Origin of the sequence: Nitratireductor sp., assembly GCF_017794765.1 — a bacterium.
GTDB lineage: Bacteria > Pseudomonadota > Alphaproteobacteria > Rhizobiales > Rhizobiaceae > Nitratireductor.
The window spans coordinates 514,956-627,473 of the sequence record NZ_CP051236.1; the positions used below are offsets into that span (position 1 = coordinate 514,956).

113 protein-coding genes and 1 tRNA gene (2 of these 114 running past the window's edge) are annotated in these 112,518 nt (G+C 60.0%); 54 read left to right on the plus strand and 60 right to left on the minus strand.

What is annotated here, in order from left to right; genetic code table 11:
- The 6 genes from HF949_RS02480 to HF949_RS02505 all read left to right on the plus strand — a co-directional run.
- Positions 1 to 38: the 3' end of an ornithine cyclodeaminase family protein gene (locus HF949_RS02480; protein ID WP_292898138.1), read on the plus strand. 937 nt of this gene lie to the left of the window's left edge; only the last 38 of its 975 coding nucleotides appear in the window; the start codon falls outside the window, past its left edge; it ends in the stop codon at positions 36 to 38.
- A 72-nt stretch (positions 39 to 110) separates the two neighbouring features.
- A complete protein-coding gene (locus tag HF949_RS02485; protein ID WP_292898139.1) occupies positions 111 to 1,031 on the plus strand; it encodes a LysR substrate-binding domain-containing protein in 921 nt (306 codons plus the stop codon).
- A 168-nt stretch (positions 1,032 to 1,199) separates the two neighbouring features.
- Positions 1,200 to 2,462, plus strand: a complete 1,263-nt coding sequence (locus HF949_RS02490; protein ID WP_292898140.1) for an ABC transporter substrate-binding protein — start codon at positions 1,200 to 1,202, stop codon at positions 2,460 to 2,462.
- A gap of 18 nt (positions 2,463 to 2,480) precedes the next feature.
- Positions 2,481 to 3,440 (plus strand): carbohydrate ABC transporter permease, encoded by a 960-nt coding sequence (locus tag HF949_RS02495; protein ID WP_292898141.1) that lies wholly within the window; start codon positions 2,481 to 2,483, stop codon positions 3,438 to 3,440.
- A 2-nt stretch (positions 3,441 to 3,442) separates the two neighbouring features.
- A complete protein-coding gene (locus tag HF949_RS02500; RefSeq protein WP_292898142.1) occupies positions 3,443 to 4,279 on the plus strand; it encodes a carbohydrate ABC transporter permease in 837 nt (278 codons plus the stop codon).
- Positions 4,280 to 4,304: 25 nt separating this feature from the next.
- Positions 4,305 to 5,399 carry an ABC transporter ATP-binding protein gene (locus tag HF949_RS02505; RefSeq protein ID WP_292898143.1) on the plus strand — a complete coding sequence of 365 codons (1,095 nt, stop codon included), beginning with the start codon at positions 4,305 to 4,307 and terminating at the stop codon, positions 5,397 to 5,399.
- 172 nt (positions 5,400 to 5,571) lie between these two features.
- Here the strand turns inward: HF949_RS02505 and HF949_RS02510 are convergent, their stop codons facing one another.
- From HF949_RS02510 to HF949_RS02530, 5 genes are all read right to left on the minus strand, one after another.
- Positions 5,572 to 7,266, minus strand: coding sequence for a Na/Pi cotransporter family protein (locus tag HF949_RS02510; RefSeq protein WP_292898144.1), 1,695 nt, complete (start codon positions 7,264 to 7,266; stop codon positions 5,572 to 5,574).
- A 366-nt stretch (positions 7,267 to 7,632) separates the two neighbouring features.
- Positions 7,633 to 8,496, minus strand: a complete 864-nt coding sequence (locus HF949_RS02515; RefSeq protein ID WP_292898145.1) for a carbohydrate ABC transporter permease — start codon at positions 8,494 to 8,496, stop codon at positions 7,633 to 7,635.
- Positions 8,493 to 9,407, minus strand: coding sequence for a carbohydrate ABC transporter permease (locus tag HF949_RS02520; RefSeq protein ID WP_292898146.1), 915 nt, complete (start codon positions 9,405 to 9,407; stop codon positions 8,493 to 8,495). The genes HF949_RS02515 and HF949_RS02520 overlap by 4 nt, the downstream gene beginning before the upstream one ends.
- A 21-nt stretch (positions 9,408 to 9,428) precedes the next feature.
- Complete coding sequence (locus HF949_RS02525; RefSeq protein ID WP_292898147.1) at positions 9,429 to 10,712, minus strand: ABC transporter substrate-binding protein; 1,284 nt, start codon at positions 10,710 to 10,712, stop codon at positions 9,429 to 9,431.
- 33 nt (positions 10,713 to 10,745) lie between these two features.
- On the minus strand, positions 10,746 to 11,747 hold the full coding sequence (locus HF949_RS02530) for an ABC transporter ATP-binding protein (RefSeq protein WP_292898148.1): 1,002 nt from the start codon (positions 11,745 to 11,747) through the stop codon (positions 10,746 to 10,748).
- Between the two features lie 168 nt (positions 11,748 to 11,915).
- Here HF949_RS02530 and HF949_RS02535 point away from each other — a divergent pair, with 168 nt between their 5' ends.
- Positions 11,916 to 12,764, plus strand: a complete 849-nt coding sequence (locus HF949_RS02535; RefSeq protein WP_292898149.1) for a metallophosphoesterase family protein — start codon at positions 11,916 to 11,918, stop codon at positions 12,762 to 12,764.
- A 27-nt stretch (positions 12,765 to 12,791) separates the two neighbouring features.
- Here HF949_RS02535 and surE read toward each other — a convergent pair whose 3' ends face one another.
- Complete coding sequence (gene surE / locus HF949_RS02540) at positions 12,792 to 13,559, minus strand: 5'/3'-nucleotidase SurE (RefSeq protein WP_292898150.1); 768 nt, start codon at positions 13,557 to 13,559, stop codon at positions 12,792 to 12,794.
- Positions 13,560 to 13,762: 203 nt separating this feature from the next.
- Here surE and HF949_RS02545 point away from each other — a divergent pair, with 203 nt between their 5' ends.
- On the plus strand, positions 13,763 to 14,758 hold the full coding sequence (locus HF949_RS02545) for a sugar-binding transcriptional regulator (RefSeq protein WP_292898151.1): 996 nt from the start codon (positions 13,763 to 13,765) through the stop codon (positions 14,756 to 14,758).
- A 395-nt stretch (positions 14,759 to 15,153) separates the two neighbouring features.
- Here HF949_RS02545 and HF949_RS02550 read toward each other — a convergent pair whose 3' ends face one another.
- The 5 genes from HF949_RS02550 to HF949_RS02570 form a co-directional block, all read right to left on the minus strand.
- Positions 15,154 to 16,089, minus strand: coding sequence for an ornithine cyclodeaminase family protein (locus tag HF949_RS02550; protein WP_292898152.1), 936 nt, complete (start codon positions 16,087 to 16,089; stop codon positions 15,154 to 15,156).
- A gap of 8 nt (positions 16,090 to 16,097) precedes the next feature.
- Positions 16,098 to 17,372, minus strand: a complete 1,275-nt coding sequence (locus tag HF949_RS02555) for a TRAP transporter large permease (RefSeq protein ID WP_292898153.1) — start codon at positions 17,370 to 17,372, stop codon at positions 16,098 to 16,100.
- Complete coding sequence (locus HF949_RS02560) at positions 17,369 to 17,842, minus strand: TRAP transporter small permease (RefSeq protein WP_292898154.1); 474 nt, start codon at positions 17,840 to 17,842, stop codon at positions 17,369 to 17,371. Before HF949_RS02560 ends, HF949_RS02555 begins: the two co-directional genes overlap by 4 nt.
- Positions 17,843 to 17,999: 157 nt before the next feature.
- The gene (gene dctP / locus HF949_RS02565) at positions 18,000 to 18,998 is read right to left on the minus strand and encodes a TRAP transporter substrate-binding protein DctP (protein ID WP_292898155.1); all 999 of its coding nucleotides are present in this window, start codon (positions 18,996 to 18,998) and stop codon (positions 18,000 to 18,002) included.
- Between the two features lie 114 nt (positions 18,999 to 19,112).
- Complete coding sequence (locus HF949_RS02570) at positions 19,113 to 20,114, minus strand: SIS domain-containing protein (RefSeq protein WP_292898156.1); 1,002 nt, start codon at positions 20,112 to 20,114, stop codon at positions 19,113 to 19,115.
- 100 nt (positions 20,115 to 20,214) lie between these two features.
- Here HF949_RS02570 and HF949_RS02575 point away from each other — a divergent pair, with 100 nt between their 5' ends.
- Positions 20,215 to 21,078, plus strand: a complete 864-nt coding sequence (locus HF949_RS02575; RefSeq protein WP_292898157.1) for a PfkB family carbohydrate kinase — start codon at positions 20,215 to 20,217, stop codon at positions 21,076 to 21,078.
- Here HF949_RS02575 and HF949_RS02580 read toward each other — a convergent pair.
- The gene (locus HF949_RS02580) at positions 21,050 to 22,153 is read right to left on the minus strand and encodes a LacI family DNA-binding transcriptional regulator (protein ID WP_292898158.1); all 1,104 of its coding nucleotides are present in this window, start codon (positions 22,151 to 22,153) and stop codon (positions 21,050 to 21,052) included. The genes HF949_RS02575 and HF949_RS02580 overlap by 29 nt on opposite strands.
- 284 nt (positions 22,154 to 22,437) lie before the next feature.
- Positions 22,438 to 22,513, minus strand: a tRNA-Ala gene (locus HF949_RS02585).
- A 259-nt stretch (positions 22,514 to 22,772) separates the two neighbouring features.
- On the opposite strand from HF949_RS02585, the gene HF949_RS02590 reads away from it, so the two are divergent.
- The 3 genes from HF949_RS02590 to HF949_RS02600 are packed head-to-tail and all read left to right on the plus strand — an operon-like array spanning position 22,773 to position 24,060.
- Positions 22,773 to 23,063 (plus strand): YggT family protein, encoded by a 291-nt coding sequence (locus tag HF949_RS02590; protein ID WP_292898159.1) that lies wholly within the window; start codon positions 22,773 to 22,775, stop codon positions 23,061 to 23,063.
- Positions 23,064 to 23,066: 3 nt separating this feature from the next.
- Complete coding sequence (locus HF949_RS02595) at positions 23,067 to 23,393, plus strand: DUF167 family protein (protein WP_292898160.1); 327 nt, start codon at positions 23,067 to 23,069, stop codon at positions 23,391 to 23,393.
- A 55-nt stretch (positions 23,394 to 23,448) separates the two neighbouring features.
- On the plus strand, positions 23,449 to 24,060 hold the full coding sequence (locus HF949_RS02600) for a hypothetical protein (protein ID WP_292898161.1): 612 nt from the start codon (positions 23,449 to 23,451) through the stop codon (positions 24,058 to 24,060).
- 11 nt (positions 24,061 to 24,071) lie between these two features.
- Here the strand turns inward: HF949_RS02600 and ppa are convergent, their stop codons facing one another.
- The 5 genes from ppa to HF949_RS02625 all read right to left on the minus strand — a co-directional run bounded on the left by ppa (position 24,072) and on the right by HF949_RS02625 (position 27,563).
- Positions 24,072 to 24,605 (minus strand): inorganic diphosphatase, encoded by a 534-nt coding sequence (gene ppa / locus HF949_RS02605; protein ID WP_292898162.1) that lies wholly within the window; start codon positions 24,603 to 24,605, stop codon positions 24,072 to 24,074.
- A 224-nt stretch (positions 24,606 to 24,829) separates the two neighbouring features.
- The gene (locus HF949_RS02610) at positions 24,830 to 25,336 is read right to left on the minus strand and encodes a GNAT family N-acetyltransferase (RefSeq protein WP_229449538.1); all 507 of its coding nucleotides are present in this window, start codon (positions 25,334 to 25,336) and stop codon (positions 24,830 to 24,832) included.
- Between the two features lie 88 nt (positions 25,337 to 25,424).
- Entirely contained in the window at positions 25,425 to 26,069 is a 645-nt protein-coding gene (locus tag HF949_RS02615; RefSeq protein ID WP_292898163.1) for a TPM domain-containing protein, read from the minus strand.
- Between the two features lie 2 nt (positions 26,070 to 26,071).
- Positions 26,072 to 26,911, minus strand: coding sequence for a TPM domain-containing protein (locus HF949_RS02620; protein ID WP_292898164.1), 840 nt, complete (start codon positions 26,909 to 26,911; stop codon positions 26,072 to 26,074).
- Between the two features lie 13 nt (positions 26,912 to 26,924).
- A complete protein-coding gene (locus tag HF949_RS02625; RefSeq protein ID WP_292898165.1) occupies positions 26,925 to 27,563 on the minus strand; it encodes a LemA family protein in 639 nt (212 codons plus the stop codon).
- Between HF949_RS02625 and HF949_RS02630 the strand changes: the two genes are divergently transcribed.
- From HF949_RS02630 to HF949_RS02640, 3 genes are all read left to right on the plus strand, one after another.
- Positions 27,562 to 27,939, plus strand: a complete 378-nt coding sequence (locus HF949_RS02630; protein ID WP_292898166.1) for a hypothetical protein — start codon at positions 27,562 to 27,564, stop codon at positions 27,937 to 27,939. The two genes, HF949_RS02625 and HF949_RS02630, sit on opposite strands and share 2 nt — an antisense overlap.
- A gap of 8 nt (positions 27,940 to 27,947) precedes the next feature.
- Positions 27,948 to 28,832, plus strand: coding sequence for a pyridoxal kinase PdxY (gene pdxY / locus HF949_RS02635; RefSeq protein ID WP_292898167.1), 885 nt, complete (start codon positions 27,948 to 27,950; stop codon positions 28,830 to 28,832).
- A 161-nt stretch (positions 28,833 to 28,993) separates the two neighbouring features.
- A complete protein-coding gene (locus HF949_RS02640) occupies positions 28,994 to 29,638 on the plus strand; it encodes a carbonic anhydrase (protein ID WP_292898168.1) in 645 nt (214 codons plus the stop codon).
- A 9-nt stretch (positions 29,639 to 29,647) separates the two neighbouring features.
- On the opposite strand, the gene HF949_RS02645 is transcribed toward HF949_RS02640, so the two are convergent.
- Together HF949_RS02645 and HF949_RS02650 are read right to left on the minus strand one after the other, a co-directional pair.
- The gene (locus HF949_RS02645; RefSeq protein WP_292898169.1) at positions 29,648 to 30,910 is read right to left on the minus strand and encodes a multidrug effflux MFS transporter; all 1,263 of its coding nucleotides are present in this window, start codon (positions 30,908 to 30,910) and stop codon (positions 29,648 to 29,650) included.
- Positions 30,907 to 31,374, minus strand: coding sequence for a MarR family winged helix-turn-helix transcriptional regulator (locus HF949_RS02650; RefSeq protein WP_292898170.1), 468 nt, complete (start codon positions 31,372 to 31,374; stop codon positions 30,907 to 30,909). The genes HF949_RS02645 and HF949_RS02650 overlap by 4 nt, the downstream gene beginning before the upstream one ends.
- A gap of 142 nt (positions 31,375 to 31,516) precedes the next feature.
- Between HF949_RS02650 and HF949_RS02655 the strand changes: the two genes are divergently transcribed.
- From HF949_RS02655 to HF949_RS02685, 7 genes are all read left to right on the plus strand, one after another.
- Positions 31,517 to 33,571 carry a M3 family metallopeptidase gene (locus HF949_RS02655; protein WP_292898171.1) on the plus strand — a complete coding sequence of 685 codons (2,055 nt, stop codon included), beginning with the start codon at positions 31,517 to 31,519 and terminating at the stop codon, positions 33,569 to 33,571.
- Positions 33,572 to 33,675: 104 nt separating this feature from the next.
- On the plus strand, positions 33,676 to 35,244 hold the full coding sequence (locus HF949_RS02660; protein WP_292898172.1) for an alkaline phosphatase D family protein: 1,569 nt from the start codon (positions 33,676 to 33,678) through the stop codon (positions 35,242 to 35,244).
- 195 nt (positions 35,245 to 35,439) lie between these two features.
- Complete coding sequence (locus tag HF949_RS02665; RefSeq protein WP_441338397.1) at positions 35,440 to 36,369, plus strand: MBL fold metallo-hydrolase; 930 nt, start codon at positions 35,440 to 35,442, stop codon at positions 36,367 to 36,369.
- A gap of 127 nt (positions 36,370 to 36,496) precedes the next feature.
- Positions 36,497 to 38,320: a translational GTPase TypA gene (gene typA, locus HF949_RS02670; RefSeq protein WP_292898174.1), complete on the plus strand. Its 1,824-nt coding sequence runs from the start codon at positions 36,497 to 36,499 to the stop codon at positions 38,318 to 38,320.
- Between the two features lie 284 nt (positions 38,321 to 38,604).
- Complete coding sequence (locus tag HF949_RS02675) at positions 38,605 to 39,216, plus strand: LysE family translocator (protein WP_292898175.1); 612 nt, start codon at positions 38,605 to 38,607, stop codon at positions 39,214 to 39,216.
- A 4-nt stretch (positions 39,217 to 39,220) separates the two neighbouring features.
- The gene (locus tag HF949_RS02680; protein WP_292898176.1) at positions 39,221 to 39,832 is read left to right on the plus strand and encodes a LysE family translocator; all 612 of its coding nucleotides are present in this window, start codon (positions 39,221 to 39,223) and stop codon (positions 39,830 to 39,832) included.
- A 90-nt stretch (positions 39,833 to 39,922) separates the two neighbouring features.
- A protein-coding gene (locus HF949_RS02685; protein ID WP_292894608.1) for an IS630 family transposase occupies positions 39,923 to 40,871 on the plus strand; the annotation gives its coding sequence in 2 pieces (ribosomal slippage) (positions 39,923 to 40,258 and positions 40,260 to 40,871; 948 coding nt in all).
- 109 nt (positions 40,872 to 40,980) lie between these two features.
- Here HF949_RS02685 and HF949_RS02690 read toward each other — a convergent pair.
- The 6 genes from HF949_RS02690 to ccmA form a co-directional block, all read right to left on the minus strand.
- The gene (locus tag HF949_RS02690) at positions 40,981 to 42,015 is read right to left on the minus strand and encodes a DUF2332 domain-containing protein (RefSeq protein WP_292898177.1); all 1,035 of its coding nucleotides are present in this window, start codon (positions 42,013 to 42,015) and stop codon (positions 40,981 to 40,983) included.
- 102 nt (positions 42,016 to 42,117) lie between these two features.
- On the minus strand, positions 42,118 to 42,702 hold the full coding sequence (locus tag HF949_RS02695) for a DsbE family thiol:disulfide interchange protein (RefSeq protein WP_292898178.1): 585 nt from the start codon (positions 42,700 to 42,702) through the stop codon (positions 42,118 to 42,120).
- Positions 42,699 to 42,866: a heme exporter protein CcmD gene (gene ccmD, locus HF949_RS02700; protein WP_007010672.1), complete on the minus strand. Its 168-nt coding sequence runs from the start codon at positions 42,864 to 42,866 to the stop codon at positions 42,699 to 42,701. Before ccmD ends, HF949_RS02695 begins: the two co-directional genes overlap by 4 nt.
- The gene (locus tag HF949_RS02705; RefSeq protein WP_404934165.1) at positions 42,863 to 43,651 is read right to left on the minus strand and encodes a heme ABC transporter permease; all 789 of its coding nucleotides are present in this window, start codon (positions 43,649 to 43,651) and stop codon (positions 42,863 to 42,865) included. The genes ccmD and HF949_RS02705 overlap by 4 nt, the downstream gene beginning before the upstream one ends.
- Before the next feature lie 43 nt (positions 43,652 to 43,694).
- The gene (ccmB, locus tag HF949_RS02710) at positions 43,695 to 44,360 is read right to left on the minus strand and encodes a heme exporter protein CcmB (RefSeq protein ID WP_292898180.1); all 666 of its coding nucleotides are present in this window, start codon (positions 44,358 to 44,360) and stop codon (positions 43,695 to 43,697) included.
- A gap of 49 nt (positions 44,361 to 44,409) precedes the next feature.
- Entirely contained in the window at positions 44,410 to 45,021 is a 612-nt protein-coding gene (ccmA, locus tag HF949_RS02715; protein ID WP_292899971.1) for a heme ABC exporter ATP-binding protein CcmA, read from the minus strand.
- A 282-nt stretch (positions 45,022 to 45,303) separates the two neighbouring features.
- Between ccmA and acnA the strand changes: the two genes are divergently transcribed.
- The 3 genes from acnA (at position 45,304) to HF949_RS02730 (ending at position 49,838) form a co-directional block, all read left to right on the plus strand.
- Complete coding sequence (gene acnA / locus HF949_RS02720) at positions 45,304 to 48,000, plus strand: aconitate hydratase AcnA (RefSeq protein WP_292898181.1); 2,697 nt, start codon at positions 45,304 to 45,306, stop codon at positions 47,998 to 48,000.
- Positions 48,001 to 48,173: 173 nt separating this feature from the next.
- Positions 48,174 to 48,938 (plus strand): DUF1223 domain-containing protein, encoded by a 765-nt coding sequence (locus tag HF949_RS02725; protein ID WP_292898182.1) that lies wholly within the window; start codon positions 48,174 to 48,176, stop codon positions 48,936 to 48,938.
- Positions 48,939 to 49,454: 516 nt separating this feature from the next.
- Entirely contained in the window at positions 49,455 to 49,838 is a 384-nt protein-coding gene (locus tag HF949_RS02730; protein ID WP_292898183.1) for a DUF2794 domain-containing protein, read from the plus strand.
- Between the two features lie 6 nt (positions 49,839 to 49,844).
- Here the strand turns inward: HF949_RS02730 and HF949_RS02735 are convergent, their stop codons facing one another.
- From HF949_RS02735 to HF949_RS02750, 4 genes are all read right to left on the minus strand, one after another.
- On the minus strand, positions 49,845 to 50,417 hold the full coding sequence (locus HF949_RS02735; protein WP_292898184.1) for a GNAT family N-acetyltransferase: 573 nt from the start codon (positions 50,415 to 50,417) through the stop codon (positions 49,845 to 49,847).
- Positions 50,418 to 50,503: 86 nt separating this feature from the next.
- On the minus strand, positions 50,504 to 51,244 hold the full coding sequence (locus tag HF949_RS02740) for a Bax inhibitor-1/YccA family protein (RefSeq protein WP_292898185.1): 741 nt from the start codon (positions 51,242 to 51,244) through the stop codon (positions 50,504 to 50,506).
- A gap of 201 nt (positions 51,245 to 51,445) precedes the next feature.
- On the minus strand, positions 51,446 to 53,989 hold the full coding sequence (locus HF949_RS02745; RefSeq protein ID WP_292898186.1) for an ABC transporter permease: 2,544 nt from the start codon (positions 53,987 to 53,989) through the stop codon (positions 51,446 to 51,448).
- A gap of 11 nt (positions 53,990 to 54,000) precedes the next feature.
- The gene (locus tag HF949_RS02750) at positions 54,001 to 54,702 is read right to left on the minus strand and encodes an ABC transporter ATP-binding protein (RefSeq protein WP_292898187.1); all 702 of its coding nucleotides are present in this window, start codon (positions 54,700 to 54,702) and stop codon (positions 54,001 to 54,003) included.
- 80 nt (positions 54,703 to 54,782) lie between these two features.
- Here HF949_RS02750 and HF949_RS02755 point away from each other — a divergent pair, with 80 nt between their 5' ends.
- Entirely contained in the window at positions 54,783 to 55,454 is a 672-nt protein-coding gene (locus tag HF949_RS02755; RefSeq protein ID WP_292898188.1) for an arylesterase, read from the plus strand.
- Positions 55,455 to 55,533: 79 nt separating this feature from the next.
- Positions 55,534 to 56,133, plus strand: a complete 600-nt coding sequence (gene thpR, locus HF949_RS02760; protein ID WP_292898189.1) for an RNA 2',3'-cyclic phosphodiesterase — start codon at positions 55,534 to 55,536, stop codon at positions 56,131 to 56,133.
- On the opposite strand, the gene HF949_RS02765 is transcribed toward thpR, so the two are convergent.
- Positions 56,082 to 56,555 carry a low molecular weight protein-tyrosine-phosphatase gene (locus tag HF949_RS02765; RefSeq protein WP_292898190.1) on the minus strand — a complete coding sequence of 158 codons (474 nt, stop codon included), beginning with the start codon at positions 56,553 to 56,555 and terminating at the stop codon, positions 56,082 to 56,084. The two genes, thpR and HF949_RS02765, sit on opposite strands and share 52 nt — an antisense overlap.
- Positions 56,556 to 56,613: 58 nt before the next feature.
- Here HF949_RS02765 and HF949_RS02770 point away from each other — a divergent pair, with 58 nt between their 5' ends.
- The 4 genes from HF949_RS02770 to rlmN all read left to right on the plus strand — a co-directional run bounded on the left by HF949_RS02770 (position 56,614) and on the right by rlmN (position 59,446).
- A complete protein-coding gene (locus HF949_RS02770; protein ID WP_292898191.1) occupies positions 56,614 to 56,910 on the plus strand; it encodes a 4a-hydroxytetrahydrobiopterin dehydratase in 297 nt (98 codons plus the stop codon).
- Positions 56,911 to 56,982: 72 nt separating this feature from the next.
- The gene (locus HF949_RS02775) at positions 56,983 to 57,363 is read left to right on the plus strand and encodes a YkvA family protein (protein WP_292898192.1); all 381 of its coding nucleotides are present in this window, start codon (positions 56,983 to 56,985) and stop codon (positions 57,361 to 57,363) included.
- 216 nt (positions 57,364 to 57,579) lie between these two features.
- Positions 57,580 to 58,080, plus strand: coding sequence for an invasion associated locus B family protein (locus HF949_RS02780; RefSeq protein ID WP_229449509.1), 501 nt, complete (start codon positions 57,580 to 57,582; stop codon positions 58,078 to 58,080).
- Positions 58,081 to 58,219: 139 nt separating this feature from the next.
- Positions 58,220 to 59,446 (plus strand): 23S rRNA (adenine(2503)-C(2))-methyltransferase RlmN, encoded by a 1,227-nt coding sequence (gene rlmN, locus HF949_RS02785; RefSeq protein WP_292898193.1) that lies wholly within the window; start codon positions 58,220 to 58,222, stop codon positions 59,444 to 59,446.
- 12 nt (positions 59,447 to 59,458) lie between these two features.
- Here rlmN and HF949_RS02790 read toward each other — a convergent pair whose 3' ends face one another.
- The 3 genes from HF949_RS02790 to HF949_RS02800 form a co-directional block, all read right to left on the minus strand.
- The gene (locus tag HF949_RS02790; protein WP_065816817.1) at positions 59,459 to 60,100 is read right to left on the minus strand and encodes a LysE family translocator; all 642 of its coding nucleotides are present in this window, start codon (positions 60,098 to 60,100) and stop codon (positions 59,459 to 59,461) included.
- Between the two features lie 93 nt (positions 60,101 to 60,193).
- The gene (locus HF949_RS02795; RefSeq protein WP_292898194.1) at positions 60,194 to 61,225 is read right to left on the minus strand and encodes an SIS domain-containing protein; all 1,032 of its coding nucleotides are present in this window, start codon (positions 61,223 to 61,225) and stop codon (positions 60,194 to 60,196) included.
- Between the two features lie 39 nt (positions 61,226 to 61,264).
- Entirely contained in the window at positions 61,265 to 62,155 is an 891-nt protein-coding gene (locus HF949_RS02800; RefSeq protein WP_292898195.1) for an N-acetylmuramic acid 6-phosphate etherase, read from the minus strand.
- 250 nt (positions 62,156 to 62,405) lie between these two features.
- Between HF949_RS02800 and HF949_RS02805 the strand changes: the two genes are divergently transcribed.
- Positions 62,406 to 63,197: a GntR family transcriptional regulator gene (locus HF949_RS02805; RefSeq protein WP_292898196.1), complete on the plus strand. Its 792-nt coding sequence runs from the start codon at positions 62,406 to 62,408 to the stop codon at positions 63,195 to 63,197.
- A 9-nt stretch (positions 63,198 to 63,206) separates the two neighbouring features.
- Here HF949_RS02805 and HF949_RS02810 read toward each other — a convergent pair whose 3' ends face one another.
- From HF949_RS02810 to HF949_RS02845, 8 genes are all read right to left on the minus strand, one after another.
- Positions 63,207 to 64,727 carry a di-heme oxidoreductase family protein gene (locus tag HF949_RS02810; RefSeq protein WP_292898197.1) on the minus strand — a complete coding sequence of 507 codons (1,521 nt, stop codon included), beginning with the start codon at positions 64,725 to 64,727 and terminating at the stop codon, positions 63,207 to 63,209.
- Between the two features lie 57 nt (positions 64,728 to 64,784).
- Positions 64,785 to 66,041 carry an imelysin family protein gene (locus tag HF949_RS02815; RefSeq protein ID WP_292898198.1) on the minus strand — a complete coding sequence of 419 codons (1,257 nt, stop codon included), beginning with the start codon at positions 66,039 to 66,041 and terminating at the stop codon, positions 64,785 to 64,787.
- A gap of 137 nt (positions 66,042 to 66,178) precedes the next feature.
- Positions 66,179 to 67,393, minus strand: a complete 1,215-nt coding sequence (locus HF949_RS02820) for a beta-ketoacyl-[acyl-carrier-protein] synthase family protein (RefSeq protein ID WP_292898199.1) — start codon at positions 67,391 to 67,393, stop codon at positions 66,179 to 66,181.
- On the minus strand, positions 67,394 to 67,669 hold the full coding sequence (locus tag HF949_RS02825; protein ID WP_292898200.1) for an acyl carrier protein: 276 nt from the start codon (positions 67,667 to 67,669) through the stop codon (positions 67,394 to 67,396).
- A 147-nt stretch (positions 67,670 to 67,816) separates the two neighbouring features.
- Positions 67,817 to 68,317: a hypothetical protein gene (locus HF949_RS02830; protein ID WP_292898201.1), complete on the minus strand. Its 501-nt coding sequence runs from the start codon at positions 68,315 to 68,317 to the stop codon at positions 67,817 to 67,819.
- A gap of 76 nt (positions 68,318 to 68,393) precedes the next feature.
- On the minus strand, positions 68,394 to 69,077 hold the full coding sequence (locus HF949_RS02835) for a D-lyxose/D-mannose family sugar isomerase (RefSeq protein WP_292898202.1): 684 nt from the start codon (positions 69,075 to 69,077) through the stop codon (positions 68,394 to 68,396).
- Between the two features lie 79 nt (positions 69,078 to 69,156).
- The gene (locus HF949_RS02840) at positions 69,157 to 69,393 is read right to left on the minus strand and encodes an Lrp/AsnC ligand binding domain-containing protein (protein ID WP_007010700.1); all 237 of its coding nucleotides are present in this window, start codon (positions 69,391 to 69,393) and stop codon (positions 69,157 to 69,159) included.
- 55 nt (positions 69,394 to 69,448) lie between these two features.
- The gene (locus HF949_RS02845) at positions 69,449 to 70,279 is read right to left on the minus strand and encodes an alpha/beta hydrolase (RefSeq protein WP_292898203.1); all 831 of its coding nucleotides are present in this window, start codon (positions 70,277 to 70,279) and stop codon (positions 69,449 to 69,451) included.
- A gap of 208 nt (positions 70,280 to 70,487) precedes the next feature.
- Here HF949_RS02845 and HF949_RS02850 point away from each other — a divergent pair, with 208 nt between their 5' ends.
- The 13 genes from HF949_RS02850 to HF949_RS02910 all read left to right on the plus strand — a co-directional run bounded on the left by HF949_RS02850 (position 70,488) and on the right by HF949_RS02910 (position 83,596).
- Positions 70,488 to 72,779: a bifunctional salicylyl-CoA 5-hydroxylase/oxidoreductase gene (locus HF949_RS02850; protein WP_292898204.1), complete on the plus strand. Its 2,292-nt coding sequence runs from the start codon at positions 70,488 to 70,490 to the stop codon at positions 72,777 to 72,779.
- Positions 72,780 to 72,781: 2 nt separating this feature from the next.
- The gene (locus HF949_RS02855; RefSeq protein ID WP_292898205.1) at positions 72,782 to 73,540 is read left to right on the plus strand and encodes an SDR family NAD(P)-dependent oxidoreductase; all 759 of its coding nucleotides are present in this window, start codon (positions 72,782 to 72,784) and stop codon (positions 73,538 to 73,540) included.
- Complete coding sequence (locus tag HF949_RS02860; RefSeq protein ID WP_292898206.1) at positions 73,534 to 74,010, plus strand: MarR family winged helix-turn-helix transcriptional regulator; 477 nt, start codon at positions 73,534 to 73,536, stop codon at positions 74,008 to 74,010. Before HF949_RS02855 ends, HF949_RS02860 begins: the two co-directional genes overlap by 7 nt.
- Positions 74,007 to 74,819, plus strand: a complete 813-nt coding sequence (locus HF949_RS02865; protein ID WP_292898207.1) for an enoyl-CoA hydratase family protein — start codon at positions 74,007 to 74,009, stop codon at positions 74,817 to 74,819. The genes HF949_RS02860 and HF949_RS02865 overlap by 4 nt, the downstream gene beginning before the upstream one ends.
- Positions 74,819 to 75,958 carry an acyl-CoA dehydrogenase family protein gene (locus HF949_RS02870; protein WP_292898208.1) on the plus strand — a complete coding sequence of 380 codons (1,140 nt, stop codon included), beginning with the start codon at positions 74,819 to 74,821 and terminating at the stop codon, positions 75,956 to 75,958. The genes HF949_RS02865 and HF949_RS02870 overlap by 1 nt, the downstream gene beginning before the upstream one ends.
- A gap of 10 nt (positions 75,959 to 75,968) precedes the next feature.
- A complete protein-coding gene (locus HF949_RS02875; protein ID WP_292898209.1) occupies positions 75,969 to 77,588 on the plus strand; it encodes an AMP-binding protein in 1,620 nt (539 codons plus the stop codon).
- 2 nt (positions 77,589 to 77,590) lie between these two features.
- Positions 77,591 to 78,424, plus strand: coding sequence for a tryptophan 2,3-dioxygenase (gene kynA / locus HF949_RS02880; protein ID WP_065816803.1), 834 nt, complete (start codon positions 77,591 to 77,593; stop codon positions 78,422 to 78,424).
- A 66-nt stretch (positions 78,425 to 78,490) separates the two neighbouring features.
- A complete protein-coding gene (locus HF949_RS02885) occupies positions 78,491 to 79,627 on the plus strand; it encodes an ABC transporter substrate-binding protein (RefSeq protein WP_292898210.1) in 1,137 nt (378 codons plus the stop codon).
- Positions 79,628 to 79,826: 199 nt separating this feature from the next.
- Positions 79,827 to 80,747, plus strand: coding sequence for a branched-chain amino acid ABC transporter permease (locus tag HF949_RS02890; RefSeq protein ID WP_292898211.1), 921 nt, complete (start codon positions 79,827 to 79,829; stop codon positions 80,745 to 80,747).
- A 10-nt stretch (positions 80,748 to 80,757) separates the two neighbouring features.
- Positions 80,758 to 81,729, plus strand: a complete 972-nt coding sequence (locus HF949_RS02895) for a branched-chain amino acid ABC transporter permease (RefSeq protein WP_292898212.1) — start codon at positions 80,758 to 80,760, stop codon at positions 81,727 to 81,729.
- On the plus strand, positions 81,722 to 82,471 hold the full coding sequence (locus tag HF949_RS02900) for an ABC transporter ATP-binding protein (RefSeq protein WP_292898213.1): 750 nt from the start codon (positions 81,722 to 81,724) through the stop codon (positions 82,469 to 82,471). The genes HF949_RS02895 and HF949_RS02900 overlap by 8 nt, the downstream gene beginning before the upstream one ends.
- On the plus strand, positions 82,468 to 83,154 hold the full coding sequence (locus HF949_RS02905; protein ID WP_292898214.1) for an ABC transporter ATP-binding protein: 687 nt from the start codon (positions 82,468 to 82,470) through the stop codon (positions 83,152 to 83,154). Before HF949_RS02900 ends, HF949_RS02905 begins: the two co-directional genes overlap by 4 nt.
- 34 nt (positions 83,155 to 83,188) lie before the next feature.
- Positions 83,189 to 83,596, plus strand: coding sequence for a RidA family protein (locus HF949_RS02910; RefSeq protein WP_292898215.1), 408 nt, complete (start codon positions 83,189 to 83,191; stop codon positions 83,594 to 83,596).
- Positions 83,597 to 83,693: 97 nt separating this feature from the next.
- On the opposite strand, the gene HF949_RS02915 is transcribed toward HF949_RS02910, so the two are convergent.
- The 4 genes from HF949_RS02915 to HF949_RS02930 are packed head-to-tail and all read right to left on the minus strand — an operon-like array spanning position 83,694 to position 87,233.
- Complete coding sequence (locus HF949_RS02915) at positions 83,694 to 84,569, minus strand: metal ABC transporter permease (RefSeq protein WP_292898216.1); 876 nt, start codon at positions 84,567 to 84,569, stop codon at positions 83,694 to 83,696.
- Positions 84,566 to 85,441, minus strand: a complete 876-nt coding sequence (locus tag HF949_RS02920; RefSeq protein ID WP_292898217.1) for a metal ABC transporter permease — start codon at positions 85,439 to 85,441, stop codon at positions 84,566 to 84,568. Before HF949_RS02920 ends, HF949_RS02915 begins: the two co-directional genes overlap by 4 nt.
- Positions 85,438 to 86,343, minus strand: coding sequence for a manganese/iron ABC transporter ATP-binding protein (locus HF949_RS02925; protein WP_292898218.1), 906 nt, complete (start codon positions 86,341 to 86,343; stop codon positions 85,438 to 85,440). The genes HF949_RS02920 and HF949_RS02925 overlap by 4 nt, the downstream gene beginning before the upstream one ends.
- The gene (locus HF949_RS02930) at positions 86,340 to 87,233 is read right to left on the minus strand and encodes a metal ABC transporter substrate-binding protein (RefSeq protein WP_292898219.1); all 894 of its coding nucleotides are present in this window, start codon (positions 87,231 to 87,233) and stop codon (positions 86,340 to 86,342) included. The genes HF949_RS02925 and HF949_RS02930 overlap by 4 nt, the downstream gene beginning before the upstream one ends.
- 194 nt (positions 87,234 to 87,427) lie before the next feature.
- Between HF949_RS02930 and HF949_RS02935 the strand changes: the two genes are divergently transcribed.
- From HF949_RS02935 to HF949_RS02945, 3 genes are all read left to right on the plus strand, one after another.
- Entirely contained in the window at positions 87,428 to 87,859 is a 432-nt protein-coding gene (locus HF949_RS02935; RefSeq protein WP_292898220.1) for a Fur family transcriptional regulator, read from the plus strand.
- A gap of 335 nt (positions 87,860 to 88,194) precedes the next feature.
- A complete protein-coding gene (gene polA, locus HF949_RS02940) occupies positions 88,195 to 91,107 on the plus strand; it encodes a DNA polymerase I (protein WP_292898221.1) in 2,913 nt (970 codons plus the stop codon).
- 4 nt (positions 91,108 to 91,111) lie between these two features.
- The gene (locus HF949_RS02945) at positions 91,112 to 91,738 is read left to right on the plus strand and encodes a LysE family translocator (protein WP_292898222.1); all 627 of its coding nucleotides are present in this window, start codon (positions 91,112 to 91,114) and stop codon (positions 91,736 to 91,738) included.
- A 66-nt stretch (positions 91,739 to 91,804) separates the two neighbouring features.
- Here the strand turns inward: HF949_RS02945 and HF949_RS02950 are convergent, their stop codons facing one another.
- From HF949_RS02950 to ybgF, 6 genes are all read right to left on the minus strand, one after another.
- On the minus strand, positions 91,805 to 92,644 hold the full coding sequence (locus HF949_RS02950) for an outer membrane protein (protein ID WP_292898223.1): 840 nt from the start codon (positions 92,642 to 92,644) through the stop codon (positions 91,805 to 91,807).
- A 185-nt stretch (positions 92,645 to 92,829) separates the two neighbouring features.
- A complete protein-coding gene (locus HF949_RS02955) occupies positions 92,830 to 93,696 on the minus strand; it encodes an outer membrane protein (protein ID WP_292898224.1) in 867 nt (288 codons plus the stop codon).
- A 267-nt stretch (positions 93,697 to 93,963) separates the two neighbouring features.
- Positions 93,964 to 95,316 carry a phosphoglucosamine mutase gene (gene glmM, locus HF949_RS02960; RefSeq protein ID WP_223022176.1) on the minus strand — a complete coding sequence of 451 codons (1,353 nt, stop codon included), beginning with the start codon at positions 95,314 to 95,316 and terminating at the stop codon, positions 93,964 to 93,966.
- 288 nt (positions 95,317 to 95,604) lie between these two features.
- Positions 95,605 to 97,545 (minus strand): ATP-dependent zinc metalloprotease FtsH, encoded by a 1,941-nt coding sequence (gene ftsH, locus HF949_RS02965; RefSeq protein WP_292898225.1) that lies wholly within the window; start codon positions 97,543 to 97,545, stop codon positions 95,605 to 95,607.
- Between the two features lie 144 nt (positions 97,546 to 97,689).
- A complete protein-coding gene (tilS, locus tag HF949_RS02970; protein ID WP_292898226.1) occupies positions 97,690 to 98,982 on the minus strand; it encodes a tRNA lysidine(34) synthetase TilS in 1,293 nt (430 codons plus the stop codon).
- Positions 98,983 to 98,990: 8 nt separating this feature from the next.
- On the minus strand, positions 98,991 to 99,944 hold the full coding sequence (ybgF, locus tag HF949_RS02975) for a tol-pal system protein YbgF (RefSeq protein ID WP_292898227.1): 954 nt from the start codon (positions 99,942 to 99,944) through the stop codon (positions 98,991 to 98,993).
- 176 nt (positions 99,945 to 100,120) lie between these two features.
- Between ybgF and HF949_RS02980 the strand changes: the two genes are divergently transcribed.
- Positions 100,121 to 100,543, plus strand: coding sequence for a metallopeptidase family protein (locus tag HF949_RS02980; protein ID WP_229449475.1), 423 nt, complete (start codon positions 100,121 to 100,123; stop codon positions 100,541 to 100,543).
- A 2-nt stretch (positions 100,544 to 100,545) separates the two neighbouring features.
- Here HF949_RS02980 and HF949_RS02985 read toward each other — a convergent pair whose 3' ends face one another.
- Both HF949_RS02985 and HF949_RS02990 read right to left on the minus strand, forming a co-directional pair.
- Entirely contained in the window at positions 100,546 to 100,752 is a 207-nt protein-coding gene (locus HF949_RS02985) for a DUF1737 domain-containing protein (RefSeq protein ID WP_292898228.1), read from the minus strand.
- Complete coding sequence (locus HF949_RS02990) at positions 100,749 to 101,654, minus strand: HpcH/HpaI aldolase/citrate lyase family protein (RefSeq protein WP_292898229.1); 906 nt, start codon at positions 101,652 to 101,654, stop codon at positions 100,749 to 100,751. Before HF949_RS02990 ends, HF949_RS02985 begins: the two co-directional genes overlap by 4 nt.
- A 277-nt stretch (positions 101,655 to 101,931) precedes the next feature.
- On the opposite strand from HF949_RS02990, the gene leuD reads away from it, so the two are divergent.
- The 4 genes from leuD to HF949_RS03010 all read left to right on the plus strand — a co-directional run bounded on the left by leuD (position 101,932) and on the right by HF949_RS03010 (position 105,491).
- Positions 101,932 to 102,537 (plus strand): 3-isopropylmalate dehydratase small subunit, encoded by a 606-nt coding sequence (gene leuD / locus HF949_RS02995; protein WP_292898230.1) that lies wholly within the window; start codon positions 101,932 to 101,934, stop codon positions 102,535 to 102,537.
- Entirely contained in the window at positions 102,534 to 102,986 is a 453-nt protein-coding gene (locus HF949_RS03000) for a RidA family protein (protein ID WP_292898231.1), read from the plus strand. The genes leuD and HF949_RS03000 overlap by 4 nt, the downstream gene beginning before the upstream one ends.
- A gap of 36 nt (positions 102,987 to 103,022) precedes the next feature.
- Positions 103,023 to 104,132, plus strand: coding sequence for a 3-isopropylmalate dehydrogenase (gene leuB, locus HF949_RS03005; RefSeq protein WP_292898232.1), 1,110 nt, complete (start codon positions 103,023 to 103,025; stop codon positions 104,130 to 104,132).
- A 324-nt stretch (positions 104,133 to 104,456) separates the two neighbouring features.
- A complete protein-coding gene (locus HF949_RS03010; RefSeq protein WP_292898233.1) occupies positions 104,457 to 105,491 on the plus strand; it encodes an aspartate-semialdehyde dehydrogenase in 1,035 nt (344 codons plus the stop codon).
- Between the two features lie 240 nt (positions 105,492 to 105,731).
- On the opposite strand, the gene rpsP is transcribed toward HF949_RS03010, so the two are convergent.
- From rpsP to HF949_RS03035, 5 genes are all read right to left on the minus strand, one after another.
- Positions 105,732 to 106,142, minus strand: coding sequence for a 30S ribosomal protein S16 (gene rpsP, locus HF949_RS03015; protein ID WP_292898234.1), 411 nt, complete (start codon positions 106,140 to 106,142; stop codon positions 105,732 to 105,734).
- A 25-nt stretch (positions 106,143 to 106,167) separates the two neighbouring features.
- Entirely contained in the window at positions 106,168 to 106,671 is a 504-nt protein-coding gene (locus HF949_RS03020; RefSeq protein ID WP_292898235.1) for a GNAT family N-acetyltransferase, read from the minus strand.
- A 2-nt stretch (positions 106,672 to 106,673) separates the two neighbouring features.
- Positions 106,674 to 107,006, minus strand: a complete 333-nt coding sequence (locus HF949_RS03025) for a chorismate mutase (RefSeq protein ID WP_292898236.1) — start codon at positions 107,004 to 107,006, stop codon at positions 106,674 to 106,676.
- Between the two features lie 9 nt (positions 107,007 to 107,015).
- Positions 107,016 to 108,584: a signal recognition particle protein gene (ffh, locus tag HF949_RS03030; RefSeq protein WP_292898237.1), complete on the minus strand. Its 1,569-nt coding sequence runs from the start codon at positions 108,582 to 108,584 to the stop codon at positions 107,016 to 107,018.
- A 954-nt stretch (positions 108,585 to 109,538) separates the two neighbouring features.
- The gene (locus HF949_RS03035) at positions 109,539 to 110,162 is read right to left on the minus strand and encodes a DUF1236 domain-containing protein (RefSeq protein WP_292898238.1); all 624 of its coding nucleotides are present in this window, start codon (positions 110,160 to 110,162) and stop codon (positions 109,539 to 109,541) included.
- Positions 110,163 to 110,375: 213 nt separating this feature from the next.
- Here HF949_RS03035 and HF949_RS03040 point away from each other — a divergent pair, with 213 nt between their 5' ends.
- Positions 110,376 to 111,191: a lytic murein transglycosylase gene (locus HF949_RS03040; protein ID WP_292898239.1), complete on the plus strand. Its 816-nt coding sequence runs from the start codon at positions 110,376 to 110,378 to the stop codon at positions 111,189 to 111,191.
- A 168-nt stretch (positions 111,192 to 111,359) separates the two neighbouring features.
- On the opposite strand, the gene HF949_RS03045 is transcribed toward HF949_RS03040, so the two are convergent.
- Positions 111,360 to 112,518 carry the 3' portion of an argininosuccinate synthase gene (locus HF949_RS03045; RefSeq protein WP_229449462.1) on the minus strand. The gene runs 65 nt beyond the window's last position, so the window shows 1,159 of its 1,224 coding nt (coding positions 66–1,224); its start codon lies beyond the right edge, outside the window — the gene reads right to left on this strand; it ends in the stop codon at positions 111,360 to 111,362.

Here is a 112,518-nt window from a genome sequence, read left to right on the forward strand (position 1 = left end):
ATCACGGCCGGCCGTTCTCGACACGCTGTTCGAGCTGATCCAGTGGTGGCGGCGAAAGCGCCGCCGCCACCCTTTGACGATGAACGTGAGGTGAAGACAAGGGGAGTGTCATGGAACTGCCGCGACGTTTGATCCCTTCCGTTTCTGGCCTGATCGCCTTCGAGGCGACGGCAAGACATCTGAGCTTTTCGCAGGCCGCCAAGGATCTCTCGCTTTCGCAAGGCGCCGTTTCCAAACGAGTGCGCCAGCTGGAACAAATGCTTGGTGTGGCACTTCTCGCCCGCAACAATCATCAGGTCCACCTGACGGAGATGGGGCGGCGCTATCTTCCGCAGGTGCGCACCCTTCTGGGGCAACTGGAAAGTTCGACCCGTGCGCTGATGCAGGGTGCAGATGGCAAGGCCGTCATCACCGTCGCGGCACCGGTCGGTCTTGCTGCGTGCTGGCTGGTCTCGCGTCTTGGCATATTCCAGAACCGCCATCCCGGCCTCAACATCAATCTTCTCACGTCAAGGCCGCTTCTGGAGGCCGATGACGAAGCCGTCGATTGCGCTATCGTGCAAGGCATGCCGCAATGGGGCGGTGTCGCATGCACGCCCCTTTTCGAGGAAGAACTGCTGCCGGTGGCAAGTCCGCACTTCATGCGCAACCGGCGACCCAATTCGCCCAGTGTGCTCCAGGAATGCACGCTGCTTCACCTCACGGATCAGCCGGACCTTTGGGTGGAATGGTTTGAACTGGCCGGGTTTCCACGGCCAGGACTGCCGCGGGGGCCGCAATTCGATCAGTTCCCGCTCCTGATCATGGCCGCAGTGCATGGTCAGGGCGCCGCGATCATCCCTCGCTTCATGATCGAGCGAGAGCTGGCATTGGGTGAACTGGAGGTGGTGCTCGACATACCGCTCCGTAACCGGAAAGCTTATCATTTTGTCATGCCCGCACGCTCGGAGAGCGACCGAAACATCCTTGCTCTGCGAAACTGGGTTCTGGAATGCGTGGCAGGCGATGCGGGCTGCAGCCAAGCGGCTTGAGGTTGCCCGTCGGCCTTGCCTGATAGGCACTGCCCTATTCCAAAAAGCGATTTGAGCCCATCCAGCCTCAAGGGCAGACTTTCTTTGGGAAGCGCGGCATTCCGGATACCTGTCCAGTGAAGACGGGAGCGGATTATCAGCCGGGCGAGAACCAGAGGAGAACCAACAATGCCCGGTAGAACACACAACTTGCTTTATGCCACCGCTCTGGCCGCCGCAGTCTTTGCTGGCGGTTCGACGGTTGCCGCTGCGGAAGACGAAATCAGTTTTCTTGTGGTCGATTACGAAGCGCCCGGAATGGGTGACTGGTGGCAGCTTCTCGTTTCGACCTATGAAGAGAAGACCGGCAACAAGGTGGTGCCCCGCAACACGCCGGCAAGCGAATATTACGAACAATTGCTTATTCAGGCCGCCAGCGGCACCGGCGCCGATATTCTAACCGTCAATCCAAACAACATCGGCGAGCTTCTGGCCGCCGGCCAACTCATGCCATTGACGGAATTTCTCGAGAGTTCGGGGGTAAAGGAGCAGATCGTCAAAGGCGGTTTCGATGCCTTGACGGCAGATGGCGAAATCTACGCTTTGCCTATCACGGGCCGCACGCTCGAGCTCATCTACAATGCCTGCTATCTGGAAGAAGCCGGTTTCGAGCGTCCACCGCAAACCCCGCAGGAATTTCTGGATTATGCCACCAGGCTGACTGTCAAGGACGATTCGGGGCGCGTGACCCGCTATGGCGCGAATATGGTCAACGCCAATGAAGACCCCACTTATGAGATGCTTCTCATGTGGAGCATCGCAAATGGTGGCTCCTTTGCTGACGAGAACGGCAACTTCACTCTGGATTCCGAGCCTGTGATCGCCGGTCTGAAACAGATGAAGGCGCTCTACGACGCAGGTGTCGTTCCCAGGGGAATGAGTGAAACAGACCAGCGCTCGCTCTTTGCCACCGGCGGAACCGCCATGACCATCGACGGGCAATGGCAGTTTCCCTTCATCGAGAAGAACAACCCCGACAATTTCGACTGCTACAAGTCAGCGCTTCACCCGTGGGACGGGCCCGGCACTGGTGGCGTCAACATGGCGCTGGCGATCAATGCAGCAACATCAAACCCGGATGCTGCCAAAGCCTTCATCGAAACCGCGGCCAGCGCCGAGATGCAGTCCGCATTCTCCGATCACAGCCCCTATATCCCCTATGGAGTGAATGCGCTGACGGACGCTCAGAGAGAGGCTCGCCCCTATCTGGAACCCTGGATCGCGAGCAGCGGAAACGCGCATCCGGTGGCGATTCCCGGCCACGCAGACCAGTTCAACGAGATATGGCCGATTGTTGTCGACGCCGTGTTGCTGACCCTGCGTGACGGCAAGCCCGCCGAAGAGAGCCTCGCAGAAGCGCAGGCCAAACTGGAAGACTGCTGCGCCAAATAGGCGTGGTGGGTCGCGGGTATGCAGATTTCGAACAACAACAAGAGAGAGGGTGGACAACGGGCCGTAAATGGCAGCCGGGTCACCACTTTCCTGACGGAAGGAGGAGGTTTCCTTCTGATCATGCTGCTGCCCGCCCTGCTGGTCCTGGGATTTGTGATCGGCCTGCCGATGCTGAAGGCACTCATACTCAGCTTCGACACGATCAACTTCCGCAGGCCTGCAGCGGCGGGCACTTTTGGTTTGCACAATTACGAGAAGCTCATTTTCGACGCGCAGGTGTGGCATGCGGTCTGGCGCTCGGCGCTTTACATGGCGGGCACCGTAGCTGGGTCGATTGTGCTTGCCCTTTCGGCAGCGCTTCTCACACGTCGCATCGTACACTTTCGCGCACTGGCGCGTCTTGCCTTCCTCATTCCATGGACGGTCCCGGCCGTGGTCACTGCCCTGGTCTGGGGGGTGATGTATGAGGGCAATTTCGGGGTTATCAATCGCCTTCTGGATCCTTTGCCTTTTTTCGACCGGACAGATTGGCTCATAGACCGGGACACGGCCCTTCCCGCTTTGATCCTGGCGCAGGTGTGGAACGAATTCCCCGTGGCCTACATCTTCTTTCTGGCAGGGCTTCACTCCATTCCCGAAGAGCTCTACGAGGCCGCACGGATCGATCGCGCGAGCGCCTTCAACCAGTTTCGCTACATCACGCTTCCGCAGCTCAGTTCGATCACGGCCGTGATCGTGATCCTTCTTATGATCATGGGCTTCAAATCCTTTCCCATCATATTCATCCTCACCGGGGGCGGACCAGCCGGCGCGACCGAGACAATGACAGTGCTCACATACAACACCGCCTTTCGAAAACTCGATTTCTCATATGCGGCAACGCTCGGCATTCTCGCCGTCTTCATCTCGCTCGCCATGGTCCTTGTCTACCTGCGCGTGATGAAGCGAGCGGAACGCGGCGTCGACGGAGCCGTTTGATCTTGGCGCGCCCCGTCGGAAACTCCACCGGAACCGAGATCCTGCGTGTCTGCGCATTGGTGCTCCTGGGCATGATCGTCCTCTTTCCGGTCTACTGGATGGCAATGATCGCACTGACGCCGACCGGCTTCAGCCGCAGCCTCTCCGGCATCGTTCCCGAACAGATCACCTTCGAGAACTTCATCATATTGTTTACCGAGCGACCGATGCTGCGCTGGATGGGGAACAGCATTTTTGTTGCAGCGGCGTCATCTTTCCTCTCGCTCGCCTTCGGCGCGTCGTGCGGCTATGCGCTCAGCCGTATAAAATTCCGCGGTTCAGGGCTGGTTCTCATCCTGGTACTGGCCACACAGATGATGCCGGCCACCAGCATCGTGGTGCCGCTTTACATTCTGTTCCGCGACTTCGGCCTGCTCGACACGATGCAGGGCATGGTGCTCGGGCACATCTCGCTCGTGGCTCCACTGGCAATCTGGATGAGCAAGGGGTTCTTCGACAGCATCCCTGCAGACCTCGAAGGCGCAGCGCGCATTGATGGCTGCTCCCGCCTTTCGGCCTATTGGCATGTGACCCTGCCTCTGGCCCTGCCGGGACTGGCGGCGATCTTCATCTATGGCTTCGTAACAAGCTGGCACGATTTCCTCTTCGCCAAAACCCTCATCAATTCTCAGTCCCTCTGGACGGCGGCCACTGGCATCTCCTCCTTTCGCGGCGAGTATTTCACCCTTCACGAATTGCAGATGGCGGCGGCCCTGGTCTTCGCGCTCCCGGTCATCATCGTCTTCCTCATCATGCAGAGACGCATTGTCTCCGGCGCGCTCGCCGGCAGCGTACGCTGATCGCAAAACAGGCATTGGAACAGCCATGGCAACCGTGACGTTCTCAAAAATCGTCAAAAAATACGGGCAGACCGAAGTCATCCACGGCGCTGATATCGACATAGAGGACGGTGAGTTTGTCGTTTTCGTCGGCCCGTCCGGCTGCGGAAAATCGACGCTTCTGCGCATGCTGGCCGGGCTCGAAAGCGTGAGCGGGGGCCAGATTCGGATCGGAGAAACCGTGGTCACCGACCTCCCGCCAAAGGATCGGAACGTGGCCATGGTGTTTCAAAACTATGCGCTCTATCCGCATATGAGTGTGGCCGACAATATCGGCTTTCCACTGAAAATGACCGGCGTGCAACGGGCGGAGCGAACACCCAGAGTGACCGAAGTGGCGCAGCTTCTCGGCCTTGACGGTCTCCTGGACCGTTATCCGCGCCAGCTCTCGGGAGGCCAGCGTCAGCGTGTCGCCATGGGTCGTGCCATCATACGTCGACCTTCGGTTTTCCTGTTTGATGAGCCTCTATCCAATCTGGACGCGGCGCTGCGCGTGCAGATGCGCCGCGAGATCAAGCTTCTGCACCGGCGTCTGGGATCCACGATGATCTTCGTCACCCATGATCAGGTGGAAGCAATGACCATGGCCGATAGAATTGTGGTCTTGCGCGACGGGCGCGTCGAACAGATCGGCACACCGGATGACATCTACAGAAAGCCGGCAAACAAATTCGTGGCCAGCTTCATCGGCGCCCCTCCCATGAATGTGATCGAAGGGACGGTCGCTCTATTGCAGCAGGGTCCTGTTTTCATGCCGAACGCCGAGCCAAAGCTTGCAATTGATTTACCTGCAGACGCGAAAACACATCTGCACGCAGCCTTTCTGGGCATCCGACCCGAAGACTGTTCTCTGCAAAGTCGAAGCGGGCCTTCCCAACTGGAAGGCTGTGTCAAATTCATTGAACGAAGCGGTCCTGAAACCCAGTTGACCATCGCACTCGGTGCGACCGGAAGACTGTCCGTTGTTTCCGTCAACTGGGATGGTCAGAAACACGCGATCGGTGATCCTGCGCGCGTTGCCTTTCCTGCCGAAAGGCTGTGCCTGTTTGACAAGGAGGGAAACCTGTTACATGGATCGTGAATTGCATCTGTCCGACGTCAGCGCTCATGGCAGAGGTTAAAGGATGATTTGGGTGTCAGCCCGGTGACACGGGAGCAAAGATGAAGCCACATCCTCTTATCCGGAACGGCTGGCCAAAGCTCCTGCTGAGCGGATGGTGAAGAGAACCCGCCATTGCACCTCATCCAGAAGTTCAGCTACGAACTCTAGAGATTTGTTCCCTAGTGCGTGGGGCAAGCCGGCTTTCGAGCAGTTCGCCACTTTCGCTCAAGATCGGATAGGCAGCGGTCGCCAGAAGAGAGTTGATCTCCTTTAGCGACCGCACGACCTCAAGATGCATGTCACTGGTCTCGATGCTTTCGACCATTCCCGACTGCAGCCGCATCAGGTGGCAATTGTGGCTTTCCCGCTCGAGAAGGCGCATCTGCTCCTTCTCCCTGACCAGCTGGCGTGCCGTTTCCAGATCACCCGACACCAGCACATTCAGCGCAAGTTGCATATTGGTCCGCACTCTTTCATGCAGACGCGTCATCTCGGCAAAGCCTTCCTCGGAAAACTGCAGCTTGCGACGCGCTTTCTTCTCTGCCAGCGGCAGTAGCGACTTGGCGATGATGTCTCCGATGTGCTCGAGATTGATGGCGAAGTCAGTCAGTTCGATGCCGCGCTGCGCTTCCTCCGCCGTCAGCCGCGCCCGGTTCACCTTCGCAATAAAGAGCTTGATATCAGTGTGCGCGCGGTTGACTTCTTCATCCAGCCGGGTGACGCGCGCCACCTGATCGCTATCTCCATCATCGAGTAGTTCCATAACTGGACGGAACATGGTCTCAACTGTCTCCCCCATGCGCAAAAGCTCGCGCGTGGCGCTGGCCAGCGCCAGACGTGGCGTATCGATCACCGCCTCATCGAGTGCACTCATCGGGCGGGTGAGAAGCGCACCCGCCTTCTCCATCTTGGACTTATCGCCAATGAGGCGCTCCGTCAGACGTTCCACTAGTCCTGTGAATGGAAGGCAGACCAGAACCAGGAGAACGTTGAACACCAGGTGGAAATTGACGATCTGACGCGCCTCACCCATTCCCAGCGCATCCATGGGAACAAAGCTCAGTTCCACAACCGCCAGGGCCACGAGCGCTGCCGTGACGCGAAAGAGCAAATTTCCAAGCGGAATGCGTCGCGCATCTTCACTCAACCCGCGCGTAAGCCAGACAGCGATCAGCCCGCCGCCGATATTGGCGCCCAGAACCATGGGCAGCGCAACCTCGACCGGCAAGACGCCCTGCTCCGCAAATGCCGAGATAAGCAGGATCGCGGCCACCGAAGAATGAATGAACCAGGTCAAAATCGCTGCCAGAACCAGCGCAGTGATCGGGTCATCCCGCAGGTAGCCCATAATTTGTGGCAGAACCTCACTTTCACGTAGCGGTGCGGTCGACTGGCCAATCATGGACAGCGAAAGTAGGATGAAGGCTATGCCCAGCAGGATGCGCCCGCCCTGGCGGATCTCACGACGTTCGAACTTGAGAAACATCGTTGCACCCGCAAGCATGACAAGCGGGATCGCCCAGGAAAGGTCGAAGGAGAGAACCTGCACCACCAGCGCCGAACCGAGGTCGGCGCCCAGGAGGATCGCAATTCCTGTCGAAACTGTCAGTATGCCGCTTGCAGCAAATCCCGCCGCCAGGATAGCCACCGCCGTTGAACTCTGCAGAACGACCGCCAGAACGGACCCCGCTACAGCGGCGCGCGCATGCCCGCCTCTGGCCTTCCGCAGTGCATCCTTGAGCGCGCGTCCATACGCACGTTCCACCCCCGTGCGCACCATGCGCACGGCCCATAGCAAAAGCATCACGGCAGCTGCCAGATGAAGCAGAACGACCAATGGATGCATGAACGTCTCCTTCAGGGAACGGGTATCACAACGGTCAATTTCGTGACGTCGTCCAGGTTCCAGCGATTTTGCTGCGAGCTGCCTATGAAGTGGAGTTCAGTTTTTTGGTGTCGCTGGTATTACAACCTTGGGTCAGGCTGTGGTTTCTGAGCCTTTCAAAAGGCCCGCTAGCCAGGCAGAGACCGACCGGGACTGAAATGAAGGAACATGAGCTGTTTCAATCCGCCTACCGTGCTTTGGCGACCCTGTGTTGGTAAGTCACGATTGTTGAACATCCCAATGAGGCGCTTCATCGCCCATCTGTCGCTGTCCTGCGTCTCGAGTTCCCACCAGGACAGACCGTCTGCGCACATTTCCTGACCGATGCTATTTGATCCCGGCCCGCATGAAGCTCTGGACGAACTGCCTCTGAAACAGAAGGAAGCCGATCAGCAGCGGTCCGGATGTTATCAGGGTTGCCGCATTGATGATTGACCACTCGATACCGCTGTCCGTGGTTGCGAAGATCGAGAGGCCAACGGTGAGAGGACGCGTCTCGGTGGAAGAGGTGATGATCAGCGGCCAGATAAAATTGTTCCAATGGTGCGAGACCGAAACAAGGCCAAACGCGAGCATGGTGGGCTTCGCGAGCGGTACGTAAACCCTCCACAGCAACCCAAGCAGCGTGCAACCCTCAATGCGTGCGGCTTCGTCGAGCTCTTTCGGAATCGTTTTGAACGTCTGGCGCAGCAGGAAGATCGCAAAGCCGGAAGCAAAGTAGGGTAGCCCAATTGCAAGGATCGTATCGACCAGTCCGAGACTACTCATCGCAGCATAGTTCCTGACGATCAGGATATCCGGCATCACCATGAGCTGAAGCAGCACCAACGAAAACAGAAGGTTTTTTCCCGGGAATTCGAGCCTGGCAAAGGCAAAACCCGCCAGGGTGCAGAGAACAAGCTGCGCGGACAGAATCATGGTTACGAGCAGGATGGTGTTCACGAAATACCGCGCGAATGGCGCTGCATTCCATGCCTCAACGAAATTCTCCAGAGTGAGCGGCGCAAACAGATCGAAACGCGTCTCATAGGCAGAGGGATGAATGGCGGTCCACACTGCATAAAGCAGTGGAAGGAGCCACACCAAAGCCAGCGCCCATGCGCCAGTGACGAACAGGATGCGGTCGAAGCTGATCTCACGCACGCTTGAACCGGAGGACACCTGCGTCTGTTTTATGGCGGTCGTCGTCATCTGTAGTGCACCCTGCGGTCGAGAAGAAAAAACTGGCCGATGCCGACAACCGCCAGGATCACAACCATGACAACGGTGAGGGTCGCGGCATAAGACGTATCCCAGAAACGAAAGCCCTGATCGTAGATATAATAGAGCAGCAGGATCGAAGCATTGTTCGGCCCCCCCTGCGTCATGACGAACACATGGTCGACCATGCGAAACGCATTGATCGTCGCATTGACCGACACAAAGAGAGTGGTTGGCATGATCAGCGGCCAGGTAACCCGCCAGAAGAACACCCAGCTTGAAGCGCCTTCAAGCGCCGCCGCCTCGCGCAGGCTTTGCGGTATGGTTTGCAGCGCTGCGAGGAAAAAAATCATGAAGAACCCGGCCTGGTTCCAGACCGTCACCGCTGTAATGGCGTAAAGCGCGGTGGAGGGCTGCCCCACCCAGTTGACGGGCGACAGGCCGAAAAGGCCGCGTATTTGGTCGAAAAGGCCGAAACCCGGAAGATAAAAAAACAGCCAGATGTTGGCGACCGCAATCAGCGGCAGGACAGTCGGCGTGAAATACGCCATCCGAAGCAATCCCTGCCCCAGAATCTTGCGTGACACGAACAGAGCCATCGACAGTGCGAGTGCGATCGAAGCGGGGATCGTTATGGCAGCATAGATCGCGTTGTTGATCATCGCCTTGATGAACACCGCGTCGGAGAGCATTCGCTCATAATTGTCGAGCCCGAGAAAGACCGCGGGACGTTGCCCGCGCGGCGTGGACCAGAAGCTGTCGAGAACCGTCTGCACGGCCGGCAGGTGCGTGAACCCGAAAAGCAAAAGCAGCGCAGGCATCAACAGGAGCCAGGCGTTTATCCACTCGCGTTTGATCATGATCTGCGGCCTTTTGGTGAAGACACGTTCGGGGGCGGCCATTCTCGCCACCCCCGCTTGTTCCTACTGACGATACAGTTTCAGAACGGCGTCCGCTTCGCTCTGAGCATCCTTGAGAGCCTGCTCGGCGGACTTCTCACCGACAATCGCGGCCGCAATGGCGTCGTTCAGGATCTGACGCACGCGGGCGTTCTCATAGGTCGAGAACTCGGCAACTGCATGCTCGAGCTGGTTGCGGGCAACAAGAGCACCCGGCGCCTCCCGAACGTACTCTTTCATCTTTTCGGTTTCCCAGATGTCGGGACGTGGCGCCACATAACCAGTCGCGATTGACCATGTGGCGGCCTGTTCGGGAGCTGTGGCCCATTTCACGAAATCGATGGCCGCACGGGTCGATTCCTCGTCATGTCCCTTGAAAAGGAAGAAATCACCGCCGCCTGTCGCAACGCCATACTGCTTGTTTTTTGGCAGCATTGCGACACCGAGATCGAAGGTTGCATTGGTGCGGATGTTGGTGAGATTTCCGGTCGTGGTGATCGCCATCGCGGTTTCGCCATCCAGAAAAGCGCGCGGGGTGGCACCCCAGTCGACAATGCCCGGAGCCATAATTTCATGCTTTTTCGAAAGGTCGACGAAGAACTCAAGCGCCTCGATCACCGCCGGCTGATCGAAATAGGTTTCGGTGCCCTCTTCGTTCATGAGTTCAGCGCCATTCGCGATGGCAAGCGCCTGGAAAGGCCAGTAGGGAAAGCCTGAGGAGGGTATGCGAACTCCCCACTGGGTGACGTTATCACTGTCGTCGCGAACCGTAAGTTTTTTACCGGCCTCTATAAGCTCCTCCCAGTTACTGGGTGGGGCCTCCGGATCAAGCCCTGCCGCCTTGAAGGCATCCTTGTTATAATACATCACTGGTGTAGACCGCTGGAACGGGATACCCCAGGTCTTGCCAACCTTGTAGGTGTTGGCGCGGAATGCATCGTAAAAGCCACCCACCCAGGTCTCGAGTTCATCTTTCGTCAGGTAGCTGTCCCATGCCTCAACGAGACCTTCATCCTGAAGCATGAAGACATCCACGGCCGAGAGAATGGCGAGATGCGGCGGGTTGCCACCGCGGGCTGCCGTGATGGCACGGGTCGTCGTGTCAGCATAACTACCGGTGTAGATGGCGTTGATCTCAACATCAGCGTTCTCGGCCATGTACTGCTCGGTCATTTCCTGAATGATGTTCGCCGCATCTCCTCCGACGGCGACCGGGAAATAGAGTTCGAGATCGACGGCAAGCGCCGTGGACATCGACAACGCCAGCATTGCACCGCAAAGCGACGAAGATTTCAGAATCTGTTTCATTGAATGCTCCTCCCTGGATTGTTCTTGTTTCACTTAATCAAGGCGTCGTCCGTCGGGACCGAACAGATGCGCGGCCGTCTGTGGCCAGACCAGCCTGATCGTGCCCTCTGGTGTCTGTGAACGCGCAGGCTGGCGGACAATCACCCTGGCATCGCCAATCCGGGCAGCCACAAGTTCATCCGCACCCAGATATTCAACCCCCTCGACCACGGCCTCCACGCCTTCGGTTCCGACCGCAATGTCTTCTGGACGCACGCCGATCAGACATCCATCGGGCGACCGCTCATAACCATGCACGCGGCGGGCCGGAATGAGGTTCATCGGCGGCGTGCCGATGAACCTGGCGCAAAAGGTAGTTGCTGGCCTGCCGTAGAGTTCACGCGGGGTCGCGATCTGCTCAATGCGTCCCTGGTTCATCACAACGATCTTGTCTGCCATGGTCATGGCTTCGACCTGATCGTGAGTCACATAGACCATGGTCAGGCCCAGGCGCTGCTGCAATGCGCGGATTTCGACACGCATGCTCGCACGCAGCTTAGCGTCGAGATTGGAAAGCGGCTCATCCATCAGACAGACCGGGGCCTCTGCCACGATGGCACGACCAAGCGCGACACGCTGCTGTTGCCCACCAGACAGCTGGTTTGGCGTCCGGTCCAGCAATTCGCCAAGATTGAGGATGTCACTCGCCCGCTTCAGCCGGCGCTCGCGTTCGGCCGCATCAACGCGTCTCACCCGGAGGCCGAAGATGATATTTTCTTTCACGCTCAGGTGGGGAAACAGTGCGTAGGATTGAAACACCATCGCAACGCCATGGTCGGCCGGCGAAGCATTCGTTACATCGCGACCGCTGATACGAATGGTGCCGGAACTGACTTCATCCAGACCGGCAATCAGACGGAGAGTCGTTGACTTGCCGCAGCCGGATGGCCCGAGCAACACTGTCAGCGTTCCCGGCTCCACCTCGAAGCTCACCTGGTGAACAGCACTCACGGTCCCCCACTGCTTGCTGAGATCGCTGATCTGAATTCCCGACATTTCCGATCCTTTGCCCCTCACCCGGAACCCAGCCAGCTTTGCCAGCAGGTACCTCCCGAATTCTTCATCCAAGCTATTGAACTAATTCTTCTAGGTCAATACAAATGTTCAAAAATGGATTTCGCGCCAATCTCAAAGCCGCCTTCCCCTTCGAAAAGGAGAACTGAAATGACCGCTTTCAGCATGCTTCATCTGTCCGACACACACCTGTCGGCACGGATGGACCATTTTCGACGCAACAACGAACTCATGCTTGAGAAGCTGAAAGAAGCTGATCACGATCTCATGGTTCATACCGGCGACATCACGCTAGACGGCATTCGCCACGAGGACGACTTCGATTTCTGTCGCTCCTTTTATGAGGGACTGGAGCGTGACATCCTTTTCCTTCCAGGGAACCACGATGTCGGCGACAACCCGCGACTTTCCAGACCAGCCAGTGAAAACGGCAGCGCGATCGACGGGACACGCATGGATCGCTACCTTGCGCACTATGGCGAAGACCGCTGGGTGATCGATCGGGAACGCTGGCGCATTCTGGGCATAAATTCCCTGCTCATCGGCTCCGGTTTGTCCCGTGAGGCGGAACAGAATGCATGGGTGGAGGAACAGTTGGCGGACCTCGGCGATCGCCATCTGGCAGTGTTTAGCCATCAACCTTTTTTCATCAACGAGCCGGACCCGCTACAGCTCAGCTACTGGACCGTCGATCCGGAAGGCCGGGAGGGTCTGCGCCTTTTGATGGAACACCCCAGTCTCAGGGTGATTGCGAGCGGACACCTCCACCAGCAGAGGTCGCGCGAATACGGCCAGACCGGCCTCATCTGGTGCCCGTCAATCGCCTTCACCACCCGTGCGGAACTCGTGCCCGAGATGGGCGGCCAACGACAGGTCGGCTATCTTGAGCATTCGTTCGAAGACGATGGAAGCGTTGTGACGAAGATGTGCACACATCCCGGGTTCGAAAACAGTCATCTCGATGACGTGATCAGGGTCGTCTACCCCTTCGCCGGATAAACGCCCGGCATAGAGATTTCCGCGCGTTCAGGCCGGCTGGACGCGCGCTACGGTCTCGTTCTCCCAGAGTGCTGCGACCGGAACGCTGCCCTGCCCCATCCAGTGCAGACAGGTTACGCTTGCGCTTCCGCTGTCAATCAGACTGTTCTCGTCACCATACTGGCTTGAATAATCCCGATCTGCCAATGGCTCGATGTCGGCCGATTCTCCATCCTGACGATGAACAATGACGCGCTTTGCGACCTTGTCCCGCCCGATACGCGCGGCACGCATGGGCGCTGGCAACTGATGCGGGAGATTCACACTCAGCCAGTGCCCTTCATAAGCCCATTCCCTGCGGGTGCGCCAGAAGCATTGAATACGGTCTGCCAGCCATCGGAGCCCCGCTCCCTCAACCGGCCCGGCGTCCCTCGGCATGGAAAACGCGATGCCCGGGATACCAGCCAGCGATGCCTCGCGGGCCACAGCCATCGTGCCGGAATAGGCGACATCCTCGGCAACGTTGCGCCCTTCGTTTATTCCCGAAAGGACCAGGTCGGGTGTTTCAGCCCCGTCGAAAACCCATTGCATGGCTGCAATAACGCAATCGGCAGGGGTTCCTGAACAGGCAAAACGTCGAGGCGAACGACGCTCGATGCGGAAACTGCGACGCAGCGTGATCGAATGACCATATCCGCTGCGGTTTCCATCGGGAGCAATGGTCCAGACGTCATCGCTCAGCAGGGAGGCCGCACGCTCCAGAACAGCCAGTCCCGGCGCATCGATACCGTCGTCGTTGGAAATCAATATTCTCACAGAAGAGCCTCCCGATCATGACATTCGCTCGCTGAAGACCCCGGTCAAAGTGATCCCCCGTTGCATTCTTCGGAGCGGGTTTAGTGCATTTTTGAACATTTCTATTCTTTTACGATGTTTTGTTCATTATGAAAAGTCCGATAGTGTGGTATGAAGACGCACCATCGCCAGCAGCGCATTCTTCCAGAACGGGCAACAACGTCGTGACAGCCAGGAAAAAAACCAAACGGACCAGCTTTCAGGCCAATCAGGAGGAACTCAAACTCCGCTGCGCCTGGCTCTACTATGTCGAAGGAATGACTCAGGAACAGGTGGCTCACAATCTGGGCATAAGCCGCCTGAAGGTGCTGCGTCTGCTCGCAGCCACGCGCGAGGATGGGACTGTCCAGATCATCATCAATTCACAGGCTCAGTCTTCGCTCGCTCTCCAGCGCGCGCTGGAAAAACACCTCGGGCTGTTCGAAGCGATCGTGGTTCCTTCATCCGATCAAAGTGAATCGACCATTGCCGGCGTGGTTGGATATGCTGCAGCCCGCTTTCTCTCCGAGCAGGTTTCCGACGGCCTCTCGGTCGGCGTCGGCTGGGGTGGCGCTCTGCAGGCATGTATGCGGGCCCTTACCTGGCACGAAGTCTCGGACATGACTGTTGTGTCATTGCTTGGCGGCCTGACAAGAGCCTCGGTTCACAACCCGTCCTCGGTCGCCTGGCGCCTGGCCGACTTCTATCAGGCCGAACTCTATCAGATCACCGCCCCCGTGTTCGTGCCCGACAACAGTCTCGTGACAGCGCTGTGGGATCAGGCCGATTTTCGTGCGCTGCGCGAGCGCGCCCGTTCAGTTGATATTGCTCTTTTCAGCGTTGGAGACCTGAGCGCGCAGGCATCGATCTTCAGGCGTGGCATCCTCAGCTCCGATGATGCCAAAAGCCTGCGCGATAGCGGTGCGGTGGGAGATGTGCTCTGCCACTTCATCGACAAGACCGGTGAGGTCATCGATCACCCGGTCAACCGGCGTGTCATGGCAATCAACCCCGCCGACCTGATGCAGGTCCCGAAAGTCGTGATAGCCTCAGGAGGCGTGAGGAAGGTTCAGGCAATTCGAGCCGGTCTGCTTGCCACTGGTGCGAGGGTGCTTATCACCGATGTTGCTGCGGCTAATGCCTTGCTGGAGCTGCCTGCAATTGAAAGAACCAGTTCCTGAAGCAGCCGGTGCAACATTCCAGTTTGGGCTTATTGTTCTCTCGCTAGTGCAGCATGATAAAAAGCCAGCAACCTGAAACAACCACCTCATCCCTATCGTCATGGGAATTTGTCTGAAGCGGTTCGCTTTGCGCAAAGCGGTATCAAACTCGTCTTCGATGGCGATGCAGTCGTCCAGGTCGGATTATGCTGAAAAGTCGCCCTGCCGGCCGTACCGAGCGGAGAAACTCTACGCGGCAGGCGCGTCTTCTTCCTTCAACGAAAGGACATCAAGCATCAGCTCTGGTGCCACGCCAAGCCCCCAAAGAGCTGTCTGGCCTGCTGCCAGAGTAGCGTTCAACCCTTTCACGCACTGTGCGGTCGCTTTTCCAACGCATCCGGCTAGGCTACCGCAGTTCAGCCCGCTCTTTCCGCAAGAAGTCTGGCCGTGAACAGGTCCAGATGAGCACCGCCCACATTCTTGCACACTGTGATGTCTTCCTCAGATCGCCTACCCGATTTCACACCAGAGCACAGTTCAAAGAAATCGGCCTGCACGTCCTCCCAGTCGATCACGCCGTCGCGGACCGGACGGGCGAGGTCGCCCGCGCCCTCCATACCTTGCCGTGTATCGACGAAGATGGAGCCGCGCTTCATGGCCTCGTCATCGGCTTCGCGCATGTGCGGCAGATAGGCGCCCACAAGATCCAGATGAGCGCCGGGTTTGAGCAAACGTCCCTTCACCAGCGGCTCCTCGGCCATGGTCACACAGGAGATGATGTCCGCCTGGCCGACAGCCTCATCAATGTTTTCGACAGCCTGCGCGGTTACTGGGCCTTCAATCGATGAAGCAAGGGCCCTCGCCCGATCATGCGTGCGGTTCCAGATCAGGACGCGCTGTATGCCGGGCCGGGCAGCACGGTGGGCAGCGACCATATGCGGCGCAAGGCCGCCCGCCCCAACGATCAGCAGCGTTTCAGCATCCTGTCTTGCCAGAAGCCGTGCGCCCAAGGCTGAATCGGCGGCTGTCTTGCGAAAAGTCATGGCCTCGCCATCTGCAGCCAGAAGGGGCGTGCCCGTCCGGGCATCGAACACGCATACGAGGCCCTGCACCGAGGCCTGCGGCGGCGTGAGGGACAGGTTCTGAGGGAAGACCCCGACCGTTTTGACAGCGATGATGTCCTTCTGGCGCCAGCCAACGAGCGTCACGAACTTGTTTGACCCGCCCCCTGGCTCATCCGCAATCAGGTTGGCCGTCTCCGGCATAACCCCGTGATGGGCCTGTTCGAGCGCGTCGATCAGCGAGGCATAGTCAAGAGTTTCGTGCACGGTTTGAGCATCGATATAACGCATGAATGGTCTCAGAAAAGAAGATTGGGCAGAGCGGTGACCAGCGGTGGGAAGAAGGCCAGCAGAAGAAGGACCGCCACCAACGCCGCCAGGAAGGGCAACGCCTCGCGGGTGTATTCCTCCACCGAGCATCGGGTGATGGCGCAGACGGTGTAAAGCACCGTTCCCACCGGCGGCGTCAGCGAGCCGATGGTGGTGTTCAAGACGAGAAGAACGCCGAAATGGACGGGATCAATCCCGAGCAGGCGCGTGACCTCCAGAAGCAATGGCGCAAGGATTACAAGCAAAGCCAGCCCTTCCAGAACGGTTCCAAGGGCAAGCAGCCCCAGCATGATGATCAGAAGAACCACATGCGGATTGTCGGAAATGACAAGCAGTGCCCCGACAATCTGCTGAGGAATCTGCTCCAGTGCGAGGATCATTGAAAAGACACTGGCAGAGGCGACGATGAACAGGACGCTCGCAGTGGTGTGAGCGGATTCACGCAGAAGAGCGTATGTGTCGCCAATGCCGATTCCGCGATAGATGACGAGGCCGACCGCGAATGCATAGATTGCGGCAATAGCACCAAGCTCTGTGGGGGTGAACCAGCCCGTGCGCAGCCCGAAGATGAGCATGACAGGCATGGCCAGCGCCCAAAGTGCGGCGCGCCCCCGACTGAAAACCTCGGTGGCCGGCGCTCTTTTCTCGCGTTCCGGCCGATATCCGCGCCGCTTGGCTATGAGCCTCACCGTCAGCAACAATGCGCCCGTGATCAGGAAGGCGGGGACGACTCCGCCGAGGAAAAGCCGCCCAATCGAGGTGTTGGTGAGCAGGCCATAGATGATGAGGCCGATGCTTGGCGGCATGATCGGCGCTATGGCGCCGGACGCCGCGCTGATGACGGAGGCAAATCCGTTGGAGTATCCCTTGTCTCGCATGATCGGGGCGATGGTGCGCGCATCAATGGCTGCGTCGGCATTGGACGATCCCGACATTGCGCCCAGAAACAGCGAGTTCATCACCGCCACCTGCGCCAAACCGCCCCACCAATGCCCCACCAGAGCATTGGCAAAACCGTAGAGGCGCTCTGCAATGCCGCCGCGCGCCATGGCGGCCCCTGCGACCACGAAAAAGGGAACGGCGAGAAGCGGAAAGGATTCCAGCGCCGACGACATGCGTTGAGCCACAATGCTGGCCATCATCGGGTTCACGGCGAAATAGGCGACCGATGTTCCAAGCAGAACAAAGGCGATCGGCGTTCCGAGAACAAGAAGCAACAGGAAAACAATTGCGATAAGGGTCAAGGCCGATCCTCCCGGCCCGCTTTCAAGCGTCCCCATGCCTGCGTGATCTGAACGAGGATCAGCACCGCCATCGCAGCCAGAAGCCCCGCCGATACGATCCATTTTGGCCAGCCAAGTGCGAGGAAGCGTGTGAAGCGCGCTGTGGCGATCTGTGCCAGAGCCGCGTCAATCACTGCGAGCGCAATGGCAATGACGATGGCATGGACCAGCAACTGCACCGCAAGGCGCCAACGGGGTGGAAGCCGATTGGAGAAAAAGCTCACGCCAAAAAGCTGGCCATTGAGCGCCGCTCCGACGACGCCGAACCACACGACACCCACAAAGGCCACCAGCGCAAGATCATGCGCCGCATGAAAGGTGATCCCAAACAGGCCGCGCGCGAGGACATTGGCACTAACGACCATCAGAACCACGCCCAACAGGATGGCCGGGATCACCGACCCGACAACGGAAAAGAACCTGTGCAGCACTCTCCTCACCTTTCCTCCCGGGGTCCCCGCGCCCGATTTTCCATGTTTTCAGGTTGAGACACCGGCGGCGATGACCTCTGTGGGAGGACACCGCCGCCGGTCAATACGGGCCGATGGCAATCACGAATTGCCCCAACACGCCACCGACCCCTACAGGTTACTGTCCGGTGGCGGCCGCACGAACCTTTTCGTAAAGCCCTTCGGGCCATTGCGGAAAGCTATTGTAGAAGCCGGCAGTAGCGCTTCGGTAGGCGTCGATATCGGCGTCGTGGAACGTTACGCCAGCCGCTTCAAACTCCTTGCGTATCTCCGCCGCCTTCTCTTCCGATAGAGCTGTCAACTCGCGTCCGCCCTGACGGAACTCCTCGATGAGGATCGCGCGATCCTCATCGCTTATCGACTGATAGGCAGCCTCACTCATGACCCATCCGGTGAAAAGGTTGAAGTGACTCGTCAAGGTCAGATGCTTCGCCGGCTCATACCAGCGGCTCGCGCGCAGGCCCGTCAGTGGTGCCTCGGCTGCTGTCACCACGCCCTGCGACAGGGCGGAGTAAACTTCCGCCGCCTCAACCGTGGTCGCAATGACCTCAAGCGGCTCGAATGTCTTCAGCCATGTTTCCACCGGGGGCACGCGCATCCGCACCCCCTTCAGATCCGTCGGCTCGGTATAGGGTGCATCACCGATCATATGCCGCGGCCCATCGAACCAGTTGATCGCCAGGACCCTGATTGCCGCCTTTTGCGCCAGTTGGTCGTAGTAGCCCTGCATCAGGTCCGAATTGGCGAGGCGCTCGCCCTGTTCACTGTCATCAATGATGAACGGCCCCTCCACCACAGACAGTTCCGGCACGCCGAACGTGGCCATGAACGAGGCAGAAGTGAAAGTGATGATCGGCTGCCCCTGGCTGGCTTGCTCCAGTGAATCACTGGTCGAGCCAAGCTGTCCCGATGGAAAAAGCTGGAAGGCGACCCGTCCCTCGGTGCGCTCGGTGATGCGTTCGGCCACCTTTTCCACCATGATGACCGAATCCGCCGTAGGGGGATTGACCGAGGCGATGCGCAAGGTCACCGGCTCGGCGTGGGCAGCAGACAATGCCGCCATCGCCACGGCACCTGCAATACCGCCCAGTAGGCTTCGACGTTTGATCAAGTTCATGTTTAGGTTCCCCATGATTGCTCCTCCGTTATGGCGTGCCCATCTGAGATGATGAGCGCCTTCTCCCTGTGTTTGCGGCGGCAATGTTTCCACCACCGCTCCCAGATTTTCTCCTCAGTAGTCGTGGATTTTCTTCATGTAGCGCCGTGCTTCGAGCATGGTGTGATTACGGCGCTGCGCGAGCTTGTATGCGAACCCCCAAAGGGCATCGAAGAAGATCAGGGGCACAAGATAGCCCTGGAAAGCCTCATCGATCCCACTCAGATCTAGCTCGGCTGCATCCAGAACCATGATCCTGTCGCGATCACCGAACCGGTAGAGAAAATCGCGTGTACGCTCTTCGATGCGTCGCGTCTCATCCATCCCGACGAGGAGAATGGCGTTCGTGCTTTCGTCAACCACCTCGAACGGCCCGTGAAAAAATTCATTGGCGTGAATGGCCTGTGAGTTGATCCACTGCATTTCCATCAACACGCAGATGGCGAAAGAATAAGCGGCCCCATAGCCGGCACCGCTGGCTGCGGTGTAAATGACCGAACTGTCCTTGAAGCGGTCCGCATATACCTCGAAGCGATCTTCATAGACGGCTTTCGCCTGTTCGATCGCCGATTGCAGATTGCCGAGGCTGGACAGAAGGGTGGAAACGACATCGCGTCCTTCCCGCTGGCGCAAAAGGCCAGCCAGGAGCATATAGAGAATCGCATAGTTGCTGTCTGCCGGGTCGATCGGGACGCCCGTCGTGTAGGGTGCATCATAGCGCACCACATGTTCTGCCGCTTCGGCCAAAGGCGATTGAGGATCAAGGGTCATCGCCACGGTAATCGCGCCGTTCTCACGCGCAAACCTCGCAGCATTCGCTGTTTCACGCGTCGTGCCGGTCTGCGAACAGAGGATCACAAGCGCCTTCTCGCCCAGATGACGGGGGTGGCGGCAGATGAATTCGTCCGCATTGTACAGGTCGGACGTGATTGTCTCGAAGTGTCGATCGATAAAATACTTTCCCGGGTACATGATCGACAGAGATCCACCGCAGGCAACCAAAAACACGTGGGTGATCTCGCGCTGTCCGATAGCCTCGAGGGCCGCCTGCACATCCGGGCTCAATTCACGCTTCATACCAAATCCTCTGTACAGCCTCCCCTCGACGGAGACCTTGTTGACACCATGAGACCATTGTGGGAACGTTCTCACATCTTGTCAATCGGAATAGAGAAAAATGGTTCGAATCGCGGCGATCGGAGACAATGATGTCGACTGCTACCTCTCCAACGGGCTGATGTATCCGGGAGGAAATTGTTACAATGTATCCGTCTTTGCCCGCCGCTTTGGTGCCGATAGCGCCTACGTCGGCGCTATGGCCGACGACGCGGCGGGGAGGCATATGCGCGATGTTCTGCTGCAGGAGAACATCAACATTGAGCGGCTGCGCACTGTCGAGGGCATCACCGCCTATTGCGTGATCGGCCACGTGGACGGGGACAGGGTGTTCCTCAACAATGATTTCGGCGTCTCGCGCTTCATTCCCGTGGCGGATGATTTCGATTTCCTCTCAGGGTATGACGTTGCCCATGTGGGCCAAAGCAGCGCACTTGACCAATGGCTTCCGGAGATCGCTGAGCGTACGGCCCTTTCTTACGATTTTGCCGTTCGTCACGAAGCGGAACATATCGCCAAAGTCGCTCCGTTGTGCCAGTTGGCTTCCGTTTCCACCAGTCATCTCTCGCGGCAGGATGCAGTTGCGCTTGCCCGGGCGATCAGCAATGCAGGCGCGCAATGGGTGCTGGCTACCCGAGGGCGCGATGGCGCCGTTCTCCTTAACGGCGACACGCAATACGACATGCAGGCTGTTTCAGTTGAGGCGGTGGATACCCTTGGCGCAGGCGATACTTTCATCGCCCGAACCCTGGTCGGTCTCATGACGGAGGAAAAGCCGAACGACACGCTATCGGCCGCAGCCAGGGCGGCTGCCGAAACGTGCTCCTATTATGGCGCCGTCGGCTATGGGGTTCCCATCGACCTTCCTGTGCAACTCGACATGGCGCAAGCTGCCCTCAACCGGAGTTCACCGGCGGCTGAATAGACTCCCTCAGGATCAGGTCGGCTTTCAACACCGAGCGGCGAGGAGGCCGCGCGGCGTGGGCGATTCGGTCGAGCACGAGACGCGCGGCCGTCTCGCCAACCTCTCTTGTCGGCTGCACAACGGCACTGATCGTCGGCTCATGGAACTGCATCCAGTCGAGATCATCGAAGCACACCAGTGAAACGTCTTCCGGGATCGAAAGCCGCCCCGACTTCAACACACCCATCAGCGCAGCAGACATCAGACCATCGGTGGAGAAGAAGGCCGTGGGCGGTTCACTGTGTCGGAAACAGGATGCGATGGCTGCGGTGGCAGCGTCGACCGAATAGGTGCCGACACGTGCCACAAGCGCCGGATCCACGGATACTCCAGCCTCCAGATGCGCCTGCAGATAGCCGAGCAGGCGTTGCCAACTGGGAAACAGGTGATCCGACGAGACCGTACCCGCCAGGACGCCCGCAATAAAATCCTCGAGATTCCCGCCCTGCCACCATTCGAGTTCGGCAACGATACCGATCCGCCGGTGACCGGCCGCAATAAGCTCAGCCGTGCAGCGTCTGGACGCCGAAACATTGTCAACAGTCACAGCATCGGTGTCCAATCCTTCGACAATACGGTCGATCTGGACCAGGGGCTTCCCTGTGGCTACGAAAGCCCGCAGGTGTTCCGCGCCTGACAACTGGCTCGGGGCAACAATCAGACCATCCACCTGCTTCTGGATGAGTAGCTCTACGGCCTCAATCTCCTTCTGAGGGTCTTCATCGCTGCCGGTCAGCAGAATGCCGAACCCCTCGGCACGCGAAATGTCGTAGATTCCACGAAGAACGCTCGAATAAAAAGGGCTTTGGATGTCCCCGGCGACAACGCCAATTGTCTTGGTCACACCGGTGATCAGGCTGCGTGCGAGCTGATTGGGCTGATAGCCGAGCTGACGCGCGCTTTCATGAACGCGATTGCGCACATCCTCACTGCTATAGCCATAGCCGCCCAGCACCCGACCGGCGGTGGCAGTGCCCACACCTGCCAGTCTGGCAACCTCCGCGATCGTAACCTTGCGGCTTTTTTCCTGTGTCACATCGACCCTCCAGGCCCTCTATCTCGCAAAGCCGCCGCGCCGGCAAGCCACCTCTTTCATCAATCAGTCCCGTGAAACGGGAATGAGTGGCTGCGATATGTCGATCCTGGAGACCGCATCTCTTATGCGACTGATCACTTCACGTCCTGCGAGTGGCAACTCATGTACGCGCTATGTGATCAGCCAGATGGACGTTTCAATACGTTCGGCGAGCGGACGAAAGTGTAAACCATCTCTCCGGCATCAAATGTAAACGATGTGACAAGAATGGACCGTGAAGTGGTTGGTGGAGCTGAGGGGAATCGAACCCCTGACCTCGTCATTGCGAACGACGCGCTCTCCCATCTGAGCTACAGCCCCATTTCGCCGGAGACCCGCATTTATGTCCGGTCTGGGCGAGCTGTCAAGAATCCAGTTCGTGGCCAGATCACCCGTGCCTCTTCATCCCATAAATGCAAATATCCGGCCCAATTTCCCGCCGCCGTCCGGCAAATGATCGCGCCAGACTTGCCGCATCCATCGGCAATGGCTACATGTCGCAAAATTCACGGCATGGGAAGCGAGCTTTTTTCGTTCCCGCTTCCCGATAGCCGCGCTTAACACGGCCCAGGAGACCGGCATGCTCGCGCTTATCCAGACCATCATCATGGCGCTCGACATTTATTGGTGGCTGATTATCGGTTCAGCTGTTTTTTCCTGGCTTTATGCGTTCAACGTGGTCAACCCCCGCAACCAGTTTGTCGGTTCGGTCGGCAATTTTCTCTTTCGCGTCACGGAGCCTGCACTTCGTCCGATACGGAAGCTTCTGCCCGATCTCGGCGGTATCGACATCTCGCCAATCATCCTGCTACTGATATTGTTCTTCGTTCGACAGTTCATACTGACGACCATCGCTCCCGCACTCCTCTGAAGCATGGTCGATGTACCGGCCTTCTGTCGGTTGTCTGACCAGGGGCTGGCGCTTTTCGTGCGCCTGACACCCAGGTCCGCGCGCGATGCGATCGAAGGCCCTGCGGAGACTGCGGAGGGCCGCTGCCATCTGAAGGTGCGCGTACGCGCCGTTCCAGAGAATGGCAGAGCCAACACCGCCCTGGAGAAACTGCTTGCCAGGGAAATCGGGGTTCCGCGAAACTCGGTTTCGGTCACCGGCGGAGCTACCACACGTCTCAAGACGGTGGAAATCCAGGGAATGCCAGAGGAGCTCCTCGCGCGCATTGGCGCGGTCGTCACACGCCAATAGGCGTTGTCACGAAATGCGTCTATGCTCGCCACCCCTGAAGGAAGGAGCATGGCTTATGCGACTGGCAATAGTGGGAGTTCTGGTGGCAGCACTCGGCAGCATGGCACAGGCCAGCGAGATCGAAAGCGCCTATACCGAGATCAACACGCAGGAGAATTGCGCGGCGTTTGCCGCCCCTGCAGCCGATGATCCAGGTGAATGGATGAATTTCGTCTGCGAGGGTTGGCGTGGCTACCCCGTGCTCATTTACTATGGTGATGCGCGTGAATCGATCTTTTACGGCTTCCCGCCGGACGGCGATCTCGCGCCGGAATGGGAAAGCTTTGCCGGCTTCAACTCCACCGGATCGACCATTGAATGGCGCATCATGAGCGATGGTGACCGCAAGTGGCCCCTCGCAACGATCCACCGATGGTTCATCGACGACGGCGAAGGTGTGGGCGACAAGATCGAAGTGCTCGCCATAGAAAAGGTCGGGCAGGTTTTCGGGCGGGAGGGCTGCGTGATCGGATATGTCGTTGCCACCGGCAACGAAAATGCCAATGAAAAAGCCCGCCGCATCGCCGATGGGCAGGCTTTCGATTTTGCGTGTGGCGCGGATCAGCCGGTGATCGACGCCGGCGATGTGCCGCTGCCCATGACGACGGGCAGCGATGGCGGCGGTTGAGCGCCGCCCCCTTACTTGCTTGCCTTGGCTCGCTCGACCGCCTCGACGATCAGCTTTCTGGCTGCCCCGGCATCCATCCAGTCGCCGATCTTCACCCATTTGCCGGGCTCCAGATCCTTGTAGTGCTCAAAGAAATGCTGGATCTGCTGGAGCGTGATTTCCGGCAGGTCGGTATAGTTCGTCACATTCTCATAACGGCGCGTCAGATGCGGCGATGGTACGGCAATGATCTTCTCGTCCTGACCGGAATTGTCTTCCATGATGAGTACGCCGATCGGCCGGACGTTGATAACGCAGCCGGGAATGAGCTGACGTGTATTGCAGACCAGCACGTCGATTGGATCGCCATCGTCGGACAGCGTGTGGGGCACGAAGCCGTAATTGCCCGGATAGGTCATCGGCGTGTAGAGGAACCGGTCGACGACCAGCGTGCCGGAGTTCTTGTCCATCTCGTATTTGATCGGCTGGCCGCCGACCGGCACTTCGATGATGACGTTCACGTCTTCTGGCGGATTGTCACCGGTGGAGATGGCGTCTATGCGCATGGGATAAGCAACCTCTGTTCTGACAGTTATGGCTGCCGGATACCGGCATGGCGACGGTGGAGTCAGCCAGCCGGAGCAGCCCGGAAACGGATGGCTGCCGCTTTATCGCGTCAAAAGCCGCATGGCAATGCAGCGAATGGTGCAGTGCGAAAGTTTTGGCGCTTTGGTTGCACACACACACATTTGGTTGCACACACAAATGCGCCGAAACGGAAGGCCGGGCCTTAATCCCAGACGAAAGCCAGCTTGCGCAACGCCCGGTGCTCAAACACCTCGACGCCTTCGGCGATGTCTCGACCGCCGGCGCCCGAATAAAATGCTAGAGCCGGTTCGTTGTCCTCCAGCGCCCAGACAACCAACCCTTTGAGACCATGGGCTTCGAGCATATCGCGCGCGGCCTGGAAGAGACGCCGGCCAAGCCCGACACCCTGGTATTCAGGCCGTAGGTAAAGCTCGTAGATCTCGCCTTCCTGGCTGAGTTCGCGTGCACGGTTTCGCCCGAGTGTTGCATAGCCTGCAATCTCGCCGCCTATCTCGATCACCAGAACGGTAGCGGAGCGGCGTATCGCGTTGGCCCACCAGCGCGGCCCGCGACGGCCGATCATGCGCCCAAGTGCCTGATAGGGAATAATGCCGGTATAGGCGCCGCGCCACGCGCTGTCATGGACCTCGGCGATAGCCTCGGCGTCGTACGGCTCTGCTCGTCTGATGTCGATCGTCAGCGTGTTCATGATCTCTTAACCATAGCTGCGTCGGGTCGACATGCGCAAGCATTAGAGCGCTCATCTTTGCAGTCACACACAAATCGCCGAAAAGTGCTCAGATTTCGGTCAAACGGTCCATGATTTCATTGGAATTACGTCGTCCGGCGGGAAAATGCATAGAAAGCACCTCGCCTGCATATGCCACCGTTTCCACAAACCCGTCTGCCAGCGTTCCGCGCCGTGCATGCTCCAGCATCAGCGCAACACCCTCATTCCAGACTGTCTGCTCAACGCGAGCATCGATCTCGGAATCGGCCACGATTTCCACATAGCGTTCCGCCAATGAAACGAAAATGAGAACGCCGGTCCGGCCTTGCGTTACATGAATGTTGTGAGCCAGGAACTGGTTTCGTGCGTTGGCGTGTGCGCGCCGGTATTTCAACGCTTTGGGAACCAGCGCGACACGCAGCCCCTCGAACGCTGTCACCAGACCTGCAGCAGCGCAGAAAGCGGCAAGTTGAGCCACAGCGAAAATCACCGGATCGATTGATATCCACCAATACCTGAGAGCAAGGCCAACGAACGGCCCCAGAACGAGGATGGCAAGCGCCACCATCAGGCAGGCAGGATAGAGATAGGCATCACTGGAACGCGCAAGCACACAATATATCTCCCCCGATGTCTCTTTCTCGGCTTCGCCGATTGCCCGGGCGATGCGCGCATGTTCCGCGTCTGAAAGCTTTCTGATGCGTCGTGTCATATCTACCAGCTCCCCGAAGCACCGCCGCCGCCCGACGAGCCGCCACCGCCTGAAAAGCCACCGCCACCACTACCGGAAGACCAGCCACCCGATGACCTTCCACCGGACGAACCGCCACGCGACTTTGTGTAATCCACTGTCATGCCGAGCCATTTGTAACGTCCAGGCCCGATCTTGCGGCCAAAAATCGGCGGTAGAAACGCCATCGCGAAACCACCGAAAAAGAACGTACCCCAGACGAGAAAGAACAGTATGACCGGCCACGCAGGCCCCTCGTCACTCTGTTGGCTGCGCCTGGCACGCGCTTCGAGTTCGGCTGCATTGCCTTCCAGAACCATGATGATGTCATCGACCGCACCACTGATGCCAGCCGAAAAATCGCCGGCGCGAAATGCAGGCACCATGGTGTTTTCGATTATGAGTTTTGAATGGAGGTCCGTCAGCGTTCCCTCAAGACCGTACCCCACTTCAATGCGCATCTTGCGGTCATCAAGCGCTACAAGAAGCAGGACGCCATTGTCCTCGCCCGCCTGCCCGAGTCCCCAGGCGCGAAACAGTTGGTTGGCAAACGGTTCCAGCGCCTCTCCATCCAGACTTCGAATCGTGGCAACCACGATCTGATCCGACGATCTCTCCTCGAAAGCTTCCAGCCGCGTACCGAGGGCCGCTTCGGTGGCTGCATCAATGATCCCTGCATTGTCGACCACCCGTCCGGTGAGCCGTGGCAATTCGGCAGCGGCGATTGGGGACGTCGCCACGACCCAGATCAATCCCGCCACAATTGCGAGCCAGATGTTGCGATGACCAAACGCGATCAGCGCCCGCGAGGCAGCCTCCCCCATGGATCAGTCTCCGTCAGCCGCCGCTGCTGGTGCCGAAATTCACAGACGGCACATCCATGTTCTCTTCCGAGATGGTGAAAGTCTCATAGGGTTCATTGCCTGTGAACCAGAACATGGCCCAAAGCATGGAGGGCAGCGTTTTCAAGGACGTGTTGTAGAGCCGCACCGCCTCGATATAGTCACGCCGGGCAACGGCAATGCGATTTTCCGTACCCTCGAGTTGAGCCTGTAGGGCGAGAAAGTTCTGACTCGATTTCAGATCCGGATAGTTCTCGACGACCGCAAGAAGACGCGACAGCGCGCCGGAGAGGCCGGCCTGGCTTTCCTGAAACGCCTTGAAGGCCTCGGGGTCGGTCAGCATATCAGCAGAAATCTGAACCTGGGTTGCTTTCGCGCGCGCTTCGACAACACCTTCGAGCACCTCGCGTTCCTGAGCGGCATAGCCCTTTACGGTCTCGACCAGATTGGGGATCAGGTCGGCACGGCGCTGATACTGGTTCAACACTTCACTCCAGGCCGCTTTTGCCTGCTCCTCGCGTGTTGGGATGGTGTTGAAACCGCAAGCCGACAGCAACGGCAGCATCAGGCAGAGCCCCAGCAGGGTAAGAAGGCCGCGTACGGGTGTGGCGGCGAGCGGTTTGGCAATCGACATGAAGGAGCACCTCCGGGAAATTGGTTCTCTCGACATTAGAACATGGTCCACTGATAGGAAACCAATTCCGAACGATGGATCCTTGATGTACGGTCGTGCCTCAACAACGGCATCAGGTTTTTGCAAAGTGACAGCACGGAAGCGGGTGGAGCAGGCAGAAGCAGAATCGCGGCGGATCCTTGACCGGGTCAGCCGTGAAAGCGAAGGCAGCTCCATGATGACCCGCGCGCGCGATCACATTTCGGCAAGGGATGCGGTACAGGACGATCCAATCGAACTATGGGGAACGCGGATCGGCAGAGCCATCGCGGTAATCACCCTGACCGCCCTCATCCTTTGGATCCTCCTTTACGTTTTCGGAATCATCGGCGGGTAAATGACAACATGACCAGAGAAGAACACCGGCGCGAAACCCGTGCCGTTATTGTCATATCCAGCCATGTAGCGCGCGGCAGCGTGGGAAATCGTGCCGCCGTCTTTGCATTGGAGGCCCTCGGGTTTCCCGTCTGGGCGGTGCCCACAGTCATCCTGCCCTGGCACCCGGGCCACGGTCCCGCGACGCGCATCGTCCCCGAACCCGACCAGTTTGCGCGTTTCATGAACGATCTCGAAAACGCGCCATGGCTCGGCGAAGTCTCTGCAGTTCTATCCGGCTATCTGGGCGGTCCCGAACAGGCGGATGCGATAGCTGGCCTGGTGGAAACCCTGAAAAGCCGCAATCCAGAAGCGCGCTACGTCTGCGATCCGGTGCTTGGAGACCGGGGCGGCCTGTATGTGCCTGAGGCAACGGCTACAGCCATCCGCGACAGACTGTTGCCACTTGCCGATATCGCCACGCCAAACCGTTATGAGCTGGCCTGGCTCACAGGCGTCCATATTGACGGTACCGATTCTGCGATACATGCCGCCCGAAAGGCACCCCCTGCCGAAGTGATGGTGACATCCGCTCCCGCGAGCAGCCCCGACCGCCTGGCAAATCTGCTGGTTGGGAAGACGGAAGTCCTGCGCGCGGCCCATGACAGCATTCCCAAAGCTCCAAACGGTACCGGCGATCTCACCGCGGCACTTTACCTTGCCCGATTGCTCGCCGGCGAGAACCAGGAAGAAGCTCTCGCCAAGACCACAGGCTCGGTAGTCGCAATCCTCAACAGGGCGATCGAACGCGGGTCGGATGAGCTGATGCTGGAAACCGACCGGCAGATTTTGACACGACCACAAATGAGGATCGACATCGAGCGTGTCGCAGAACCCGCTTCCGCTTCACATTGAAGCTTTCAGCGTTCCGCGGATAGTTGAAAACACGGGACCATGTCATTACTGCAAGTTTGAAGTCCGGGCGTCGATTAAGCGTTCGAGAACGGTGCACAGCACTGTTGCAGACGGATCAAACCGGATTGCGCGCCACGCATTTTCTCGCTATTCGAAAACCCATGACGCACCTTCCAGAACGCCTTATCTCTGGCTACCGCAATTTCATGGCGGGCCGATACAGCTCCGAGAGTGAGCGCTACCGCAAACTGGCCAAAGAAGGCCAGTCACCGCAAACCATGGTCATCGCATGCTGCGATTCACGCGCGGCACCGGAAACGATTTTCGACTGCGGCCCCGGTGAACTTTTCGTTGTGCGCAATGTGGCCAATCTTGTACCGCCCTATGAGCCAGACGATCACCATCACGGCACTTCGGCAGCGCTCGAATTCGCGGTGCAAAGCCTCAAAGTGAAACACATCGTTGTGATGGGTCATGGGCGCTGTGGCGGTATAGGTGCCGCGCTCAACCCGTCGGCTGAGCCGCTTTCGCCCGGCGATTTCATCGGCAAATGGATGGGCCTTGTAGCGCCGGCAGCCGAAGCTGTGGCAGGCAACAAGCTGATGACTCCGTCTGAGCGTCAGACAGCGCTTGAGCGCATTTCCATCCGCTATCAGGTGCAGAACCTGCGTAGTTTTCCATGCGTTAAAATTCTGGAAGACAAAGGCAAGCTCTCCCTGCATGGTGCCTGGTTCGATATTTCAAGCGGCGAGCTGTGGGTGATGAATCCTCAGACCGGCGATTTCGAGCGGCCGCAGCTTGATTAACGAGCCTTGTTAAACCGGCCCCGGCGGACTTGGCCTTAGCACCGTCGCCAATGCCGGTTCCGGCAGCCTGTTCCAGATAAGCCACGCGAGGATCGCGGCGGTTCCAAGCGTCGGGATGATAATCACCATTGCGAGCACGGGGTCGCCGATCAATGCCGCGATGGTACCTCCGGCAAGCCCGGTGCCCATTTGCAAAAACCCGGTGAGCGACGATGCTGAACCCGCAATGCGCGGAAACGGCGCCAGGCCGGCTGTCATCATCGCCGGCATCACAAAGGCGATACCGAACGCATAGATTCCGACAGGGCCCATAACTCCGATAAAGCTGGGCTCGAACTGGGTCAGCGAAACGATCAGAAGAAGACTGCCTAGCCCGATGGCGGCGAGGCCAATAGGCACGAGCCTGTAGGCTCCTAGCGACCTCATCAGATAACGCGCCGCGAGCGCACCCACGAAATACATGCCCGACTGCGCGAGCATGCCGATACCGAATTCAGCCGGGGTAAGACCAACCCGGCTCATCAGGATGAAGGGCAGTACGGACGCCTGGGTGTAGAGGGCCCCAACCGCACCTGCGATGACCAGGCTTGAAAGCATGAAATAGGCGCTGCGGAGCAACAGACCGTAGGAATGGATCAGGGCTTTCGGACTGATCCGCGACAGGTCGCGTTCGACCGTTTCGCGCATGCAGAAATGAATGACGAGGGAAATCACAACGCCTGCTGCAAGCATCAGTCCGAAGATCGCATGCCAACCCGCCAGCTGCATGGTCAGCCCGCCGAGCGTCGGAGCAAATGCCGGCCCGATCGCGAGGATGATGCCAATCAGGTTCATGATCCGGGCAGAGCTCTCATGCGTGAAGAGATCCCGTACGACCGCCCGCGACACCGCAACCCCTACGGCGGCTCCAAACCCCTGCAGGAAGCGCGCTGCGATAAGCGTCTCGATATTGGGCGACATCAACGCGACAAAGCTTGCCACCACGTAGATACCGATAAAGCCGAAGGTGACCGGCTTGCGCCCCAGCCCATCCGAGAGAGGTCCGCAGAAGAGCTGCGCCAATGCAAAGCCGGCAAAATAAATCGATATGGTCATCTTGACCGCTGCTTCGGTGGTGCCGAACGCCTCGACGATCTGCGGCATGGCTGGCGTGAAAAGCGCCATCGAAATCGGTCCGAGCGCCACCAGCATCGCCCCGATGATGCTGACGCGCCGTTCGCTCATCAGCGGTGGTGAGACAACCTCGTCCGACGTATCGGCGCGCAGGTTCATAAACGTCCCTCCGCCGGCTTCTGAGAGAACACAGCGAGATTGGAGCGAACGAGCTTGAGCTGCTCCAGCAGGCTTTCCCATTCAGACTGGCTGAGCGAACCCGCTGCCTTCTTTCGCATTTCCGCAGCAACCGCACCAATTGCTTCCAGAACGCCGTCGGCTGCGTCGGTGAGTTCGACCAGTTTGGCACGACGGTCCTTCGGATCATTCAAACGGCGGACGAGCGCGCGCGCTTCAAGCCGGTCCAGATAACCGCTCAACGTCATGGCCTCCACACCCATGCGCTCAGCCAGAACGTTCTGCCGAACAGCCCCCGCGCGTGCCGCATGCACCAGAGTTCTCGCCTCACCAGGTGTTACACCGATACCGGCTTCCGCTATCGCGCGGTCCATCGTACCGCGGATCAAGCGATGGATATCTGCGACCAGAAAGCCGAAGGAATCGGGATTGACAGAATGTGTCACGACTGGACCCCTTATTATAAGGCAAGCTTAATATAAGCCTTACATACAGTCATGATCGATGACCGTCAACGCCGGCCATTGCGCCGCAGGTGAGCAAGGCTTACATCGCTAAGAGCTTCCCTTCCAACGTTCCGGAACCGTCATGCAGAAATCCGCTCCCATTGACCTTGCAACGCATCCGCTGACGAGTTGGAAAGGCCCGCACGGCCTGCCGGATTTCACCGCTTTCGACGACGCGGCTTTTGCCCCCGTATTCGACGCTGCCCTGACCGCGCACGAAGCCGAAATCACCAAAATAGCTTCCAGTCCCGAAGCCCCCGACATTGCAAACACGCTGGTGGCACTGGAGTTGGCCGGCGAAGCGCTTTCCAGGGTCTCTGCCATTTTCTGGTGCCGCGCCGGAGCGCATACGAATGAAACCATCCAGGAGCTGGAGCGTGAGATTTCGCCACGCATGGCCCGGCACGTTTCCGCGATCTTCATGAACGAGGCGCTTTTCGCCCGCATCGACCGGCTCTATCAGGATCGTGAGACACTGGGTCTCGATACCGAAACGAGCCGCGTGCTTGAGAAGACCTGGAAACGCTTCGTGCGTGGCGGAGCACAGCTTGACCAGAACAAAAAGGACCGCCTTGCAGCGATTAACGAGGATCTGGCTGGGCTCGGCGCGCAATTTGGGCAAAACGTGCTCGCCGACGAAAGCGGGTGGGCCCTGTTTCTCGAGGAACGCGACCTGGACGGGCTTTCAGAGGCCCTCAAGAGCTCCATGGCCGAAGCTGCGGAAGAACGCGGCGAAAAAGAACGTTACGCTGCAACACTGTCACGCTCCATTGCCGAACCGTTTCTTGCCTCATCGGAACGGCGTGACCTGCGCGAGAAGGTGTTCAAAGCCTTTGCGAAGCGGGGCGAGAACGGCGGAAAAACAGACAATACGGATGTGATCGCCAGAACCCTGAAGCTACGCTCCGAGAAAGCCAGGCTGCTTGGCTATGAGTCCTACGCCGCGCTGAAACTTGACGACACCATGGCCAAGTCACCAGAAGCCGTGCAGGATCTGTTGCAGCCTGTCTGGCAGAAAGCGCGCGAGAAGGCCGCCGAGGATGAGAAGGATCTGGCCCGCCTCGCCGCTCGGGAAGGACAGAACCAGCCCATTGCGCCCTGGGATTGGCGATACTATGCCGAAAAGAGGCGCGCTGAACGCTTTGCCTTCGATGAAGCCGCGTTGAAGCCCTACCTTGTGCTCGACAATGTGATTGCGGCTGCGTTTGACGTCGCACACCGGCTGTTCAACCTCACCTTCGAGGAGTTGAAAGAGGTGCCCGCATGGCACGAAGACGTGCGCACATTTGCCGTGCGCAATCCCGATGGCACGACGCGTGGTCTTTTCCTGGCCGATTATTTCAATCGCCCGTCCAAGCGTTCCGGCGCATGGATGAGCGCACTTCAATCCGGCTATCGTCTGGGTGAAGGCAAATCGCCAATCATCTACAACGTGATGAATTTCGCGAAGCCGCCCAAGGGTCGGCCAGCCCTGCTATCCGTGGATGAAGCACGCACATTGTTTCACGAATTCGGTCATGCGCTACATGGTCTCCTGAGCGATGTTACCTGGCCTTCCATTTCCGGCACATCGGTCTCGCGTGATTTCGTGGAACTACCCTCACAGCTCTTCGAGCACTGGTTCACCGTGCCCGGGGTGCTGCGCAAGTTTGCCTTGCACCACGAGACCGGCGAACCCATGCCCCAGGACCTGGTAGAGAAAATGCGCGCCGCCCGCACTTTCGATGCCGGCTTCGCCACAGTGGAGTTCACCGCATCCGCACTGGTCGACATGGCCTTTCACAGTCTGGCCGAGGCCCCGGACGATCCGCTGCGCTTTGAAGCAGAAACACTGGCAAAGCTTGGCATGCCCGATGCCATCGCCATGCGCCACCGGACACCGCATTTCCTCCATGTCTTTGCCGGCGACGGGTACTCAGCCGGCTACTATTCATATATGTGGTCCGAAGTTCTCGATGCCGATGCCTTCCGCGCTTTTGAGGAAAAGGGCGATCCGTTCGATCCGGAAACGGCAGAGAAGCTGCGTCGGTACATCTATTCTGCAGGCGGCTCGGCGGATCCCGAAGATCTTTACAGGGCCTTCCGCGGCCGCATGCCCACCCCGGAAGCCATGATGGAGAAGAAGGGGCTTTCCTGAGAGAGCTTTTGACAGTCACGGATGTGTCATGTGAGCGATAACTCACTGCAACATTGAAGCACCAGATTGCCTCCCGAGAATCAACCAGATTGAGGGAGACTGTCATGACGTCCTTTGCAGTGAGTACCCGCCGCAAATTCCTTCTTGGAACCGGCGCAACCGCACTTGCCACAGCCGTGAGCGGGCTTGCCATGCCCGCCATCTCGCGGGCTTCTTCACGCCCGGTGTTCACCCATGGTGTTCAGTCTGGTGATGTTGATACGACAAGCGGCATGATCTGGACCCGCACCGATCGACCGGCAAGGGTCGAGTTCGAGATTTCAACCACCGAGAGCTTTGCCAGTCCCGTGCGGCTGCCCACCATGGACGCGCTGCCGGAGAGCGACTTCACCGTAAAGCGGCTGCTCGAAAACCTCGCTTCCGATCAGGAAGTTTTCTACCGGATGAGGGCCGTTGACCTGAACGACGTCTCGGCTGGTTCCGAGCCGATTATCGGCCAGTTCCGCACGGCTCCGTCTGCCCGCCGTGACATCCGCTTTGCCTGGTCCGGCGATACGGCCGGTCAGGGCTGGGGCATCGACGAGACCGGCATGAAGACCTATGCCACCATGGCGAAGCACCGCCCGGATTTCTTCCTCCACTCGGGCGATACCATATATGCCGATGGCCCGATGGAAGATGAGGTTACGCTGAAGGACAGCAGTGTCTGGAAAAACACCGTACTCATCGACGAAAAGCGCAAAGTCGCCGAAACGCTGGACGAGTTCCGCGGCCAGTGGAAATACAACATGATGGACGATCACGTTCGCGCGCTGAACGCCGTCTGCCCGACCTTCTTCCAGTGGGATGACCATGAAGTGGTCAACAACTGGTCGGCCTCCAAGGATCTTTCGGAAGACGACCGCTACACCGAAAAATCGGTAGCGCTGCTGCAGGCGCGTGCGGCGCGCGCTTTCCACGAAATGACGCCGATCCGCTACACCCCGGCAGAGCCCGGCCGGGTCTATCGCAAGATCGCCTACGGGCCGATGCTCGATGTCTTTTTCCTGGACATGCGCTCCTACCGTGCCGCCAATTCGGAAGGCCTCCAGGAAGCCGCCGGCGAGGAAACCCGCTTCCTTGGTGACGAGCAGATCCGCTGGCTGAAGCGCGAACTCGCCAACTCCCGCGCCACATGGAAGGTCATTGCCGCCGACATGCCGATCGGCCTCGTGGTGCCTGATGGTGACAGGATCGAAGCCATCGCCAATGGCGACAATGCCGCCCCGAAAGGCCGTGAGTTCGAGATCGCCGATCTCCTGCGCTACATCAAGAATGCCGGCATCGAAAACACGGTCTGGTTCACCGCCGACGTGCACTATACGGCCGCGCATTACTACAATCCCGACAAGGCCGCGTTCCAGGACTTCAAACCGTTCTGGGAGTTCGTTTCCGGCCCGCTTCACGCCGGCACGTTCGGGCCCAACAGGCTCGATGGCACATTCGGACCCGAGCTCAAATATGTAAAGGCTCCAAGCGAAGAACAGGGCGCCAACCTGCCGCCCTCCGCCGGGTTCCAGTTCTTCGGTCTCGTCGACATCGACGCCGCCTCGGAGCAGATGACGGTGCGCCTCATGGATCGTGACGACAACGAACTCTACAAGGTGACGCTCGATCCAGTACGCTCTGCCTGATCGGGGCTGCCGATCCATCAACCGGGGTCTCTGGCCCCGGTTTTTTCTTGCGCATATTCGAGAGATTAAGCCAACAGTTGGCTCAAACTACCAAATTGTTAGAACAGCATGCCCAATTGGTCGCAGTTTGCGAAATTGAATCTTCCTCGTATCGGCACTAACTATTTTGTATCGCAAGGACGCACGGAGAGCATGATGGACCATACGCACACGCCTCGGGAAGCCGATGCAGCGGTAAAAACCGCTTATGCAAGGCCGGACGTGACCGTCTTCTTCGACAAGCGCACCTCCTCCGCCCAGTATGTCGTTGCCGACCCGGCGACCGGAAAATGCGCCATCATCGATCCTGTGCTGGATTTCGACGAGAAATCCGGAAATACCTCAACGGAACACGCGGACAGGCTCCTCGCTTTTATACGAGAAAAGGATCTGGAGCTTGAATGGATACTCGACACGCATCCCCACGCCGACCATTTCTCCGCTGCAAGCTATCTTAAGGAGAAGACGGGCAGGCCTACTGCGATTGGCGAGAAAGTCGTCGAGGTCCAGAAGCTCTGGAAGGCGATCTACAACTGGCCCGACTTCAAGGCAGACGGCTCGCAATGGGACAGGCTTTTTGCCGATGGTGACACCTTCACGATCGGTTCGCTGCCGGCAAAAGTGATGTTCTCGCCAGGTCACACACTTGCCTCCATCACCTATGTGATCGGTGATGCCGCCTTTGTTCACGACACGCTGTTCATGCCCGATTCCGGGACGGCCCGCTGCGACTTCCCCGGCGGCAGCGCCGAACGGCTCTGGACGTCCATTCAGGATATTCTCAGCCTGCCTGACGAGACTCGCATCTTCGTCGGTCATGATTATCAGCCGGACGGGCGCGAGCCCCGCTTCGAAAGCACCGTTGCCGAGCAAAAGGCGACCAACAGCCACATCTCGAAGTGCAGGACGCAGGCAGAATTTGTCGCCATGCGCGAGGCGCGCGACCAGACCCTCCCCATGCCCAAGCTTATCCTGCATGCGTTGCAGGTAAACATCAACGCAGGGCAGCTTCCTGCGCCGGAGGCCAACGGCAAACGCTATCTGAAGTTTCCGATAAACGCGCTGGAAGGCGCAAGCTGGGGCTGAACGCGACCGGGTCTTGCCCGGCATTGGCACTGCACACTTTCGCAATTGCGAAAAAACCTGTATGAGCGCGGCAACGCAACTGGCCGCGCCATGCCTTTCGCGCGCCTTCCGACCCCAAAGAGCACATATGAAACTGCGCAATATTGCGATCATCGCCCACGTTGACCATGGGAAAACGACACTCGTTGACGAGCTTATGAAGCAGTCCGGCGCCTTTCGCGACAACCAGCGTGTTGCCGAACGGGCAATGGACTCCAACGATCTCGAAAAAGAACGCGGCATCACCATTCTGGCGAAAGCCACCTCGGTGGAATGGAAAGATACCCGCATCAACATCGTCGACACACCGGGACACGCCGATTTCGGCGGCGAGGTGGAACGTATTCTTTCCATGGTGGATGGCGCCGTGCTTCTGGTAGACGCGGCCGAAGGCCCGATGCCGCAGACCAAATTCGTTGTCGGCAAGGCGCTGAAGGTCGGCCTCAAGCCGATCGTCGCCATCAACAAGATCGACCGCCCGGACGCCCGTGCCGACGAAGTGATCAACGAAGTGTTCGACCTCTTCGCCGCGCTCGACGCTACGGACGAACAGCTCGATTTCCCGATCCTCTACGGATCGGGCCGCGACGGCTGGATGAACTACGAGCCCGAAGGTCCCAAGGATCAGGGTCTTGCCCCGTTGTTCGATCTGGTGCTCAAGCATGTGCCCGAGCCGACCACCGAGCCCGGCCCCTTCCGGATGATCGGCACCATTCTGGAAGCCAACCCGTTCCTCGGCCGCATCATCACCGGCCGTATCGCCGCCGGCTCCATCAAGCCGAACCAGGCCGTGAAGGTGCTGCATCACGACGGCACACTTCTCGAAAACGGCCGCATCTCCAAGATCCTCGCCTTCCGCGGGCTTGAGCGCCAACCCATCGAGGAGGCCCATGCGGGTGACATCGTCGCCATTGCGGGGCTATCCAAGGGCACCGTCGCCGACACGTTCTGCGATCCGTCGGTCACCCAGCCGATGGAAGCACAGCCTATCGATCCACCGACTGTGACCATGAGCTTCATCGTCAACGATTCGCCGCTGGCCGGCACCGAGGGCGACAAGGTGACAAGCCGTGTGATCCGCGACCGTCTCCTGAAGGAAGCTGAAGGCAATGTTGCGCTGAAGATCGAGGAAGCCGACGACAAGGATTCCTTCTACGTCTCCGGCCGTGGTGAACTCCAGCTCGCCGTTCTCATCGAAACCATGCGCCGCGAGGGCTTCGAGCTCGCCGTCTCACGTCCCCGTGTGGTGATGCAGAAGGACGACAGCGGCCAGCTCCTTGAGCCCATCGAGGAAGTGGTCATCGACGTGGACGAAGAGCATTCCGGCATCGTCGTGCAGAAGATGTCGGAGCGCAAGGCCGAGATGATCGAGTTGCGCCCCTCCGGCGGCGACCGCCAGCGCCTTGTCTTTCACGCGCCCACGCGCGGCCTGATCGGCTACCAGTCGGAGCTTCTGACCGACACGCGCGGCACGGCCATCATGAACCGGCTGTTCCACGATTATCAGCCCTACAAGGGCGAGATCGGCGGCCGCGTGAACGGCGTCCTGATTTCCAATGACGATGGTGAAGCGGCAGCCTATGCCCTGTTCAACCTTGAAGACCGCGGCCCGATGGTGATCGACGCCGGCGTGAAGGTTTATCACGGCATGATCATCGGCATTCACTCCCGTGACAACGATCTGGAAGTGAACGTTCTGAAGGGCAAGAAGCTCACCAATGTCCGCGCCTCCGGCAAGGACGAGGCCGTGAAGCTGACCCCGCCGATCCGCATGACACTGGAGCGCGCGCTTTCCTGGATCCAGGACGACGAGCTGGTTGAGGTGACGCCGAAGTCGATCCGCCTGCGCAAGCTTTATCTCGATCCACACGAGCGCAAGCGCTTCGAGAAAAGCCGCGCCGGCGCGGCTTGAGGTCGACTTCCACATGAGCCCGCACTTGCCTTGCGGGCTCAAAACGGATGAGGGTTACTGAGGACGGTCAGTAGGCTCACCATTGAAATGTCGAGGTGACAGAGCGGTGGGCGGTTGATCCTCGCGGACGATACACCTTTCGAGCCACTGCCACGGCCCAGTAACCCTGAGCTCGTCGAAGGGCGAGGGTGCCAGGTGCAGCCGTCAACACATCCCACCATCCGGGTTGACAGTTTCCATACATAGCGCCCTAATCTCCCCCGTTTTCGTGGAGGAGCTCCCCAATGGATCCTGCATTCCTGCTCACGGCGCTTGTCGTCGTGCTCATTCCCGGCACTGGCGTCATTTATACGCTGGCCATCGCGCTTGGGCGTGGCGGACTGGCATCCATTTCGGCCGCGTTCGGCTGCACGCTCGGCATTCTGCCCCATATCGCAGCCGCGATCCTCGGCATCGCCGCCCTGCTGCATGCCAGTGCGATGCTGTTCCAGATCGTGAAATTCGCCGGGGTGCTTTATCTCCTCTGGATGGCATGGGGCGCGCTGAAGGAGAACGGCATGCTGAATGCCGAGCCAGACCGCAGCGCGATCCCGCATCGGGCGATCATCCGCCGCGGCTTCCTGATCAACATTCTGAACCCAAAGCTCTCGATCTTCTTTTTGGCCTTCCTGCCCCAGTTCATTCCCGCCGAAAGCGCCCTGCCCGCGCTCGACATGGCGTGGCTGGGCTTCATCTTCATGGCGATGACCTTCGTCGTCTTCGTGCTCTATGGGCAGATGGCTTCGCTCGTGCGCGGCAGGGTCCTGTCGAGCCCGACCATCATGAAATGGCTGCGGCGTTCCTTTGCGGCAGCCTTTGCCGCGCTCGGCCTGCGTCTGGCGCTCTCCGCGAGGTAGAACAATGGATATCTCCGCCCTCATCATCTTTGCCGGTGCGTTGCTTGTCGCTGCCGGCTCTCCCGGCCCCAGCATCGCGGCGCTGGTCGCCCGCGTCATCACGCGCGGCTGGCGCGATGTGCTGCCATTCCTGGCCGCCATGTGGATCGGCGAGGGGATCTGGCTCTCCTTCGCCATCCTAGGCCTCGCCTATGTGGCGGAAACCTTCCACATGGCGTTCGTGGTGATCAAATATGCAGGCGTGGCCTATCTGCTCTATCTGGCCTGGAAGATGTGGACCGCACCGGTGGAAGCAAGTGACGAAGCCCTGCCCAATGCTGGTTCGCGTCTGCGTCTCTTCTTCACCGGCATGGCAGTGACACTCGGCAATCCGAAAATCATGATGTTCTATCTGGCGCTGCTGCCCACCATCATCGATGTCGCCTCGGTAACGCTGATCGGCTGGGCGGAACTGACACTCACCATGGTGGTTGTTCTGGTGGCGGTGGATGCCGTGTGGGTGCTTGCGGCAACGCAGGCACGAAGACTGCTCAAAAGCCCGCGCGCCATGCGCATTGCAAACCGCACCAGCGCCTCGATGATGGCGGGTGCGGCGGCGGCCATCGCCACGCGCTAGAGCGGTTCAGAGCTTTACTGAATCGGTAGGGATTCCCGGATTGCTGATTTTGTGATTCAAGATGCTGGCTGGGAAGGAGGCCAGCATCTGATGACAGCACCTCTATCCAATGATCTTCGTGAGCGCGTTGTCGGAGCGCTCGAAGGCGGCGAGAGCTGCCGGTCTGTCGCGGCCCGTTTCGGGGTTTCTGTTTCCTCGGTCGTGAAGTGGCATCAACGCTACCGGGCTACCGGCTCGGTGGCGCCCGGCAAGATGGGTGGGCATCGCAAGCGCGTTCTGGAACCGCATCGGACATTCATCGTCGAGCGTATCAACCAGACATCGCATCTGACGCTGCACGGGCTGAAGGATGAACTGGCGGCGCGCGGGGTGAAGGTGTCGCACGACACGGTGTGGAACTTCCTGCGCCGTGAGGGGCTTCGGTTCAAAAAAAACACTGTTCGCCCTTGAGCAGGCCCGCGCCGACACTGCCCGCAGGCGGCGGCGCTGGCGATCCTTTCAGGCGGATCTCGATCCACACAAGCTGGTGTTCATCGATGAAACGTGGATCAAGACCAACATGGCCCCGCTGCGCGGCTGGGGACAGAAGGGCAAGCGCCTGCGCGGCTTCGCCCCGCACGGCCACTGGCGCACGCTGACCTTCCTCGGCGCGCTGCGCTGCGACCAGCTGACGGCGCCTTGCGTCTTCGATGGACCGATTAACGGGCAGTGCTTCCGCGCCTATGTCGAACAGCAGCTCGTGCCTGTGCTCAGACCTGGTGACATCGTCATCATGGACAATCTCGGATCGCATAAAGCTGCGGCCATCCGTCAGGCCATCAAGGCCGCTGGAGCAAGGCTCTGGTTCCTACCACCCTATTCCCCCGACCTGAACCCCATCGAGCAGGCCTTCGCCAAGATCAAGCACTGGATGCGACAGGCCCAGAAGCGCACCATCGAGGATACATGGCGACACATCGGCCATCTCATCGCGACGATCCAACCAACCGAATGCAGAAACTATCTCGAAAACGCTGGATACGCTTCCGTCAAAAACTGAAACGCTCTAGAGCATCGGACCGAAAGGTGGAACCCGGTTTTCGGATTATTCCGATGCTCCATCCATAGTCTGAATCGTCCTTTGTGCGTCCGGATGGACGCACGGCGATCTAGAGCAACCACTCGATCCAGCGGCCATGGAAGTCGCAGCGCGCCAGATCGCGGCGCGTGCCGGTCGGCCACAGCGTGAGTGAAACCAGCGCGAATGGCTCATTCGTGTCCGAGGGTTCCATGCGCAGCCATGCGATGGGTGGACCGCCTGCCCGGCCAGCCGTTTCAAGCGCGGTCTCTATACGGGCCCGCGTTTCATGGCGAAGGTATTGCCACATGATCGAATGGAAAAGCACCGTGACCCGATCGGGCCGGCGGGCGGCAAGCGCGGCCTCCACAAAGTCAGCGGCATCCGCCTTTTCCAGTGCGAACGGCGTCTCGTTTGCCAGTTCCATGGCCGCACGCAGGCGGGAAAGCCGCGCCTCCTGATCGGCCCACACATAGGAGGTTAATCGCAACCGCTGATCATCCCGCGACACGTCGATGGGCGCGATGTCGCTCCCCTGGCGCGTGGCGATATCCAGCACCCCCGACAGGTCCGGTGCTGACCCGCGCGTCTCAGGCGCCAGCCTCACGGGAGAAGCGGGGTCGCCCCATGCGCTATCGCCATAGCGGTAGTGAAAGCGGTCAAACAGAAGGTTGAGCCCTGCACTCGAGCCGATTTCATAAAGGTCGAGCGGCAGGCCGATTTCCCGCACGATGGCGAGAAAGCCCGGCAGAAACATCGCCGAACGACCGATCTCATTGGTCTGTGGTGCGCTGTCCAGATTCGCGCAAAGGCGCTGGTCATGGCGCGCAATGGCCGCGCTCACGGCCTCCCGAAGCTCATCAGGTGAAGCCGCGTTCGGTGGATAGACCCCGGCAAGTGCGGCATCCTCACCCGCAAGAACGAGCGCATGAAGCCCGCCACACAGACGCAGCGCCAGCGCATCCTCCCCGGGCTCGCCCGGCCAGCCGAGCACCCGCGCGCCGGTGGCGGCCTCGCGGTCCAGGATTTCAGGCAGAAGGCGGCACAGTCGCGCCGTAAAAGGAGAGCCCATGCGATCACAGGCCTGCGCCTGCTTCTCGAAATGCGCGCTGATATGGGTCGTCATACATCCCTCCTGTTCGTTGGGATGAAAACCCTAGCATGCGTTTCACGGCACCTTTGCTGCAACGCAGCAATTCATCTGGGCCAATGAACAGGGCGTGGCCGATCAGCCCGCCGGGCGCACCGCCAGAGCCTTTTCGATCTCCGGCATCAGGTCGTTGCGGATGCTCTCGGGCGTGAACGGTCCCACATGTTTGTAGCGGATCGTGCCATCGGGACCGACGAGAAAGGTTTCGGGAACGCCATAGACGCCCCAGTCGATCGCCGCGCGGCCGTTCTGGTCAACACCGATGACATCGTACGGATTGCCGAGATCGCCAAGAAACCGGCGGGCGTTTTCCGGCTTGTCCTTGTAGTTGAGCCCCGCAATCACGACGCGCTCATCCGTGGCGAGTTGCATCAGCAGCGGGTGCTCCTGACGGCATGGCAGACACCAGGAACCCCAGACATTGACCAGCGTGACCCGGCCGCTGAACGCATCTGAAGAAAGGCCGGGCAGGTTCATGTCCTCAAGCGGGGGAAGATCGGTCTGCGGCGCGGCGCGGCCAATCAGTGCGGATGGCACCACAGACGTGTCCTTGCCGGAGATCAGCTGAACCAGAAAGACCGCCGAAAGCGCCAGAAAGAGAAGAAGCGGCAGCAAAAACAGGACGAGCCGCGAACGTGCCGGTTTGTCGCTCGTCACGCTCATTTCTTCGGCGCCTTGCGGTCCGAGCGGCGACGAATACCGCGTTCCTCAAGCTCCTTGAGCTCGCGCTTGCGACCAGCCTGATCGATCAGGATCCACAGGCCAAGCCCCGCGATTACCAGCGCCGAGATCCCGTAGGCGGCGAAGACATACGCTGCGTGAGTCATCGTGCTGCCCTTTCTGCTGCCCGCGCCGAAAGCCGGCGCATGGCAACAACACGACGGCGCCAGATGTCCGCACGCATCGCCATCAGATGCAGCGTGACGAAAAGCAGTGTAAAGCCCAGCGCACAGATGAGCAGCGGCCACAGCAGCGAGGCGTGGATTGTTGGCCCATCGAGACGGAACACCGAGGCCGGTTGATGCAGCGTGTTCCACCAGTCCACCGAGAACTTGATGATCGGTATGTTGACGAAGCCGACGAGCGTGAGGATTGCCGCGGCACGCGCCGAACGGCCGGGATCGTCCATGGCCCGCGTCAGGGCAATGATGCCGAGATACATCAGGAGCAGGATGAAGACGGAAGTGAGCCGTGCGTCCCAGACCCACCACGTGCCCCACATGGGCTTGCCCCAGACGGAGCCCGTAAAGAGCGCCAGCGCCGTGAAGGCCGCGCCGATGGGAGCGGCGGCTTTCAGCGCCACATCGGCGAGCGGATGCTTCCACACAAGCGTTCCAAGCGCGGAAATGGCCATAAGCGAATAGCAGAACATGGCGAGCCAGGCGAACGGCACATGAATATACATGATCCGCACGGTAATTCCCTGCTGGTAGTCTTCAGGCGCGGCAAACGCCATGTAGAAGCCGACAGCCAGAACCGCCAGTGCGAGACCGCCCAGCCACGGCACGAGGCTATCGGCCAGCGCGAGAAACCGCGTGGGGTTGGCGAGCGCCGTCAGGCGACCGGAGAGCGTCGAGGCTTGCGGCGTGGCGTTTGTCATGCCTGAACCCATAGCGTTGCGTGTCCTGTTCCGCAATCGAATCGATTGCCGCACATCAGTCGCCGCCCCAGCGCAGTGCAAGGGAAGCGGCCAGCGGCCCGATGACGGCAAAGAACAGCATCAGCGCGGCAAGAATGAGGAAAGGCGGCAAAAATGGATCGGGGTCGGCCACCGCCCCGCGCGCCGCCGCCACACCGAAAATCAGAACCGGGATGGTGAGCGGCAGCACGAGCACCGAGACCAGAAGCCCGCCACGCGGCAGCGCCACGGCAAGGGCCGCCCCAACGGCGCCAATGAAGGTGATGGCCGGCGTGCCGACGGCCAGTGTCGCGGTCGCCGCGAGAATGCCCGCCGGCTCGACATTCATGAAAAGGCCGAGCAAGGGCGTCACCACCACCAGCGGCAAAACATTGACGGTCCAGTGCGCGCAGCATTTTACAAACACGGTCAAAGCCCTCATGTGCCGGCTGTCGGCCAGAAGCATCAGGTCCAGAGAGCCGTCCTCACGGTCAGCCTGGAACAGGCGCTCAAGCCCGAGAAGACCGGCAAGCAGAGCACCGATCCAGAGAATTGCCGGGCCGATGCGCGCCAGAAGATTCAGATCCGGCCCGACGCCGAAAGGTATGACGGCGACAACGGCAAGAAAGAAAAGCACCCCTGTCAGCGCGCCGTTCCCGGTGCGCACGCCAATCTGCAACTCGCGTCGGAAAAGCGCTAGCATGGTGCAAACCGGGATGGTTGCTGTTTGAGGTGGCGCACGTCCTGCATCATCAACCCGCAGCCTCCCCCATTTTCAGCTCCCGCGCACCCTTCAGGCCAAGCGGCAGATGGGTGGCGGCCACGATCATTCCGCCATCTTCGAGATGCACGCCCATGAGGTCGGCAAACTGCGCGTCGGATGCCTTGTCGAGGCCGGATGTCGGCTCGTCAAGCAACCAGACGGGCCGATAGCTCACCAGAAGCCGCGCGATGGAAGCGCGCCGTCTCTGCCCCGTGGACAGATAACCGAACGGCAAATGGCCGATATCGCCCAGCCCCACCATCTCCAGCGCCTCGAATGGCGGCAGATGAGGCTCGCCCATGAACTCCTGCCAGAAGCGCAAATTCTCCTCCACACCGAGCTCTGCCTTCATCGCATTGCGGTGGCCGAGATAGTGGCAGGCGGACGCGACATCCGGAAACGCATCGCCGCCGCCGGAAAACTGCACCTTGCCCTCCGCGGCTGGCAAGAGGCCGCAGATCACGCGCAACAGGGTGGATTTTCCGGCGCCATTTGGCCCCGTAACCGTGAGCGCCTCGCCTTCACCCAGCGTGAAGGAAATGCCGGAGAACACGGTTTCGCCGCCGCGCTCACCGCCAAGCCCCTCGGCAGCAAGCCGCATCATGTGGTCGTCCTTCGGCAAAGAGATGGTCCTGAATTTTTTACGAGATGGCAGATTTGCCATTTCTCACTCTAGAACTCTTCTACAAAATTCTCTATATCCGCCTCAACCACGCCAGCGGTCGGCGTGTAACTCTTTGTGCCGATACCCGCGCGCGCGCCGCCTTGAACGGCCGGGACGCTTGGGGGCGGACAGCGGAAATGACCGTACCCGCACCTTTTGCGCGTGATGCCTCGAGGAGTCCGTTCCCGTTTCGGATAGCAGAACAGGATAGGATCGCCCGTGACCAAATCTCTAGACAGTTTCAATTGCCGTCGCACCCTCCAGGTGGGGGATGCGGAGTATGTTTATTTCGACCTCAAGGAGGCCGAGAAAAACGGTCTCGAAGGCATTTCCCGCCTGCCCTTCTCCATGAAGGTGCTGCTTGAAAACCTGCTGCGCAACGAAGACGGACGCTCGGTCACCAAGTCCGATATCGAAGCGGTCGCGGCATGGCTCGACGACCGCGGCACGGCCGGCCACGAGATCGCCTACCGTCCGGCCCGTGTGCTCATGCAGGATTTCACCGGCGTTCCTGCCGTGGTGGATCTCGCCGCCATGCGCGACGCCATGGTTTCGCTCGGCGGCGACCCGCAGAAGATCAACCCACTGGTGCCCGTCGATCTCGTCATCGACCACTCGGTCATCGTCGATGAATTCGGCACACCGAAGGCCTTCGCGCGCAATGTCGAGCTGGAATACCAGCGCAATGGCGAGCGCTACCGCTTCCTCAAATGGGGTCAGAAGGCGTTCAAGAACTTCCGCGTCGTGCCGCCCGGCACCGGCATCTGCCACCAGGTGAACCTTGAATATCTCGGTCAGGCCGTCTGGACGAAGGATGAGGACGGCAAGACGATTGCCTATCCTGACACCTGCGTCGGCACCGATTCGCACACGACCATGATCAACGGTCTCGGCGTGCTCGGCTGGGGCGTTGGCGGCATCGAGGCCGAAGCGGCCATGCTCGGCCAGCCGATCTCCATGCTCCTGCCCGAAGTCATCGGTTTCAAGCTCACCGGCAGGCTGAAGGAAGGCGTGACGGCCACCGATCTGGTGCTCACCGTCGTGCAGATGCTGCGCAAGAAGGGCGTTGTCGGCAAGTTCGTCGAGTTCTTCGGCGAAGGCCTCGACCATCTGACGCTGGCAGACGCAGCCACGATCGGTAATATGGGTCCGGAATACGGCGCTACCTGCGGCTTCTTCCCGGTCGATTCGGAAACACTGAACTACCTCAACGTCTCCGGCCGCTCGAAGGAGCGCATCGCGCTCGTGGAAGCCTACTGCAAGGCGCAGGGCATGTTCCGCGAGACAGGCACCGAGCATCCGGTCTTCACTGACACGCTCGAGCTTGACCTTGGCGAAGTCGTTCCGTCAATGGCTGGCCCGAAGCGTCCCGAAGGCCGCATCCCGCTCGAGAACATTGCATCCGGTTTCGCCGAATCGCTCGAGAAGGAATACAAAAAGGATCCGTCCACACTCGAACAGCGCTGGAAGGTTGAAGGGGAGGACTACGACCTCGGCCACGGTGACGTGGCGATTGCCGCCATCACCTCCTGCACCAACACCTCGAACCCAAGCGTGCTGATCGGCGCCGGCCTTCTCGCCCGCAACGCCAACCGCCTCGGCCTCAGGCAGAAGCCATGGGTGAAGACCTCGCTCGCCCCCGGCTCGCAGGTGGTTGCCGAATATCTGGAGAATTCCGGCCTGCAGAAGGAACTCGACCAGATCGGCTTCAACCTCGTCGGCTTCGGCTGCACGACCTGCATCGGCAACTCCGGACCGCTTCCGGCCCCGGTCTCCAAGACCATCAACGACAAGGGTCTGATCGCTGCCGGCGTTCTCTCCGGCAACCGCAACTTCGAAGGCCGCATCTCGCCGGATGTGCAGGCCAACTACCTGGCTTCGCCGCCGCTGGTCGTCGCCTACGCGCTCGCCGGTTCGGTCACCAAGGACCTGACAAAGGAACCAATCGGTCAGGACAAGGACGGCAACGACGTCTATCTGAAGGACATCTGGCCCTCCAATCAGGAGATTCAGGAGTTCATCCAGAAGAACGTCACCCGCGATCTTTTCGAGAAGAAGTATGCCGAGGTCTTCACCGGCGACGAGAACTGGCAGGCCGTACAGGTGCCGGAAGGCGAGACCTATGCATGGGACGACAAGTCGACCTATGTGCAGAACCCGCCCTACTTTGTCGGCATGAAGAAGACGACCGGCGATGTGAGTGACATCAAGAATGCACGCATCCTCGGCCTGTTCGGCGACAAGATCACCACCGATCACATTTCGCCCGCCGGTTCCATCAAGGCACAGTCGCCAGCCGGCAAGTACCTGATGGACAATGGCGTGGGCGTGGCCGACTTCAACCAGTACGGCACGCGCCGCGGCAACCATGAGGTGATGATGCGAGGCACGTTCGCCAACATCCGCATCCGCAACCACATGCTGGGCGAAAACGGTACCGAAGGCGGCTACACGATCCACTATCCCTCCAAGGAGGAGATGTCGATCTACGACGCAGCCATGGAATACCGCAAGGAAGGCGTGCCGCTCGTTGTGTTCGCCGGCGGCGAATATGGCAACGGCTCCTCGCGCGACTGGGCTGCCAAGGGCACCAACCTGCTCGGCGTCCGCGCCGTCATCTCCGAGAGCTACGAGCGCATCCACCGCTCCAATCTGGTTGGCATGGGCGTCATTCCCTTCGTCTTTGCCGACGAAGGAACGAGCTGGTCAAGCCTCGGCCTGAAGGGCGATGAGACCGTCACCATCGACGGGCTGGAGACCATCAAGCCGCGCGCCACGGTGAACGCGAAGATCACCTTTGCCGACGGTTCGGTCAAAGAGGTTCCGCTTCTGTGCCGTATCGATACGCTGGATGAGCTTGAATACTTCAAGAATGGCGGCATCCTGCAATATGTGCTGCGCGACCTGGCCGCCTGACGGGGCCACGCAGACGCGATGATCAGACCGCCGGCGGAAACGCCGGCGGTTTTTTTTCGCCTGAAGACGCTCCGCCAATCGGCTCACCGGAACGTGACTTCTTGTTGAGGCTCGCTCGCTCCTATAGTTCTGAAACAAAGCAATGTTCGCTTCAATTTCCACACGGAGAGCGCATGTTCCGGCTCTGGACACCAGGCCATTTCACGGCACTGGCTTTAGGCTTACTCGCCGCCATTGGCCCAGCGGAGGCGGAGAACACGGGTCGCCCGATCGGTGTTGTAGAACTCTTTACGAGCCAGGGGTGCAACTCCTGCCCTCCAGCGGACGCGGTTCTCGATGAGCTCGCCTCCCGTAAAGATGTCGTCGCACTCGCCTATCACGTCGACTACTGGGACTATTTAGGCTGGCGCGACGCACTCGCACGCCCCGCCAATTCTGAACGGCAACGAAAGTATGCCGGCACCCTTCAGAAGAGTTCGGTTTACACCCCTCAGGCTATTGTCAACGGCCACCGTGATATGAATGGCGCCAATCGAGCCGAGGTCATGTCGACGCTTGAAGCGCTGGCAGGAACGGCAGCTGGGCTCCAGGTGGATCTGTCTCTGGAAGACACGGGTGACAGCATCATTGTCAGCGTTGGCTCATTGCCTGAAGGCCTTGAGGACAAAGACATCAGCGCACATCTGGTCTTTGTGGATTATACACCAGAAAGCACCGTGGAGATTCGAGCCGGCGAAAATCGCGGGCGCACAATCCAGTATCGCAACGCGGTCAACCGCATTCAGACCATCGGCATGTGGGACGGCACCGCCAGGAAATTCGAAATGCCCAGGTCGGAGCTGATCCAGAAGGGCAATGGCTGCGCATTGCTGCTCCAGCGTGTCGATGGAAGTGGCTTGCCCGGCGCAATACTTGGCGCCATCGCACTCAACCCATAACACCCGCCAAAGGTTCACCGATGAAAGGCTGGTCCCAAAAGAAAAACCGGTGCTGACTCATTCAGCACCGGCTGTATTCCTTTGGGACCGTTGCCTTGCTCGGGCGTCCGAGAGTTGGTTCGATCCGGTCATGACCCCGAGGGCGGGGGGGCTTGGGGTTTTCGGGATCCGTGTCCGGACCGAACCGTCTCAGGCAACGTTCGGATCGTTGCGGCACAATGGGGCGTGAGCTTGAACAAAATGCGGCAAGAAAAAGGCACGCCATCACCAATTCCGACAAACGGTCCCGATTTGTGACTACCGGCTAAGAGATGAGGCTTGCAGAGCACGTATTCATACGTCGGCAAAAGATGTGGACGGATATAACCACTCCGATACCCCGGTCATCAAGAAGGATGACGCACGCCCGCAGGCCCCGTCGCGCCGCCCATCACGGGTCTCGGCAATGTGGGCTTGCAATTCCGTCTATGGCGGGCGAATCTTCCCTTGTCACCAAATCGTCATGAGGTATCGCCAATGACCGATTACGGCAGCGCCAGGGAGGATAGGGAAGGGTCCGGGATACTGATCCCGCTGCACGAGGCACGCAGGGTACGTTCCGACCTCCCCGTAACCTTCGAGCGGCGCGAATTGGATCAAATTCTGCGCATCTATGGCCGCATGGTCGCCGCGGGTGAATGGCGTGATTATGCCATTGATCATCTCAGGGACCGGGCCATCTTCTCCGTCTTCAGGCGAACCAGCGAGGTCCCGTTGTTTCAGATTGTCAAAGACCCCAAACTGACACGGAAGCAGGGTGCCTACAGCGTCATCGCTGCCACCGGCGCGATCCTGAAGCGCGGGCATGAACTGGCCCGTGTCCTGGCGGTGTTCGACAAAAAGCTGAAACTCGTTACCTAGACGAAGTCAGCGGACGGTCTCACCGCGAAACAGCCGCTCGGGAACAGACTGGGGATCAGGTGGCGCACCGTCCCCTTCGTTGAGGGCCAGTTGCATGAAGACCGTGTCGAGCCAGCGGCCGTGTTTGAAACCGCTGCCATGAAGAACGCCGGCATCGCGGAAACCCGCGGCCCGATGCAGCTTCACCGAAGCGCTTTCTTCCGAACCATCCCCGATAACCGCAACGATCTGGCGAAATCCGCGTTGCTCGCACGCTGCAATCAGCGTCTGGAGCAAACGCCGCCCAATGCCACGCCCCTGTGCCTCCGGTGCCAGGTAAACCGAATCCTCGACCATGAACCGATAGGCCCGCCGCGGGCGAAACGGCCCTGCATATGCGTATCCGAGAACGCCACTTCCATCTTCCGCAACGATATAGGGATAGCCGCTGCGAATGAGCGCCTCCATGCGCTCAAGCATTTCTGCCTCGCCTGGCGGTTCGAGCTCATAACTTGCCGTTCCCTCGGTCACGGCTTGCGCGTAGATGCGGGCAATGGCTGAGACGTCGTGCGGGCTTGCGGGGCGAATGGCGGGTTTCATGAAAGCTCGAAGATCGTTCTGGAATGACGCAAAAAGGGCGGCCCGAAAGCCGCCCTTTAATAGCACTGTTTCAGGCCCCGTGCGCACTACTCGCGATTGCCGAGGAACTGCAGCAGGAACATGAACAGGTTGATGAAGTCGAGATAGAGACGCAGCGCACCCATGATCGCCTTGCGACCGGAAACGGTGGCGTCGTCACCCTCGTAATACATCTCCTTGATCTGCTGGGTGTCGTAGGCTGTGAGGCCCGCAAACACCAGAACGCCGATCACCGAAATGGCGAACTGCAGCGCCGAAGAGCCGAGGAAGATGTTCACGATCGAGGCAATGATGATGCCGATCAGACCCATGAACAGGAACGACCCCATGCCCGAAAGGTCACGCCTGGTCGTATAACCCCAGAGCGACAGTGCGCCGAACGAAGCGGCGGTGATGAAGAAGGTGCGGACAATGCTCTCGCCGGTGAACACCAGGAAGATCGTCGACAGGGAGAGACCCACCAGGGCTGAATAGACCCAGAAGGTCGTCTGCGCCGCTCCGACGCTCATGTTCTGAATGCGGAAGCTCAGGAAGAACACCAGCGCAAGCGGTGCGAGAATGACAACCCAGCGGAAGGCGCTGGCATAGATGAGCTGGCCGAAAGCCGTCAGTTGGCCGTCGGCAATGGCAAGGTTGAATGCGCCAAAGGCTGCAAGGCCGGTGATTGCCAGGCCGAGCGCCATAAGGTTATAGACGCGAATCATGTAGGCGCGCAGGCCCTCGTCGATGGCCGCGTCCGCGCGCACGCCGGGCGTTGCGCGGGCCTGATAGTTACGAAGGTCAGCCATAATTACCCCTTTCTGGCTTAAATCCCGTCCGGTGACGGCCAAAAGGCCGTGCGCCGCTGGCGGGATACCAGCATGCGTAGATCAAATATGATGTCAGTTTGTGTTCAGGACAAGACCTCTCCGCATCGGAAAAGCACCTGCGGCAACAGTTCGCGGGCGAAATCGCGCCTCTCGACGCAGAAGGTTAACGGCTAATCAAGCTCACAGATTGCGCAAAACCGGTGCCGCCTTGTGTCCAAGAACCCGCCAGGTACCGATCAACCCGAACCCGACCGTCAACACCAGTGCCACCGCCACCGTGGTCAGCGCAACCTCTGGAAGAAAGCTGGAAGGCAATCCCATGACCTTTGCCACCACAAACCACGCCGCGACTCCACCGGCAAGCAATGCGAACACCGCAGTCGCAAGACCGATCAGCAGATATTCAAGCGAGAAGGCCGCAATCAGCGTCCGACGTGTCGCGCCCAGAGTTTTCAGAACGACCGCATCGTGAACCCGCGCCCGATTGCCTGCCGCCAGCGCACCGGAAAGCACCAGCACTGAAGCAATCAACGCAACGGCCGCAGCGGCGCGGATGGCTGTGGCCAACTGCTCGACAAGCCGGTTCACCACATCGAGTGCATCTTTCACCCGGACGGTGGTCACCGTGGGGAAGTTGCGGGTTACGGCGTTCAGAATCTGCGACTCGTCGGCCTGTGTAGCGTCAGCATCCGTCAATGTCGCCAGCCACGCGTGTGGTGCCCCGGAAAAAGTGTTGGGTGAAAACACCATCACGAAATTGATGGCAAGCGTTTCCCATTCCACGGCGCGGAAATTGGCAATTCTGGCCGTGACCTCGCGCCCGAGGACGTTGACGGTGATCGTGTCACCGATCTTCAGGCCAAGCTCTCCACCTTCTTCCGCCGTGAAGGACACAAGCGGCTCTCCCTCATAATCCGCCGGCCACCATTCACCCTGCGTGAGCGTGGAGTTCTCGGGTGCGTTGCGGGCATAGGTGATGCCGCGATCTCCGCGCAGCACCCAGCCACCCTCCGGGGGAATCTCCATGTCCCGGACATTGATATCGTTGAGCGCCGTGATCCGTCCACGCAGCATTGGCACCTGGATCAGCTTGCCGCCAGGCGCTTCCCGGTTGACCAGATCAGAGAAGGCTTCCACCTCGCCACTCTGGATGTCTACAAAGAAGAAGTTCGGAGCGACTTCCGGCAAATTGCCTGTGATCTGGCGGCGCAGATTCCCGTCGATCAGCGCCAGCGTGGCAAGCAATGTCAGACCGAGACCCAGCGAAAGCACCACGGAGGGAGTCAGCGCGCCGGGGCGGTGGATATTGCCCAGCGCCAGACGCATTGGCGTGGATGCAACGCGCGGACTGCGACGCGCGAGCCATTCGATGCCAAGCGCCACGACCCTTAAAACGATAAACGCGAACACGGTCGCACCAACGAAAATTGCCGCCATGCGCCGATCGTCGGAGAACCAGATGGCAAAACCCGCCAGGCCGGCGGCGATGGCAACCGAGAGTGCGATATAGATCGGACGTGGCCAGCCGCGGCCATCCACGCCCATTTCGCGAAACAGCGCCGTCGCCGGCACATCACGAGCGCGGCCGAGAGGCATCAGCGCGAACACAAGCGTGATCATGACGCCGAACAGTGCAGCCACCAGAAGAGCCGCAGGATAGATCCCCCCCGTGGCAGGAACCGGCAGGACACTTGCCAGGACCGCTGATGCGCCGAACGGCATCAGGGCGCCGATCACAAGGCCGGCCAGAATGCCGATAGCGGCAATCATCATTATCTGCACGAGGTAGACGGTGAAGACGAACCCTCCGGAAGCGCCCAGGCTCTTGAAGGTCGCGATCACGGCGCGCTTGCTGTCCAGATAGGCGCGCACCGCATTGGCGACACCCACGCCGCCCACGACAAGAGCCGTCAGACCCACCAGGGTCAGAAACTGCGAAAACCGTTCGATATTGCGAGATAACGCGGGGGCGGCATTGCTGCGGGTGCGGATGCTCCACCCGGCCTCCGGGAACGCAGCCATCGCTCGCGCCTGTACAGCCTCCAGCGTACCCGCATCATCACCAAGCCGCACCTTGTAAACATGCTCGACGAGACTGCCTGGCTGAACAAGCCCGGTAGCTTCAAGCGCATCCAGCGAAATCATCAGCCGCGGTGCAAAGCCGAACCCGTCGGAAACGGCATCCGGCTCGCTGACGAGAACGGCGCGAAGTTCGATCGTTGCACCGCCCAGCATGATGCGGTCGCCAATGCCAAGGCCCAGTCGTTCAAAGAGCAATTCCGGTGCCGCCGCCCCATAGGCACCATTGATTTTTTCAAAGAGCGCGTCATGCGAGAGCTGCGGCTCCGTCACCCGCTCCCCATAGAGCGGATAGAGCGCATCGACGGCCTTCACCTCCACCAGTGTCTGATCCGAACCGTCAGGAAGCCGGGCCATGGAGCGCATGTTCGCGCTCTCGGCCACATCGCCCAACCCTGAAAGAAACGCTTGCTCCGCATCGCTGCTGCGCCTCTGGTTCAGTTCGAACCGCAGGTCGGCGGCCAGTAACGACTGGCCCTCCGCTTCCACGGCCCCGGTAATCGCGGTGGCAACCGAATTGACACCGCCAATGGCGCCAACGCCCAGCGCAATGCAGGCCAGAAAGATGAAAAATCCCGAGAGCCCGCCCCGCATCTCGCGTAGCGAAAAACGGAACGCCAGACCGAGCATGCGGCCGAAACTCATCTCCGCGGGCCTCATGCCATTGCGGCCTTGTCCAGGGCGGGGTGCTGCTCTATGCGGCCGGAGCGCATTGCCACCTGGCGCTCACAGCGTGCTGCGAGGGCAGGATCGTGCGTAACAAGCACCAACGATGTGCCACGCTCCTTTGCCTTGGCGAAAAGCATGTCGGAAATTTGCCTGCCGGTCGCCTGGTCGAGATTGCCGGTTGGCTCATCGGCGATCAGGATGGCCGGTCCCGGTGCCAGCGCGCGGGCTATGGCCACGCGCTGCTGCTCACCGCCCGAGAGCTCGCCCGGATAATGCGTCAGACGCTGTGAGAGACCCACGGCAGCCAGTTCTTCCTCGGCTGCACCAAAGGGATCGGAATGGCCCGCCAGTTCCAGCGGCACAGCGACGTTCTCCAGCGCCGTCATGTTGGGGATAAGATGGAAGGACTGGAAAACAATGCCGATGGAGCGGCCACGAAAGGCGGCAATCGCATCTTCGCTCAGCGCGTTGATCTGTGTTCCGCCGACGCGCACAATGCCGTCATCCACACGCTCCAGCCCTGCGATCACCATCAGGAGCGTCGATTTTCCCGAACCCGAGGGGCCGACGATTGCCGTAGAGCGCCCACGCTCTACGGAGAGGCTCACGCCTTTGAGAACATGCACGGAGGACGCGCCCTCCCCCAGTGTCAGAGACACGTTCTCAAGTTCGATCACGGCTTCTGTCACGGAAAAGACATCCTATATTGGGAAGAGATGACGCTGGAATCGCACCAATGCACGGTTTTGGCAAATATGGGTTATCCCGCATGGCATTCAAATTTTTTCGTCCTTTCGGCCAGTTCACAAAAATTTCATCGGCTGCTGCGGCGCTTGTCCTGATGCTTTCCGTGAGTGTAACCGCGCGTGCTGAAACCATCCGGATTGTTGGCTTCGGCGACAGTCTGATGGCGGGCTACAATCTCGGGCCGGGCGAGGGTTTCCCCGAACAGCTCGAAGACGCGCTCAGGGCCGAGGGCTATGATGTCGCCATCGCCAATGCAGGTGTTTCCGGCGATACGACGAGCGGTGGGCTTTCCCGCCTTGAATGGTCTGTTCCCGAAGAGGCGGATATTGTGCTTCTGGAGCTCGGTGCGAATGACATGCTGCGCGGCATTTCGCCCGCCTCCACCGAGCAGAATCTCGACCGGATGATCGCCATGCTGAAGGAACGCGGCCAGCAAGTGATCCTGGCTGGCATGCTGGCTGCACCCAATCTCGGCGAGGACTATGCCGCCGCCTTCAATCCGCTCTATGAACGGCTGGCCAATAAGCACGGGATCCACCTCATTCCGTTCTTTCTTGACGGCGTGGCCGCCGAACCGTCTCTGCTTCTGGAAGACGGTATGCATCCGAATGCCCAGGGCATTGCACGTATGGTGGAGCGTATTCTGCCCACCTTCCGCACAGTCCTCGATGAGCGATCCGAAGAAGGCGCGTAAAACCTGATAAAGAAACCGCTTGCTCACAGTGGCAATCGATGATTCGCTGTACTCGACACTGCGATTCGAGGAGGTTGCCATGCCGCGACTTTTCACCGCCCTCGAGATCCCGCGTGACGCCGCCTTGTCGTTGTCACTTCTGCGCGGGGGCCTCCCAGGAGCTCGTTGGATCGATGTCGAAAACTATCATCTGACATTGCGGTTCTTCGGTGACGTGGAAGGTCACACGGCGGACGAGATTGCCAATGCACTTGACAGGATTCGGCGCCCCAGCTTCACGATGAAGCTTTCCGGTGTCGGGGCTTTCGGGCAGAAGAAACCCCACTCCATCTGGGCTGGTGTGTCCGCCTCCCCAGACCTGCACGCATTACAGGGAGAAATAGACGGCATCTGCCGGCGGTTACGCCTGCCACCGGATCCCCGGAAGTTCACGCCACACGTCACCCTGGCCCGCCTGAAAAATTCCAGTCCGCACGACGTGGCAAGCTATCTTTCCGCTCGCGGGAATTTTGCTTCTGTGCCCTTCTCTGTCGGCCGCTTCGTGCTGATGTCGTCGCGCGCTTCCTTTGGTGGCGGACCATACATCATCGAGGAAGCCTGGCCTCTGGTGGGCGCTGAATATGATCGTCAGTCGAATTTCGACAGCAGCGCTTCAGAAGCCTCGCGGATCATCTGGTAAACCGACGCAAAGCCGTCCTCACCGCCGTAATAGGGATCGGGAATGTCGACCATGCGACCGTTGGCATAATCGAGAAAGAGGTGAATCTTTCCTGACACGCCTCGGGTGGCGCGCTCGCGCAGCGTTTGCACATTGTTGCGATCCATACCCAAAAGCAGATCGTAGCGGTTGAAGTCCGCCGCTTCCACCTGCCGTGCCCGTTGGTGAGAGATATCGACCCCGAACCTGCGTGCGATATCGACCGAACGCGGGTCAGGTGGGTTGCCCACGTGCCACGCACCGGTTCCAGCTGAGCCGACCAGGAAATCCGCCCCTCGCCCCCGCTCCACCGCGACACTGCGAAAGACCCCCTCTGCGAGCGGAGAGCGACAGATATTGCCAAGGCAGACGAAGAGAATCGAGATACGAGGCTTTGCGTTCATGGCGGGTGCGCTATCATCCAGATGAAGATGCCAACAGGCGATACCATGGAGAGACGCGATGGCAAGGGCAAAGCTCGATCCGGCTGCGCTGGAACAGGCGCTCAAGACACTCGACGGGTGGGATCTGGGGGAAGATGGGGACTCCATCGAGCGGCGCTTCATCTTCACCGATTTTTCCGAAGCATTCGCGTTCATGACGCGTTCGGCGCTCATGGCCGAAAAATTGAACCATCATCCAGACTGGTCGAATGTCTACAAGACCGTCGATGTCAGTCTTTCCACGCATGATGCAGGCGGGGTAACTGAACTCGATCTCAAGCTCGCCATGGCAATGAATCGTTTCGCCAGGAGCTGATCTTGCTCGGATTCCGTCCAAATATTGAATTTCGATGGCTGATTCCCACATCTTGGTCAGCAGGAGCACACCATGGACGATGTGAAAATCGGCGAAATTCTGGAACCGGCCGGTCCCCGTGAAAACCGGGACCGCGAAGAGCGTGTGCGTGCCAAGTTCTGGCGCACGATAAAGAAGGCGGCCCGGCACGTGCCATTCATGGAAGAACTGGTGGCCGGCTATTATTGCGCGCTCGACAACGACACCCCGCCAAAGGTGCGCGGATTGCTGCTCGCTGCCCTCGCCTATTTTGTGCTTCCGCTCGACGTGGTGCCGGATTTTCTGCTTGGATTCGGCTTTACAGACGACATCGCCGTGCTGGCAGCCGCGCTTAACGCCGTACGCCACCATATCACGCCGGCCCACCGTCTCGCGGCCAGGAACGCCCTCACTGAAACCGCCCGCGAGCACTGACCAGTCAAATTCTTGCCTCTTTCATTCGTTTCAACCGCTAGTGAAGGGGTGTTCGGAAGTTGGCGCATTTGTTTTGCGGCAACGGATATCGGGGGTGAACGCATGAAGAATCCGTCGATTCGCTTCACGCTTTGGTAACCCAGATTAAATAAAAATGAAGTGATCTAGAGGGACCAGCCGGTCTCCAAACACTGGCAGAAAAAGACGGTCAAGACGATGCGCGTACTGATTTCGACACTGATGCTCATTTGCGGAATGGCGGCGGCAAGCCCCGCGCTGGCCCAGGCAACGGCGGTGGGACAGCATCGCGACTGGGGCGTCTACAGCTACCAGTCCGGAAACGGCAAGGTGTGCTACGCCATGAGCGTGCCAAAGGAAAAGCAGCCGGCCAGCCTCGACCATGGCGACATTTTCTTCTTCGTCAGCCAGAAGCCCGGTCAGAACGTGGCTTCGGAACCGCAGTTTATCGCAGCGTACAATTTCCAGACGAATTCCAAGGTGATTGTCACGGTGGGCAACAAAAGCTTCACCATGTTCACGCAGGGCAAATCCGCCTGGCTTGAGAACGCGGCTGAAGAGCCTCAGTTAATCGCAGCGATGAAGGGCGGTTCAGACATGAAGGTTGCTGCGAAATCTGGCCGCGGCAACGACACCAGCTACACCTTCTCTCTCAGCGGTGTCACGGCTGCGATCAACGCCACCCAGAACTGCAAATAGAGTTTGCAGAAGCCGGCTGTCGGCTGCGACAGGTGACGGCAGCCCTCAGGCGTGCTATGAGCGCGGCAGATGAAGGGCAGCCGCTGAATTCGAGATACGAATTCGCAAAGCGCTGCCCGCAACGCACTTCAAGAACGCCATGGCACTGACACTCGATCTATCGACGCCCGAGGGGCGCGCTGACCTGCGCCCCGCCACGAAAGCCGAGAAGCAATCGCTGATCGGCCTTTCGCGTGACGAACTGGCAGAAGCGCTGCTTTCACTGGGTGTGCCTGAGCGGCAGTCACGCATGCGCGTGCGCCAGCTTTGGCACTGGCTTTATGTGCGCGGCGTTTCCGACTTCTCGCAGATGTTCAACATCTCGAAGGATCTGCGGGCTCAGCTCGACGAGCGTTTTACAATCGCCCGCCCGGAAATCATCGAAGAGCAGATTTCGAAAGACGGTACCTGCAAGTGGCTGATGCGCTTTCCAGCGCGCGGCGCAGGCCGCCCGGTGGATGTGGAAACGGTTTACATTCCCGAGGAAGGCCGCGGCACACTTTGCATTTCCAGCCAGGTCGGCTGCACCCTGACCTGCACCTTCTGCCACACCGGTACGCAGAAGCTCGTGCGCAACCTGACGCCGGGCGAAATTCTCGACCAGCTTCTCGTGGCGCGGGATCGGCTTGGCGATTTCCCCGACGCAGACACGCCAGATGGCGCCATAGTGCCGGCAGAAGGCCGTAAGGTCACCAACATCGTCATGATGGGTATGGGTGAACCACTCTACAATTTCGAGAATGTGAAGCAGGCGCTTCTCATCGCCTCCGATGGCGAGGGCCTTTCGCTCTCGAAGCGCCGCATCACATTGTCCACCTCAGGCGTGGTTCCGGAGATCTATCGCACCGGCGAGGAAATCGGTGTCATGCTCGCGATTTCGCTACACGCAGTACGCGACGAACTGCGCAACGAGCTGGTGCCGATCAACAAAAAATATCCGCTGAAAGAGCTGCTCGACGCCTGCCGCGCCTATCCCGGGCTGTCAAACGCGCGGCGTATCACGTTTGAGTATGTGATGCTGAAGGGTGTCAACGATTCGCTCGACGATGCCCGTGAGCTGGTGCGGCTTCTGAAAGGCATTCCCGCCAAGATCAACCTGATCCCCTTCAACCCATGGCCCGGCAGCGACTATGAATGCTCCGACTGGGAGCAGATTGAGGAGTTTGCGGACCTGGTCAACAAGGCCGGATACGCCTCGCCCATCCGCACCCCGCGCGGGCGCGATATCCTGGCAGCCTGCGGTCAGCTCAAATCCGCATCGGAGCGGATGAAGAAGGCTGACCGGCTGAAGCTGGAAGCCATGATGATCGCCGGCCACGGCGAATAGGGCAACTCTGGCTCACCGCGCCTGAGCGGTCAGGATTTTCAGCGCAAAGGCCGAGAAAACGCCGGCGAAAAGATAGTCGACCACGCGGGTGACACGCGGACTCTTCTTCAGAAGCTTGGAAAAACTGTCTGCCGCGATCACCATCGGCGCGACGATTGGCAGCGCCAGCGGAATGAACAGAAGGCCGAGAAAGAAGAGCTTGCCAGGTGCGTGCGGATCGCTGGCGGACACGAACTGCGGCAGAAAAGTCATGAAGAACAGGATAATCTTCGGGTTCAGAAGATTGATGCCGAGCCCCGTGGCCCAGTTCTTCAGGAGCGACCGCCCCGCCCCACCCTTCTTTTCCGGCGAGAAGGCGGAGCCCTTGCGGATCGCCTGGATGGCCAGCCAGATCAGATAGCCCGCACCGAACACCTTGAGCGCAAGGAAGGCCTCTGGCGAAGCCACGATCAGCGCTGAGAGCCCCAGCGCCACAAGCGCCGTGTGGATCATGATCCCGGTCATCGCGCCGAACATGCAGGCGAAGCCGGCCGCCCTGCCCTGGCTCAGCGCCCGACCGACGAACAGCGTCATGTCCGGACCCGGCGTGATCGAAATCACGAAGGTGGCGAGGGCAAACTGGAGAATGGTGGCGAAATCGGGAATGAAGGTCATGGAAGTGCTTCCGGCACGATGTTGATCCGCCGGAAGCTAACGCAGGATCAAAGCTCACGCCAGCGGCATGATTGGGAGGCCGCTGGTTCAGGATCAGATCGTTTCCGTCACCTTCTTGAGCTTGTCCGGTGTGTCCGGATTGAGCCCACGCTCGCGCGCGACCCGCTCGATCAGGCGATAATAACCCACGAGCGAGACAAGCGGGTCCAGCTGGCCATGGCCGGTGGATGGCGTTTTTATGGTGCGTTCACCCAGATCACACGATGAGAAGCTCGCAATCTGTGCACCAAAGCCGCGCAGCTTTTCGAGCGATTGCGCGCTTGAAGCCATCGCTGCATCCTCCGGTACAAAGGCAAGAATGGGAAAGCCCTGATCGACAAGCTGCATCGGCCCATGCATCAGTTCGGCGAGAGAGAAGGCTTCGGCATGAAGCTGGGCCGTTTCCTTTGCTTTCAAAGCCGCTTCAAGCGCAATGGCAAAGCCCGGACCGCGACCGGCGGTATAGACGGATGCTGCACTCGTCAGGAGCGGCAGCGCCGGCTCCCAGTTTACATCGCAGGCGGCGGCTAGCGCTTCCGGAAGGCGGGCAAGCGCATTTTTGAGCGCGCCATTGCCCGACGCTGCCTGCGTAACACCGGCAAGCGCCGCGGCAGACGCGATGAAACTCTTCGTCGCCGCCACGCTCCGCTCCGGTCCGGCATGGATTGGCAACACGATGTCGGCCGCCTTCGCAAGCGGACTGTCGGCAACATTGACCACGGCCAGCGTAACCGCGCCGCCCTTCTTGGCCGAGGCCTGAGCGGCGACGATATCAGGGCTCCCGCCGGACTGGGAAATCGTGATGTGAAGCGCGCGCTCGAGCTTCAGCGACGCGTCATAGACCGATGCCACCGAGGGGCCGATGGAGGCCACGGGAATGCCCGTATGAATCTCGAACAGATATTTGAAGAAGCTCGCGGCATGGTCGGATGAACCGCGCGCCGACATGCTCACCACCGCAGGGGCGCGCTCGGCAATCACCCGAGCCAGTTCAGCGAAGGTTTGTGCTTCCTTGGAAAAAAGCCGGTCGACAGCTTCGGCAGCCTCAGCGGTTTCCTGAAACATCAGGGATGGCGTATCGGTCATTTCGGTCTTTCCGTGGTTGAAACTTGGATGTGAGATCTTTCAGCCCAGCGTCGCAATTGTTCGATGCAGATCGTCGCTGTTGCGATCGAGCGCGGCTCGCGCTTCCTCGGGCGAGAGCCCCCGCACCACGAGAACCGCCGGCTTTACATGAAAGTTGGTTTTCTCGAGCGCGGTGCGCGCCGACGCTTCATCACACCCCTCCACCTGCATGAGCATTTCGACGGCGCGACGCACCAGCTTCTTGTTCGATGGCTTCATATCCACCATGCGGCCGCGATAGACCTTGCCAAGCCGCATCATGACCGCTGTGGAGAAGAGGTTGATCGCGATCTTCTGGCTCGTACCGGCCGCCATACGCGTGGAGCCGGCAAGCACCTCCGCTCCAGTCTCCAGGAGCACCCCGCAATCGGCCTTTTCGAGCAGTCCGCTACCGGGATTGTTGGCGATGCCGATGGTCAGCGCACCGCGCGCCTTCGCGGCCTCCATCGCCGCCAGTGTGTAGGGCGTGCTGCCGCTTGCGGCGAGCCCCACCACCACATCGAGAGGCCCGCAAGCAAGCGCATCAATCTCGTTTCGGCCCGCCACCTCATCATCTTCGGCGCTTTCGCGTGCTTCAGCCACGCTGATACTGCCGCCGGCCAGCAGAAAGAGACTGCGCTCCTCGGGCCATCCAAAGGTGGGGTAAAGCTCGACCGCATCCAGCATAGCAACGCGGCCCGAGGTACCGGCCCCAACATAGATAAGACGGCTGTCCGGGTTCGCGAGGCGCTGCGCCGCTGCTTCGACGGCTTGTTCCAGCGCCGGGAGAGCAGCGGTGACCGCATCCACCGCAGCGCGCTGGCCCGTAAGCATGGCACCCAGCATATCGACAGTCGAGAACCGCTCGATATCCCGATACGCCTGGCTTGCTGTTTCAGTTGAAGTTGTCATCGACGGCTCTCAGGTTGCAGGTTGCAGGTCGCCTGCCTGTTCTAGACCAATTTAATACCAAATAGCATATACAGTCTTTGCCGCAAAAATCCATTCCCGTCCCGAGAAAATCTTTCCTGCCATGATTTAGAGCTTTTTCAGCGGCATGACAGCGCACATCTCCTCCGTATTTCTTGCAAAGCTTGTTCATCCCATCCATAATTGGACTTATAAATAATATACCACTCTTTTCAGCGAGCGTGCCTGAACGATGACAGACGCCCTTTCGGGGACGAAGGAGGACTTTGGCACATTGCTCGCCCGGGAGATCCAGTCCGGTGCAGCAGACGCGACGCCGCGTTACATCCGGCTCGCCAACGCGCTGCGACAGATGGTGGAGAGCCTGGTTCTGGGTTCCGGCGCGGCTCTGCCATCGGAGCGCCTTCTGGCTGAGATGACGGGACTCTCGCGCGTCACCGTACGGCGTGGGATCGAGCTGCTGGTACGCGAAGGCGTACTGGAACAACGCCGGGGCTCAGGCACCTATGTCCTCGCCCCCATCGAACGCTTCGAGCAGCCGCTTGCGGCGATCACCAGCTTCACCGAGGACATGCTGTCCTACGGTCGCAAGCCCGAAACACGCTGGCTGGCGCGCGAATATGCCAGCCCTTCAGCACAGGAAGCCATGACGCTGGGGCTTTCGCCCGGCGATCGTGTTCTGCGCCTGCATCGCCTGCGGCTGGCCGATGCCCTGCCGCTTGCGGTCGAACTGGCAATCGTGCCAGCAGATGTTCTGCCGGATCTCTCATTGTTGGGTACCTCGCTTTATGAAGCGATGGCGTCCGCTGGCGCACGGCCGCACAAGGCGCTGCAGCGTATGCATGCCTGTGCCCTGCCGGAGTTCGAGGCCCGCCTTCTCGAAGCCGAGGCCGGAGAGCCAGCTCTTTTCCTGGAGCGGATATCCCGAACCGCTGCAGGACGGGTGGTCGAGTTCACCCGCTCCCACTTCAAGGGCGACCGGTTCGATTTTGTTGCCGAGCTTAACCTGCAGGGTGAGATTTAAGACGAGAGCCTAAAGGGATTCCAGGAAACGGATCAGATCGTCCCGATCCTGCTTTGCCATATTGACCACCCTGTCACGGGCTGCCTGCGCTTCCCCACCATGCCATAGAATGGCCTCAAGCAGCGTTCGCGCGCGACCGTCATGCAGGAACGTCGCCTCCTCGTTCACCGTCGCGGTAAGGCCGATCCCCCAAAGCGGCGGCGTGCGCCATTCATAGCCATCGGCAAGACCTTCCGTGCGCCCGTCAGCCAGGCCCTCACCCATGTCGTGCAGCAGCATGTCTGTATATGGCCAGATCAGCTGAAAACGCAGGGCCGGGTCCTCCACGTCACGCCGGGTCACGTATTTGGGACGGTGGCAGGTGGCACAGCCACTTTCGTAGAACACTTTTTTCCCGGCAAGCACCGAAGGATCATCCACGCCACGCCGAGCCGGAACCGCGAGATGGCGCGAATAGAACGTCACCAGGTTCAACAGGTCCTCGGGCACCTCCTCGGCGCCCAGTCGCTCCTGCGCACCATGCGGCAGGTCACGGCATTTGGCCTGCGCCTCGGTGCAGTCGCCCCAATGATCCGGCGCAAGCGGGGTCGAAAGTCCCATATCGCCGGAAAACGCGCCTGCCGTCTGTTCGGCGATGGTGGGCGCAATGGCCTTCCAGCCAAAGCGGCCAAGCTTCCATCGGCCCTCCGCGTCGCGCACCCTTGCGGCACGTCCGGAAATACCGTCGCCATCTTCATCGTCGGGGTCAGCCCAGGCGAGAATGTCGGCCTCGTGCACGCTTTCCAGAAGACCGAGCCCGATCATCGGCGGCGCGACGCGCGCCGACATCATCAGATCATCGCGCATCGGACCGAAGCCGGGGTCGACGACCCTGAGCGCCGGCTTGCGCAGTGTGACCGTCTCGCCCTCGGAAAGCGCCACAGGTAAATCCTCATAGGTGACCGCGACGCGCCCCTCCGGGTTGAGCCCGGCCACCGCATGGTCCTGAAGCTGCAACCCGTAGACAGGATCAGGCGCAGCCGGTAACCGGCCATCCGCAATCGCCGCTAGCTGATCCTTGTCGGCTGGTACGGACAGGCGCACCAGCAGTGACACCGCCGAATCCTCGGGCCTCGCCGGCGCATGACCGCGCCCATCCTTGATATGGCACGACTGGCAGGCCCGTGCGTTGAACAGCGGCCCCAGCCCGTCGGAGGCCTGCGTTGACGACGGCGAGGAAACCCAGTCCTTTCGGAAAAGACCGTTGCCGAGCAGGAAGCGCTCCAGCTCGGCAAATTCCAGATTGGCGGACGAATGGGAGAACGCATCCGCATTGATCAGTTTCGTCGACGTGGTCGCACCCGCCGACATGCGTTCGAAACGTTCCGCCTTGTCGAATGAAGACGTCGGTTGAGTAACGCTCTCGACCCTCTTGCGGTCCTTTTCATTCAGATCGTCGCGGAGACCTGAGAACTGTCCATCCGCATGGGCGCATAAGGCCACGAGAGCAAGAAGGCCGGTCAAAAGCGTGGCACGGACGGAAATGTTCATGAAAAAGGTCTTTATGGAAAACGCCGGGCCGACACGCGGCCCGGCGCAAAATTGGTCTTATTCGAATACGGCGTCGGGATTGTCCAGACTGTCGGAGCCTTCGAGTTCAATACCGGCCAGGTCGAGTGCGGCAATCACACGCTCCAGCGAACGCGTCTGATCGACAAGCCCGTCGATCGCGGCCTGCACGATTGCATTGCCTTCCTCGTTGCCCTGACCAATCATCTGGTCATAGGTTTCCCCACCCTCGGCGCGTTCCTTCATCGCCGTCATTGCCTGCAGTGTGGCGTCGAGCTTTGCCTTCACCTCTTCGGCAAGCCCCGGATCCTTCTCGGAGACCATGTCGGCGAGGCTCGGACCTTCTACCTTGGAGCCATCGACGCGCTCATAGGAGCCGAAATAGACATTCCGGATACCGACGAGATCATAATAGTGGCTGTTGTGCGTGTTGTCGGAGAAGCAGTCATGCTCTTCTTCCGGATCGTTTAGAAGCAGGCCAAGCTTCATGCGTTCACCGGCAAGTTCGCCATAGGAAAGCGAGCCGAGACCGGTCAGCATTGCCGTCAGACCCGCCTTTGGATCAGCCGTTACTTCAGCGCGTGCCTCACCATCGGTCTGCCAGTTTGCCACCATCTCCTCCAGGTCGGTAACCAGGAGGTCGGCAGCAGCCTGAAGATATTGTCCACGGCGGTCACAATTGTCACCGGTGCAGTTCTCCGCATCGAAATCGGTGTAGGGACGCGCTCCGGCACCCGCCTCTGTCCCGTTGAGGTCCTGCCCCCAGAGAAGGAACTCAATCGCGTGGTAGCCCGTTGCCACATTCGCCTCGATGCCACCAACCTCGTGAAGCGACTGGATAACCTCGGGAGTAATTTCGGAAACGTCGACTTCCGTACCCCCTGCGGTGACTTTGTCTTTGGCGACCACGTTGACCGTGTAGAACTCATTTGTGTCGGATTCGGTGCCATAGCTGGCGTCGACGTAGTCGATCAGCCCCTCGTCCAGCGGCCAGGCATTCACCTTGCCTTCCCACTCATCGACTATGGCATTGCCGAAGCGATAGGCTTCGCTCTGCTGGTAGGGGACGCGGGCCGCCAGCCAGGCCTCTCGGGCGGCAGCCATGGTCTCCCCGGACGGGCTTTCCACCAGTTTGCTCACCGCTTCGCGTAGAGCTTTCGCGGTCTCCAGGCTGTCCTCATAGGTGGCCAGCGCAATGTCGGCATAGGTGGAGACCACCTCCTGCGGCTCGGCAGCGACAGCCGGTGAGGCCATGATGGCCGCCAGTGCGGTACCGATGAGTAAACGACGCTTCATGTGACTTCCCCTCTCGTCCAATCCAGATCACCGGCGGCAGGAAAACGCGACCGGCCAGCGGCCGACGACCGCCACCAAATAATGTGGATTTAGATTATCAAGTTTATGAAGGCAAGCCCGCCACGGATTTTGGGACGCTATTCCATTGCCTTGACGGCTATGACTGCATTGGTCCCGCCGAACGCAAATCCGTTGCTGAGCGCCACTCTCACATTACGCTTACGCGCCGCATTCGGCGTTACGTCCAGATCGCAATCGGGATCGTTTTCCCGGTAACCGACAGTCGGCGGCACTATGCTATCCCGGATTGCCATCACGCAGGCAATCAGCTCAAGCGCGCCGGACGCGCCCAGGCAATGCGCATGCATCGACTTGGTGGACGACACGGAGAGTTTTGGCGCGTGCTTGCCAAACACACGCTTGATCGCCTCTGTCTCGATCTTGTCGTTGGCTTTGGTGCCAGTGCCATGCGCGTTGATGTAGTCCACATCGGCTGCCGAAAGGCCGGCCTCGTGCAGACACGCCTTCAGGGCGGAGACCGGGCCTTCCACGGTAGGAGCCACAATATCGGAAGCATCGGCCGACATGCCACCACCGGCAAGTTCGGCCAGAATGGTGGCACCGCGCGCCTGGGCGTGTTCCAGCGTTTCGAGCACCGCAATGCCAGCGCCCTCGCCGAGGACCAGACCATTGCGGTCTGCCGAGAATGGACGACAGGTCTCGGGCGCGAGAACCCGCAACGCTTCCCACCCCTTCAGAATACCATAAATGAGAGGTGCGTCAGAACCACCGGCAAGCATCACGTCGGCACGACCGAGCCTGATCTGATCGGCAGCGGCCAAAATCGCATGGTTGGATGAAGAACAGGCGGATGTAGCGCCGAAAACAGGGCCACGCAGACCAAGTGTCATGCTGACCTGTCCGGCCGCGGCCCCCGGCATCACGCGGGGAACGGTGAAAATACCGGTACGCGGCTTTCCTTCCAGGAGGATGGCACGATAGCTGTCTTCGATGGCTTCCCAGCCGCAAACTCCCGTGCCGACCACAGCACCCACGCGATGAGTGTTCCCGTCATCCACGATAAATCCGGACTGGGTTAGCGCCTCCCGCGCGGAAATTGCCGCAAGAAGGCTGAAACGGTCCATTGTCACAAGCCGCTTGCGGTCGATCCCATGGTCCGGCAATTCCTTGATTTCAGCGCCTATGCGCACTTTCAGTTCATGGAGCGGAGCCGTTGTAATCGGCCCTATAGCCTGTCGACCGGCCTGCATCGAAGACCAGATGGACGGGACGTCGGTTCCAAGCGCACAAATGCCGCCGATGCCGGTTATGACGATGCGCGGCGCTGTCATCTATTTCTTGGCATCCACCAGCTCGCGAACAGCGGCGACGATATCCTTCACCGTCTCCATGCTCTCCCAGGCTTCAGCGGTGTTCATCTCCACCTCGATATTGAATTCGTCTTCAACATCGAAAATGATCTCGGTAAGCTCAAGTGAATGAATGCCAAGATCAGCCAGCGGCGTATCGAGCGTGATGGTCTCGACATCGTCCTGTGCATGGGTCTTGATCTTTTCCAGGATCGTCCTGCCGATCTCATCGGTACTCAAACTGGCATCAGCATTCATGAAATATCTCCTCGGACCACTTTTGCGCTGGCTGGGATACCATGGGGCAAGGCGTCCGCGCTCTACTCTCAACAATTTGCAGCCATAAGAAACCAAAGCGCGGCGGGCGGCAAGTGTATGTGGTGCATATCCGCCGATGCCGCATAGTCAGTTTCCGCTGGCGCCACCCTTCACAAAGATGGTCACGCCACCGCGCTCAGCATATTCAAGGGCAACCACATCCCTGAGCTGGATCGAGCGTGAATCCACAGCGTGGAAAAAGAGCGCGCTGCCCTCGATCGCCTCACGCAGCATTGCGATCTCGTCCTTGTTCTCGGCAATAGCAGAAGCGATGCTGCTGTCTTTCTCTTCCAGATCGGGAAGGAAAACAATGTCAATCTCGTCAAGCGAAAAGGTTTTGCGCACCCGCTCGGCATTCTGGGCAGTGGCATCAATCGCCGCCAGGATCCGACTGCTCGCCGACTCCGCCTCCACCTCCTCGGTTTTCACTTCGGAACCGACGATTGCATCGATGGCTTCTTCCCGCTGCAATCCCTGTGCGAGAAGCGGTGACTGCAAGGCAACCGTCGTCGCGAATCCCAGGGCGATAATCAGGCGAAGCCTGGCATCGATCGTTGCCGGCCGATCAACAGTGCTCAAGTTCATCATTCAATCCCGTGTCCTCGTCGCGCAGAAAACATGTTCTGCCACGGAAGGCAACGGGCACACTGCGGCACGGGTTCCCTCAAAGCCAGCCTGGGTAATCGGAGACCAGAAGCCGATACGGATCTTCGTCTTCCTCGATGTCGGAAAACCGCGCAATCGGATCGGCAAAGATATTGTCTGTGATGTCATCGTTTACGGTTGAAACCTCACCGATCAGCACATCCTCCTTCTCGCCCCAGAACGCGTGCCAGACTCCAGGCAGGAGCGTAACGCTCTCTCCGGGCTGCAACCGCAGGACGCCGCCTGCGTCCACGCGGCGCATTACGCCGTCCGTGGGTACGCTAACCGGAGCCGTTCGATCGATGTTCCCACCGGCATCGGACGCAAAAAGCTCGATGCAGAGCGTGCCACCGCCACGATTGATGATGTCTTCGGCCTTGATGGCATGGGTGTGCATCGGCGCAAGCTGATCACGCCGGGAAATCATGATTTTCTCCGCATAGAGCATGCCGCGACCATGTTTCAGGTCGTCCTGATTGCCATTGCGCACCGTGAAGAGAAACAGGCCGCACCGATCGAAATCGCCGCGGCCATAGTCGGTAATGTCCCAGCCGAGTCTCGCATCGACAATGCCGCCGATCGACTCGCGTCTCTGCTTCATCTCATCGGGTGTCCAGTCCGCGAAGGGCGGCATCACATAGCCGAAGGAGCGGATGAACGCATCTCCTTCGCGCAAAATCTCATTGACTTTCGACCGTTTCACCGCCGCCTCCCTTTATGCGAACCGATTTAGATCGTTGGTTCGTATCGCAACCGGGACGCCGCGCCAAGGCGTTTGTTTTCTAGAACGCCTTGAAGGTCAAAGTGGTAAGCGAGCGGCGAATACCCGGCACGTTGGCGATGTTCTCGCTGACGAACTTGCCGATATCGACGCCATCATCGATATACACCTTCATGAGGAGGTCGTAATCGCCACTGGTCGAGTAAAGTTCGGAGGCGATTTCGCGCTTGTAGAGTTCATCGGCCACCTCATAGGTCTTGCCGGGCTTGCAGCGCAGTTGAACGAAGACAGGTCTCATAGGGGCTCCATGGAGCGGATTCTAAACAGGGTCCGGCCAGACTTGGCCTGCAGACTTACACTGTCAACAGACAGCGGACGATCTGATGATCGGAATCCGCGAGCCCGTCAATGACATCGAAATGATGGCGGTCGGGTTCTTCCACAGTCGCCGTGCTGGCACCAAGACCGATCCAGACATTTGCGAGCAGAGCGTTTTGGCGCAGGAACTCTCCCCGCTCCGCGGCTCCGACCCAGCAAGTCAGCCTGACGCCGGGCAAAGGAGCCAGCAAGGCCGGACTTTCGGCCTGCGCCTCTTCAGGCGTGATCTTCAGGTTCTCGTTCATGGCCGTGTTGATCATCGGACGCAGGTCATGCACCCCGGAAATTGACAGGACATGACGAAGCCGCGCCCGCACATCGGCGGGCAGGGGCGACGTCACGCATGCCATGCGTGACGCGAGATGACCGCCCGCCGAATGGCCAGTCAGGATCAGGGGGCCATCAACGCGTTCGGCCGCGGCGCGCACGGCATCACCGATTTCGCGCACAATGCCAGAGATCGAATTCTCGGGACACAGCGTGTAGGACGGCATGGCAACCGCATAGCCACTGTCCACCGCCCCGGCAGCCAGATGCGACCAGTAGCTTTTGTCGAGCTTCAGCCAGAAACCGCCATGGATGAAAACCACGAGACCGGCAGGCTTGCTTTCCGGTAGAAAAAGATCAAACCGATTGCGCGCGCCATCACCATAAGGAAGGTCGAGTTTGGCCCGCCCTGCAGCAGAAAGGGCATCTCGATAGGCTTGCGCGGGTTCGACCCAAACGCCAGGCCACTGGTCTCCTCGCGGAATGTTTGCTCCATTGGCATAAGCATCGTCCCAATCGATGACCTGATGATAGAACACGCGCGACCCCTCCCTCTGTCGATGTCGAAACACCCTGCTTGGCCTTGCCGGTGTATTCTGTCATCATCACACCGCGTCGTGTAGACTGCGTCCAGACCGGATATATTTCAACCTTAAAATTTCATACTTGAAATATCCTCTCTCCGGTGCAATGCTCCAAGCTTATAAGGCCAGGTGTTAAGCGATCCTGGGAGGAAGGAGCGCGAGCATGAAAGTTGCTGTTCTCGGCGGAGGTCCCGCAGGCCTCTACTTCGCAATCTCGATGAAGCTGCGCAATGCGGCTCACGACATCACGGTATTCGAACGCAACAAACCCGATGACACATTCGGCTGGGGCGTTGTGCTTTCCGACGAAACACTCGACAATCTGGCTGAAAACGATCCGGTCAGCGCCGAACGCATCCGCGAACATTTCGCCTATTGGGACGACATCGCCGTGGTCCACAAGGGTGTGCGCACTCTCTCCACGGGCCATGGATTCTGCGGCATTGGCCGCATGCGCCTGCTTATCCTCCTGCAGGAGCGCGCCCGTGAGCTCGGTATCAATCTCCAGTTTCAGACCGAGATCGACGACCCCCGCCCCTTCATGGCCGAATACGACATGGTGCTGGCGGCCGACGGACTGAACTCCAGAACGCGCACCACGTTCGCAGACGTCTTCAAGCCCGACATTGACGTGCGCAAATGTAAATTCGTCTGGCTCGGCACGCATCAGAAATTCGACGATGCCTTCACCTTCATTTTCGAAAAGACCGAGCACGGATGGGTCTGGGCGCACGCCTACCAGTTCGACGACGACACCGCGACCTTCATCGTCGAGTGTGGGCCCGAGACCTGGGAGAAATTCGGCTTCGGCGACATGAGCCAGCAGGAATCCATCGCGGTCTGTGAGCGGATCTTCAAGGATCATCTGGGTGGCCACAAGCTGATGACCAACGCCAACCACATTCGCGGGTCGGCGTGGATCAACTTCCCCCGTGTCCTGTGCGAGCGCTGGTCGCATGAAAACATCGCACTGATGGGCGATGCCGCGGCCAGCGCCCACTTTTCCATCGGCTCGGGCACCAAGCTGGCGCTTGAGAGCGCCATTGCCCTGGCGGAGTATCTCCACACTGAGCCGACACTGAAGGAGGCTTTCGAGAAATACGAGGACGCGCGGCGGCTGGAGGTCTTGCGCCTTCAGTCGGCGGCACGCAACTCGCTCGAATGGTTCGAGGAGGTGGAGCGCTATCTCGATCTCGATCCGGTGCAGTTCAACTATTCGCTGCTCACCCGCTCGCAGCGCATCAGCCATGAGAACCTGCGCCTGCGCGACCCCGAATGGCTCTCGGGCGCCGAAAGCTGGTTCCAGCAGCAGGCCGGCGCGGAAGACAACGCCGCCCGCCCGCCCATGTTTGCGCCCTACAAGCTGCGCGGTCTCACGCTGAAAAACCGTGTCGTCGTGTCGCCCATGGCCCAGTACAAGGCTGTCGACGGCTGCCCGACCGACTGGCACATGGTGCATTATTGCGAGCGCGCCAAAGGCGGCGCAGGCCTCGTCTATATCGAGATGACCTGTGTCAGCCCCGAGGGGCGCATCACGCCCGGATGCCCTGGCTTCTACAAGCCCGAGCACGAAGCCGCATGGACACGCATCGTCGATTTCATCCATCAGGAGACGGACGCGAAGATCTGCGCCCAGATCGGCCATTCCGGCCCGAAAGGCTCCACCCAGCTCGGCTGGCAGGAAATGGACGCGCCGCTGAAAGAAGGCAACTGGCCGCTTCTGGCTGCCTCCGATGTGTCCTGGTCAGAAAAGAACCAGACACCCAGGGCCATGGACCGTGCCGATATGGACATGGTACGCGACCAGTTCGTTTCCGCTGCAGAAATGGCCGAGCGCTGCGGGTTCGACATGCTCGAACTGCACTACGCCCATGGCTATCTCCTCTCCTCCTTCATCTCGCCGCTCACCAACCGGCGCGCGGATGAGTATGGCGGCAGCCTTGAAAACCGCATGCGCTATCCGCTGGAAATCTTCCATGCGGTGCGGGCCGTCTGGCCTAACGACAAGCCCATCTCGGTGCGCATTTCTGCCAATGACTGGGTCGGCGATGAAGGCGTGACACCGGAGGAAGCCGTCGAGATCGCCCGCATGCTGCAGGAGGCGGGTGTGGACATCTGCGACGTTTCCGCGGGCCAGACCTCCAAACGCGCCCGTCCCGTCTACGGGCGCATGTTTCAGACACCGTTCTCCGACCGCATCCGCAACGAGACCGGCATGGCAACCATGGCCGTGGGCAACATCTACGAGCCCGACCATGTCAATTCGATCCTGATGGCCGGCCGGGCCGACCTTGTCTGCCTCGCCCGCCCGCATCTGGCCGATCCCTATTGGACGCTCCACGCTGCGGCAACCCTCGGAGACAAAGGCGTGACCTGGCCCGATCCCTATCTGCCAGGCCGCGATCAGCTCTACCGCCTCGCCGAGCGCGCCGAGCAGATGACGGGGAAGGTGTAACGATGAACGCAACCCGCCACGCTCTCGTAACAGGCGGCGGTACGGGCGTCGGTGAAGCGATCGCGCTCTCCCTCGCGGAAGCCGGCATCAACGTCACCATATGCGGGCGGCGTGCCGAGCCGCTGGAAAAGGTCGCCGCACGCCACGAGCGCATCCATGCGCAGACCGCCGACGTGACCGACGAAGCCTCCATGCAGGCGCTCTATGAGACGGCGGAAGCCGCGCGCGGACCCTTCGACATTGTCATCGCCAATGCGGGCACCGCCTCCAGCGCACCGGCCCACCGCACGAAGCTCGAAGACTGGAACCGCATCCTCGACGTCAACATGACCGGCGCGTTCCTCACAGTGAAGCCCGCGCTTTCTCCAATGGCCAAGCGCGGCAGCGGTCGCATCATCTTCATTGCCTCGGTCGCGGGCCTCAAGGGCTATGCCTATGTCGCGCCCTATGTCGCATCCAAGCATGGCGTGATCGGACTGATGCGTGCGCTTTCGGTCGAACTGGTCAAGACCGGCGTGACCGTGAATGCCATCTGCCCGGGTTATGTTGAAACAGAGATGCTTGAAGAGTCCATCGAGCGCGTGGTCGAAAAGACCGGGCGCAGCCACGAAGAGGCCCGCAGGGGTTTCGTCGAAGCCAATCCCCATGGCCGGCTGATCCAGCCGGAAGAAGTGGCGGCGGCTGCATTGTGGCTGGTCAGTTCTGCGGCCTCGTCGGTCACCGGCCAGTCGATTTCCATCTCTGGAGGTGAAACATGGTAAGCGCTCCCCTGGCAGCCGTAAAAAGCGGAGCCCCGGCAAAGGAACGTCTGCGCCTGTGGATCAGGATCCTGCGTGCCTCGCGTCTGATCGAAGCCGTTTTGCGCGAACGACTCAAAAGCCGTTTTGACACGACTTTGCCTCGCTTCGATGTGCTTTCAGCGCTCGATCGCGCTCCCGAGGGCATGGCGATGAGCGACATTTCACGTTTTCTGCTCGTTTCGAACGGCAACGTGACCGGCATCGTGGAACGCCTGGTGACCGATGGTATGGCCAGCCGCACCAAGCGCGATGGCGACCGCCGCACCTCCATCATCAAGCTGACACCCACCGGCAAGGAAGCTTTCGCGGCGATGGCCGAAGCACATGAGCGCTGGATCGACGAACTTCTCGGCAATTTGCCGGAAGATGAGGCGCGGGCGCTTGCCGGCACGCTCAAGACATTCGAAAGCAATTGGGAGGGCGGCGTATGAGCACCATGGCTAACCTGAAGCCGAAACATTTCATATGGCGCATGGAAGGCAGTGTCGCGCTGATCCAGCTCGACCGCCCCGACCGCAAGAACCCGCTCACCTTCGAGTCCTACGCCGAACTGCGCGACACATTCCGCTCCCTGCCCTATGCGGATGATGTGGATGCGGTCGTGTTTCTGCCCAATGGCGGCAATTTCTGCTCGGGCGGCGATGTGCATGACATCATCGGTCCGCTGGTGGACATGGACATGAAAGGTCTGCTTGCCTTCACACGCATGACCGGCGATCTGGTCAAGGCGATGATCGCCTGCAACAAGCCGATCATTTCGGCGGTCGATGGCGTGGCTGTCGGTGCCGGGGCAATCATCGCCATGGCTTCGGACATGCGGCTTGCCACACCGGAGGCCAAGACGGCTTTCCTCTTCACCCGCGTCGGGCTTGCCGGTTGCGACATGGGCGCCTGCGCCATGCTGCCGCGCATCATCGGTCAGGGGCGGGCGGCAGAGCTGCTTTACACCGGCCGCTCCATGAGCGCCGAAGAGGGCGAGCGCTGGGGTTTCTACAACCGCCTTGTTGCCGCCGACGCATTGGAAGCGGAGGCGCTGACCATGGCCTCGCGGATTGCCGCCGGACCAACCTTTGCCCATGGCATCACCAAAACCCAGCTCAATCAGGAATGGTCTATGGGTCTTGAACAGGCCATCGAGGCGGAAGCCCAGGCGCAGGCCATCTGCATGCAGACCAGGGATTTCGAACGCGCCTATCGTGCGTTCGTCGCCAAGGAAAAACCGGTGTTTGAGGGGGATTGATGCCTGATCGCTCCTTCCTCGACTGGCCATTCTTCGAACAGCGCCACCGCGACTGGGCCGAAGAACTCGACACATGGTGCGCCAAGACCCTCCCCGTCGACCACGGCGACGTGGACGCTGCCTGCCGCGACCTTGTCGCCCGGCTGGGCGAAGCCGGCTTTCTGAAACCCACCGCGCTCGACACCGCCAATCCCGGCCCGCTCGACGTGCGCACGCTGTGCCTGACGCGCGAAACGCTGGCCCGCCATGACGGTCTGGCCGATTTCGCCTTTGCGATGCAGGGGCTCGGCACCGGCGCGATCAGCCTGTTCGGCACGCCGGAGCAGCAGCAATGGCTCGACAGGACCCGCGCCGGCAAGGCGATTTCGGCCTTCGCCCTTTCCGAGCCGCGCTCGGGCTCTGATGTCGCCAATATGGACATGACCGCCACCCGCGATGGCGACGATTATGTGCTTTCGGGCGAAAAGACCTGGATCTCAAATGGCGGCATCGCCGATCTCTACACGGTCTTTGCCCGCACCGGCGAAGCGCCGGGCGCCAAAGGCATCTCCGCCTTCCTCGTCCCTGCGGATACGCCGGGATTGGAGGTCGCAGAACGTCTGCACGTGATTGCCCCGCATCCGCTGGCGCGGCTTTCCTTCAATGATGTCCGCGTGCCTGCCTCCGCACTGATCGGCAAGCCGGGCGAAGGCTTCAGGATTGCCATGTCGGTGCTCGACGTGTTCCGCTCCACCGTGGGTGCGGCCGCACTCGGCTTCGCACGCCGCGCACTGGATGAGACGCTGGACCGCGCAGGCAACCGCGAGCTTTTCGGCGCACCGCTTTTTGATCTGCAGATGGTGCAGGGGCATCTGGCTGACATGGCGCTTGATGTGGATGCCGCGGCTCTCCTCGTTTACCGCGCCGCATGGACCAAGGATATGGGCGCGCCACGCGTAACCCGCGAGGCAGCCATGGCGAAACTCTTCGCCACCGACCGGGCGCAGCAGGTCATCGACAGGGCGGTGCAGATTCATGGCGGTGACGGCGTGCGCCGCGGACATATCGTGGAGAGCCTTTACCGGGAGATCAGGGCGCTCCGCATTTATGAGGGCGCATCAGACGTCCAGAAAGTCGTCATTGCACGGCAGATAAAATGAGGGTGAACACATGCTCGGACCGACGGGTCACACAGACACATTTGCGCGGGACAACCTCCCGCCCGTGGATCAATGGCCGGAATTCCTGCTCGATGGTTTTGAATACCCCGACTATCTGAATGCCGGCGTCGAACTGACCGACCGCATGGTCGAGCGTGGTTTTGGCGACCGCGTGGCGCTGATCGGCAATGGCCGCCGCCGCACCTACAAGGAGCTGGCCGACTGGACGAGCCGCCTCGCCCACGCGCTGGTCGAGGATTACGGCGTCAAGCCGGGCAACCGCATCCTGATCCGCTCGGCCAACAACCCGGCCATGGTGGCGTGCTGGCTGGCCGCGACCAAGGCCGGTGCGGTCGTCGTCAACACCATGCCCATGCTGCGCGCCGGCGAACTCGCGAAGATTGTCGACAAGGCGGAGATCGGCCTTGCCCTGTGCGACACACGCATCAAGGACGAGCTCGTTGCCTGCGCCAAGGACAGTAAATTCCTCAAGAAAGTCGTCGGCTTCGACGGCACCGCCAATTTCGACGCCGAGCTCGACCGCATCGCCCTCGACAAGCCGGTCAGGTTCGACGCCGTCAAGACAGGCCGTGACGATGTCGCGCTTCTGGGTTTCACCTCCGGCACCACTGGAACGCCCAAGGCGACCATGCATTTCCACCGCGATCTGCTGATCATCGCCGATGCCTATGCAAAGGAAGTGCTGCAGGTCACACCCGAGGACGTGTTCGTCGGCTCGCCACCGCTCGCCTTCACCTTCGGGCTTGGCGGTCTGGCGATCTTCCCGCTTCGTTTTGGCGCGACGGCGACGCTGCTTGAAAGCGCCACCCCGCCCAACATGATCGAGATCATCGAAAAATACCGTGCGACAGTGAGCTTCACCGCTCCCACCGCCTATCGCGCCATGATGGCAGCGATGGATGAGGGCGCGGATCTCTCCTCTCTGCGTGTTGCCGTGTCGGCGGGCGAGACCCTGCCTGGCCCCGTGTTCGAGGCGTGGACGCAAAAGACCGGCAAACCGATCCTCGACGGCATTGGCGCCACCGAGATGCTGCATATCTTCATCTCCAACCGTTTCGATGATCGTCATCCCGCCACCACGGGCCGCCCGGTGACCGGCTATGAAGCGCGCATCGTGGACGAAGACATGAACGAACTGCCGCGCGGCGAGACCGGGCGTCTGGCCGTGCGTGGCCCGACCGGCTGCCGCTATCTCGCCGACGAACGGCAGAAGGAGTATGTCCGTGACGGCTGGAACCTGACGGGGGACAGCTTCTATCAGGATGAGGACGGCCACTTCCATTTCGCCGCCCGCTCTGACGACATGATCGTTTCCGCCGGTTACAACATCGCCGGTCCCGAGGTGGAAGCGGCATTGCTTGCCCATGCCGACGTCATGGAATGCGCCGTCATCGGTGCTGCAAGCGAGGAGCGCGGACAGATCGTCGAAGCCCATGTGGTTCTGGCCGAAGGGGTCGCGCGCGACGAGCTGACGGTGAAACGCCTTCAGGACCACGTTAAGGCGACCATCGCACCGTACAAATATCCGCGTTCCATCAAGTTTCTGGACGCCCTTCCGAAAACCGAAACGGGCAAGATCCAGCGTTTCCGCCTGCGGGAGAAGAATTGACCATGGCAAGCCAGCCGGAGCTCGACGACGACAGGGCAGCGGACATCAAACCGCCCATGTCCTATAGCGACTATCTGCATCTGGAAAAAATCCTCGATGCGCAGGAACCCCTGTCTGAAGCGCGTGATGAGCTGCTGTTCATCATCCAGCACCAGACCTCCGAGCTCTGGATGAAACTCGCCATCACCGAGATCCGCTCCGCACGCGCGGCCATCGCCGAAGACCGCCTGCGCCCGGCCTTCAAGATGCTGACCCGCGTGGCGCGCATTTTCGAACAGTTGAACAGTGCGTGGGACGTTCTGCGCACCATGACGCCAAGCGAATACTCCACCTTCCGCGATGCGCTCGGCCAATCCTCGGGCTTCCAGTCCTGGCAATACCGTTCCATCGAGTTCCTGGCCGGCAACCGCAATCTGGCAATGCTCAAACCGCATTCCGACCTGCCGCAGATCACCGCACGGCTTGAAGAAATTCTGGCCGAGCCCAGCCTCTATGACGAGGCGCTGCAGCTTCTGGCGCGCAACGGTTTCGACATTGGCCCCGATGCGGAGCGCACGAGCTGGCGTGAGAAGCGCGAGTCCAATGAACAGGTTCAGGCCGCATGGAAGGCGGTCTATGCGCGGCCCGATGCACATTGGGCGCTATACGAGCTGGCCGAAAAACTGATTGATTTCGAAGACTATTTCCGCCGCTGGCGCTTCAACCACGTGACCACCGTCGAACGGATCATCGGGCTGAAACGGGGCACCGGCGGCACATCCGGCGTTTCCTACTTGCGCAAGATGCTGGATGTGGAACTATTCCCCGAGCTCTGGCGGGTCCGAACGGACATGTAACCGGGCACGGGTAACAAAGCCGCAGGTTGCGGCGTCAATGACAAGGGAACGATTGGGAGACTACGCATGAGAAAGCTACTTGCAGCAAGCCTGCTTGCCCTTTCGGCAAGCGTCGCCGGAAATGCCTTTGCCGAACCGATCAAGATCGGCATGATCACCACGCTTTCGGGCGGCGGCGCAGGCCTTGGCATTGATGCCCGCGACGGTTTCATGCTCGCCATCGAGCAGTCCGGCAACAAGGAAGTCGATGTCGTTATTGAAGACGACGCCCAGAAGCCGGAACTTGCAGTCCAGATCGCTGACAAGATGATCCAGAGCGACAAGGTGGACCTGATGACAGGCATCATCTGGTCGAACCTCGCCATGGCGGTCGTGCCATCGGCGACGGCGCAGGATGTGATCTATCTGTCGGTCAATGCCGGTCCCTCGGCGCTGGCAGGCGCCGGGTGCAGCCCGAACTATTTCAACGTCGCCTATCAGAACGACAATTTCCACGAGGCGATGGGCGAGGCCGCCAACAAGGACTACAAGAAGACCTTCATCATGGCGCCCAACTATCCGGCCGGCAAGGATTCGCTGACCGGCTTCAAGCGCTTCTATAAAGGCGAGCTGGCGGGTGAGGTCTACACCAAGCTCGGGCAGACGGACTATGCCGCCGAGATCGCCCAGATCCGCGCTTCGGGTGCCGATTCGGTGTTCATCTTCCTGCCAGGCGGCATGGGTATCGCATTCACCAAACAGTATGCCCAGTCGGGCGTCGGCCTCCCGCTGCTTGGACCGGCTTTCTCCTTCAGCCAGGATGTGCTGCCGGCCATTGGTGATGCGGCACTTGGGGTGAAGAATACCGCTTCCTGGGCGTATGATCTCGACAACGAAGCCAACAAAGCCTTCGTCGAGGGCTTCAGGGAAGCCTATGGCCGCCTGCCCTCCGTCTATGCCGCGCAGGGCTATGACACGGCAAACCTCATCCTTTCTGCCGCCGAAAAGGCAAGCGTGAAGGATAAGGACGCCTTCCGCGCGGCGCTGAAGGAGGCGGATTTCGATTCCGTTCGCGGCAAGTTCTCCTTCAACACCAACAACCACCCGATCCAGGATTTCTATGTCCGCGAGGTGGTGAAGGACGGCGACACGCTGACAAACAAGATCGTTGCCACCGCATTCACCGACCACAAGGACGCCTACGCGGCCGAGTGCAAGATGTAGGACAGCCATGCGACATCCCGCCCTCGTGGTTCGACAAACTCACCATGAGGGCTGGGGTGGCGTGAGTTCTGCAACATGCACTCCATTTTTGGCGTGTTTCGCCTGACGCAGCTGTTTCACCCTCATCCTGAGCTTGTCGAAGGGCGAGGGTGAAACGCACCTCAGTCGCCTCAAGTTCAACCCAAACAACAGCTGACCCGTGTCCCTGACCCTACTCATAGAGCAGATCCTGAATGGCCTTCAGTTCGGCGTGATGCTGTTCCTTATGGCCGCCGGCCTGACGCTGATCTTCGGCGTCATGGGGCTCATAAACCTTGCGCATGGCTCGCTCTTCATGGTTGGCGCGTTTGCGTGCGCTTCCGTCGCGGCGGCCACCGGTTCCTTCTGGCTTGGCCTCGTGGCCAGTCTGGCCGCCGCGGCCGCCGCTGGCGCGCTGGTCGAAATCCTCGTCATAAGACGGCTTTACGAACGCGACCATCTCGACCAGGTGCTCGCCACCTTCGCGCTGATCCTCATCTTCTCGGAAGGCACGCGCTGGGTGTTCGGCTCCTTCCCGCTCTATCTCGACATTCCGCAGCTTCTTTCCGGTGCCGTGCATCTGCCCGGCGGCGCGCAATATCCGATCTACCGGCTGGCCGTGATCGGCGTCGGCATAGCGGTCGCTGTGGGGCTCTATCTCCTCATCGGCAAGACGCGGCTCGGCATGCGCATCCGCGCCGGCGAATCCGACCGTGAAATGATCGGCGCACTCGGCATCGACATCGGCACGCTTTACACGCTCGTCTTCGCGCTGGGGGCGGCCCTTGCCGGTCTGGCCGGTGCCATGGTGGGCGCCCTGCAATCGGTGCAGGTGGGCATGGGCGAGCCGGTGCTGATCCTCGCCTTCGTGGTCATCGTCATCGGCGGCATCGGCTCCATCAAGGGCGCGCTGGTGGGTTCGATCCTCGTGGGACTGACAGAGACGCTGGGCCGCTTCCTGCTGCCGCATTTCTTCGGCCTGTTCATGTCCAATTCCGAAGCCGCCACAGTGGGTGCGGCGCTTGCCTCCATGCTGATCTACATCGTCATGGCCCTCATCCTCGCCTTCAGGCCCCAGGGCCTGTTCGCGGCGAATGCGTGAGGGTGCGGTCATGACACGCGAAACATCAATCAGCATCCTCATCGTCGCCGGCCTTCTCGCCGCCGCCTTCATCGCCCAGGCCATGGGCGAGACCTTTTACATCACGCTGGCGACCCGTATGGCGATCCTCGGCCTTGCCGCCACCGGTCTCAACATCGCGCTCGGCCTTGGCGGGCTGGTGTCCTTCGGTCACGCCGCCTTCTTCGGCATTGGCGGCTATGCGGCAGGCATTCTGGCCACCCACGCATTCAACAGCGAGCCGCTTCTCTTCGGCCTGCCCGGCACCAACCAGATGATCGTGATCTGGATCACCGGCGCCATCGCAGCCGCGCTGGTGGCAGTTTTGATCGGCCTGATCTCGCTCAGAACCTCCGGCGTGTATTTCATCATGATCACCCTCGCCTTCGCTCAGATGATCTACTATTTCGCGATCTCCTGGCCCGCCTATGGCGGCGAGGATGGCCTGTCGATCTATGTGCGCAATGCCTTCCCGGGGACAAACACACTCGCACCGATGAGCTTTTTCCTCATATGCTTCGCGCTTCTGACACTCGGTCTCATCCTCTTCGCGCTCATGCGCGATTCCCGGTTCGGTGCAGCGCTGCAGGCCGGGCGCCAGAACGAGACACGGCTTGCCGCCGTCGGCATCGGCCCTTTCAGGGTGCGGCTCGCGGCTTTCGTCATCTCGGCCATGATGACAGCCCTTGCCGGCGCGCTCTTTGCCGATCTCAACCGCTTCGTCAGCCCGTCCATGTTTTCCTGGCACATGTCGGGTGAACTGATCGTGCTCATCATTCTGGGCGGTGTCGGACGTCTGGCCGGACCACTGGCCGGGGCCATTGTCTATGTCCTCTTCGAGTTCGCGCTTGGCGGCATCACCGAGCACTGGCAGTTTTTCCTAGGCCTCATCCTTCTGGCGGTGGTGCTGTTTGCCCGCGGTGGTGTGATGGGCCTTCTGGCCGGGAGAGCACGTCATGGCTGAACCGATCCTCGACATTCGCGACCTGCGCAAAAGCTTCGGAGCGCTGAAAGCCACCGATGGCGTCAGCCTTGACCTGAAACCCGGAGAGATCCATGCGCTGATCGGACCCAATGGCGCCGGCAAATCGACTCTCATCCACCAGATTGCCGGCTCGCTCCAGCCTGACAGTGGCGAAATCCGCTTCGAAGGGCGTGATGTGAAGCCACTCGATGTGGCGGCCCGCGCCCGGCTCGGCATGGGCCGCACCTTTCAGGTGTCCTCGCTCGCACCCGAATTTTCAGCTCTGCGCAATGTGATGCTCGCAGTGCAGGCGCGTCAGGGCTCCAGTTTCCGTTTCTTTAGGCCAGTCATGCATGATCGCAGACTAACGGAACCCGCCAAAGAGGCGCTCGCCCGTGTCGGCCTCTCCGACCGCGCCGACGTGCCTGCCGCCGAGCTTTCGCACGGCGAACGCCGCCAGCTCGAAATCGCCATTGCGCTGGCGCTCGGTGCAAAGGCGTTTTTGCTGGATGAGCCGATGGCCGGCATGGGGCCGGAGGGTTCCCAGGCGCTCACAACCTTTCTTGACGGGCTTCGGGCCGAAGCACCGATCCTCCTGATCGAGCACGACATGGATGCCGTTTTCGCTCTTGCCGACCGGATTTCCGTCCTCGTCTACGGCCGCATCATCGCCACCGGAACAGTGGATGAGATCCGCAATCATCCAGCCGTGCGCGAAGCCTATCTGGGAGAGGGCGCATGAAGCTGCTCGAAATCCGGGATCTGAAAACCTTTTACGGAAAATCTCAGGCGCTCTTCGGCGTTGACCTTTCGGTCGAAGAGGGCGAGGCAGTCGCTCTTATGGGCCGCAACGGCATGGGCAAGACCACGACCATTCGCTCCGTCTGCCACCTCTCGCCCGCGCAGTCAGGCAGTATAATTTTTGCCGGCAAAGATATAATGCGCATGAAGCCGCACCGCATTGCCAGGCTGGGCGTGGGGCTGGTGCCGGAAGGTCGCCGCTGCTTCCCCAATCTGACGGTGGAGGAAAACATCCTCGCCGCCGCACGGCCCGGCAAGTGGACGCTTGACGGCGTGAACACACTCTTTCCGCGCCTGGCCGAGCGGCGCGACCAGTATGCGAGCACGCTCTCGGGTGGCGAACAGCAGATGCTTGCCATCGGCCGGGCGCTCGCCACCAATCCGCGCCTCCTCATTCTCGACGAAGCGACCGAGGGTCTCGCCCCGGTGATCCGGCAGGACATCTGGCGCGCCATCCGCACCATCCGGACGGAAGGCCAGTCGATCCTGATCGTCGACAAGACGCTGAGCGAGCTTCTGCCCGTGGCGGATCGCTGCGTCATTCTCGAAAAAGGCCGCACCGCATGGACCGGTGCGCCCTCAGCACTCACGGACGAGATCCAGGAGCGCTTTCTCGGCGTGTGACCACGCCCTTGTTCTAAAGCATAAAGGAAATAGCATGACTGTCCCGCTTCACCAGATTCTCCAGCCTGAGAACTGGGTCCCCGCCAAGGGGTATTCCAATGGAGTGATCGCAAAGGGCCGCACCGTCTTCCTCGGCGGCCAGATCGGCTGGAACAGCGAGCAGGTGTTCGAGACCGACGATTTCATCGGCCAGGTCAGGCAAGCGCTGGAGAACATCGTAACACTTCTGAAGGAAGCCGGCGCCGGTCCCGAACATGTGGTTCGGCTCACCTGGTTCATCACCGACAAGCAGGCCTACGCCACCCGCCTGCGCGAACTGGGCGAAGCCTACCGCGCCACCATGGGACGCAACTTCCCGCCCATGAGCGTGGTGCAGGTGACGGCCTTGATCGAGGACGAGGCGAAGGTGGAGATCGAGGCGACCGCCGTTCTGCCGGAGTAGTCGAACGGCGCTCAGCGCTATGACTTTCCTCAGGAGCCAGGCGCCCTCATCCTGAGCTTGTCGAAGGGCGAGGGTGCTTGGCTTCACACCGGAGGAGTTATCCCCCCACGCCCAGTTCACCGCCGTCCACCTTCCGCGCGGCATCTTCCCGCGCATTGCGGCGCAGCGTGTAGACGAACGCCGCCACGAACAGTCCCGTCATCAAAAGCACGATCGTCGGCGCCGGCGCGCTATCGAGAAAGAAGCTGAGATAGACGCCGAAGAACGACGAGAACAGCGCCACCGCGAGGCTGACCAGCAGCATCCTGTCGAAACGCCTGACCAGCAGGAAGGCCACGGCCCCGGGCCCGATCAGAAGCGCGATCGCGAGGATGATGCCCACCGCCGTCAGTGCCGCGACGATGGTGAGCGACAGGATCGCGAGAAGCCCGTAATGCAACACCCGCACCGGCAGGCCTATGGCTCTGGCGTGCTGCGCGTCAAATGCGTTCAGCAACAGATCCCGGCGAAACAGCATGATCGCCACGCAAACGAAGAGCGCGATGATCCCCGTTTGCGCGATGTCTCCCCACGTGACGCCCAGCATGTCGCCGAACAGGATATGGTCCAGATGCACCTCGGTCTGGATCTTTGTATAGAGCAGCAGACCGAGACCAAACATGCCGGAGAAGACCACCCCCATGATCGTGTCTTCCTTCACCCGGCTGTTCTCCTTCAGGTATCCGATGCCCACCACACAGGTCATGCCCGCCACGAATGCGCCGAGCGCCAATGGTATGCCGATGATATAGGCGATCACCACACCCGGCAGCACCGCGTGGCTCACGGCATCGCCCATCAGCGACCAGCCTTTGAGAATGAGAAAGCAGGAAAGCAGCGCCATGGGCGCGGCGATCAGCACCGAGATGATGAAGGCCTGCTGCATGAACGGGAAACCGAAAGGCAGCATCAGCGTGTCGAAAAAGCTGTTCATGCGCCGATCTCCTGCGCGTCGCCTTCCAGCGCTTCTCGCGCACGCCGGCGCGAAGCCAGAAGCCCGTGCTTCGGCGCAAGGACAAAGGCCGTGAGGAATGCAAGGGTCTGAAGCACCACGATGATCCCGCCTGTCGCCCCATCGAGAAAATAGCTCGCATAAGCACCGATGAAGCTTGAGAGCGCGCCAATCGCCACCGCAATTGCCACGAGCCGCGGAAAACGATCCGTCAGGAGATAGGCCGTCGCCCCCGGCGTCACCACCATGGCGATGACGAGAAACGCGCCTACCGTCTGCATGGCGGCCACCGTACAGGCACTCAGAAGCGTAAAGAAGATCAGCCGCAGAAAACCCGGATTGAGGCCAATGGAGCGCGCATGGTTTTCGTCAAAGAAGGCGACCATCAGGTCCTTCCACTTGAACGCGAGCACCAGCAGTGTGACTCCGGAAATGATGACAAGCTGGAGGGTGTCCGATGGCGTGATAGCCAGCACATTGCCCAGAACGATTGTCTGAATATTCACTGCGGCGGGCGACAGAGAAACCATGAAGAGGCCTAGGCCGAAGAACGACGTAAAAATCAGGCCGATAATTGCATCCTCACGTAGCTTGGTGCGCTGATTGAGCAAGAACATCGTACCGGCGGCCAGTCCGCCGGCAAAGAACGCGCCGATCGAAAACGGCAGGCCCAGCATGTAGGCCCCGGCTACGCCCGGCACGATGGAATGCGAGAGCGCATCGCCGATCAGCGACCAGCCCTTGAGCATCAGATAGGCGGAGAGAAAGGCACAGACCCCGCCTACCAGCGCGCTCACCCACATGGCATTGACCATGTATCCGTAGGAGAAAGGTTCGAGCAGATAGGCGCTCATTTCCTGTTCCCTGCTTCCGGGACGCCATCCTCATCGCCATAGATGACGAAGGGCCGCTCATCGTCGGTCAGAACCGTCAGCTGGCGGGAATCCTCCTCCGCGTCTTCATGCAGATCCGCCCCGCCAAGCGTGAACTGGCGCAACACACCGCCAAACGCCTTTTCCAGATTGGCGCGGGTGAAAACTTCCGGCGTCAGTCCCGAAGCGAGTACCGTGCGGTTGATCAGAACGGTCCGGTCGCAGAAGCGGGGCACGCTGCCAAGATTATGCGTCGAGACAAGCATGACATGCCCTTCCTCGCGCAACGCCTTCAGGAGCGCGATTATGGATTCCTCCGTGCGCACATCCACGCCGGTGAACGGCTCATCGAGCAAAATCACTCTGCCCTCCTGCGCCAGCGCCCGCGCCAGGAAGACACGTTTTTTCTGGCCACCGGACAGTTCGCCGATCTGGCGTTTACGGAAATCGGCCATGCCCACGCGTTCGAGCGCCGCCTTGACCATCTCGTGATCCTGCCGGCGCGGCCACCGCATGAAATTCATGTGGCCGTAGCGCCCCATCATCACCACGTCCTCGACGAGAACGGGAAAATTCCAGTCCACCTCTTCGGCCTGCGGCACATAAGCCACCACATTGCGCTTGAGCGCGCGGCCAGCCGGCTGCCCCAGAATGGAGACCTCGCCTCTGGCGAGCGGCACGAAACCCATGATCGCCTTGAACAGCGTTGACTTGCCGCTGCCATTGACGCCGACAAGCGCCGCGATCGTCCCTGTCGGGATAGAAAAACTGGCGTCACGCAACGCCGTATGACCATTCCGATAAGTGACGGTCACATCCCGAACATCGATGCCGGCGGAGTTTGCCGCCGGCCTTCTGCCTTTGCTGATCACGGGTGCGTTCATTGCCCGCTCAGTCCTTCGGCAATCGTTTCGCTCGTAACCCGCAGAAGATCCAGATAGGTAGGCACCTCACCGCTCGCATCGCTCAGCGAGTCGACGTAGAGAACCCCGCCATATTTCGCTCCGGTCTCTCGCGCCACCTGCTGCGCCGGATCGGGAGAAACCGTGCTCTCGCTGAAAACAGCCGGCGCCCTGGTTTCCCTGATCTGATCGATCACGTGGCGCACCTGCTGCGGCGTGCCCTGCTGATCGGCGTTGATCGGCCAGATGTAGAGCTCCTTCAGCCCGAAGTCGCGGGCAAGATAGCTAAACGCACCCTCGCTGGTGACAAGAACCCGGTGTTCCTCGGGGATGGCCGCAAGCCGCTCGCGGATCGGGTCCACAACGGCCTTGATCTCTGCCTTGTAGGCCTCGGCGTTTCTCGCATAGACCTCGGCATTCTCCGGATCATGTTTCGAAAACGCATCACGGATGTTGTCCACATAGGTCAGCGCATCACTGGGCGACATCCAGGCATGGGGATTGGGCTTGCCCGTATAGGGACCTTCAGCAATGCCCATCGGCTCCACGCCCTCCGAAACCACCACGCTTGGGACGTCCCTGAGATTGCGGAAGAAGCGTTCGAACCAGAGCTCGAGATTGAGCCCGTTCCACAGAATGAGATCGGCATCCTGTGCCCGCAGAATGTCACCCGGAGTCGGCTGATAGTTGTGAATCTCGGCATTCGGTTTCGTGATCGATTCGACCACTGCTGCATCGCCCGCAACGTTACGCGCCATGTCGGCAATAACCGTGAATGTCGTGACCGCCTTGAAACGCTCCTCCTGAGCGAAGGCGGAGGTCGCGGCGAGTGCTGCGACGATGAAGGTGGCCAATCCCTTGGCTAAACGCATGAATATCCCCTGAAACACATCGAATTGCTGCGACGGTTGGAAGCTAGGCTGAATTTTTCATCAGGTCAATGCAATTGCAAATCGTTTGCAATAAAAACATCCAATCCTGAAATTGCATGGGGTCCCGGGGAGAAACCTGAGTGCGAACAGATGGAATCTTTGCAACTGGTTGTCATCTGGCGCATAGTCGCCCCATGAATCAGCACGCCAGCCACAAGCCGGATTACGAGAAGGAACTGCGCCGCGCCGGTGTTCGTATCACCCGGCCGCGCAGGGTGATTCTGGGAATTCTCACGGAGACAGACGATCATCCGGATGCCATGGAAATCTTTCAGCGCGCCTCTGCCGTGGATTCGAGCATCTCGTTGTCGACCGTTTATCGCACGATGAAGCTTCTTGAAGAGTTGGGAGCCATTCATCGCCATGCCTTTGAGGGCGGACGCGCCCGCTTCGAACAGGCGGATGGCGATCACCATGATCATCTGATCGACATCGACACGGGTGACGTGATCGAGTTCCATTCAGACCGGATCGAGGCGTTGCAGGAGGAAATAGCCCGCGCACTCGGCTATGACATCGTGCACCACAGGCTGGAGCTTTACGGCAGAAAACGCAGGAAATCCTGACCCCAGAGTGTCAAGAGCCGCCGTGGTGGAGGGGAAACCACGGCGGCCATGCTTGAAACACCGCGGCAGCCCGGAGAGGGGGGATTAAGGCTGCCGCTATTTCGTCCGGGATAGGCGGGGGACGAGCCTAGGCCGAACCACGGCGAAAAACTGCCGCTGTCTGATATTTTGTATTTGAACGTGGCTATTCAAGGGCACGGACATTACATCTTCGTAACAAACGCGTGATAGAAAGCGGTAGGCCGCGTCCCATCGTGTCAGCACGCTTCTCCCAAAGGCGCTGAACACCCCCTTTTCCATGGACACGCTCCCCCCGCCGCGCTACCCGTACAGCCATGAAAAAAGGCGATCATCTCTTTCTCGTAGACGGCTCGGGATATATTTTCCGCGCCTATCACGCGCTGCCCCCGCTGACCCGTAAATCCGACGGCCTGCCTGTGGGCGCCGTGGCCGGCTTCTGCAATATGCTTTGGAAGCTTCTGCAGAATGCGCGCGACACGGATGTCGGCGTCACGCCGACCCATTTTGCAGTGATTTTCGACCATTCCTCGAAAACTTTCCGCAACGACCTTTACCCGGAATACAAGGCCAATCGCTCCGAACCGCCGGAAGATCTGGTTCCGCAATTCGGTCTGATCCGCGAAGCCACGCAGGCCTTCGATCTTCCCTGTATCGAGATGGCCGGTTTTGAGGCCGACGACCTGATTGCCACCTATGCCAGGCTTGCAAGCGAGGCCGGCGGCGAAACCACCATCATCTCCTCCGACAAGGACCTGATGCAGCTCGTCACCGACAGGGTCTCCATGTACGACCCGATGAAGGACCGCGAAATCCGGATTCCTGAGGTGATCGAGAAATGGGGCGTTCCACCCGAGAAGATGATCGACCTTCAGGCGCTGACGGGCGATTCGGTGGACAACGTCCCCGGTGTCCCCGGCATCGGTCCGAAAACGGCTGCGCAACTGCTCGAAGAGTATGGCGATCTCGACACGCTGCTTTCTCGCGCAAATGAGATAAAACAGACGAAAAGACGCGAAAACCTGATCGAATTTGCCGAAAAGGCGCGCATTTCCCGCGAATTGGTGAAGCTAAGGATCGACGTCCCTGTCGAACACGGGATCGACACGTTCGAGCTTGCCCCACCCGACGGGCCGAAGCTGATTGGCTTCCTGAAAGCGATGGAGTTTTCCACACTCACCCGCCGCGTGGCCGAGGCCACCGGAGCGGAGGTGGCGGAGATCGAGGCAGCTCATGTGGAGGTTGAGGCGGGCGAGAACGCCCACGGGCCGGACCTCGACCCTTCTCCCGCAGAAAGCGGCGGGGACGCGGCAACGCCCGCGAAACTTGCAGCCAGTATCGCTGAAGCAGGTGCAGCCAAGACCTTCGACCATGCCGGCTACGAGTGCGTCCGCGATCTCGACAAGCTGAAACACTGGGTCGAGGAAGCCTGCGAAAGCGGAATCCTGGCATTCGACACCGAGACCACCTCGCTCGACCCGATGCAGGCGGAGCTGTGCGGCTTTTCGCTCGCCACGAAACCAGGTCGCGCCGCCTATATCCCGCTCAACCACAAGAGCGGCGACGGAGATCTGCTGGGTGGAGGGCTGATCGAAAACCAGATACCGCAGAAAGACGCGCTGGAAGCGATAAAGGCCATCATGGCCGATCCTGCTGTGCTCAAAATCGGCCAGAACCTGAAATATGACTGGCTGTTGATGTATCGGCTCGGTGTGGAAATCATCGGCGTGGACGATACCATGCTCATGTCCTATGTGCTTGATGCCGGAACGGGCAGCCACGGCACGGTGAGCCATGGAATGGATGCGCTTTCCGAACGCTGGCTCGGTCACACGCCTATTCCCTACAAGGAACTGACGGGAACGGGCCGCAAGCAGGTCACCTTCGACATGGTGGATCTGGAGCGCGCCACCGCCTATGCCGCCGAAGATGCGGATATCACGCTCCGCCTCTGGCAGGTGCTGAAACCGCGTCTTGCCGCCGAAGGACTTGTTTCCGTCTATGAGCGGCTAGAACGCCCCATGATCCCGGTGATCGGCCGCATGGAGCATCGCGGTGTTGCGGTTGACCGGCAAATTCTCTCACGGCTTTCCGGCGATTTCGCTCAAACGGCGGCAGGCATAGAGGACGAGATCTACCAACTGGCCGGAGAACGCTTCACCATCGGCTCGCCCAAACAGCTTGGCGAAATCCTGTTCGGCAAGATGGGCCTGCCAGGCGGCAGCAAGACGAAGACCGGCCAGTGGTCAACCTCGGCGCAGGTTCTCGAAGACCTTGCAGCCGCCGGTCATGAGCTCCCGCGCAAGATCGTCGACTGGCGCCAGGTGACCAAGCTCAAATCCACGTATACGGATGCACTGCCGGGCTATATCAACCCGGAAACCAGACGGGTGCACACCTCCTACGCGCTCGCATCCACAACGACCGGACGGCTTTCATCGTCCGAACCGAACCTGCAGAACATCCCGATCCGCACCGCCGAGGGCCGCAAGATCCGCACCGCCTTCGTGGCACCTGAGGGCACCAGGCTGATTTCGGCCGACTACAGCCAGATCGAGCTGCGCGTGCTTGCTCATGTGGCGGATATCCCCGAACTGAAGAAGGCTTTTGCCGACGGGCTCGACATCCACGCCATGACGGCGTCGGAAATGTTCGATGTGCCGGTGGAAGGCATGCCGCCTGAGGTGCGCCGCCGCGCCAAGGCAATCAATTTCGGCATCATCTACGGCATCTCGGCCTTCGGCCTCGCCAATCAGCTTGGCATTCCACGCGAAGAGGCCAGCGCCTATATCAAACGCTATTTCGAGCGCTTCCCCGGTATCAGGGACTATATGGACTCAACAAAAGCCAAGGCCAGGGAATGCGGCTATGTCGAGACGATCTTCGGTCGCCGCGCGCATTATCCCGAAATCCGCTCATCCAACCCGCAATTGCGGGCCTTCAATGAGCGTGCGGCAATCAATGCACCGATCCAGGGCTCGGCAGCCGACATCATCCGCCGCGCCATGGCGCGCATGGAAGACGCTCTTGCTGATGCCGGCCTCGAAGACGTGCAGATGCTGCTTCAGGTCCATGACGAACTGATCTTCGAAGCACCGGAAAGCAAGGTGGAGAAGGCCATCCCCGTCATCTGCGAGGTGATGGAGAATGCAGCTTTGCCGGCACGCGCTCTCTCCGTTCCCCTGCAGGTGGAGGCGCGCGCTGCAAACAACTGGGACGAAGCGCACTGAGACCATGACATTTTCTGGACTCGATCTGACCGTCATCGCCTCGTTCGCCCTGGCATCGACATTGATCGAGCTCACTCCCGGTCCCAACATGGCCTATCTGGCGCTCATATCCGCGTCAGAGGGCCGCCGGGCAGGTTTTGCCACCGTCGCCGGCGTCGCGCTCGGGCTCGGCATCGTCGGTATCGTCGCGGCACTCGGTGTCGCGCGGGTCATCCAGGCATCGATACTGCTCTATGAGGCTCTGCGCTGGTCCGGGATCCTTTTCCTGCTCTACCTTGCATGGGATGGCTGGCGGCAGGGCAGCGACGTGGTTTCGACAGGCGACAGACCGGACGAACAGCATTTTCTGCGCGGACTGGTAACCAATCTGCTCAATCCGAAAGCGGCCGTTTTTTACATCGCGGTGCTGCCCACTTTCGTCAATCCATCGTTGCCGCTTACACCGCAGACCCTGGTTCTGACGCTGATCTATGTGGGCATTGCCACGCTGATCCACGGACTGATTGTCATTCTCGCCAGCCGGTTGCAGCCGTTTCTGACCAATCCGCGGCGGGAACGCATCGCACGACGTACGCTTTCCGCGCTGCTGGCACTCGTCGCTCTGTGGTTCGGCTGGACAACCGCTCGCTGAATGCGCAAAGACCCCGCTGCTGAAGCGGGGTCTGCCAATATCATTCAACCGGTTGGTGGTCTGGGTTCACCACAATTCGTAGCGCAGGCCAACCCTGATTTCATGCATGGATAGGCCGCTATCGGACCCCTGGGTGCCGGTTGCTCCGGCTCCGGCCGTGGCCGCATCCCAACCAAACATATCGCCGCCATCGATGTTGCGGTAGCGATAGCCCAGATCGACTTTCATATTGTTGGAGAAGTCGTAGGAAACGCCGGCCATCAGGGCATAGGTGAAACGCCAGTCCGACTCGCCGGAATGCGTCGCCGTACCGACCAGAGCCGGCGATGCACACCCGCCGCCCACACAGTAAGAGCTGTTGGACAGGTCGTCCCAGCGAAGATAAGTGTAGCCGACACCAGCACCGACATAGGGCGTGAAGCCGACAAAAGTGCCGAGATCGACATAGCCATTCAGAAGCATGGAATAGCCGGTTACCTCAGACGAATCTTCCGATCGACAGGTGGTACCGACTGGGCTTCCGGGGCAGGGAGATGCGCTCGAGGTCGAACCACTGAAGTCGGCTGAAAACCTGTCCAGCGTCACATCGGCACGAAGCCAGTCGGTAAAGGAATAACCGGCACCAATGCCGAAGGTGAAATCGTCGGACAGGGAAACGCTGTCAAATGATGCCGACCCGTAGCTGACGCCGTCAAACGTCCGGTAGGTGAAGGGGTCCTTCGCTTCCGTCTTAAGCGAATAGCCGATATCGCCGCGCAGATACCAACCGCTGCCAATCTCCACCGGCACCACGTCAGGCGCCTGGTCGATGATGATGGGTGGATCGTAATCAGCGGCGGTTGCCGTGCCGATTGAAATCAGCGTCAGGCATACCGAAGAAGCAAGCAAACGGGTGATGGTGCGCATAATCCGAACTCCGCAAAATGCGACGGATAAACGCTGCCCCCGCCGCTGTTGGAGATCATTGTTAACCATCCGGGTTAAGCCGAGGTTAAGGCTAATACCGGGTTACCGCTCTTGTTCAGGACATCCGCTCAAACAAAAACCGCCCGGCTCGAGGCCGGGCGGTATCAGAAGTCAATTAGCTGATTTTATTTGTAAACCGGCGGCTCGAACGGCGGCGGGTCGTAGCTGACCACCTGCGGCCGTGCGCAGTTCGAGTTGCCGCCGAACTGATAACGCAGGCCGGCACGCGCCTCGTGCACGTTGAAGCCATCGTCAAAGCCCGGTGCAACCCCGGATGCGTATTCAAACATGCGCCCGCCTGCGACGCGCGTGAAGCGATAACCCATGTCGAGATTGAGGTTTTCGGTGAGGCAGTAGGACGTACCGGCCATCAGCGAGTAGGCGAAACGCCAGTTGCTGGAGCCTTCATGCACTGTCGTGCCGTCACGCGTCGTGTTGGTAAGATCGTCCCACATAATGTACGCGCCACCGATACCCGCACCGACATAGGGCGTGAAGCCGTAATAGGTACCGAGATCGACATAGGCGTTGGCCATCAGCAACCAGGCGCTATAAGCCGACGTGTCGCTGGAAACACAGGCGTTACCGTCCAGACACGTGCCCGAGGTAGAGCCGGTGAAGTCCGACTTGAACCAGTAGTCCGCCGTCAGGTCGGTGCGCAGGTATCTGTTGATCTGGTAGCCGATACCGGCTCCCAGCGACATGGCGCCCTTGAGATCTGTCGTATCGAAGGACGCCGTACTGCCGCGAAGTCCGGTGCTTGGGTCGACTCCATAGGTGATGTATTCGGTGCCCCGCAGCTTCGACCAGTGATAGTCAATGTCGCCGCGAATATACCAGCCGCCAAACGAAGGAGCCGGATCCGGCTGAATCACGGGTGGCAAAGGCTCGGGAGCTTCGATGATCGGCGGCTCATAAAGATCCGCAGCATAGCCCGCGGTCGGAGCAATCAGCAGCAAGGCCGCCCCGAAGACCTTCATAGACTTCAACATAACATCCCATCCTTGGCGTTGCCGCGCCCCCCTGGGCACAGTGGCAAATTGCAACTCGACGGGAGTATTTGAGCAAAAAAGTTAAATACGCCTTAACCCTAAGCCTTAACCACGTTCACCATGCACGTTCTGCGTGAAATGACTGGCCCCGGGATGAGGCAGCCGGTGTCTGGACGGGCGGAGAAAGATCCGGCGCTCGTGGAAAGCGCACGAATGAAGAAAGCCGGCGCTGGGCACCGGCTTTTCTGCTGTCTCTGTTTTATCGCGTCAGGCCGCGTTCTTGGAATCGGCGATCGCATTGATAACGTCATCGACCACGCTTTCCACAAGCGCCGGATCGTCCGCCTCGGCCATCACACGAATGAGCGGCTCGGTGCCGGACGGCCGAATGACAAGCCTCCCCTTGCCACCCAACCGGGCTTCGGCCTCGGCGATGGCCGACTTGACCGGCGCCGATTCGAGTGGCTTCCCGCCGGAGATGCGCACATTCTTCAAGAGCTGCGGAACCGGCTCGAATTTCTTGCAGACTTCGCTCGCCGGGCGGTTCTCGCGCTTGATGCAGGCTAGAACCTGCAGCGCCGCCACCAGCCCGTCTCCCGTGGTGGAAAAATCCGAGAGGACCACATGACCTGACTGCTCTCCACCGACATTCAGCCCGTTGGCACGCATGCGTTCGACCACATAGCGGTCGCCAACCTTCACGCGGTGCAGATCGAGCTTCAGGTCCCCCATGAAGCGCTCAAGCCCAAGATTGGACATGACAGTCGCGACCACGCCACCGCCCTGCAGCTTTCCGGCCTTGTGCCAGGACTGAGCGATGAGCGCCATGATCTGATCGCCATCGATCACCGTGCCGTTCTCATCGACGATCACAACGCGGTCCGCATCTCCGTCGAGCGCGATACCGATATCGGCCCGAACTTCATGAACCTTCTTTGCAAGCCCGAGCGGATGCGTGGAGCCACAATCCTCGTTGATGTTGACGCCGTTCGGCTCGACATTGATGGCCACCACCTCGGCGCCGAGTTCCCAAAGCACGGCGGGAGCAACCTTATAGGCCGCACCATTGGCGCAATCGACCACGATGCGCAGCCCCGAGAGGGACATGGAGCGTGGCAGGGTACGCTTTGCGAACTCGATATAGCGATCATGAACACCGTCGACACGCTTGGCACGGCCAAGCCCGCCATTGTCAGCAAGCGCCAGCTCGACCTCCTTGTCGAGCATCGCCTCGATACGGCCCTCGATCTTGTCCGAGAGTTTGTAGCCGTCCGGTCCGAAAAGTTTAATGCCGTTGTCGTAATAGGGATTGTGCGAGGCCGAGATCATCACGCCGATATCGGCGCGCAGCGAACGCACCAGCATGGCTACAGCAGGCGTGGGTATTGGTCCCAACAGAAACACATCCATACCGGCAGCGCAGAACCCGGACACCAGAGCGTTCTCGATCATATAGCCGGAAAGCCGCGTATCCTTGCCGAGCACCACGCGGTGTCGATGGCTCCCGTTCTGAAATGAAAGGCCCGCAGCCATGCCGACCTTCATCGCGATCTCACCCGTCATCGGGAAGCGGTTCGCACGTCCGCGAATCCCGTCGGTACCAAAGTATTTTTTTGTCATTTTTCCCTTGCTGCCCGTCTGGCGCACTTTGTCTGGTTTTTTCGTCAAAGCGGCATCCCCACACTCACTCTTTGCCACAAGAGCAGCACTCGTTTGCATCAAATTCTGTGAGGCAGTGTAACGCTTTTCGACTAAACGTCTGCTTGCGAATTATACTTAAGGGCAAATTAACAGGCCGGTCCGTTTCATGGCCTGACCATTTGCCGGTGCCGTGCGAACGGCGCAAGAAAAAAGCCGTGAAACAACGTTCACGGCTTTTCTATAATGGTTGTCGAGCGAAGAGTAGCCTCAGCCCTGCGGCTGCGGTTCCATACCACCTTCAGGCTCATCGCCCCCCTTTTTCTGCCCCTGGGAGCGTGTGCCTGTCTTTGGCACAGCCGATCCGCGGGAGGGAGGCGTGTCATCACCAGCATCGCGGGACGGCTTTTCACCCCGAAGCAGTGCCTGGATCTCATCACCCGAAAGGGTCTCATATTCGAGCAGACCTTCGGCAATCGCGATCCAGCCCTTCTTTTTCTTCGTCAGGATATCGCGGGCGGTTGTATAGGCTTCATCAATCAGACGGCGCACTTCGCTGTCGATCTTCTGTTGTGTTTCCTGCGACATGTTCTGCTGGCGCGCGACCGAGTGGCCAAGGAACACTTCTTCCTGGTTCTCGCCATAGGCCACCTGGCCCAGTTCGTCGGAGAAGCCCCACTGGGTGACCATTGCGCGGGCAAGCTTGGTGGCCTGCTCGATGTCGGAGGAAGCACCTGAGGTGATGTTCTCCTTGCCGAATTTGAGTTCCTCGGCCACGCGGCCACCCATCATGATGGCCAGACGCGAGATCATCCACTTGTAGCTCATCGAATAGCGATCGCCTTCGGGAAGCTGCATGACCATGCCCAGTGCGCGGCCACGCGGAATGATCGTCGCCTTGTGGACGGGATCAGCCTTCGGCACGTTGAGTGCGACGATGGCGTGACCGGCCTCGTGATAGGCGGTCAATTCCTTTTCTTCCTGGGTCATGGCGTGCGAGCGGCGCTCGGCACCCATCATGACCTTGTCCTTGGCGTCTTCGAACTCCTGCATGGTGACGAGGCGCTTGTTGCGCCGGGCGGCCATGAGAGCAGCCTCATTGACGAGATTCGCAAGATCAGCTCCCGAGAAGCCAGGTGTGCCACGCGCGACAATCTTGAGGTCGACATTCGGTGCAAGCGGCACATTGCGCACATGCACTTTCAGGATTTTCTCTCGGCCGGCGACATCCGGATTCGGCACCACGACCTGCCGGTCGAAGCGGCCAGGACGCAGAAGCGCCGGATCGAGCACGTCGGGGCGGTTGGTGGCGGCAATCAGGATGATGCCTTCATTGGCTTCGAACCCGTCCATCTCGACGAGAAGCTGGTTCAGCGTCTGCTCGCGTTCGTCGTTACCGCCGCCAAGACCGGCACCGCGATGTCGGCCGACCGCGTCGATTTCGTCGATGAAGATGATGCAGGGTGCATTCTTCTTGGCCTGTTCGAACATGTCGCGCACGCGGGACGCACCGACACCGACGAACATTTCCACGAAATCCGAGCCGGAAATGGTGAAGAAGGGCACATTCGCCTCACCCGCCACCGAGCGGGCAAGAAGCGTCTTGCCTGTTCCGGGAGGACCAACGAGCAGCACACCGCGCGGAATCTTGCCGCCCAGACGCTGGAACTTTTGCGGATCGCGCAGGAACTCGACAATTTCCTCGAGGTCTTCCTTGGCTTCATCGACACCGGCCACATCCTGGAAGGTGACGCGGCCATGCGCTTCGGTAAGAAGTTTCGCCTTGGATTTGCCGAAACCCATGGCCCGGCCCGAGCCCGACTGCATCTGACGCATGAAGAAAATCCACACGCCCAGGATCAGGATCATCGGCAACCAGGACACGAGATAGCCAAGGAACGAGTTGGAACCGTCGCTCTCGGGACGGGCATTGATCGTGACACCGCGCTCTTCAAGACGCTGCACAAGCGAGGGATCGCCCGGCGAATAGGTCTGGAAGGGCGTACGATTGCCCGTGTAGGTGCCGGTAATGCGATCACCGGTAATCGTCACCGATTCAATGCTTCCCGAGGAAAGCTCTTCCAGAAACTGCGAATACGCAATATCGCGCGTCGCGCCGCGCTGCTGGGGAGCCTGGAACAGGTTGAAGAGCGCAATCAGCAGGACGGCGATAATCGCCCAGAGCGCAAAGTTTCTGTAATTCGGATTCATATAAGTCCCGCATACTCGCCGTAGCCCGGCGATCGTCCGTTTTTCATGGTCTGAATTAACATAGGGAGCCGGCGCATTCTTGCCAAGCCGGAGCACCACACCAGCTCACCTTTAGGTTAAGCTTCGTCTTTGAATGTGGTGCGCTCAAGGCAGCGTCAGAACAGTTTTCCCGCCCAACAGACGGATAAGGGCCTGTGCCACTTCGATGTCGAAGGAGGGAAGCAGTTTCGCCCAGGGGGCAGGCACACCGACCTTGATCCCCGCGTCCGCTCCAGGGGCCGCGCCGACGCAAACATCGCCGCGCCACAGGGCCGGCTCGGCAAATTGCGCTGCAAAATGAAGATCCTGCGGCAGGATGTGGCCCGACTTTGGCAGATGATCGCCTGCTACAGCGCCAAAAGGGGCGACGTGCAGACCGTCGCCGCCGGTGAGCCGATAGCGTCCATCCCAGAGCATTCCCGCCACAATACGTGTTCTTGCGGGCAGGTTGCGCCGTTCACGGTAAAGATAGATGCCACTCGAACGGCGATCGATCACGGACCGCGACAATGTAGCGCAAACCCTGTCACGCAGCCCGGCAAGCACACGCAGCGATGGCTCCTCCGCCGGCAGATGGAGAGCGCCTCCCACCATCGCTGCCAGGACCCGCAGGGCATAGAGCGCCGACGCATCGTCAGCTTCATCGACAAGGATCGGATCAATGCGGTAGAGCCCTGGCGCCATCCGGCGCGCATGATCGTCGATTAGACGCGCCGCACGCATTCCAAGCGCGCGACGCTCGGCAGCGACAGCATTGGCCTCCGCAGCCCGTCGTCTCACGAGTTGAGGAGTAAGCGATCGCCGCACACGCACGCGCTCATAGTTCACGTCGTCATTGGTTGGATCGTCGATCCAGCGAACGTTCCGTGTCGCCAGATAATCGCGCAACTCGGCTCGCCCGCAGGCAAGCAAAGGTCGCACGAACCAGATCCCGCTTTCGTGAAGTGAAGCCGGGGCGATGCCGGCGCCACCACGTCCTGTGCCGCGCGCAGCTCTCATGGATACCGTCTCGGCCTGATCGTCCCGTGTGTGACCGGTGAATATAAGCCCTGCGCCGATTGTCTGCGCCGCCTGTGCAAGAAGCTCCAGCCGTGCCGAACGCGCCGCGACCGAGAGGCCCGTCGCCGGCTTTTCGCCGCGCCAGACCATCGTGCGGTGTGCGATACCGCGGTGCTCGCAAAGCGCCGCGACAAAGCGCGCCTCTTCTGCAGCTTCCGCCCTGAGCGCGTGATCGACCGTCACGGCTGTAAGGGTCGGAGCATCTGCCTGTAAATCGAGGAATTCCTGAAGAAGAAGAAGAAGGGCGAGGGAATCGCCACCGCCGGAGACCGCTGCAACCACACCATCGTGCCGGGAGAATGCGATACCGTCGAAAAGCTGTCGCGGATCTGGCTGCATCACCGGGTTCAGCAACCCGCGAGCGCCTGTTCCTGCTTCACGCGCTCGCGCAGCGCTGTGGAGATATCAGGGTATTTCTGGCCGATTTCGTTATAGGTGACACAGGCCACGTCGCGCTGGTTCATCGCAGCAAGCGAAATGCCGAGCTTGAGAAGCATGTCGGGCGCCTTGTCGGCATTCGGGTATTCACGGCTCGCGCGCAGAAAAATCTCGGCTGCATCGCGATAGCGGTCCTGGCCGAGAAGCGACTCCCCGAGCCAGAAATGCGCGTCCGGTGTGCGGGCATCGCTTGGAAAGCGATCAATATGCTGCCGGAACCCGGCTTCTGCGGTCTTGTAGTCCCCCGAAAGGATGAACTCGTAGGAATTTCTGTAAAGCTCCTCCGGGTCATCGGCGGAGGGGAGCGAGGCCATCTGTTCACCCTGTCCGATCGGACCAATCTCACCCGAGCGGGTGAGATCGATGGGTTCGCCGACTTCACCGCCGACAATATTGCCGTTCGCATCGAAACGAACGCTCCCAAGTGTGCGCGGTGGTTCGCCCACGGTCGGCGCGTCCCGTGACGCACTTTGGGATCCGCCTTCCAGATTTCCCTCCGGGTTGCCCGAAGGCGGCAAACGTTCGGTGCGCTGATCGGGAAGCTCCCCTGCGGGTGCGGCTCCCGATCCGCCGTTCTTTTCGAGCTCCTGGAAGCGGAACTCATTGTCTTCCTGCATGCGGCGCAATTGATCCTGCATCTGCAGAATCTGGAAGTTCAATTCTTCCACACGCCCGTTAAGTTCGCGGACCTGCTCTTCCAGGCCGCTGACCCGCGGATCGCCCGCCTGGACAAGAACGACATTTCCGCCATTTTGTTTGGCAAAGCCGGTTGATGGCGCTGCCGCTGGGCTGAGCGCAAAAGCGTGCCCCGCCATGAGAAACGGCAACGCGAGGACGCCGCCGAGAACTGTTCGCAAAAACATTCCACTCTCGCTTTCGCAATAGACAACAGGGCTGTTCTTCGCCCCATTTGCTCTTTATCAGGGCGCGAGACTTCGGCCAAATTTTGAATTTTGGCATCTGACGCCGAACGCAAAGGCGCATTTCACTCTCGAAAGCGGTCACATAAACCGCTATATGGCGCCTCAAAGGACTAGGAATGGCACGCATCTATCAGACACGGGCCTGGGAAAACCAGCTTTCGCCTTCGCTTCAGGAAATGGAGCTGTTAGCGCTTGAGGCCTATGCGAACTTCCCTGAGGAGTTTCGTCAACTTACCGGCGAAATCATCATTCAGGTGGCGGAGTTTCCCACTGAGGAGATCATGGACGATCTCGCCCTGGAGACGCCTTTCGACCTGCTCGGCCTTTTTGAAGGTCGCGGCATCGCCGAACGCTGGAACCCGGCGACGGGCGAGGGCCCCAATCGCATAACCCTGTACAGACGCGCCATTCTCGATTACTGGGCCGAGAATGAGGAGACGCTGGGTGACATCATCAACCACGTTCTCATTCATGAAGTCGGCCACCATTTTGGCCTGACGGACGACGATATGGCGCGGATTGAAGAAGCAGTAGCCTGAGCTCAATACTCCCCGAGTTTCATCCCGGCCGTGTATTCCAGTCCCTCGACCTCCTTGTAAACCGCCTGCCCGCACCGCATGGATTTGGTCTCGGCATCATAGGCGTAGCTGGGTGAGCCATGCAGTAGCCAGCCCTTGTTGAGCGCCGCCGTAACCTTGTGACAGAAACTTGCATCGTCCGGGCCGGTCAAAAAGCGATAGAGCCTCATCGGGCCGTCTCCCCACTCTCTTTCAGCCTGATGGCGCCAGCGCGCTCAAGCAGTGTCTGCGCCATTTCCAAATGCAGGCGTTCCACCATGCGCCCATTTAGGGAAATCACGCCGCGTCCGGTGTTTTCTGGGTCTGCGAATGCAGACACGATCGCTTCGGCCTCGGCAATGGCTTCAGGCGAGGGTGCAAAGACCGCATTGGCCTTTGCGATCTGTGCCGGGTGGATAAGCGTCTTGCCATCAAAGCCCATGGAACGGGCTTCCGTGCAACTACTCTCGAATGCATCGAGATCGCGAAAATCATTGGTCACGCCATCGAGCACCGAAATTCCTCCGGCGCGCGCCGCCATGACGAGCTGAAACAGGAATGGGGCCAGATAGCGCCGATTTTCGGTCAGGGCGAACCCGGCTTCCCTGGCCAGGTCATTCGTTCCGGCGACGAGACAGGAGAGACGCGCGGCCGGGTCACGTCCGAGTGCCGCTATCGGCCCCAGATTGAGCACGGCGCGCGGCGTCTCGATCATGGCCCACAGTTTGAGGCTGCGCGGCGCGTCGGTTTCATCGAGGGCGGCATCCGCGTCGAGGATGTCACGGGGGCCATTCACCTTGGGCAGGAGAATGGCATCGGGCTTAACCGCCCGGGCAGCGAGAAGATCCTCCGTCCCCCAGATACTCTCCAGCGCATTGATGCGCACCACAACCTCGCAGTGCGGGCGATCTCCACCGTTCAGGAAGTCTCGCAATCGCTCTCGCGCATCGAGTTTTTCGTCTGGCCCGACGGCGTCTTCCAGATCGTAGATCACCGCGTCGCAGCCGAGCGTTGCACTTTTTGCCAGCGCCTTTTCATTGCTGGCGGGCACGTAGAGAACGGATCGGCGAAGCTGTGCTGGATGATGCTGCATATCCGTTTCATGGCCCAGTACTGCATTCGAAGCAAGACAGGACAATTGGCCAAGGGAAAACTTCCTTGCACAATCCGAACGGAAGAAAGATTTCCATTCTGCGCAGCAAGATGGCAAGGCCGACCGGCCGCCGGCGCCTGTGCGCCGAAAGCCAAGGGCGCGTATGCGCCCGCCCGGCGCTTGAGGGACAAAAACAAGAGAGCTTTGCTTTGCGGAACCGGCTTGTGTATGGAGAGGCGGCAGATATGATGGCCGCGCAGACAACGGACCAGGATTCATGGACAAGTTTATCAAGCTGACGGGCGTTGCCGCGCCCATGCCGATCGTAAATGTCGACACCGACATGATCATCCCCAAGGATTATCTCAAGACGATCAAGCGCACCGGCCTCGGCGCCGGGCTTTTCGCCGAAATGCGTTTCAACGAGGACGGTTCCGAGAACCCCGACTTCGTGCTCAACAAGCCTGCTTACCGCAATGCCAGCATTCTCGTTGCCGGCGACAATTTCGGCTGCGGCTCGAGCCGCGAACATGCGCCATGGGCGCTGCTCGACTTCGGCATTCGCTGTGTCATTTCCACCAGCTTCGCTGATATTTTCTACAACAACTGCTTCAAGAACGGCATCCTGCCCATCAGGGTCAGCCAGGAAGAGCTGGACATGCTGATGGACGACGCGCAGCGTGGTTCGAATGCGACGCTCACGATCGATCTGGAAGAGCAGGAAATCCGTGGCCCGGATGGCGGCGTGGTGAAGTTCGAGATCGACGCCTTCAAGCGGCACTGCCTCCTGAACGGCCTCGATGATATCGGCCTCACCATGGAGAAGGCCCCGGCCATCGAGACCTTCGAGAACAAATACACGGAAAGCCATCCGTGGGCATGAACCCGCAGGATAGAGGCGGCCAGCGTCGTCTCATCTCCACGGGGTCTCCCTTTGAGAAGACCGCAGGTTACAGCCGCGCGGTGGTTGATGGAGACTGGTGTTTCGTTTCCGGCACCACGGGGTATGACTATGCTACCATGGCCATACCCGACAGTGTGGAAGAGCAGACCCGCAACTGCCTTTCCACCATCAGCGCCGCGCTGAGCGAAGGCGGCTTCGAGCTCGCCGACGTGGTGCGTGCAAATTACTACGTGACCGACCGCGCGTTCGTTTCCCGCGTCTTCCCCATTCTTGGCGAAGCTTTCGGTAGCATTCGGCCTGCTGCCACGATGATTATCTGCCAGCTCAACGAGCCGGAGATGAAGATTGAGATCGAAGTGACTGCACTCAAACGCAACCGTACCGCTTCGTACGCCAGCAGCCTTGCGCAATCCGTCGCGGCGGATTAGCAAGTCCCTCGAATTCCCAAGTTCGAGAGGCTTTTCATGGCAACGCGCAAACTCCTTCTTCTCCCCGGCGACGGCATCGGCCCCGAGGCGATGGCCGAGGTCAAGAAACTCATCGAAATGATGAACGCCGATTTCAACGCCGGGTTCGAGACCGAGGAAGGCCTCGTGGGCGGTTGCGCCTATGACGCGCACGGCCAGTCGATCTCCGATGCCGACATGGACAGGGCCATGGCGGCGGATGCCGTTCTGTTCGGCGCGGTCGGGGGCCCCAAATGGGATGGCGTGCCCTATGAGGTTCGTCCCGAAGCCGGCCTTCTGCGCCTGCGCAAGGAGATGGAGCTTTTTGCCAATCTGCGCCCGGCCATCTGCTACCCGGCGCTGGCCGCCTCTTCCTCGCTCAAGCCGGAAGTCGTGGAAGGGCTCGACATTCTGATCCTACGCGAGCTGACCGGCGGCGTCTATTTCGGTGAACCGAAAGAGATCACCGATCTCGGCAATGGCCAGAAGCGTGGCATCGACACCCAGATCTACGACACCTACGAGATCGAGCGCATAGCCGGCGTGGCCTTCGAGCTGGCCCGCACCCGGAGCAACAGGGTCTGCTCTATGGAAAAGCACAATGTGATGAAATCGGGCGTGCTCTGGAAAGAGGTCGTCACCAACACGCACAAGGCCAAATATTCCGACGTCGAGCTGACGCACATGCTGGCCGATGCGGGCGGCATGCAGCTCGTACGCTGGCCCAAGCAGTTCGACGTCATCGTCACCGACAATCTCTTCGGCGACATGCTGTCTGACGTTGCCGCCATGCTCACCGGCTCGCTTGGCATGCTGCCTTCGGCCTCGCTCGGCGCACCGGACGAGAAGACCGGCTCCCGCAAGGCGCTCTACGAGCCCGTGCACGGTTCCGCACCGGACATCGCTGGCCAGGGCATCGCCAACCCGATCGCCATGATCGCATCCTTCGCCATGTGCCTGCGTTACTCGTTCAACATGGTCGAGGAAGCGGATCGGCTGGAGAAAGCCATCGCTTCGGTTCTGGACGACGGCCTTCGCACGAAAGACCTGATGTCCGACGGCATGACCGAGGTCGGAACCACGGCCATGGGCGACGCCATTGTCGCCAGATACAAGGCGCTTGCCTGACGCGTCTTTGCGGCCGGCATGGCTGGCCGCACACGCTATTTCGTTGACTTGCGCCCGATTCAGCGTAAAACAACGCGCGGAAACGGAGACCCCTTTGCCATGCGCGCGCATCATGAAGCGCCATCAGCACAAAGTTTTTTGAACGCGGCCGGGAACGGCAGCGTCGGTTTCCGCTTTACCAAAACGACAGCCAAAACGACGACCAAAACGGTCTGACGCCTCGGCTGCTCGTTCTCTCCCCGGGCCCAGCCGGGGAGAAGATGCCTGCCGGATGCAGGCCATCAAATCAAAGCCAAGCGGAGAGAGACAGGAGTAACAAACCAGATGGGTTTCAAGATAGCTGTCGCCGGCGCCACGGGGAATGTCGGCCGCGAAATGCTCAATATCCTCGAAGAGCGCGGCTTCCCGGCAGACGAGATCGTCCCGCTTGCTTCCCGCCGTTCAGTCGGCACCGAGGTCTCCTATGGCGACAAGACGCTGAAGGTTAAAGCGCTCGAGTCCTACGACTTTTCCGACACTGACATCTGTCTGATGTCGGCTGGCGGCACGGTGTCCAAGGAGTATTCGCCGAAGATCGGAAAGCAGGGCTGCGTCGTCATCGACAATTCGTCGGCCTGGCGCTACGACCCTGATGTGCCGCTGATCGTTCCCGAAGTGAACCCCGACGCGGTCGAGGGTTTCACCAAAAAGAACATCATCGCCAATCCGAACTGCTCCACCGCACAGCTCGTGGTCGCGCTGAAGCCGCTACATGAGGCAGCAACCATCAAGCGCGTGGTCGTGTCCACCTATCAGTCGGTTTCGGGCGCGGGCAAGGAAGGCATGGATGAACTGTTCGAGCAGACGCGCGCCGTTTTCGTCGCCGATCCGATCTCGACCAACAAGTTCACCAAGCGCATCGCCTTCAACTGCATTCCTCATATCGACGTCTTCATGGAAGACGGCTTTACCAAGGAAGAGTGGAAGATGGTCGCCGAGACCAAGAAGATGCTCGATCCGAAGATCAAACTTACGGCCACCTGCGTGCGCGTGCCGGTGTTCATAGGCCATGCGGAAGCAGTAAACCTCGAGTTCGACAAGCCGATCACGGCTGACGAGGCCCGCGAGATCCTGCGCGAGGCGCCAGGTTGCCAGGTCATCGACAAGCGCGAGGATGGCGGCTACGTCACGCCTTACGAAAGCGCCGGCGAAGACGCCACCTATATCAGCCGCCTGCGTGAAGACCCCACGGTCGACAACGGTCTGGCGCTTTGGGTTGTCTCCGATAATCTGCGCAAAGGTGCTGCTCTCAACACGGTTCAGATCGCCGAGCTTCTCGTGGCACGCGGCCTGATCCAGCCGAAGAAGGAAGCTGCCTGAGACAAGGCGGTTCTTTGATCGAAGAATGAGGAAAGCGGGCCTTCGGGTCCGCTTTTCTTTTGCGCCGCGTTTGTGTGTCGTGGTTGGCGCTCGCCCCTCATCCGCCTGCCGGCACCTTCTCCCCGCATACGGGGAGAAGGTAAGGGTGAGGGGCAAACGCCATCACCGATCACAACAGCACACCAAACAAAAATAGCGGGCCTTTCGACCCGCCATTCTCAATAGACATGCCTGCAAAGCTTATTCGCTTGCAGCAGCCTCTTCAGCCGGTGCCTCGGCGGCGGCAGCTTCGGCCTCGGCTGCAGCGGCCTTTGCGTCTTCTTCGGCCTGCTTGGCGGCATCAAGACGCTCCTGCGCCTTCTTGCCAGGCTTCGCCTTGTTCGGATTGCTGCGCTCGGGGCGCTTGGCAATGCCGGCCTCATCGAGGAAGCGCAGAACACGGTCGGTCGGCAGCGCGCCGTTGGCGAGCCAATGCTTGATACGCTCTTCGTTCAGAACGACACGCTCGCCATCCTTGGGCAGCATAGGGTTCCAGGAGCCGACCTTCTCAATGAAACGGCCGTCACGCGGGCTGCGCACGTCGGCGATGACGACGTGGTAGTAAGGACGCTTCTTGGAGCCCGCACGGGCCAGACGAATTTTCAGTGCCATGGTTTCTTCCTTTCGATAATGGCTTTCAGGCCGGCAACACGTGCCGGAATCTCAGGCGCGGCTCGCCGCGCAGTTCTGTGGGAGACATGGGCTCGGCACCCAGCCTCCTTGCAACGGCCTGTGAGGCCAGATTGTCCGGATGGACGAAGCTCATAAGCGGCGGCAGTTTCAGGTCTTCGGCTGCCCAGACCTGCACACGGCGGGCCGCCTCAACCGCGTAACCCTTGCCCTCGAAACCGGCATAAAGGCTCCATGCCAGCTCAGGCTCATCAAGAAGTGGTGGATGCCACAAACCCACATAGCCGGCCACCGCGTCCGTGTCTTTCAGCTGAACAGCGAACATGCCATAGCCGTTCAGCGCCCAGGCACCAGCCATGGATGAAAAGCCTGTCCACGCCTCAAAACCGTTTTTCGGCCCACCAATATGGCGTGTACGCTCAGGATCCGCGCAAAAGGCCGCATATGCAGGAAAATCCTCCCGCTTCCAGCCGCGCAGGATCAGGCGCTCGCTTTCGAGGACCGGTGTCATGCTCAGGCCTTCTCACCGGTCTTGGAGCCATTGCCGTGCTCCTCGGCAATCGCCTCGTGATGGCGGATCACCTCGCGGATAATGAAGTTCAGGAACGTCTCGGCGAAATCCGGGTCGAGATTGGCGTCATCGGCGAGACGGCGCAGGCGCGCAATCTGGCGCTCCTCGCGAGCGGGATCAGCCGGCGGCAGATCGTGAACAGCCTTCAGGTGACCAACGGCCTTGGTACAGCGGAAACGCTCGGCCAGCATATGCACGAGTGCCGCATCGATATTGTCGATGGAGGCGCGCAGCTCGAGAAGCTGTGCCATGGCCTGATCCGTTTCGTCGCTCATCGCATTCCCTTACTTCTTTTTGGGCAGGCCAGGCAGTCCACCGGGAAGCCCCGGCAAGCCGCCACCCGGCATTCCCGGCAACCCTTTGGGAAGCCCGCCCTTGGGCAGACCACCGCCGAGGCCAGCCGCTTCTGCCTGCTTCTGCAGAGCTTCGAGCTGCTTCGGATCCATCTTCGAAAGATCGGGCATGCCAGCGCCCATGCCAGCGCCCATGCCACCGAGCCCCATCTTCTGCGCCATGCCGCCCATCAGGCCACGCATCATGCCGCCCTTGCGGCCCTTGCCGCCCATGGCCTTCATCATGTCGGCCATCTGGCGATGCATCTTCAAGAGCTTGTTGATCTGCGCCGAATCCGTGCCGGAGCCGGCGGCAATGCGCTTCTTGCGGCTATGCTTGAGCAGCTCCGGATTGGCGCGCTCCTTCGGCGTCATAGACTGGATGATGGCGATCTGGCGGCCGAACATCTTGTCGTCGAGACCGGCAGCAGCCATCTGATCCTTCATCTTCCCCATGCCGGGCATCATGCCCATGATACCGCCCATGCCACCCATGTTCTGCATCTGGCGCAGCTGCTCGGCGAGATCGTTCAGGTCGAACTTGCCGGCCTGCATCTTCTTGGCCATCGCCGCGGCCTTTTCCGCGTCGATGGTTTCGGAGGCCTTCTCGACCAGCGAAACGATGTCGCCCATACCGAGAATGCGGTCGGCGATGCGCTTGGGATAAAACTCCTCGAGCGCATCCATCTTTTCGCCAACACCAATCAGCTTGATCGGCTTGCCCGTGACGGCGCGCATGGAGAGCGCCGCGCCACCGCGCCCGTCACCGTCCATACGGGTCAGGACGAGGCCGGTGATGCCGACACGGTCGTTGAAATTGTTGGCAAGATTGACGGCATCCTGACCGGTGAGCGAATCTGCAACGAGCAGGATCTCATGTGGGTTCGAGGCGCTTTTGATGTCGGCCATCTCGACCATCAGCGGCTCGTCGATATGCGTACGGCCTGCCGTATCGAGGATCACCACGTCATGACCGCCGAGCTTTGCCGCCTGTGTGGCGCGCCTGGCGATCTCGACCGGTGTCTGGCCGGCAATGATCGGAAGCGTGGCGACACCGGTCTGCTCGCCAATCTGTTTGAGCTGTTCCTGTGCGGCGGGACGGCGCGTGTCGAGCGACGCCATCAACACCTTCTTGCCCTGCTTTTCAGTCAGGCGCTTGGCGATCTTTCCGGTCGTGGTGGTCTTGCCGGAGCCCTGCAGACCGACCATCATGATGACAACGGGCGCCGGCGCGTTGAGGTCGATCGTCTCGCCCTCGGTGCCCAGCATCTCGACCAGTTCGTCATGAACGATCTTGACGACCATCTGGCCGGGCTTGATCGATTTCAGGACCTCAGCGCCAACCGCCTTTTCGCGCACGCGATCGGTGAAGGAACGCACCACATCAAGCGCCACATCCGCCTCGATCAGCGCACGGCGCACCTCGCGCAGGGCCGCAGAGACATCCGCCTCCGACAGCGCACCGCGGCCCGTCAGGCCATTCAGGATGGAACCAAGGCGTTCCTGAAGCGATTCAAACATCCGCGTTCCTCATGTCTCGCATCACATTCATCTGTGCGAGAGGTAATGCATCCGCGCCAGGGCTTCAAACATCGCGCAAAGCCGAAAAGCACCCGGGGGCGCATCGCGCTGCCGGGTGTTGACCTCCAGGATCATCGTTTGCCGTTGAAACGTGCCCTGGTCGGCTGCTCGGAGTTGTCACTCGTCGCGGAATTTCGCGCCTGTAGACAGGAAATCGCTCCCAGAGTCAAGAAGAGCGTTCTCTGGGCCTCGTCGGAGCCCGCAGATCCGGGTGTTCAATTCTTGACTGCCGAAGATCTGCGTCTCTCCAGTTCCGCTTTTCGCTTCTCTTCGCCGCACATCTCCAGGAGATGAGTGGGAAGGTCCTCGCAGAAGCCAGGATAGTATCGCGCAGCCAGCCAGACAATGAACCAGCTGGATGCAACCTGTCGTTCAATTGGCGCTCCTGCAGGCAAAAGTGGGGATTGGCCGGACGGGGATACGCCACCCACTGCCCCAGGCGCAGCCGCCGCCGATGCACTCCCGTGTTCCTCGCCCGATTGAAATGGCAGGGTGTCACCTTCGAAAAGCCGCGCCTCAGCCGGGCGAGAGAAGGAAGAAACGAGAACGATAGCCGCCATCATCGCCATTGGAGATGCGCCTACTCGTCTAACCACGTCTAGAGATGTCATAACAATTCCTGTTCTTGAAATATCGCGCACCGCGAACCTGCGCTCTCTGCACACGACCCTCGCGAAAGGCACATATCCGCGGCAAAAAGCCTGGGCTGGTATCCGCATGCACTTGGCAATACAAATTAGCTGGCTAATATTATGAGTGAAATTGCCGACTTTATTTTCTGGCGTCAAGTCTCAGAAAGACGACCCCTCAAAAAGATCGCTGCGGCGACACAGTCGCCGCAGCGTGAAGTCTCCCACTTGGCCGGTTCAATAACCTGGGGATCGACTCTACCGTTTACCGCAGAACATAGACGATGCGCCGCGTCTCAGGCTCGATCAGAACCGGCTGCTGGTTCACATAGACGTAGCGGTACTCGTAGTCAGGAATCTCACGCACTTCCACTGTTTCGGGAACCACGGCTCCAACCACTGCCTCGCCCTCCAGATATACAGGTTCAACCCGGTTGCTCTGGATATAGGTCGTGACTTCCGCTGGTGGTGGAGCAATGGGTTCCACCGTGCCGAGAGCCGTTTTGCGGCCAATCAACTCTCCGCGCAGGGGTTCAACTTCGACACTTGAGGTCGCTTCAAAGGAGACCGGGGGCAACGCCTCGGTTGGACGTTCGGTCACCACTACATAGTCCCCACCGCCTCCGAAAGGCGCTGTCAGATAGTCCGAATATGCCCAGCCATTCACGCCGGCATGATTGACCGCGCACCATTTACTGCCTTCTCGGCAACCTTCGATCTCGGCTTCCTCGTTCACGCCGATAACGCCAACAATGGGATATTGCGGACCAGGTCCCGAGCGGATGTTGAGGTCGGCCGTTGCTCTGGCAAGCACCTCCGCACCGGCAACACCGGTCAAGGCCAAAAGCGCCGCTCCTGCGGCTGCACCTTTGAGAAGCATCGTGTTCATGGCTTGTCTCCAGTCGGTTTCAACTGGGGCTCAAAACGGACCGGACCGCGATGAGTTCCGAAAGAGACGACCGCAAACGAGATGATTCTCGCCGCGAAAGGGTTCGGTAATGACCGTTATGCTAGGAAACTCAACGCTTGCGACCGCCGACATGTTGTGTAATCGCTGGCAACATCACATTATATAGCCATCATTTATCTTAAGGAGAGCAACATGGCTTTCGGGGGAAGAGCGGTGGTCCTGGCCGCTGCGGTTAGCGCCTCACTTCTCATGGCGGGGCATGCTTCCGCCGCGCAGTGTGGGAACAACGCCGGGGGATTCGAAACCTGGAAGGCGCAGTTCAGCCAGGAAGCGGCGTCACGCGGTATCGGCCAGCGAGGCCTCAACGCGCTGGCGAAGACCCGGTACGCCAGCAAGACCATCGCTGCGGATCGCGGACAGAAGAGCTTCAAGCTATCGCTGAATTCGTTCATGCAGAAGCGGGGTTCGAACGCAATCATATCGCGCGGCAAGGGGATGAAGAAGAAATATGCTCGTCTCTTCGCCAATATCGAAAAGCGCTACGGCGTTCCTGCCGGACCGCTGATTGCCATATGGGGCATGGAAACGGGATTTGGCGGATTTCTCGGAAATCAGAATATCGTTTCAGCGGTTGCCACGCTCGCCTATGATTGCCGTCGCTCCGACTTCTTTACAGGCCACCTCTATGGCGCACTGACCATGGTGGACCGTGGAATGCTGCACCCTGACGCTCGGGGCGCCGCTCATGGCGAGATCGGCCAGACCCAGTTTCTTCCAGGCAACGCTCTCAAATATGGTGTCGACGGTGACGGCAACGGTCGCGTCGACATGATCCGCTCCAGCGCTGACGCGCTCGCCTCCACCGCAAACTTCCTGCGGGCTCATGGCTGGCAGCGCGGCGCTGGCTATCAACCCGGCCAGCCGAATTTCCGTGCTATCCAGGGCTGGAACGCTGCAAGCGTTTATCAGCAGGCCATCGCCATCATGGCCAAGGAGATAGATGGGTAAGGAGCGTCCCGCAAAGCGGGCGAAAAGCCTGCGATTTGGCTTTTTGAGCCACGAACGCCCGGAGCAATAGCGAAGGGCCGACAGGCGCCAAATCCTGCCCCCTGCTGCTCAACACACAAAAAAGCCGGCTGCGTTGCCGGCTTTTTTATTATCGAAACGCTGGAGCGATCAACGGCCGCGCTTTCTCGCTGCCAGAGTGCGCAGGCGCAGGGCGTTCAGCTTGATGAAGCCGGCTGCGTCCTTCTGATCGTAGGCCCCCTGATCGTCTTCAAAGGTGACCAGAGCGTCGGAATAGAGCGACTTGTCGGATTTGCGACCGGTCACGATCACATTGCCCTTGTAGAGTTTCAGACGCACTTCGCCTTCCACGTCCTCCTGGCTCTTGTCGATGGCCGCCTGCAGCATTTCGCGTTCGGGCGAGAACCAGAAGCCATTGTAGATCAGCTCCGCATAACGCGGCATCAGTTCGTCTTTCAGATGCGCTGCACCGCGGTCGAGCGTGACGGACTCCATGGCCCGGTGGGCCGCAAGGAGAATGGTACCGCCAGGTGTCTCGTAGACACCGCGAGACTTCATGCCCACGAAGCGGTTTTCGACGAGGTCGAGGCGGCCAATGCCATTGTCGCGGCCAAGATCGTTCAGCGCCTTGAGCAGCGTTGCCGGCGAAAGCGCCTCGCCATTGATGGCCACGGCGTCGCCCGCCTTGAAGGAGATGGTAATCTCGGTCGGCTCGTCGGGCGCATCCATCGGCGAAACGCTGCGCTGGTGAACATATTCCGGCGGCTCGATCCACGGATCTTCAAGCACCTTGCCTTCCGAGGAGGAGTGCAGAAGATTTGCATCGACGGAGAACGGTGCCTCACCCTGCTTGTCCTTCGGCACCGGGATCTGATGCGCCTCGGCGAAATTGATAAGATCGGTGCGGGACTTGAACTCCCAGTCGCGCCATGGCGCGATCACCTTGATGTCCGGGTTGAGGGCATAGGCGGAAAGCTCGAAGCGCACCTGGTCGTTGCCCTTGCCGGTCGCACCGTGCGCGATGGCATCCGCCCCGGTTTCGGCGGCGATCTCCACCAGACGCTTGGAGATCAACGGACGGGCAATCGACGTACCCAGAAGATAGACGCCCTCATAAACGGCATTGGCGCGGAACATCGGGAACACGAAATCGCGCACGAATTCCTCACGCACATCCTCGATGTAGATTTCCTTGATGCCGAGCATCTCGGCTTTCTTGCGCGCCGGCTCCAGCTCATCGCCCTGGCCGAGATCGGCGGTGAAGGTCACCACTTCCGCGCCCAGCTCCGTCTGCAGCCATTTGAGGATG

What these genes read in the sequence shown, in the direction of transcription:
- HF949_RS02930 (WP_292898219.1), bottom strand. Translation starts at nt 87,233, where the DNA reads ATGCGTTTAGCCAAGGGATTGGCCACCTTCATCGTCGCAGCACTCGCC.
- dctP (WP_292898155.1), bottom strand. Translation starts at nt 18,998, where the DNA reads ATGAACTTGATCAAACGTCGAAGCCTACTGGGCGGTATTGCAGGTGCC.
- HF949_RS02825 (WP_292898200.1), bottom strand. Translation starts at nt 67,669, where the DNA reads ATGAATGCTGATGCCAGTTTGAGTACCGATGAGATCGGCAGGACGATC.
- ybgF (WP_292898227.1), bottom strand. Translation starts at nt 99,944, where the DNA reads ATGTTTTTGCGAACAGTTCTCGGCGGCGTCCTCGCGTTGCCGTTTCTC.
- HF949_RS02575 (WP_292898157.1), top strand. Translation starts at nt 20,215, where the DNA reads ATGGTTCGAATCGCGGCGATCGGAGACAATGATGTCGACTGCTACCTC.
- HF949_RS02590 (WP_292898159.1), top strand. Translation starts at nt 22,773, where the DNA reads ATGCTCGCGCTTATCCAGACCATCATCATGGCGCTCGACATTTATTGG.
- HF949_RS02520 (WP_292898146.1), bottom strand. Translation starts at nt 9,407, where the DNA reads ATGGCCGCCCCCGAACGTGTCTTCACCAAAAGGCCGCAGATCATGATC.
- HF949_RS02945 (WP_292898222.1), top strand. Translation starts at nt 91,112, where the DNA reads ATGACATTTTCTGGACTCGATCTGACCGTCATCGCCTCGTTCGCCCTG.
- HF949_RS03025 (WP_292898236.1), bottom strand. Translation starts at nt 107,006, where the DNA reads ATGAGCGACGAAACGGATCAGGCCATGGCACAGCTTCTCGAGCTGCGC.
- HF949_RS02680 (WP_292898176.1), top strand. Translation starts at nt 39,221, where the DNA reads ATGGATATCTCCGCCCTCATCATCTTTGCCGGTGCGTTGCTTGTCGCT.
- HF949_RS02490 (WP_292898140.1), top strand. Translation starts at nt 1,200, where the DNA reads ATGCCCGGTAGAACACACAACTTGCTTTATGCCACCGCTCTGGCCGCC.
- HF949_RS02695 (WP_292898178.1), bottom strand. Translation starts at nt 42,702, where the DNA reads ATGAGCGTGACGAGCGACAAACCGGCACGTTCGCGGCTCGTCCTGTTT.
- HF949_RS02665 (WP_441338397.1), top strand. Translation starts at nt 35,440, where the DNA reads ATGGACCATACGCACACGCCTCGGGAAGCCGATGCAGCGGTAAAAACC.
- tilS (WP_292898226.1), bottom strand. Translation starts at nt 98,982, where the DNA reads ATGCAGCCAGATCCGCGACAGCTTTTCGACGGTATCGCATTCTCCCGG.
- HF949_RS02925 (WP_292898218.1), bottom strand. Translation starts at nt 86,343, where the DNA reads ATGAACGCACCCGTGATCAGCAAAGGCAGAAGGCCGGCGGCAAACTCC.
- ccmA (WP_292899971.1), bottom strand. Translation starts at nt 45,021, where the DNA reads ATGCGGCTTGCTGCCGAGGGGCTTGGCGGTGAGCGCGGCGGCGAAACC.
- HF949_RS02790 (WP_065816817.1), bottom strand. Translation starts at nt 60,100, where the DNA reads ATGACCTTCATTCCCGATTTCGCCACCATTCTCCAGTTTGCCCTCGCC.
- HF949_RS02690 (WP_292898177.1), bottom strand. Translation starts at nt 42,015, where the DNA reads ATGACGACCCATATCAGCGCGCATTTCGAGAAGCAGGCGCAGGCCTGT.
- HF949_RS02910 (WP_292898215.1), top strand. Translation starts at nt 83,189, where the DNA reads ATGACTGTCCCGCTTCACCAGATTCTCCAGCCTGAGAACTGGGTCCCC.
- HF949_RS02980 (WP_229449475.1), top strand. Translation starts at nt 100,121, where the DNA reads ATGGCACGCATCTATCAGACACGGGCCTGGGAAAACCAGCTTTCGCCT.
- pdxY (WP_292898167.1), top strand. Translation starts at nt 27,948, where the DNA reads ATGACCAGAGAAGAACACCGGCGCGAAACCCGTGCCGTTATTGTCATA.
- HF949_RS02770 (WP_292898191.1), top strand. Translation starts at nt 56,614, where the DNA reads ATGGCAAGGGCAAAGCTCGATCCGGCTGCGCTGGAACAGGCGCTCAAG.
- HF949_RS02775 (WP_292898192.1), top strand. Translation starts at nt 56,983, where the DNA reads ATGGACGATGTGAAAATCGGCGAAATTCTGGAACCGGCCGGTCCCCGT.
- HF949_RS02485 (WP_292898139.1), top strand. Translation starts at nt 111, where the DNA reads ATGGAACTGCCGCGACGTTTGATCCCTTCCGTTTCTGGCCTGATCGCC.
- HF949_RS02610 (WP_229449538.1), bottom strand. Translation starts at nt 25,336, where the DNA reads ATGAACACGCTGACGATCGACATCAGACGAGCAGAGCCGTACGACGCC.
- HF949_RS02755 (WP_292898188.1), top strand. Translation starts at nt 54,783, where the DNA reads ATGGCATTCAAATTTTTTCGTCCTTTCGGCCAGTTCACAAAAATTTCA.
- HF949_RS02895 (WP_292898212.1), top strand. Translation starts at nt 80,758, where the DNA reads ATGACACGCGAAACATCAATCAGCATCCTCATCGTCGCCGGCCTTCTC.
- rlmN (WP_292898193.1), top strand. Translation starts at nt 58,220, where the DNA reads ATGGCACTGACACTCGATCTATCGACGCCCGAGGGGCGCGCTGACCTG.
- HF949_RS02985 (WP_292898228.1), bottom strand. Translation starts at nt 100,752, where the DNA reads ATGAGGCTCTATCGCTTTTTGACCGGCCCGGACGATGCAAGTTTCTGT.
- HF949_RS02530 (WP_292898148.1), bottom strand. Translation starts at nt 11,747, where the DNA reads ATGTCGGGAATTCAGATCAGCGATCTCAGCAAGCAGTGGGGGACCGTG.
- HF949_RS03035 (WP_292898238.1), bottom strand. Translation starts at nt 110,162, where the DNA reads ATGAACACGATGCTTCTCAAAGGTGCAGCCGCAGGAGCGGCGCTTTTG.
- HF949_RS02640 (WP_292898168.1), top strand. Translation starts at nt 28,994, where the DNA reads ATGACGCACCTTCCAGAACGCCTTATCTCTGGCTACCGCAATTTCATG.
- HF949_RS02675 (WP_292898175.1), top strand. Translation starts at nt 38,605, where the DNA reads ATGGATCCTGCATTCCTGCTCACGGCGCTTGTCGTCGTGCTCATTCCC.
- HF949_RS02850 (WP_292898204.1), top strand. Translation starts at nt 70,488, where the DNA reads ATGAAAGTTGCTGTTCTCGGCGGAGGTCCCGCAGGCCTCTACTTCGCA.
- HF949_RS02900 (WP_292898213.1), top strand. Translation starts at nt 81,722, where the DNA reads ATGGCTGAACCGATCCTCGACATTCGCGACCTGCGCAAAAGCTTCGGA.
- HF949_RS02920 (WP_292898217.1), bottom strand. Translation starts at nt 85,441, where the DNA reads ATGAGCGCCTATCTGCTCGAACCTTTCTCCTACGGATACATGGTCAAT.
- HF949_RS02535 (WP_292898149.1), top strand. Translation starts at nt 11,916, where the DNA reads ATGACCGCTTTCAGCATGCTTCATCTGTCCGACACACACCTGTCGGCA.
- HF949_RS02615 (WP_292898163.1), bottom strand. Translation starts at nt 26,069, where the DNA reads ATGACACGACGCATCAGAAAGCTTTCAGACGCGGAACATGCGCGCATC.
- HF949_RS02915 (WP_292898216.1), bottom strand. Translation starts at nt 84,569, where the DNA reads ATGAACAGCTTTTTCGACACGCTGATGCTGCCTTTCGGTTTCCCGTTC.
- HF949_RS02645 (WP_292898169.1), bottom strand. Translation starts at nt 30,910, where the DNA reads ATGAACCTGCGCGCCGATACGTCGGACGAGGTTGTCTCACCACCGCTG.
- HF949_RS02780 (WP_229449509.1), top strand. Translation starts at nt 57,580, where the DNA reads ATGCGCGTACTGATTTCGACACTGATGCTCATTTGCGGAATGGCGGCG.
- thpR (WP_292898189.1), top strand. Translation starts at nt 55,534, where the DNA reads ATGCCGCGACTTTTCACCGCCCTCGAGATCCCGCGTGACGCCGCCTTG.
- HF949_RS02630 (WP_292898166.1), top strand. Translation starts at nt 27,562, where the DNA reads ATGAAGGAGCACCTCCGGGAAATTGGTTCTCTCGACATTAGAACATGG.
- HF949_RS02840 (WP_007010700.1), bottom strand. Translation starts at nt 69,393, where the DNA reads ATGAGACCTGTCTTCGTTCAACTGCGCTGCAAGCCCGGCAAGACCTAT.
- HF949_RS02740 (WP_292898185.1), bottom strand. Translation starts at nt 51,244, where the DNA reads ATGGCTGACCTTCGTAACTATCAGGCCCGCGCAACGCCCGGCGTGCGC.
- ppa (WP_292898162.1), bottom strand. Translation starts at nt 24,605, where the DNA reads ATGCGCATAGACGCCATCTCCACCGGTGACAATCCGCCAGAAGACGTG.
- HF949_RS02525 (WP_292898147.1), bottom strand. Translation starts at nt 10,712, where the DNA reads ATGAAACAGATTCTGAAATCTTCGTCGCTTTGCGGTGCAATGCTGGCG.
- HF949_RS02550 (WP_292898152.1), bottom strand. Translation starts at nt 16,089, where the DNA reads ATGCGTTATATCGATGCTCAAACCGTGCACGAAACTCTTGACTATGCC.
- HF949_RS02990 (WP_292898229.1), bottom strand. Translation starts at nt 101,654, where the DNA reads ATGCAGCATCATCCAGCACAGCTTCGCCGATCCGTTCTCTACGTGCCC.
- HF949_RS02935 (WP_292898220.1), top strand. Translation starts at nt 87,428, where the DNA reads ATGAATCAGCACGCCAGCCACAAGCCGGATTACGAGAAGGAACTGCGC.
- HF949_RS02625 (WP_292898165.1), bottom strand. Translation starts at nt 27,563, where the DNA reads ATGTCGATTGCCAAACCGCTCGCCGCCACACCCGTACGCGGCCTTCTT.
- HF949_RS02745 (WP_292898186.1), bottom strand. Translation starts at nt 53,989, where the DNA reads ATGAGTTTCGGCCGCATGCTCGGTCTGGCGTTCCGTTTTTCGCTACGC.
- ftsH (WP_292898225.1), bottom strand. Translation starts at nt 97,545, where the DNA reads ATGAATCCGAATTACAGAAACTTTGCGCTCTGGGCGATTATCGCCGTC.
- ccmD (WP_007010672.1), bottom strand. Translation starts at nt 42,866, where the DNA reads ATGACTCACGCAGCGTATGTCTTCGCCGCCTACGGGATCTCGGCGCTG.
- HF949_RS03000 (WP_292898231.1), top strand. Translation starts at nt 102,534, where the DNA reads ATGAACCCGCAGGATAGAGGCGGCCAGCGTCGTCTCATCTCCACGGGG.
- HF949_RS02820 (WP_292898199.1), bottom strand. Translation starts at nt 67,393, where the DNA reads ATGACAGCGCCGCGCATCGTCATAACCGGCATCGGCGGCATTTGTGCG.
- HF949_RS03010 (WP_292898233.1), top strand. Translation starts at nt 104,457, where the DNA reads ATGGGTTTCAAGATAGCTGTCGCCGGCGCCACGGGGAATGTCGGCCGC.
- HF949_RS02705 (WP_404934165.1), bottom strand. Translation starts at nt 43,651, where the DNA reads ATGGGTTCAGGCATGACAAACGCCACGCCGCAAGCCTCGACGCTCTCC.
- HF949_RS02865 (WP_292898207.1), top strand. Translation starts at nt 74,007, where the DNA reads ATGAGCACCATGGCTAACCTGAAGCCGAAACATTTCATATGGCGCATG.
- HF949_RS02655 (WP_292898171.1), top strand. Translation starts at nt 31,517, where the DNA reads ATGCAGAAATCCGCTCCCATTGACCTTGCAACGCATCCGCTGACGAGT.
- HF949_RS02805 (WP_292898196.1), top strand. Translation starts at nt 62,406, where the DNA reads ATGACAGACGCCCTTTCGGGGACGAAGGAGGACTTTGGCACATTGCTC.
- HF949_RS02600 (WP_292898161.1), top strand. Translation starts at nt 23,449, where the DNA reads ATGCGACTGGCAATAGTGGGAGTTCTGGTGGCAGCACTCGGCAGCATG.
- HF949_RS02905 (WP_292898214.1), top strand. Translation starts at nt 82,468, where the DNA reads ATGAAGCTGCTCGAAATCCGGGATCTGAAAACCTTTTACGGAAAATCT.
- HF949_RS02620 (WP_292898164.1), bottom strand. Translation starts at nt 26,911, where the DNA reads ATGGGGGAGGCTGCCTCGCGGGCGCTGATCGCGTTTGGTCATCGCAAC.
- HF949_RS02955 (WP_292898224.1), bottom strand. Translation starts at nt 93,696, where the DNA reads ATGTTGAAGTCTATGAAGGTCTTCGGGGCGGCCTTGCTGCTGATTGCT.
- HF949_RS02505 (WP_292898143.1), top strand. Translation starts at nt 4,305, where the DNA reads ATGGCAACCGTGACGTTCTCAAAAATCGTCAAAAAATACGGGCAGACC.
- HF949_RS02885 (WP_292898210.1), top strand. Translation starts at nt 78,491, where the DNA reads ATGAGAAAGCTACTTGCAGCAAGCCTGCTTGCCCTTTCGGCAAGCGTC.
- HF949_RS02950 (WP_292898223.1), bottom strand. Translation starts at nt 92,644, where the DNA reads ATGCGCACCATCACCCGTTTGCTTGCTTCTTCGGTATGCCTGACGCTG.
- HF949_RS02800 (WP_292898195.1), bottom strand. Translation starts at nt 62,155, where the DNA reads ATGACAACTTCAACTGAAACAGCAAGCCAGGCGTATCGGGATATCGAG.
- HF949_RS02815 (WP_292898198.1), bottom strand. Translation starts at nt 66,041, where the DNA reads ATGAAGCGTCGTTTACTCATCGGTACCGCACTGGCGGCCATCATGGCC.
- HF949_RS02765 (WP_292898190.1), bottom strand. Translation starts at nt 56,555, where the DNA reads ATGAACGCAAAGCCTCGTATCTCGATTCTCTTCGTCTGCCTTGGCAAT.
- HF949_RS02515 (WP_292898145.1), bottom strand. Translation starts at nt 8,496, where the DNA reads ATGACGACGACCGCCATAAAACAGACGCAGGTGTCCTCCGGTTCAAGC.
- ccmB (WP_292898180.1), bottom strand. Translation starts at nt 44,360, where the DNA reads ATGCTAGCGCTTTTCCGACGCGAGTTGCAGATTGGCGTGCGCACCGGG.
- HF949_RS02725 (WP_292898182.1), top strand. Translation starts at nt 48,174, where the DNA reads ATGTTCCGGCTCTGGACACCAGGCCATTTCACGGCACTGGCTTTAGGC.
- HF949_RS02495 (WP_292898141.1), top strand. Translation starts at nt 2,481, where the DNA reads ATGCAGATTTCGAACAACAACAAGAGAGAGGGTGGACAACGGGCCGTA.
- leuB (WP_292898232.1), top strand. Translation starts at nt 103,023, where the DNA reads ATGGCAACGCGCAAACTCCTTCTTCTCCCCGGCGACGGCATCGGCCCC.
- HF949_RS02735 (WP_292898184.1), bottom strand. Translation starts at nt 50,417, where the DNA reads ATGAAACCCGCCATTCGCCCCGCAAGCCCGCACGACGTCTCAGCCATT.
- polA (WP_292898221.1), top strand. Translation starts at nt 88,195, where the DNA reads ATGAAAAAAGGCGATCATCTCTTTCTCGTAGACGGCTCGGGATATATT.
- kynA (WP_065816803.1), top strand. Translation starts at nt 77,591, where the DNA reads ATGGCAAGCCAGCCGGAGCTCGACGACGACAGGGCAGCGGACATCAAA.
- HF949_RS02870 (WP_292898208.1), top strand. Translation starts at nt 74,819, where the DNA reads ATGCCTGATCGCTCCTTCCTCGACTGGCCATTCTTCGAACAGCGCCAC.
- HF949_RS02730 (WP_292898183.1), top strand. Translation starts at nt 49,455, where the DNA reads ATGACCGATTACGGCAGCGCCAGGGAGGATAGGGAAGGGTCCGGGATA.
- HF949_RS02510 (WP_292898144.1), bottom strand. Translation starts at nt 7,266, where the DNA reads ATGCATCCATTGGTCGTTCTGCTTCATCTGGCAGCTGCCGTGATGCTT.
- HF949_RS03040 (WP_292898239.1), top strand. Translation starts at nt 110,376, where the DNA reads ATGGCTTTCGGGGGAAGAGCGGTGGTCCTGGCCGCTGCGGTTAGCGCC.
- HF949_RS02595 (WP_292898160.1), top strand. Translation starts at nt 23,067, where the DNA reads ATGGTCGATGTACCGGCCTTCTGTCGGTTGTCTGACCAGGGGCTGGCG.
- HF949_RS02660 (WP_292898172.1), top strand. Translation starts at nt 33,676, where the DNA reads ATGACGTCCTTTGCAGTGAGTACCCGCCGCAAATTCCTTCTTGGAACC.
- HF949_RS02795 (WP_292898194.1), bottom strand. Translation starts at nt 61,225, where the DNA reads ATGACCGATACGCCATCCCTGATGTTTCAGGAAACCGCTGAGGCTGCC.
- HF949_RS02830 (WP_292898201.1), bottom strand. Translation starts at nt 68,317, where the DNA reads ATGATGAACTTGAGCACTGTTGATCGGCCGGCAACGATCGATGCCAGG.
- HF949_RS02570 (WP_292898156.1), bottom strand. Translation starts at nt 20,114, where the DNA reads ATGAAGCGTGAATTGAGCCCGGATGTGCAGGCGGCCCTCGAGGCTATC.
- glmM (WP_223022176.1), bottom strand. Translation starts at nt 95,316, where the DNA reads ATGACAAAAAAATACTTTGGTACCGACGGGATTCGCGGACGTGCGAAC.
- rpsP (WP_292898234.1), bottom strand. Translation starts at nt 106,142, where the DNA reads ATGGCACTGAAAATTCGTCTGGCCCGTGCGGGCTCCAAGAAGCGTCCT.
- typA (WP_292898174.1), top strand. Translation starts at nt 36,497, where the DNA reads ATGAAACTGCGCAATATTGCGATCATCGCCCACGTTGACCATGGGAAA.
- HF949_RS02810 (WP_292898197.1), bottom strand. Translation starts at nt 64,727, where the DNA reads ATGAACATTTCCGTCCGTGCCACGCTTTTGACCGGCCTTCTTGCTCTC.
- leuD (WP_292898230.1), top strand. Translation starts at nt 101,932, where the DNA reads ATGGACAAGTTTATCAAGCTGACGGGCGTTGCCGCGCCCATGCCGATC.
- HF949_RS02855 (WP_292898205.1), top strand. Translation starts at nt 72,782, where the DNA reads ATGAACGCAACCCGCCACGCTCTCGTAACAGGCGGCGGTACGGGCGTC.
- HF949_RS02860 (WP_292898206.1), top strand. Translation starts at nt 73,534, where the DNA reads ATGGTAAGCGCTCCCCTGGCAGCCGTAAAAAGCGGAGCCCCGGCAAAG.
- ffh (WP_292898237.1), bottom strand. Translation starts at nt 108,584, where the DNA reads ATGTTTGAATCGCTTCAGGAACGCCTTGGTTCCATCCTGAATGGCCTG.
- HF949_RS03020 (WP_292898235.1), bottom strand. Translation starts at nt 106,671, where the DNA reads ATGACACCGGTCCTCGAAAGCGAGCGCCTGATCCTGCGCGGCTGGAAG.
- HF949_RS02875 (WP_292898209.1), top strand. Translation starts at nt 75,969, where the DNA reads ATGCTCGGACCGACGGGTCACACAGACACATTTGCGCGGGACAACCTC.